Source organism: Marinomonas phaeophyticola (assembly GCF_026966905.1).
GTDB lineage: Bacteria > Pseudomonadota > Gammaproteobacteria > Pseudomonadales > Marinomonadaceae > Marinomonas > Marinomonas phaeophyticola.
The window spans coordinates 115,344-230,686 of sequence record NZ_JAPUBN010000006.1 but is presented as its reverse complement, the minus strand read 5'-3'; the positions used below and the strand labels follow the sequence as shown (position 1 = coordinate 230,686).

At 38.9% G+C, this 115,343-nt stretch carries 109 protein-coding genes, 1 other RNA gene and 1 pseudogene (2 of these 111 cut by a window edge); 49 read left to right on the top strand and 62 right to left on the bottom strand.

Annotation, left to right across the window (positions count from 1 at the left end):
• Together O1D97_RS01760 and O1D97_RS01755 are read left to right on the top strand one after the other, a co-directional pair.
• Positions 1-886: the 3' portion of a sensor histidine kinase gene (locus O1D97_RS01760; protein ID WP_269122262.1), read on the top strand. It extends 872 nt beyond the left edge of the window; only the last 886 of its 1,758 coding nucleotides appear in the window; its start codon lies beyond the left edge, outside the window; its stop codon occupies positions 884-886.
• Positions 883-2,475, top strand: a complete 1,593-nt coding sequence (locus O1D97_RS01755) for a response regulator (RefSeq protein WP_269122260.1) — start codon at positions 883-885, stop codon at positions 2,473-2,475. The genes O1D97_RS01760 and O1D97_RS01755 overlap by 4 nt, the downstream gene beginning before the upstream one ends.
• 484 nt (positions 2,476-2,959) lie before the next feature.
• Here O1D97_RS01755 and O1D97_RS01750 read toward each other — a convergent pair whose 3' ends face one another.
• The 8 genes from O1D97_RS01750 to O1D97_RS01715 all read right to left on the bottom strand — a co-directional run bounded on the left by O1D97_RS01750 (position 2,960) and on the right by O1D97_RS01715 (position 13,549).
• A complete protein-coding gene (locus O1D97_RS01750) occupies positions 2,960-3,952 on the bottom strand; it encodes an ABC transporter permease (RefSeq protein WP_269122258.1) in 993 nt (330 codons plus the stop codon).
• Positions 3,942-5,474, bottom strand: a complete 1,533-nt coding sequence (locus O1D97_RS01745; protein ID WP_269122256.1) for a sugar ABC transporter ATP-binding protein — start codon at positions 5,472-5,474, stop codon at positions 3,942-3,944. Before O1D97_RS01745 ends, O1D97_RS01750 begins: the two co-directional genes overlap by 11 nt.
• Positions 5,475-5,534: 60 nt before the next feature.
• Entirely contained in the window at positions 5,535-6,464 is a 930-nt protein-coding gene (locus O1D97_RS01740) for a sugar ABC transporter substrate-binding protein (RefSeq protein ID WP_269122255.1), read from the bottom strand.
• Positions 6,465-7,236: 772 nt separating this feature from the next.
• The gene (locus O1D97_RS01735) at positions 7,237-8,658 is read right to left on the bottom strand and encodes an aldehyde dehydrogenase family protein (protein WP_269122254.1); all 1,422 of its coding nucleotides are present in this window, start codon (positions 8,656-8,658) and stop codon (positions 7,237-7,239) included.
• Positions 8,659-9,307: 649 nt separating this feature from the next.
• Positions 9,308-10,789, bottom strand: a complete 1,482-nt coding sequence (locus tag O1D97_RS01730) for a tripartite tricarboxylate transporter permease (RefSeq protein WP_269122252.1) — start codon at positions 10,787-10,789, stop codon at positions 9,308-9,310.
• Between the two features lie 8 nt (positions 10,790-10,797).
• Positions 10,798-11,244 carry a tripartite tricarboxylate transporter TctB family protein gene (locus O1D97_RS01725; protein ID WP_269122250.1) on the bottom strand — a complete coding sequence of 149 codons (447 nt, stop codon included), beginning with the start codon at positions 11,242-11,244 and terminating at the stop codon, positions 10,798-10,800.
• A 51-nt stretch (positions 11,245-11,295) separates the two neighbouring features.
• Entirely contained in the window at positions 11,296-12,240 is a 945-nt protein-coding gene (locus O1D97_RS01720; RefSeq protein WP_269122248.1) for a tripartite tricarboxylate transporter substrate binding protein, read from the bottom strand.
• Positions 12,241-12,403: 163 nt separating this feature from the next.
• Positions 12,404-13,549: a mandelate racemase/muconate lactonizing enzyme family protein gene (locus O1D97_RS01715; RefSeq protein WP_269122246.1), complete on the bottom strand. Its 1,146-nt coding sequence runs from the start codon at positions 13,547-13,549 to the stop codon at positions 12,404-12,406.
• Positions 13,550-14,012: 463 nt separating this feature from the next.
• Between O1D97_RS01715 and O1D97_RS01710 the strand changes: the two genes are divergently transcribed.
• A complete protein-coding gene (locus O1D97_RS01710) occupies positions 14,013-14,912 on the top strand; it encodes a 2-dehydro-3-deoxygalactonokinase (protein WP_269122244.1) in 900 nt (299 codons plus the stop codon).
• 234 nt (positions 14,913-15,146) lie between these two features.
• Here O1D97_RS01710 and O1D97_RS01705 read toward each other — a convergent pair whose 3' ends face one another.
• Positions 15,147-15,878 (bottom strand): FadR/GntR family transcriptional regulator, encoded by a 732-nt coding sequence (locus O1D97_RS01705; RefSeq protein ID WP_269122242.1) that lies wholly within the window; start codon positions 15,876-15,878, stop codon positions 15,147-15,149.
• 971 nt (positions 15,879-16,849) lie between these two features.
• Between O1D97_RS01705 and O1D97_RS01700 the strand changes: the two genes are divergently transcribed.
• A complete protein-coding gene (locus O1D97_RS01700) occupies positions 16,850-17,059 on the top strand; it encodes a cold-shock protein (RefSeq protein ID WP_191603369.1) in 210 nt (69 codons plus the stop codon).
• Positions 17,060-17,286: 227 nt separating this feature from the next.
• Positions 17,287-19,524 carry a ribonuclease R gene (rnr, locus tag O1D97_RS01695; RefSeq protein WP_269122238.1) on the top strand — a complete coding sequence of 746 codons (2,238 nt, stop codon included), beginning with the start codon at positions 17,287-17,289 and terminating at the stop codon, positions 19,522-19,524.
• Between the two features lie 122 nt (positions 19,525-19,646).
• Here rnr and arsJ read toward each other — a convergent pair whose 3' ends face one another.
• The 5 genes from arsJ to O1D97_RS01670 form a co-directional block, all read right to left on the bottom strand.
• Positions 19,647-20,870, bottom strand: a complete 1,224-nt coding sequence (gene arsJ / locus O1D97_RS01690; RefSeq protein WP_269122236.1) for an organoarsenical effux MFS transporter ArsJ — start codon at positions 20,868-20,870, stop codon at positions 19,647-19,649.
• A gap of 6 nt (positions 20,871-20,876) precedes the next feature.
• Positions 20,877-21,887 (bottom strand): ArsJ-associated glyceraldehyde-3-phosphate dehydrogenase, encoded by a 1,011-nt coding sequence (locus tag O1D97_RS01685; protein ID WP_269122234.1) that lies wholly within the window; start codon positions 21,885-21,887, stop codon positions 20,877-20,879.
• A 33-nt stretch (positions 21,888-21,920) separates the two neighbouring features.
• Positions 21,921-22,937 carry an ACR3 family arsenite efflux transporter gene (gene arsB, locus O1D97_RS01680; RefSeq protein ID WP_269122232.1) on the bottom strand — a complete coding sequence of 339 codons (1,017 nt, stop codon included), beginning with the start codon at positions 22,935-22,937 and terminating at the stop codon, positions 21,921-21,923.
• Between the two features lie 11 nt (positions 22,938-22,948).
• On the bottom strand, positions 22,949-23,752 hold the full coding sequence (locus O1D97_RS01675) for a metalloregulator ArsR/SmtB family transcription factor (protein ID WP_269122230.1): 804 nt from the start codon (positions 23,750-23,752) through the stop codon (positions 22,949-22,951).
• Between the two features lie 216 nt (positions 23,753-23,968).
• Positions 23,969-25,096 carry an OmpA family protein gene (locus tag O1D97_RS01670; RefSeq protein WP_269122228.1) on the bottom strand — a complete coding sequence of 376 codons (1,128 nt, stop codon included), beginning with the start codon at positions 25,094-25,096 and terminating at the stop codon, positions 23,969-23,971.
• Positions 25,097-25,280: 184 nt separating this feature from the next.
• Between O1D97_RS01670 and O1D97_RS01665 the strand changes: the two genes are divergently transcribed.
• Positions 25,281-26,531 (top strand): tyrosine-type recombinase/integrase, encoded by a 1,251-nt coding sequence (locus O1D97_RS01665; RefSeq protein ID WP_269122227.1) that lies wholly within the window; start codon positions 25,281-25,283, stop codon positions 26,529-26,531.
• Positions 26,532-26,565: 34 nt separating this feature from the next.
• Here the strand turns inward: O1D97_RS01665 and O1D97_RS01660 are convergent, their stop codons facing one another.
• The 3 genes from O1D97_RS01660 to moaC are packed head-to-tail and all read right to left on the bottom strand — an operon-like array spanning position 26,566 to position 27,770.
• Positions 26,566-27,036, bottom strand: coding sequence for a molybdenum cofactor biosynthesis protein MoaE (locus tag O1D97_RS01660; RefSeq protein ID WP_330221423.1), 471 nt, complete (start codon positions 27,034-27,036; stop codon positions 26,566-26,568).
• A 1-nt stretch (position 27,037) separates the two neighbouring features.
• On the bottom strand, positions 27,038-27,295 hold the full coding sequence (locus tag O1D97_RS01655) for a MoaD/ThiS family protein (protein WP_269122225.1): 258 nt from the start codon (positions 27,293-27,295) through the stop codon (positions 27,038-27,040).
• Complete coding sequence (gene moaC / locus O1D97_RS01650; protein WP_269122223.1) at positions 27,282-27,770, bottom strand: cyclic pyranopterin monophosphate synthase MoaC; 489 nt, start codon at positions 27,768-27,770, stop codon at positions 27,282-27,284. Before moaC ends, O1D97_RS01655 begins: the two co-directional genes overlap by 14 nt.
• Before the next feature lie 174 nt (positions 27,771-27,944).
• Here moaC and O1D97_RS01645 point away from each other — a divergent pair, with 174 nt between their 5' ends.
• Entirely contained in the window at positions 27,945-29,282 is a 1,338-nt protein-coding gene (locus O1D97_RS01645) for a J domain-containing protein (protein ID WP_269122221.1), read from the top strand.
• A gap of 32 nt (positions 29,283-29,314) precedes the next feature.
• Positions 29,315-30,049: a tRNA (cytosine(32)/uridine(32)-2'-O)-methyltransferase TrmJ gene (trmJ, locus tag O1D97_RS01640; RefSeq protein WP_269122219.1), complete on the top strand. Its 735-nt coding sequence runs from the start codon at positions 29,315-29,317 to the stop codon at positions 30,047-30,049.
• 74 nt (positions 30,050-30,123) lie between these two features.
• Here the strand turns inward: trmJ and O1D97_RS01635 are convergent, their stop codons facing one another.
• Positions 30,124-31,269: a M14 family metallopeptidase gene (locus tag O1D97_RS01635; RefSeq protein ID WP_269122217.1), complete on the bottom strand. Its 1,146-nt coding sequence runs from the start codon at positions 31,267-31,269 to the stop codon at positions 30,124-30,126.
• A 40-nt stretch (positions 31,270-31,309) separates the two neighbouring features.
• Between O1D97_RS01635 and O1D97_RS01630 the strand changes: the two genes are divergently transcribed.
• A complete protein-coding gene (locus O1D97_RS01630; RefSeq protein WP_269122215.1) occupies positions 31,310-31,822 on the top strand; it encodes a hypothetical protein in 513 nt (170 codons plus the stop codon).
• Between the two features lie 76 nt (positions 31,823-31,898).
• On the opposite strand, the gene O1D97_RS01625 is transcribed toward O1D97_RS01630, so the two are convergent.
• The 5 genes from O1D97_RS01625 to O1D97_RS01605 are packed head-to-tail and all read right to left on the bottom strand — an operon-like array spanning position 31,899 to position 38,869.
• Positions 31,899-32,039: a hypothetical protein gene (locus O1D97_RS01625; protein WP_269122213.1), complete on the bottom strand. Its 141-nt coding sequence runs from the start codon at positions 32,037-32,039 to the stop codon at positions 31,899-31,901.
• Entirely contained in the window at positions 32,036-34,612 is a 2,577-nt protein-coding gene (locus O1D97_RS01620) for a hsp70 family protein (protein ID WP_269122211.1), read from the bottom strand. The genes O1D97_RS01625 and O1D97_RS01620 overlap by 4 nt, the downstream gene beginning before the upstream one ends.
• Positions 34,612-36,360 carry an Hsp70 family protein gene (locus tag O1D97_RS01615; protein WP_269122209.1) on the bottom strand — a complete coding sequence of 583 codons (1,749 nt, stop codon included), beginning with the start codon at positions 36,358-36,360 and terminating at the stop codon, positions 34,612-34,614. The genes O1D97_RS01620 and O1D97_RS01615 overlap by 1 nt, the downstream gene beginning before the upstream one ends.
• Before the next feature lie 3 nt (positions 36,361-36,363).
• Positions 36,364-36,957 carry a DUF2760 domain-containing protein gene (locus O1D97_RS01610; protein WP_269122207.1) on the bottom strand — a complete coding sequence of 198 codons (594 nt, stop codon included), beginning with the start codon at positions 36,955-36,957 and terminating at the stop codon, positions 36,364-36,366.
• Positions 36,958-36,961: 4 nt separating this feature from the next.
• The gene (locus tag O1D97_RS01605; protein WP_269122205.1) at positions 36,962-38,869 is read right to left on the bottom strand and encodes an ATP-binding cassette domain-containing protein; all 1,908 of its coding nucleotides are present in this window, start codon (positions 38,867-38,869) and stop codon (positions 36,962-36,964) included.
• 243 nt (positions 38,870-39,112) lie between these two features.
• On the opposite strand from O1D97_RS01605, the gene O1D97_RS01600 reads away from it, so the two are divergent.
• From O1D97_RS01600 to O1D97_RS19735, 5 genes are all read left to right on the top strand, one after another.
• Complete coding sequence (locus O1D97_RS01600; RefSeq protein ID WP_269122203.1) at positions 39,113-40,213, top strand: efflux RND transporter periplasmic adaptor subunit; 1,101 nt, start codon at positions 39,113-39,115, stop codon at positions 40,211-40,213.
• Positions 40,214-40,227: 14 nt separating this feature from the next.
• Positions 40,228-43,401 (top strand): efflux RND transporter permease subunit, encoded by a 3,174-nt coding sequence (locus O1D97_RS01595; protein ID WP_269122202.1) that lies wholly within the window; start codon positions 40,228-40,230, stop codon positions 43,399-43,401.
• 206 nt (positions 43,402-43,607) lie between these two features.
• Positions 43,608-44,222 carry a motility protein A gene (locus tag O1D97_RS01590; RefSeq protein WP_269122200.1) on the top strand — a complete coding sequence of 205 codons (615 nt, stop codon included), beginning with the start codon at positions 43,608-43,610 and terminating at the stop codon, positions 44,220-44,222.
• A 154-nt stretch (positions 44,223-44,376) separates the two neighbouring features.
• Positions 44,377-45,156 carry an OmpA/MotB family protein gene (locus O1D97_RS01585; protein WP_269122198.1) on the top strand — a complete coding sequence of 260 codons (780 nt, stop codon included), beginning with the start codon at positions 44,377-44,379 and terminating at the stop codon, positions 45,154-45,156.
• The gene (locus O1D97_RS19735) at positions 45,041-45,547 is read left to right on the top strand and encodes a PilZ domain-containing protein (protein WP_428981077.1); all 507 of its coding nucleotides are present in this window, start codon (positions 45,041-45,043) and stop codon (positions 45,545-45,547) included. Before O1D97_RS01585 ends, O1D97_RS19735 begins: the two co-directional genes overlap by 116 nt.
• Positions 45,548-45,634: 87 nt before the next feature.
• On the opposite strand, the pseudogene O1D97_RS01580 reads toward O1D97_RS19735, so the two are convergent.
• The 14 genes and pseudogenes from O1D97_RS01580 to O1D97_RS01515 all read right to left on the bottom strand — a co-directional run bounded on the left by O1D97_RS01580 (position 45,635) and on the right by O1D97_RS01515 (position 60,246).
• Positions 45,635-46,806, bottom strand: a pseudogene (locus tag O1D97_RS01580) (O-succinylhomoserine sulfhydrylase).
• Between the two features lie 79 nt (positions 46,807-46,885).
• Entirely contained in the window at positions 46,886-48,394 is a 1,509-nt protein-coding gene (gene purF / locus O1D97_RS01575; RefSeq protein WP_269122196.1) for an amidophosphoribosyltransferase, read from the bottom strand.
• Positions 48,395-48,450: 56 nt separating this feature from the next.
• Entirely contained in the window at positions 48,451-48,984 is a 534-nt protein-coding gene (locus O1D97_RS01570; protein WP_269122194.1) for a CvpA family protein, read from the bottom strand.
• Positions 48,985-49,048: 64 nt separating this feature from the next.
• The gene (locus O1D97_RS01565) at positions 49,049-49,645 is read right to left on the bottom strand and encodes an SPOR domain-containing protein (protein WP_269122192.1); all 597 of its coding nucleotides are present in this window, start codon (positions 49,643-49,645) and stop codon (positions 49,049-49,051) included.
• A gap of 10 nt (positions 49,646-49,655) precedes the next feature.
• Positions 49,656-50,879, bottom strand: coding sequence for a bifunctional tetrahydrofolate synthase/dihydrofolate synthase (gene folC, locus O1D97_RS01560; RefSeq protein ID WP_269122190.1), 1,224 nt, complete (start codon positions 50,877-50,879; stop codon positions 49,656-49,658).
• A gap of 4 nt (positions 50,880-50,883) precedes the next feature.
• A complete protein-coding gene (gene accD / locus O1D97_RS01555; protein ID WP_269122189.1) occupies positions 50,884-51,747 on the bottom strand; it encodes an acetyl-CoA carboxylase, carboxyltransferase subunit beta in 864 nt (287 codons plus the stop codon).
• A gap of 32 nt (positions 51,748-51,779) precedes the next feature.
• Positions 51,780-52,586 (bottom strand): tryptophan synthase subunit alpha, encoded by an 807-nt coding sequence (gene trpA, locus O1D97_RS01550; protein WP_269122188.1) that lies wholly within the window; start codon positions 52,584-52,586, stop codon positions 51,780-51,782.
• 2 nt (positions 52,587-52,588) lie between these two features.
• Positions 52,589-53,800 (bottom strand): tryptophan synthase subunit beta, encoded by a 1,212-nt coding sequence (trpB, locus tag O1D97_RS01545; RefSeq protein ID WP_269122186.1) that lies wholly within the window; start codon positions 53,798-53,800, stop codon positions 52,589-52,591.
• Positions 53,793-54,410, bottom strand: a complete 618-nt coding sequence (locus O1D97_RS01540) for a phosphoribosylanthranilate isomerase (protein WP_269122185.1) — start codon at positions 54,408-54,410, stop codon at positions 53,793-53,795. Before O1D97_RS01540 ends, trpB begins: the two co-directional genes overlap by 8 nt.
• A complete protein-coding gene (gene truA / locus O1D97_RS01535) occupies positions 54,394-55,218 on the bottom strand; it encodes a tRNA pseudouridine(38-40) synthase TruA (RefSeq protein WP_269122183.1) in 825 nt (274 codons plus the stop codon). Before truA ends, O1D97_RS01540 begins: the two co-directional genes overlap by 17 nt.
• Entirely contained in the window at positions 55,211-57,385 is a 2,175-nt protein-coding gene (locus tag O1D97_RS01530) for a FimV/HubP family polar landmark protein (RefSeq protein WP_269122181.1), read from the bottom strand. The genes truA and O1D97_RS01530 overlap by 8 nt, the downstream gene beginning before the upstream one ends.
• Before the next feature lie 276 nt (positions 57,386-57,661).
• Complete coding sequence (gene groL, locus O1D97_RS01525) at positions 57,662-59,308, bottom strand: chaperonin GroEL (RefSeq protein WP_269122179.1); 1,647 nt, start codon at positions 59,306-59,308, stop codon at positions 57,662-57,664.
• A gap of 53 nt (positions 59,309-59,361) precedes the next feature.
• On the bottom strand, positions 59,362-59,652 hold the full coding sequence (locus tag O1D97_RS01520; RefSeq protein ID WP_269122177.1) for a co-chaperone GroES: 291 nt from the start codon (positions 59,650-59,652) through the stop codon (positions 59,362-59,364).
• Between the two features lie 132 nt (positions 59,653-59,784).
• The gene (locus O1D97_RS01515; protein WP_269122175.1) at positions 59,785-60,246 is read right to left on the bottom strand and encodes an FxsA family protein; all 462 of its coding nucleotides are present in this window, start codon (positions 60,244-60,246) and stop codon (positions 59,785-59,787) included.
• 60 nt (positions 60,247-60,306) lie between these two features.
• Here O1D97_RS01515 and O1D97_RS01510 point away from each other — a divergent pair, with 60 nt between their 5' ends.
• Entirely contained in the window at positions 60,307-60,594 is a 288-nt protein-coding gene (locus tag O1D97_RS01510) for an MGMT family protein (protein WP_269122173.1), read from the top strand.
• Between the two features lie 54 nt (positions 60,595-60,648).
• Here the strand turns inward: O1D97_RS01510 and O1D97_RS01505 are convergent, their stop codons facing one another.
• Positions 60,649-61,134, bottom strand: coding sequence for a YajQ family cyclic di-GMP-binding protein (locus tag O1D97_RS01505; RefSeq protein WP_269122172.1), 486 nt, complete (start codon positions 61,132-61,134; stop codon positions 60,649-60,651).
• An 81-nt stretch (positions 61,135-61,215) separates the two neighbouring features.
• Between O1D97_RS01505 and O1D97_RS01500 the strand changes: the two genes are divergently transcribed.
• Positions 61,216-62,151 (top strand): ketopantoate reductase family protein, encoded by a 936-nt coding sequence (locus tag O1D97_RS01500; RefSeq protein WP_269122171.1) that lies wholly within the window; start codon positions 61,216-61,218, stop codon positions 62,149-62,151.
• A gap of 72 nt (positions 62,152-62,223) precedes the next feature.
• Here O1D97_RS01500 and O1D97_RS01495 read toward each other — a convergent pair whose 3' ends face one another.
• From O1D97_RS01495 to O1D97_RS01485, 3 genes are all read right to left on the bottom strand, one after another.
• Complete coding sequence (locus tag O1D97_RS01495; protein ID WP_269122170.1) at positions 62,224-62,514, bottom strand: S1 RNA-binding domain-containing protein; 291 nt, start codon at positions 62,512-62,514, stop codon at positions 62,224-62,226.
• A complete protein-coding gene (locus O1D97_RS01490) occupies positions 62,511-63,059 on the bottom strand; it encodes a S1-like domain-containing RNA-binding protein (protein WP_269122169.1) in 549 nt (182 codons plus the stop codon). Before O1D97_RS01490 ends, O1D97_RS01495 begins: the two co-directional genes overlap by 4 nt.
• 112 nt (positions 63,060-63,171) lie before the next feature.
• On the bottom strand, positions 63,172-63,729 hold the full coding sequence (locus tag O1D97_RS01485; protein WP_269122167.1) for a DUF1415 domain-containing protein: 558 nt from the start codon (positions 63,727-63,729) through the stop codon (positions 63,172-63,174).
• A 224-nt stretch (positions 63,730-63,953) separates the two neighbouring features.
• Between O1D97_RS01485 and O1D97_RS01480 the strand changes: the two genes are divergently transcribed.
• Complete coding sequence (locus O1D97_RS01480; protein WP_269122165.1) at positions 63,954-65,228, top strand: DEAD/DEAH box helicase; 1,275 nt, start codon at positions 63,954-63,956, stop codon at positions 65,226-65,228.
• Positions 65,229-65,290: 62 nt separating this feature from the next.
• Positions 65,291-66,118: a substrate-binding periplasmic protein gene (locus tag O1D97_RS01475; protein ID WP_269122163.1), complete on the top strand. Its 828-nt coding sequence runs from the start codon at positions 65,291-65,293 to the stop codon at positions 66,116-66,118.
• 2 nt (positions 66,119-66,120) lie between these two features.
• On the opposite strand, the gene O1D97_RS01470 is transcribed toward O1D97_RS01475, so the two are convergent.
• Positions 66,121-66,738 (bottom strand): GTP cyclohydrolase II, encoded by a 618-nt coding sequence (locus O1D97_RS01470; protein ID WP_269122161.1) that lies wholly within the window; start codon positions 66,736-66,738, stop codon positions 66,121-66,123.
• 97 nt (positions 66,739-66,835) lie between these two features.
• Positions 66,836-67,315 carry an Lrp/AsnC family transcriptional regulator gene (locus tag O1D97_RS01465; RefSeq protein ID WP_269122159.1) on the bottom strand — a complete coding sequence of 160 codons (480 nt, stop codon included), beginning with the start codon at positions 67,313-67,315 and terminating at the stop codon, positions 66,836-66,838.
• A 182-nt stretch (positions 67,316-67,497) separates the two neighbouring features.
• Here O1D97_RS01465 and leuA point away from each other — a divergent pair, with 182 nt between their 5' ends.
• Positions 67,498-69,171, top strand: a complete 1,674-nt coding sequence (gene leuA / locus O1D97_RS01460; RefSeq protein ID WP_269122157.1) for a 2-isopropylmalate synthase — start codon at positions 67,498-67,500, stop codon at positions 69,169-69,171.
• Positions 69,172-69,287: 116 nt separating this feature from the next.
• On the top strand, positions 69,288-69,647 hold the full coding sequence (locus O1D97_RS01455) for a hypothetical protein (protein WP_269122155.1): 360 nt from the start codon (positions 69,288-69,290) through the stop codon (positions 69,645-69,647).
• A gap of 641 nt (positions 69,648-70,288) precedes the next feature.
• On the opposite strand, the gene ffs is transcribed toward O1D97_RS01455, so the two are convergent.
• Positions 70,289-70,385, bottom strand: an RNA gene (gene ffs / locus O1D97_RS01450) — signal recognition particle sRNA small type.
• Between the two features lie 196 nt (positions 70,386-70,581).
• Between ffs and O1D97_RS01445 the strand changes: the two genes are divergently transcribed.
• The 4 genes from O1D97_RS01445 (at position 70,582) to O1D97_RS01430 (ending at position 74,726) form a co-directional block, all read left to right on the top strand.
• Positions 70,582-71,445, top strand: a complete 864-nt coding sequence (locus tag O1D97_RS01445) for a 6-carboxytetrahydropterin synthase (RefSeq protein ID WP_269122152.1) — start codon at positions 70,582-70,584, stop codon at positions 71,443-71,445.
• Between the two features lie 12 nt (positions 71,446-71,457).
• On the top strand, positions 71,458-71,865 hold the full coding sequence (hisI, locus tag O1D97_RS01440; protein WP_269122150.1) for a phosphoribosyl-AMP cyclohydrolase: 408 nt from the start codon (positions 71,458-71,460) through the stop codon (positions 71,863-71,865).
• A gap of 258 nt (positions 71,866-72,123) precedes the next feature.
• Positions 72,124-73,791 (top strand): methyl-accepting chemotaxis protein, encoded by a 1,668-nt coding sequence (locus O1D97_RS01435; RefSeq protein WP_269122148.1) that lies wholly within the window; start codon positions 72,124-72,126, stop codon positions 73,789-73,791.
• 407 nt (positions 73,792-74,198) lie between these two features.
• Positions 74,199-74,726: a class II glutamine amidotransferase gene (locus tag O1D97_RS01430; RefSeq protein ID WP_269122146.1), complete on the top strand. Its 528-nt coding sequence runs from the start codon at positions 74,199-74,201 to the stop codon at positions 74,724-74,726.
• 68 nt (positions 74,727-74,794) lie between these two features.
• Here O1D97_RS01430 and O1D97_RS01425 read toward each other — a convergent pair whose 3' ends face one another.
• The 4 genes from O1D97_RS01425 to O1D97_RS01410 are packed head-to-tail and all read right to left on the bottom strand — an operon-like array spanning position 74,795 to position 79,241.
• Positions 74,795-75,754, bottom strand: coding sequence for an isopenicillin N synthase family dioxygenase (locus O1D97_RS01425; RefSeq protein WP_269122144.1), 960 nt, complete (start codon positions 75,752-75,754; stop codon positions 74,795-74,797).
• A gap of 55 nt (positions 75,755-75,809) precedes the next feature.
• Positions 75,810-77,456, bottom strand: coding sequence for a 3'-5' exonuclease (locus O1D97_RS01420; protein WP_269122142.1), 1,647 nt, complete (start codon positions 77,454-77,456; stop codon positions 75,810-75,812).
• Positions 77,457-77,503: 47 nt separating this feature from the next.
• A complete protein-coding gene (locus O1D97_RS01415; protein ID WP_269122140.1) occupies positions 77,504-78,109 on the bottom strand; it encodes a UvrD-helicase domain-containing protein in 606 nt (201 codons plus the stop codon).
• Positions 78,096-79,241, bottom strand: a complete 1,146-nt coding sequence (locus O1D97_RS01410) for a succinylglutamate desuccinylase/aspartoacylase family protein (RefSeq protein ID WP_269122138.1) — start codon at positions 79,239-79,241, stop codon at positions 78,096-78,098. The genes O1D97_RS01415 and O1D97_RS01410 overlap by 14 nt, the downstream gene beginning before the upstream one ends.
• Before the next feature lie 173 nt (positions 79,242-79,414).
• On the opposite strand from O1D97_RS01410, the gene O1D97_RS01405 reads away from it, so the two are divergent.
• From O1D97_RS01405 to O1D97_RS01390, 4 genes are all read left to right on the top strand, one after another.
• On the top strand, positions 79,415-80,602 hold the full coding sequence (locus O1D97_RS01405) for an ABC transporter substrate-binding protein (protein ID WP_269122135.1): 1,188 nt from the start codon (positions 79,415-79,417) through the stop codon (positions 80,600-80,602).
• A 41-nt stretch (positions 80,603-80,643) separates the two neighbouring features.
• Complete coding sequence (locus O1D97_RS01400) at positions 80,644-82,356, top strand: ABC transporter permease (RefSeq protein ID WP_269122134.1); 1,713 nt, start codon at positions 80,644-80,646, stop codon at positions 82,354-82,356.
• Between the two features lie 10 nt (positions 82,357-82,366).
• Positions 82,367-82,996: an ATP-binding cassette domain-containing protein gene (locus O1D97_RS01395; protein ID WP_269122132.1), complete on the top strand. Its 630-nt coding sequence runs from the start codon at positions 82,367-82,369 to the stop codon at positions 82,994-82,996.
• Between the two features lie 133 nt (positions 82,997-83,129).
• A complete protein-coding gene (locus tag O1D97_RS01390; RefSeq protein WP_269122130.1) occupies positions 83,130-83,870 on the top strand; it encodes a dienelactone hydrolase family protein in 741 nt (246 codons plus the stop codon).
• A 90-nt stretch (positions 83,871-83,960) separates the two neighbouring features.
• Here the strand turns inward: O1D97_RS01390 and O1D97_RS01385 are convergent, their stop codons facing one another.
• On the bottom strand, positions 83,961-84,518 hold the full coding sequence (locus tag O1D97_RS01385; protein ID WP_269122128.1) for a YaeQ family protein: 558 nt from the start codon (positions 84,516-84,518) through the stop codon (positions 83,961-83,963).
• Positions 84,519-84,966: 448 nt separating this feature from the next.
• On the opposite strand from O1D97_RS01385, the gene O1D97_RS01380 reads away from it, so the two are divergent.
• The 6 genes from O1D97_RS01380 (at position 84,967) to O1D97_RS19530 (ending at position 90,800) form a co-directional block, all read left to right on the top strand.
• Positions 84,967-85,179, top strand: a complete 213-nt coding sequence (locus O1D97_RS01380; RefSeq protein WP_269122126.1) for a hypothetical protein — start codon at positions 84,967-84,969, stop codon at positions 85,177-85,179.
• Between the two features lie 226 nt (positions 85,180-85,405).
• Positions 85,406-85,594 (top strand): DUF6435 family protein, encoded by a 189-nt coding sequence (locus O1D97_RS01375; protein ID WP_269122125.1) that lies wholly within the window; start codon positions 85,406-85,408, stop codon positions 85,592-85,594.
• A 355-nt stretch (positions 85,595-85,949) separates the two neighbouring features.
• Entirely contained in the window at positions 85,950-87,833 is a 1,884-nt protein-coding gene (locus tag O1D97_RS01370; RefSeq protein ID WP_269122123.1) for a methyl-accepting chemotaxis protein, read from the top strand.
• Positions 87,834-88,202: 369 nt separating this feature from the next.
• The gene (gene dusA, locus O1D97_RS01365; RefSeq protein ID WP_269122121.1) at positions 88,203-89,252 is read left to right on the top strand and encodes a tRNA dihydrouridine(20/20a) synthase DusA; all 1,050 of its coding nucleotides are present in this window, start codon (positions 88,203-88,205) and stop codon (positions 89,250-89,252) included.
• A complete protein-coding gene (tal, locus tag O1D97_RS01360; RefSeq protein ID WP_269122120.1) occupies positions 89,252-90,202 on the top strand; it encodes a transaldolase in 951 nt (316 codons plus the stop codon). The genes dusA and tal overlap by 1 nt, the downstream gene beginning before the upstream one ends.
• Before the next feature lie 85 nt (positions 90,203-90,287).
• Positions 90,288-90,800: a sugar O-acetyltransferase gene (locus tag O1D97_RS19530; RefSeq protein WP_330221422.1), complete on the top strand. Its 513-nt coding sequence runs from the start codon at positions 90,288-90,290 to the stop codon at positions 90,798-90,800.
• A 34-nt stretch (positions 90,801-90,834) separates the two neighbouring features.
• Here O1D97_RS19530 and tusA read toward each other — a convergent pair whose 3' ends face one another.
• Positions 90,835-91,068, bottom strand: coding sequence for a sulfurtransferase TusA (gene tusA / locus O1D97_RS01345; RefSeq protein WP_269122118.1), 234 nt, complete (start codon positions 91,066-91,068; stop codon positions 90,835-90,837).
• A gap of 124 nt (positions 91,069-91,192) precedes the next feature.
• The gene (locus tag O1D97_RS01340) at positions 91,193-91,777 is read right to left on the bottom strand and encodes an alpha/beta family hydrolase (protein ID WP_269122116.1); all 585 of its coding nucleotides are present in this window, start codon (positions 91,775-91,777) and stop codon (positions 91,193-91,195) included.
• Between the two features lie 200 nt (positions 91,778-91,977).
• On the opposite strand from O1D97_RS01340, the gene ccoN reads away from it, so the two are divergent.
• From ccoN to O1D97_RS01280, 12 genes are all read left to right on the top strand, one after another.
• Positions 91,978-93,414 (top strand): cytochrome-c oxidase, cbb3-type subunit I, encoded by a 1,437-nt coding sequence (gene ccoN / locus O1D97_RS01335; RefSeq protein WP_269122115.1) that lies wholly within the window; start codon positions 91,978-91,980, stop codon positions 93,412-93,414.
• An 11-nt stretch (positions 93,415-93,425) separates the two neighbouring features.
• On the top strand, positions 93,426-94,028 hold the full coding sequence (gene ccoO, locus O1D97_RS01330; protein WP_269122114.1) for a cytochrome-c oxidase, cbb3-type subunit II: 603 nt from the start codon (positions 93,426-93,428) through the stop codon (positions 94,026-94,028).
• Positions 94,029-94,037: 9 nt separating this feature from the next.
• Positions 94,038-94,217, top strand: a complete 180-nt coding sequence (locus O1D97_RS01325) for a cbb3-type cytochrome oxidase subunit 3 (protein WP_269122113.1) — start codon at positions 94,038-94,040, stop codon at positions 94,215-94,217.
• Positions 94,210-95,106, top strand: coding sequence for a cytochrome-c oxidase, cbb3-type subunit III (ccoP, locus tag O1D97_RS01320; RefSeq protein WP_269122112.1), 897 nt, complete (start codon positions 94,210-94,212; stop codon positions 95,104-95,106). The genes O1D97_RS01325 and ccoP overlap by 8 nt, the downstream gene beginning before the upstream one ends.
• 105 nt (positions 95,107-95,211) lie before the next feature.
• Positions 95,212-96,621 (top strand): cytochrome c oxidase accessory protein CcoG, encoded by a 1,410-nt coding sequence (gene ccoG / locus O1D97_RS01315; protein ID WP_269122111.1) that lies wholly within the window; start codon positions 95,212-95,214, stop codon positions 96,619-96,621.
• A gap of 56 nt (positions 96,622-96,677) precedes the next feature.
• Positions 96,678-97,154: a FixH family protein gene (locus tag O1D97_RS01310; RefSeq protein ID WP_269122109.1), complete on the top strand. Its 477-nt coding sequence runs from the start codon at positions 96,678-96,680 to the stop codon at positions 97,152-97,154.
• Positions 97,151-99,529, top strand: a complete 2,379-nt coding sequence (locus O1D97_RS01305; RefSeq protein ID WP_269122108.1) for a heavy metal translocating P-type ATPase — start codon at positions 97,151-97,153, stop codon at positions 99,527-99,529. Before O1D97_RS01310 ends, O1D97_RS01305 begins: the two co-directional genes overlap by 4 nt.
• Before the next feature lie 22 nt (positions 99,530-99,551).
• Positions 99,552-99,704, top strand: a complete 153-nt coding sequence (gene ccoS, locus O1D97_RS01300; RefSeq protein WP_269122106.1) for a cbb3-type cytochrome oxidase assembly protein CcoS — start codon at positions 99,552-99,554, stop codon at positions 99,702-99,704.
• Positions 99,704-100,690, top strand: coding sequence for an urease accessory protein UreH domain-containing protein (locus O1D97_RS01295; protein WP_269122105.1), 987 nt, complete (start codon positions 99,704-99,706; stop codon positions 100,688-100,690). Before ccoS ends, O1D97_RS01295 begins: the two co-directional genes overlap by 1 nt.
• Positions 100,691-100,822: 132 nt before the next feature.
• Entirely contained in the window at positions 100,823-102,181 is a 1,359-nt protein-coding gene (gene hemN, locus O1D97_RS01290; RefSeq protein WP_269122104.1) for an oxygen-independent coproporphyrinogen III oxidase, read from the top strand.
• Positions 102,182-102,208: 27 nt separating this feature from the next.
• A complete protein-coding gene (gene fnr / locus O1D97_RS01285) occupies positions 102,209-102,967 on the top strand; it encodes a fumarate/nitrate reduction transcriptional regulator Fnr (protein ID WP_269122103.1) in 759 nt (252 codons plus the stop codon).
• Between the two features lie 23 nt (positions 102,968-102,990).
• Positions 102,991-103,533, top strand: coding sequence for an adenine phosphoribosyltransferase (locus O1D97_RS01280; RefSeq protein WP_269122101.1), 543 nt, complete (start codon positions 102,991-102,993; stop codon positions 103,531-103,533).
• A 66-nt stretch (positions 103,534-103,599) separates the two neighbouring features.
• Here O1D97_RS01280 and O1D97_RS01275 read toward each other — a convergent pair whose 3' ends face one another.
• From O1D97_RS01275 to O1D97_RS01255, 5 genes are all read right to left on the bottom strand, one after another.
• Positions 103,600-104,166 carry a YfaZ family outer membrane protein gene (locus O1D97_RS01275; RefSeq protein ID WP_269122099.1) on the bottom strand — a complete coding sequence of 189 codons (567 nt, stop codon included), beginning with the start codon at positions 104,164-104,166 and terminating at the stop codon, positions 103,600-103,602.
• Positions 104,163-105,011: a tRNA 2-thiocytidine(32) synthetase TtcA gene (gene ttcA, locus O1D97_RS01270; protein WP_269122419.1), complete on the bottom strand. Its 849-nt coding sequence runs from the start codon at positions 105,009-105,011 to the stop codon at positions 104,163-104,165. The genes O1D97_RS01275 and ttcA overlap by 4 nt, the downstream gene beginning before the upstream one ends.
• Before the next feature lie 103 nt (positions 105,012-105,114).
• Positions 105,115-105,270 (bottom strand): hypothetical protein, encoded by a 156-nt coding sequence (locus O1D97_RS01265; RefSeq protein ID WP_269122097.1) that lies wholly within the window; start codon positions 105,268-105,270, stop codon positions 105,115-105,117.
• Between the two features lie 83 nt (positions 105,271-105,353).
• Positions 105,354-105,875 carry a SprT family zinc-dependent metalloprotease gene (locus tag O1D97_RS01260; RefSeq protein ID WP_269122095.1) on the bottom strand — a complete coding sequence of 174 codons (522 nt, stop codon included), beginning with the start codon at positions 105,873-105,875 and terminating at the stop codon, positions 105,354-105,356.
• Positions 105,872-107,632, bottom strand: a complete 1,761-nt coding sequence (locus tag O1D97_RS01255; protein ID WP_269122094.1) for a RecQ family ATP-dependent DNA helicase — start codon at positions 107,630-107,632, stop codon at positions 105,872-105,874. Before O1D97_RS01255 ends, O1D97_RS01260 begins: the two co-directional genes overlap by 4 nt.
• A 93-nt stretch (positions 107,633-107,725) precedes the next feature.
• Here O1D97_RS01255 and O1D97_RS01250 point away from each other — a divergent pair, with 93 nt between their 5' ends.
• The gene (locus O1D97_RS01250) at positions 107,726-108,349 is read left to right on the top strand and encodes a UPF0149 family protein (protein WP_269122092.1); all 624 of its coding nucleotides are present in this window, start codon (positions 107,726-107,728) and stop codon (positions 108,347-108,349) included.
• Between the two features lie 78 nt (positions 108,350-108,427).
• Here O1D97_RS01250 and O1D97_RS01245 read toward each other — a convergent pair whose 3' ends face one another.
• The gene (locus tag O1D97_RS01245; protein WP_269122090.1) at positions 108,428-109,363 is read right to left on the bottom strand and encodes a chemotaxis protein CheV; all 936 of its coding nucleotides are present in this window, start codon (positions 109,361-109,363) and stop codon (positions 108,428-108,430) included.
• A 108-nt stretch (positions 109,364-109,471) separates the two neighbouring features.
• Here O1D97_RS01245 and O1D97_RS01240 point away from each other — a divergent pair, with 108 nt between their 5' ends.
• Both O1D97_RS01240 and O1D97_RS01235 read left to right on the top strand, forming a co-directional pair.
• On the top strand, positions 109,472-110,662 hold the full coding sequence (locus O1D97_RS01240; RefSeq protein ID WP_269122088.1) for an EAL and HDOD domain-containing protein: 1,191 nt from the start codon (positions 109,472-109,474) through the stop codon (positions 110,660-110,662).
• Complete coding sequence (locus tag O1D97_RS01235) at positions 110,662-111,435, top strand: TatD family hydrolase (RefSeq protein WP_269122087.1); 774 nt, start codon at positions 110,662-110,664, stop codon at positions 111,433-111,435. Before O1D97_RS01240 ends, O1D97_RS01235 begins: the two co-directional genes overlap by 1 nt.
• A gap of 16 nt (positions 111,436-111,451) precedes the next feature.
• Here the strand turns inward: O1D97_RS01235 and O1D97_RS01230 are convergent, their stop codons facing one another.
• The 5 genes from O1D97_RS01230 to O1D97_RS01210 form a co-directional block, all read right to left on the bottom strand.
• The gene (locus O1D97_RS01230) at positions 111,452-111,715 is read right to left on the bottom strand and encodes a glutaredoxin family protein (protein ID WP_269122086.1); all 264 of its coding nucleotides are present in this window, start codon (positions 111,713-111,715) and stop codon (positions 111,452-111,454) included.
• Complete coding sequence (locus O1D97_RS01225; RefSeq protein WP_269122084.1) at positions 111,708-112,346, bottom strand: TetR/AcrR family transcriptional regulator; 639 nt, start codon at positions 112,344-112,346, stop codon at positions 111,708-111,710. Before O1D97_RS01225 ends, O1D97_RS01230 begins: the two co-directional genes overlap by 8 nt.
• A 1-nt stretch (position 112,347) precedes the next feature.
• The gene (locus O1D97_RS01220; RefSeq protein WP_428981079.1) at positions 112,348-114,648 is read right to left on the bottom strand and encodes an EAL domain-containing protein; all 2,301 of its coding nucleotides are present in this window, start codon (positions 114,646-114,648) and stop codon (positions 112,348-112,350) included.
• 32 nt (positions 114,649-114,680) lie between these two features.
• The gene (locus tag O1D97_RS01215; protein ID WP_269122083.1) at positions 114,681-114,935 is read right to left on the bottom strand and encodes a hypothetical protein; all 255 of its coding nucleotides are present in this window, start codon (positions 114,933-114,935) and stop codon (positions 114,681-114,683) included.
• A gap of 116 nt (positions 114,936-115,051) precedes the next feature.
• Positions 115,052-115,343, bottom strand: partial view of a DNA polymerase II gene (locus tag O1D97_RS01210; RefSeq protein ID WP_269122081.1) — the 3' portion only. It continues 2,039 nt past the right edge of the window; the window shows 292 of its 2,331 coding nt (coding positions 2,040-2,331); its start codon lies off the right edge, out of view; its stop codon occupies positions 115,052-115,054.

Sequence of the window (115,343 nt, the reverse complement as noted above, 5' to 3'; positions counted from 1 at the left end):
AGATAAAAGCTACCAGCTTTTTGATTATTTTTCTTGGGGATTCATTATTTTTCTAGTAATGACATCTTTTATTTGGTTATCTGCCGTAACAAATCTTTTAGCTCCCATCAAGGAGTTGCAGAAGGCAACTCGAAGAATACGTAATGGAGACCTTACTGCTCAAGTATCCCATAATGGAAAAGATGAATTGGCTGAGCTGACTCAAGATTTCAACTTCATGGTCTGTAAGATAGACAATCTAGTAAAATCGCAAGTCGCCCAGAAAGAAAGAGAGAAAGATGCTGAGTATAGGGCACTGCAAGCCCAGATCAATCCACACTTTCTATACAATACACTCAACTCCATACGCTGGATGGCGATCATTCAAAAAGCAAGTAATATTAAATCTGTCATTGAAGCGCTTGCACGTTTATTGAGAAATAGTACATATAAAATGGACCCTATAATTACCGTAGCGGAGGAGTTTTCAGTTTTAAAAGACTACGTTGCCATTGAACTTGTTGCTTACAATAATAAATTCAATGTTATATATAAAATTGATGATGATGCAAAAAAGTACAAATGCTTAAAATTTATACTTCAACCATTGGTTGAAAATGCAATATTTCACGGTGTACTTCCAAAAGATCAATTTGGTGAAATAATTGTGGAAGCCAAAAAAGTCGATCAATCAATTTTGTTAAGCGTTTTTGATAATGGTATTGGTTACGATACTAGTGCCAAATCATTTAAAGAAGAAAACCATCATTTTAATAGCATAGGACTAGACACCCTCAAAGAAAGGTTAAAAGCTTATCATCCTACAGGATCAGGCATCATTATAGAAAGCATTCCAAACCAATACACCTTAGTAACAATAGAATTACCGTTAATGGAGGAAATATGAAAAAAATTCTGTTAGTCGATGACGAATTTCTTGCCCGACTAGGATTGCACTCCATAATTGATTGGAATGCCCATGGTTATGAAATCATCGGAGAAGCCGAGAATGGACGCGAAGCTCTCTCTCTAGCCTTAATTCATCAACCTGATATTATTATTAGTGACATCCAGATGCCATTGATGAATGGCATAGAGCTGATTGAATCGGCAAAGCAAGAGAACTTAAAAAGTAAGTTTGTTATGCTTAGCTCATATGATAATTTTTCACTTGTAAAAGGCGCACTCCAAGCAGGAGCAGAAGATTACCTATTAAAACTGGATATGGAGCCCGACGAATTACTTTCTATTTTAAAGAGAATATCGATAAAGATAGACAAGCAGAGGATAGACAAACAGACAGAACAAGCAAGTTCACTCTTACTTCAAAAAAAACGACTTGAGCTTGGTAAGGTGATGCTTAAGGGAGCATTAGATGGAAAAATCTACCTAAAAAAGCAGTTAACGGAGCTTTTTCATGATTTCGATCTTTGCATTCACCCTAATTGTCTTGTGGTCATTGTATTTCGCGTGCTCAACTTTTCTAAACTCTCTAATGAAGCGATTAAATTTTGGAAACAGCACCTTGAAAATGAGGCTCAATCTACTTCAGCAATAACGGTCATAGAAAACGATGAATCCGACTTTATTTGCGTCTGCTCATTCAGCGATCAATTATCAGCCGATACCATTGAATCAAAGTTATCTCATTTCTACAAATCTATCATTTTTACCGCCAAACAGTCTTTCAATATAGACGCTTCGGCCGGTATTTCAAAAAAACATGTTGGTGTTGACTCCTTGAGGAAATCCTTTTTGGAAGCATCTCAAGCAGTCTCAATGACGGAAACACGTTCGTTTCGTAAATTTGAAGAATTACAAACACTAGATTTTAATGATTGCGTATCGGATTTAGACAGCTATCTATCAAATATTGCAGACCATATAAAAGACAATGATTGTGAAAACATTCTTAGTGATTTTGACGAGCTTATTGCCTACCTCAAACAAAATAACTCTTTATCTCCTTTAGCTCTACAAGGAGGAAGCCATACCCTACATTACCTAGTTAACGATTTTGTTAAACAGTCAGGTATTGAAAATACGCCGGAATGGGAAGCAATACAATCCAACTGGTCAATAGGAGATCCCATTGAAAAAAATGATGAATATATTGACTGGATTATGCAACTGAAAGGAATTTTCAGCGATGTATTTCAAAACCATCACGAAAAAAACTATATAATTTTAAAAGCAAAACGTTATGTTACAAGCCACGTGTCTCAAGTAATTACGCTTAAGGATGTCAGCGGGCACTTAGGGCTATCTCCAAGTTATTTTAGTCGACTATTTCGTAAGAAAACACAACAATGCTTTGTAGATTACGTTCGAGAGCAAAAAGTACAGACAGCTCAGAATTTTATTAAAACAACAAATAAAAAAATGTACCAAATAGCGAATTTAGTGGGATACGAAAACGTCCAATATTTTAGTCGGGTCTTTAAGCAAACGACAGGTATGACTCCAATCGCATATAGAGATGGAGAGCATAAATAAATAGGAGTATTCTCTCAATTTTCAGTTTTGATACTGCCTCCATCTAAAATGCTATTAGAGGAAATATGGTCAAGTGCGCGCATCTAAATTGGTTTTTCATCCGAATCAAAATACGCTTTCAACTCTTAGTTAAGTAAAGTGCCAATATTTTATTGAGTTAATTCGAAGTATACGTAATATTGAATGCTAATATGATTTACTAAGTTGGTTGCTGACTTCACAGTCAGAGATGTGAAAAGAAATTTATGATTTATTGGTAATTAAGGGTTAAATTTTTTAAAAAAATGCTCATCTGAGATGAGTTGCAAATATGACTTTAAGCGTTTTCTTGTACCTTAAATAAGGGCACCTTTGATTGCTTGAAGATTAAAGGCACCCCTCCTTATCAATATAAAATTCAAGTTCAAAACAACTGAAATCCTATAGAGGTCTTTAAAGTTAAATTATTGTTTTGTAAACACCCATAAAATTTAACTCTAAGCGATTAATTTCGCTTCATTGCCACCGTCATTGCAAAAATGATGATTATCCCCTTGCTAACCAATTGATAAAAATAAGGCACTCCAAGCATATTCTGACCATTAAGAACCAGCGCCACAATCAGAGTACCTAAAAGCGTACCAGCCAGCCTTCCCTGACCTCCTTTTAAACATGTTCCACCTAAAATAACGGCCGTCAATGCATCCAATTCATACCCCATCCCTGCTGCTGGTATTCCTGCATACGTTTGCGCTGCAAGCAAAATCCCTGCAATTCCTGCTAACAATCCCATAATGCAATAAACCAGAATACGAGTTTTGACAACATTGATACCAGATAGTCTCGCTGTCTCCTGGTTATTACCAATTGCATAGACATTACGTCCAAATTGTGTGTATTTCATTACATAAGAAAGTACCACAAGAACGAGCAACAAAGCATAAATCGGAATCGGAATACCCAATAAAGAACCGGAACCAATAAATCGAATAATATCTGAATCAAAAGGTTTTGGTTGACCACCGATAATAATATACGCAATGCCTCTAACTAGACTCATGCTGCCGAGGGTAATAATAAACGGGTTAATATTGAGAACTGAGACAAAAAAACCATTGAATAGCCCAACGGTAATAGCGCCTGCGACAGTTAAAAATAATGCCACTGGCAAGCCTAAACCCGCATTGAGACTCACACAAAGAATAACACTGCTGTAGGCAACAACTGAACCCACAGACAAATCAATGCCATCACTAATCAATACCATTGTCATTCCGAATGAAATAATTCCAATGACCGCTGTCCCCAATAAAATATCCTTAAAATTCGTTAAGGTAAAAAAATAAGGACTGGCAAAAGACAGCAATGCCACAAGAACCAAGCAGGCTATCGACAATTTAACTAGGTAGCTAGATGAAATAAGCTCGAGTCCTTTTTGTGTCCAATTTTTTTGTATCTTTTCATTTCTTTGAGTTAAAGACTTCTCACTAGTGTTCATGTTTCGCTCCTATTTGTTCATTTATACCATTCATAGCAAGATAGATTTTGTTATGGTCGTATTCAGCTCTCGAGAACACTTTAATAATTCGTCCTTGATAAACTACAATAATTCGATCGGATACGTGCATCAGCTCAGTAATATAAGAAGAGGTATAAAGTATGCCTTTACCTTCCAGTGCGATTTGTTGAATGAGTTTATTTACATCACTTTTTGCAGCCACATCAATACCTGCGGTCGGTTCACACATCAATATGACCTTAGACTGCAAATGAAGCCATTTAGCAATAATAGCTTTTTGCTGATTTCCTCCACTCAAATTTTTTATTAACTGCTCTTCTGAGTCCGTTTTTATATTCAACTTCTCAATGAACCCTTTTGAAGCGAGTGTTTCTTCCTTGCGATTAATGACTGAATACAACCGTTTTTTCTGACCTTTTGGAATACAAATATTATCTTTAACACTTAGTTCTAAAAATTCACCATTGAGTTGCCTGTCTTCTGAAACAAAACCTAAGCCATAAGATATCGCGTCAATAGGAGAATGAATTTCCACGTCGACACCATCAATTTTTATATCGCCATCTACATGAGTTTTTAATCCATATAGAGCTTCAAAAATGTTTTCTACACCTGAGCCGCCTAAGCCTGCAAAGCCGAGAATTTCACCTTTATGTAATGCAAATTCAATATCTTGACAATTATCGACAGAGAGCGAGCTAGCTGAAAGCAATACTTCTTGACTTGCCTTACTAAAAGAGGAATCTGTAACATCTCGTTGATGTTCAAAATCGGTTGCTGTAATGCCACTCATTTCTTCCACGATTCTATCGGGTGAATAATCTAACTTTTCACCCTCACTCACATTCCCCCCATCTCGGATAATCGATATACGATCACAAATTTCCATAACCTCTTTCAACCGGTGAGAAATAAATACGACGCTACTGCCTTGTGATTTTAGCGTATTCATGAGCTCAAAAAGTCGCTCCACATCACCTTGTCTCAACGCGGTTGTTGGTTCATCCATTAGTAAAACTTTAGGCTGTTTAGAATAGGCTTTTACAATTTCAACTAGTTGCTTTTCTTCTGCACTTAACCGTTCTACCTTGATGTTACAGTCAATATCTAAGTTAAGTACATCTAATAACTCTTTAGCATCCGTGCGCATTTTTTTGTAATCAATCACTCCTTTCTTTTTAGGCATGTTGTCAATAAAAATATTTTCAGCCACTGTCATATAGGGCATAAGTCTTCGATGCTGGAAAATAATACTAATACCTAATTCTTGAGCTTTCGTTGGTGTTATTTTTTCGATACGCTCACCATCAATATATAACTCGCCAGAATCAGGAGCATAAGCACCCCATATAACATTTAAAAGTGTTGACTTCCCCGCTCCATTCGAGCCGACTAAGCCGATAATTTCTCCTTTATTAAAATTGAGAGTAAGCCCTTTTAACGCTTTTATGCCGTTAAAACTTTTGACAATATTGCTAATTCGCAATGCTGATTGGTTCATGATATTTCCTTCTTGGCTAAAACCAGCTGTACAGCCTAAGGCTATACAGCTGTTCAAGAGTTAGTCGAAATTTAGGTATTCTAAATTTTTATTGACATTGTCTCTTGTAACCAAGACACCTGTGGTTTTGACAATGAAGGGAACTGGACGATTATGATTTAATCTATCCAAAAGAGTGACAGCCAATGCACCATAGTTATAAGAATGCATAGCAAAAACACCGGTTAACACTTCTCCTTTCTGCAATTCTTTATAAATACTGGCGCTTTCAACGACCGTTACAGAATGGACTTTTCCATCCATCTTAGCGTTCTCAATACCTCTAACAATGCCTAAAGCACTGGTGTCTTCGATAGAAATAAAACCTTTAATATCTGGATTGGCTTGTATTGTCGCAGCAGTCCAGTTCATCGCTTTGATTGTATCGTAGCCAGGTCCAGCTTCAGCGACTACTTCAATGCCTGGGTATTCGTTAAAAGCTTTATAAAAGCCTTTAACTCGATCTTCAGAAGGTGGAATAGGATCTGGGAATTTATTTATTGCTACCTTACCTTTGCCTCCGATACTTTCAGCTAAATGTTTAGCGGCATAATAACCGGCTGCGACATCATCTCCTCCAACCTGACCTTCTGCTTTTGAATCAGCCTGAATCGAATCCATTGTAATAACTTTCATACCTAGAGAATGCGCCAATTCTACACCAGCAACACCTGCTGCCTGAGTTGTTGAGCCTAGAACCAGTAAATCAACGCCCCGTTTAGCAAAGTTACGAATAATCTCTAATTCTTTAACCGGGTCATCATTAGATGAGGCATCGATAAATTGGTAATCCAATCTATCTGCCATTTCTTCAGCCCCTTTAAGCATGGCTTGTTGAAATGAGTCACTTTGATTATGTTGCATCATTCCGATTTTATTTTCGGCCATCACTGTGGAAGAGCATAAACCAACGGCGGCAACCGTGAACATAGTTTTTATTATTTTATTCATTATTATTTTCCTTATGATATAGGATATTTCACTGTAAGTGAGCTACTAGTATTCACTAAGAAAAAACGATTCGAAATACATTATATTGTGATATTTTGCACTTTCTTTACCTTTCCAAAATGAATATACAACTAAGACAAAAAGATGAGTGTTAACTAAGTTGAATATGATTTAAATCATCAAAATATTAGTGAAAATTATTGCTTAGATTGGCTTTTAATATTATTTAATATAACTAAAAAATATTCCGATGAGTTGTAAATATCATAGAAATGAAGGTTCTAAATGATGCAGAAAAAATCTGTTATATATCGAAAGATTGTCGTCATTGCAATATTTATATGAAGGGTAACTATATAAATGCTTATATCACCTTAAATTCAAATAATAATTGAGACATCGCAAAAGAGGGTTATCAGACACGAATGTCTGACGTTAATATAATTGTTTTTATACAACACAAACAGCGCTTATATGAGGTTCCGAAAGTTGGATAAAATAAAAATGATACCTTTTTTAGAGCAGGAAATGCCCGAGCAAGTACTTAGAAGTCAATCAACCAAAAACCGTATTTACAGAAATGCGTCTTCTTGCTTGAAATAAAAAATATCAAACTCGGAACTTGAGAGTTAGAGTGGCTAAGTTAATAGCGCACTCAAAAATACACTCTCGACATCAATGGTTTTACTAATTACATAGGCTCCGAGTTGATTTCGAACCGATTCTAGCAACAGCATGATTACTATAGGATGCCATTGCCTATCGAATGTCGCTACCTAATGGATTTAGATATTCTTTTGGGAGTAAGATAATCCTCCAAAGCCAGTTCTGAACAATCACAACCAATGCCAGATTGCTTAAGTCCACCGTGCATTAAATCGATTCCATACTTAATACCGTTAACCTGCACCTCTCCAAATTGAAGCGCATTAGCAAATTTTTCTGCTTTTTTATCATCATTTGTGAAAATGAAAGAAGATAAGCCGGCTTCTGTCGCATTTGCTCTTTTGATTACATCTTCTTCTGAAGTAAAAGACAACACACTAATCACAGGGCCAAACATTTCTTCCCGCGCTATAGTCATATGATCTTCAATATGGCTAAAGACCGTTGGGGCATAAAAACTGCCTCTCTCTATACCTTTTGGATAACCTCCACCAGTAAGCAAAATCCCTCCTTCAGAAATCGCTTTTTTTACATTCGCATCGACTCGTTCCCATGCAGATTTATCAATTAAAGGACCCATATCGACCGGAGCATTTCTGTCAAAACCGACTTTAACCCGCTCTGCTCTTCCCACTAACTTCTGGCAAAACGAGTCATGAATTGATGCTTCAACAAAAACTCGGTTCGGTGTCACACAGATCTGCCCAGCATTAGCAAATTTGACGCCACATATGATATCCGCTGCTAAGTCTAGATCGGCGTCACTACACACAATCGCTGGTGCATTACCTCCTAACTCCATAGAATAACGTTTGATGGATGTGGATCCCGTTTTCATAACGTGAAGCCCTGTTTGCGTTGATCCTATGAGAGTAATCATACCTGGAATAACAGAACGTGAAAGTGTGTCACCAATTATGGCATCATCACCACATACAATATTAATCACTCCCTTTGGTAGGCCTATTTCAGCGCAGATTTCACCAAAGGCATAAGTAGACAGTGGGGCTTTAAACGAAGGTTTAATTACAATTGGACAACCAGATGCCATTGCTGGACCGATTTTATACGCTAAGTTTAGCAAAGGAAAATTCCATGCTAAGTAAGCCACTACCACACCAACTGATTCGTAGGTCATTGTATGACGGAAAGTACTGTCTTTATCGTCAAAATGCTTTGGTTGATACTGATAAATGGCTTCTGAATAAAAATTCAAACTGTCAAGTAGCATACTAAAGTCTTCTTTTGCCGAGTGCCAAGCCTTTCCCATCTCCAAGTGAATACATTCAATTAAGTATTCCTCTTTATTGATTAGAGCATCCCTAAGCTTATGCATCCAGGCCACTCTTTCTTCGACAGGCATAGATGACCAATACGGAAGCGCCTCATCTGCGGATTTCAATGCACTACATGCATCGCTTTCATCTCCCCATGCTATTTCACCGACAACTTCATCGTTTGCGGGATTAATTACTTTAAACGAATTTTTGCTTGTCCTCAGCTCACCACCAATATATAACTTTTTCATTATTCCACCCCAAAACATATAACCTATTAAACATAATATGTTTAAGCTATATGTTGAATATAAAATTGTCAAGCAAAACGAGAGGTAAGCTGCATCCATATCCGCAGCGGACTAGGTGTTAGAATGAAAGAGAATTACAATTAAGTCTTTGTTTTGAAATTAGTTATTTTACTGTCATTGCAGTTTAAGCAAATCAAACACACATCTCCAAACAAAACCGTAACGGGAAAACGTAGATTGTAAAAGGTAGTGGTGTAAGATAAAGGTCAAGTCTCTAAGCACATTCTTTTAAGAATATTGGTTTTCTCTTTCGCAGTACGAAAGTGTTTTTATGGCAAAAAAGTGGATTTACCGCGTATTTCATTTGATAACCCTGGTTCCAATGAATCTAACAGTGTAATGGACTGCTGTTCTTCAAGCGCTTTTTTGTGGTGAAACACCATTAAGACATTATTAAGCTAATGTAATTCTAAAAATAAGGCTGTACTTAGACACGCCCCTCCTACGATGTTGGTTGCCCAACGATTGAGGCTCGCGTTAAACGATTCATTTTGAAAAACCTTACAACTAGCCTGAAACGATAGATTAAGCTATACCTACACCAAAAACCGTAAAAAAAATGATGTTTAAATCGTAAATTTGTTACTACTTAATTGGCACTTTTCAGTTTACTTATTACCTTTTTAAGCAAAGGGAAAAATATGGAAATTAATATTAATATAAAGAAAAACCAGCTAATCCCAGTGGAGAAAAAAGTGTCATATTCTCCTCTGGACATAAGAAGAGCCCTTCTAAAATTACTTTCTGCCATTGGCCCAAGGATTAAGCCTAAAATTATTGGAGATGGCGACACTTCTATTTTTTTCAGGAAGTAACCAAATACACCAAAAATGAACATCACAATAACATCAAAAAAGTTATTAGCAAGTGAGTAAGAGCCAACAAAGCACAACAAAAATATAATAGGGGTTAGTACCGACTTGGGGACGATTAACACACGAGTAAATAAACGAACACTGCTTAGGCCAATACAAAGCATAAAGACATTAGCCACTAACAAGCCGATAAAAATAGCATATACCACTTCGGTATTGTTTTGAAATAGCAAAGGGCCTGGTTGCAAGCCTTGCACAGTTAGTGCACCAATCATAATCGCGGCAACGGCATCTCCTGGAACACCTAAGGTTAACATGGGGATGAGCGCGCCCCCTGTTACACCATTGTTAGCTGACTCTGGAGCCGAAATCGCATCTGTCACTCCAGTACCATATTTTTCACTCTCTTTTGAAAGACTTTTTGACTGTCCATATGCAATAAAAGAAGCGATATCCGCCCCAACACCAGGAATACTGCCTATAAACGTACCTAAAGTTCCAAAAATTGAGCTATTTTTAAAAATCATTCGCCAGTCTTCTTTAAGAGGCAACACCCGAGTCACTTTTTTCGCTTCGAGTCGGCCTTCTTTCGTCATTTCTTCAACCGCCACAAAGGCTTGGCTCATCGCAAACAAACCTATCATCACCGGAATAAAATTTACGCCACTAAATAGGTTAATATTTCCAAAAGTAAATCGCGCAACGCCAGATATATCATCGATTCCTATAGTGGCAATAAGCACACCAAAAGCACCACATAAAAAACCTATGAGAACAGATCTACCTGAAATGCTTGAAATTATGCATAAGCCAAACACCGCCAGCATGAAAAATTCTGGGGCACTAAATTGGAGAGCAAATTCAGCTAAATAAGGAGATATCAAAATTAGAAAGAAGCAACTAATAATGCCTCCTAAAAAGGAGCTTATCGTCGAAATTCCTAGCGCTCTTCCCGCTTCACCACGAGCGGCCATCGCATGTCCATCTATTGCCGTCGCAGCCGATGCTGGTGTTCCTGGCGTATTAAGGAGTATCGCTGAGATAGACCCTCCATAGACTGCACCAACATACACCCCGATTAACAAAAGTATGCTGTGCGCAGCATCCATACCAAATGTAATGGGGAGGACTAATGCAACGCCCATTGTGGTCGTAAGCCCAGGTAGGCAACCAATAAAAATCCCACCAGCAACCCCTAAGAACATATATAGTAAAACCGAAGGTTGAAGTGCTAAAAGTAATGCGTCAATAATCATTAGAACACCTAGAATAGAACGCCGAATTGGAAAGAAACCTTGAGAAGATAACTAAAAACAAAATAAGTAATGCTCGTTATCGCCAATGAAAAAACGAAATTCACATACCATTTAAACTTCCCGAAATAATATATAAATGTATAAAGCATGGCCAAACTTGATACAAAAAATCCGATAAAAACAACGCTAATGAAGTACATGATCAAAAGAAAAATTGAGATAAAGACTCGTTTTTCCTCATGGCTGAGCTGCAAGTTACTTTTGGATTCCTTTACCCGAAAAGCGTTCACAATAACAACTATAGAACCAAAAAAAATAATCGTACAGACGATTATTGGCCATTGACTTGCTCCTACACTCGACCGACCGCTCTGATATAAACCGTACCCTAGCGCTCCGAATAGCGCAGAAAAAGAGACAAAAATAATGCCCAGAAAAGCTTCACCTTTTTTCATAACTACTCCTAAATTTGCACTGATCGCTCACCACAACCAGTGCAAATTCTCTTAAAGACCGGAAATCAACTCTGCGTAGAACGTATCTTCACGCTGAACTTTTTTCTCAAATTCTTCAGGCCCAATAATGTCTATGTCGTTATTAGAAACCGCCATAAAAGTTTTAAACTCATCAGACTCTGCTGCTTCTAAAATAGCATCTGTTAAATAGTTTACAATATAATCAGGAGTCTCTAATGGCACGCTATAACCTCGCCATGTCCCAATAGCCACATCGTAACCAAGTTCTTTAGCCGTAGGAATATTAGGTGCATCTATTAGTCTATGTGGCGCTAAGACAGCTAGAGTTCTTAGCAAACCAGCATCAACTTGCGAAGCGACTTCAGCATACGACACTGATACAGCATCTAGATGCTTGCCTAATAAAGACGTAATCGCAGCTGATGAGCCTTTAAATGGAATATGAGTAAATTCTACCTCTGCGGCTTTTTCCATACCAACGCCTGCGATATGCCAAATTGATCCGGTGCCAGAGTTACCGAATAACAGGTTTTTATCTTTCGCATCGTTGAGCAAACTATCTAGTGTCTGATAAGGGGAGTCTGCTGGTACGGTAATCGCCGCATAACCAGAGTTTACAATTGCTAAATGCTTGAATTTTTTATAGTCAATATCGCCACCATTACCTGAGTGAGGCAGCATAACCAGTTCAGGTGCAACCATTGTGATAGTTTCACCATTAGGTTTAGCGTGCATGCCATAAGACATACCAACAGAACCTGCTCCGCCAGTCCTATTTTCTACAGCAATACCTTCAGGGAATTTCGGTTTTAAAGCTTCTGCTAACGCTCGGCTAACACTATCTGAGCCTCCTCCAGCAGAATATGGAACAATAATTCGAACAGCATTCTCAGGATAATTGTTTGCTGCATATGACATCGTTGCACTAGTAATAACTAATGAAGAGATCAACAGTGATTTAATTTTATTTTTCATGTTCATTACCTTTCTTTATTTTTATTAAGTTAATATTTATTAAGGATAAATTCGATATTTTATTAAGCTAGCCTCCAATTAAACCTCTAACAAACTCTGTTAAACATTCGATTTTCAAAAAATAAATTAAAATTGAATACATGATTTTTAATTTCAATAATCTCTAATTTATTTTGTATTCCATAATAATAGATCTATCAACTTCAACACCGATACCTGGTTTTGTGGGAATCTGGACCTTTCCATTATTCATAGCAATACCATCAAAAATTAAATTCTTACGAAATGGGTGCGAAGACTGATCAAATTCCAATAACGGATGCGTTGGGTTCAATGAAATGGGGGATGGAGGTATAGAGGCTATAAATTGTAATGAGGCTGCAATGCCAATTCCTGACCCCCAAACATGAGGAATCATCACTACTTGATTTGCTTGTGCAATCGCAGCAATTTTTTTACATTCAGTGATACCACCAGATGAACATAAATCAGGCTGAATAATATCTAAGGCGCGTTGCTCTAACCACGGCTGATATCCCATTTTTCCAAAAACCTGTTCACCTGCCGCTATGTAAGAACCGGAAAGATTCTTTATTTCCTGATAACCCTTAATATTTTCTGGTGCTAACAGCTCTTCATAGAAATATAAATTTAGATCTTCTGTTGCTTTGATAATACGACGAGCTTGTGCCGCGTTATATGCACCATTCGCGTCAGCCATAATTTTTATTTTATTACCTACTGCATCTCGAATAGCTTTAAGAAACACAATATCTTCTTCAACACCAAAACCAATTTTAAGTTTAAACGCTTCGAAGCCTGCATCTATATATCGATGAGCCTCTTTTATGGAGTCCTCTGGATAGATGCCATTTGCTGTCCGATAAAACCCTGTAGCGTAAGGAGTAATCTCTTTACGAAAAGCACCACCAATAAGAGAATGTATCGGTTTCTTAAGGGCCCTTCCTATTGCATCCCAAATAGCAATATCAACACCACTGATTGCATTTACTGCTGCACCGCCCTGTCCATAAGGACGAGTAGTGTTATACATTTCCTCCCATAAAACCTCGACATCAAATATACTCCGACCAACTGCAATAGGCTTAAAAACTTGTTCTATAAATGCCGCTGCAATATGAGGAGGCTGTAAACCATGACAAAGAGATTCCCCCCACCCAATCACTCCTTCATCTGTTATTAGCTCTACAATTAATGAACTACGTTGGTGTACCCAGCCCTGCGAAAAATAAAAAGGCTCATCTAAAGGAACAGATATAGCATGCGGAATAACATCAATAATTTTCATAAGATCACACCTTCGCAAAAGCAAAATAGATAGGCGACTAAATATTCAAAGTACCTACAACACTATTAATTAAGATTAATATACTATGTAGGAATGCACGTTAAGATACTATGTTTATAACATATGATGTTTGATCATGGCAATTATAACAACTAAAAATATTTAGGTTTTCCCGTTTTAGATGACTTCCATATTTTGCATTTGAACATTTAAACGTACATTGGATCTTAAAGGACGACATCAAGCCACTATAGCCATTTATGTATTACATACAGGAAGATGATTCGATCGACTCATCCAGTTTAATAGACCTTTTAGCTACGACTAATGACACTTTTTCAACTAGAAAATTGTGTTTTCAATACATATTATGTTATAAACATCATATGTTTAAGCAAAATTATCAAGCCGTTGCTGAAACAAAGCGAGTCATCCCATCATCCATAAATATGAGGCAAACCAAATGAAGAGTGTTGATTGGCTAATTATCGATTGGGGGACAACCAATTTTCGTGCATTTGCCATGAATAAAGAGGGGGTTCTTGTTAGCAAAACTGAACGCCCTCTTGGGTTACTTCAGGTTAAGAATAATCAATTTTCCTCCTCTCTAAAGGTTGTACTAGAAGGTTGGCTGGGTGAATACCAACACCTACCCATCTTGATGGCCGGAATGGTCGGTTCTGCACAAGGATGGATCGATACCTGTTATGTAGAAACCCCCACATCCATTAATAAACTAGCCAGAAAAAGTCATAGTTTTAAACTTCCATGGGGAGCGCAAGCAACGATAATTCCAGGAGTAAGATATCGGTCACCACTAGGTAACTTTGATGTAATGCGTGGAGAAGAAGTTCAATTATTCGGTTTACAAACACTGGAAAGTAAAGCCAATTTTGTGGCTTTATTTCCAGGTACTCATTGTAAACACATGCAAATCAATGCAAATAAACTATCAAGCTTTACAACATTTATGACAGGTGAGTTATTTTCCATTCTATTAAACCACTCAATTTTAGGCGCTGGGCTACCTAAACAACAAGACTCATTAAATGCTTTTAAAAAAGGCATATCAGAAAGTAACAAAAAGCCTCTAACAAACCAATTATTCTACACGCGCACCCACCGGTTATTCGCAGATATAGATGAAACAGAGGTCTCAGAATATCTATCAGGACTCTTAATAGGCGAAGAGTTAAAAACATTAACCACTAAAAATATTTACTTAGTCGGAGATAATAAGCTTTGTTCTCGATACCAAAAAGCCTGTCAGATTCTTGAAATACAAGTGAGCGTAATTGATGGCGATGATGTATTTTTGAATGGGATGCTACAGATAAAAAAGGCGTTAAATGATGAGAAATAAAGGGTGTTAACCTTAAATTCAGATAATAAGTTTTAGCACAGTACGAATTACTGTAAGCTGTCCATGATAAAAGCTTCACTCAATAGTCCTAATACACCACTGAGCATCAAATATTTATTAATATAAATATGATTAACAAAATAATGTCATTACTGAAAAAGTAGAGAAGAAAAAAGAGATAACTACCAACTATCGAAATTTGTTAGTAGTTATTTTATAGTCGCGTGAATAGCTTTACGGTAAATTATTTGATAAGCGATGTTTTGTATCACCTAACAGATTTTGGGTAAGTTTTTCAGCTAAATCGCCATCTCGAGAGGCAATAGCATCATAAACAGCACGATGAAACGGAACTGAATCAGCATTATTTCTTGGGTCTGTATTAGTAATTCGAATACTAACCAACAAAGCTGAATATATAACACCTTCCATCGCTTTCAAAAATTCGTTGTGTGCAGCAAGTAAGATGGCTCGATGAAAATGAGCATCAGCAACAATAAAGTCTTCGACAGAGCCATGCTCACCTTCCATTTGTGAACACGCTTTATCTATTTCAATCAAGTCGTCTTCACTAGCTCTCTCAGCCGCCCAACGGGCAGCTTTAGGCTCAAAAGCTAAACGAATATCCATTAACTGGCGTAGAAAATCTTTATTTGGAGGAGCGGACAAGTGCCATGCTAGGACATCATCATCCCAAATGACCCAATGATTTCGAGGGCGGACTTTAGTTCCAATACCACGACGAACATCCAATAACCCTTTACTAACCAATATTTTAACAGCATCCCTTATAACAACTTTACTAACTTGATAACGCTTGGTTAATGCAGTTTCATCATCAATCAAACTCCCCGACTCATAGGTACCCGACACTATTCGACGGCCTAGTTCACGGGCAACTTGAGTGGATAAGCTCGGAGCCATTCCTACTGTTTGTTTTAAATCATAATATAGTAATTCATTCATAGCAGACACTTAAACATATGATGTTTGATTCGTCAATCGATTCTTTCTATCAAGACAACAGATAATCCAAAAATATTATTCACGCCCCTTACGAATATCTGGTGAAACGGTTCAAAGAGCGGCCCAAACACAATTCTAACAACTGCTTAGAAGGCATTCTCGTGGAATATTAAGCTCTAATAAATAAACAAGGTGGGGTTGCCCATACTCTGACAGTTCATGTGACATAGTCAAGCTAGAAATTTTAAAATTACGTGTCTCATAATAAGAGCTTATTCGTATATTCCCAAATATGGCAAGCTTATACTCCGACTTCAGTCTTATATAGAAAACATTTAACTTAACCTTCAATTAGTCAAATCTTCATCCTGGGATGGATGTTTGAGAGTCTTTGGTCAGATCAATATCTCAAAAAGCAGACTCAATACCCTTTCTTATTAAGCCTCGACTAATATCCCACAAACTCTAGCCACATAGACAACATAAACATACATACCATCTAAGACAAAACCCAATTTGATAAAATAGATAATTTAAATATCTTTACTATCTTAATGAATCACTTACATTGACCAAGAAGAGAGAGCCAAGAAAAGAGAGAGGGTATATCAGACTCAACAGCAGCAAGCGCTCTCTTAAAGAACCCTCTTAGTCATTCAAGTATAAATACGTAAGATCCTTATATGTGGGGCATGATTTTAAAGAATATTCATATGACACACTATTGTAGACAGGCATTCCAACTCATACAGCAACCTATAGGTATATTTCCTCTTTAATGCTTTTATCGCTTGCGTAATTTATTATTCCTGTTAATATACTTGCAGGCTTGAGAGAAAGCCCTGTTTATTTGTATATTCCTCGTTGTTATTAGTAATAATTCTCCGCGTTATCCTCAGTTAAATATTAATTTTCTTCTTGCTCAATCGCCTTTATTTGGCGAATTTTTATTAATTTCTAGGATATCTATTATGTCTAATACAACTACTGGTTCTGTTAAATGGTTTAATGAAACAAAAGGCTTTGGCTTTATTGAACAAGAGTCAGGTCCTGACGTTTTTGCTCATTTCAGCGCCATTACTGGTGACGGCTTTAAAACCTTAGCTGAAGGCCAACGCGTAGAATTTACTGTTTCCCAAGGTCAAAAAGGCCTTCAAGCAGAAAACATCGTTTGCATCTAAAAGCATTTTATTAATTCGCTTTATTGCGTGTTATTTTCCCACTCATATTGATATGTGAGTGGGAGTCTTTGCACTTTATACCCCCTTTTTTATACCCGACTCCATTATTGAGTCATTCCCGCCCTACGCGTTATTTCCATTTATCTTTCCCAATATTGAGTTTATTTATATTCCTAGTTTAAGATACACAGTAAATGCGATGAGCGGCTCTAGAGAGCTTTATTAATTTGAATTCATCCGTACAATCATCGTCAATTCACCCCTATGACAACCCTATTCCAGGCCGTGAGTTCATTCTCAGCCTTTTCGGAAAAATGAAAAAACAACTGGATCGCGAGCAAATCGCTCGAGCCTTAGATCTAAAAAGCCCAGATCAAAAAGAAGCATTAAGACGACGCTTACGTGCCATGGAGAGAGATGGCCAGCTGATATTTAATCAACGCAAAAGCTATCAGCTCATTACGCAAGAACAACTTGTTAGTGGCAAAATCAGCATTCACCCTGATGGATTTGGCTTTGTCAGTCACAGCAAGACAGAAAAAGATCTATTTCTAACAAAAAACCAACTGACACATGTTTTTGATGGCGATCTTGTTCAAGTATTAATTGAGCAAGAAGGCGGTAAGCACTCTTATAACAAGCTTATCAAGGTTATAGAAAGAAACACCACTCATATAGTGGGACTATTAAAACGCCAGGGCAAAGAGTTCGTTTTGATTCCTGATAACAATCAGATCCCTCAAAAGATACTAGTCGATGATCGTACATTGCTAGCAGAGAATGTTGGTCTATATGTAAATACCCTAATAACCCACTATCCTTCCTATCAGCATGCAACCAAGGTGCGGGTAACAGAATTACTTGGCCTACCAAACTCCTCCGGCTTAGAAACCAAGCTTGCTTTACGCCGCCACGGCATCTCCGATCAATGGAGCAATACAGTAATTGAGCAAGCTCAATCGCTAGGAAATAGCGTACTTAACAAAGATAAAGCAGCGAGAGTCGACTATCGTCACTTACCTTTTGTTACTATCGATGGGGCTGACGCAAAAGATTTTGATGATGCCGTTTATTGTGAAAGGCAAGAAGATGGTAATTGGAGATTATTGGTTGCTATTGCAGATGTATCACATTATGTAAAACCAAACGACGCTTTAGATTGTGAAGCTCAAGAACGTGCGACATCGATCTACTGTCCTGGATTGGTTATTCCAATGTTACCAGAAGCCTTGTCCAATGGCCTTTGCTCTTTAAAACCGAATGAAGATAGACTGGCTCTTGTGTGCGAAATGACGATTAATACAGATGGCATTGTAACAAAGTCCGCTTTTTCTGAAGGCTTAATCCATTCTCATGCCAGACTCACCTACGATCAAGCTTATGCACTCGTGGCAAAGGCAAGATCCAAAGTCACGCAAAAACTCATCGAATCCACTCCAGAGATTATGCCGCATGTAAAAAATCTTCATACTCTTTATAAAACTTTAATGAGTGCCCGTAAATTAAGAGGTGCAATTGAGTTTGAAACACGTGAATTGAAACTCAATCTGAATAAGCACAGCAAGATTGCGAGCATACATACTGTCAAGCGTAATGATGCACATCGAATGATTGAAGAATTTATGTTGTGCGCTAACGTGGCGACAGCGCAATTTTTAGACAAACATAAAATACCAGGGCTATTTCGAATACATGCAGGACCTCAGATAAAAAAACTGACCGTACTGCGTGCGCTGTTAGCTGATAAAGGACTGCAACTCGGTGGCGGGGATAAACCAACAGCACATCACTACAATGAACTGTTAACAAAAATTGCCAATCACTCAGATGTGAGCGCTATCCGAACATTACTTCTGCGATCTCAAAGCCAGGCAGAATATTCAGCCAACAATCAAGGTCACTTTGGGTTAGCATACGAGGCTTACGCACATTTCACCTCTCCAATTCGACGCTATCCAGACCTTATTACACACAGAGCCATTAGAGCTAAAATAAACGCTAAAGGCACTAATGGACTCAGTAAAGTTCTACGTTACCTAAAGTTGGATCGTTTATCTAGCCAATCATTGCCAAAGAAAACCTACCCCTATGACGTTAATGCCATCGACAAACTCAGTGCCCATTGTTCAGTCCAATCACGTCAAGCCAATCATATCAGCCGCGAAGTTGAGCATGCTTTGAAGTGTAATTACATGAGCAAATTTGTCGGAGAATCATTTGATGCAACCGTGTCCGGTGTTACTCGTTTCGGCTTTTTTGTTGAACTAAATTCTACAGGAGCAGAAGGGTTAGTCCCCGTATCTAGCTTTAGCCAAGGAGAATTTGAATATGATGCATCTACCCAAAAATGGATTAATGGTACTCAGAAATTTTCTCTAGGAGATAAGGTTAACGTGGCCCTAAAAGCGGTGGATGCACGATTAAGAAAAATGGAATTTTCTTTAACTGCGACGACTAGCCTGTAATCAGGCAGAATTTTCATCATGGTATTACACTAAAGCCATCTGTACAGGTTAAATATTCCTCTACATCGACAGATGGCTATAATTTCTCCATAAAATAGCTAACGATAGAGTGAATCGCTTATTCACTTAGGCAACTTTAAAGAAAGTAAACCGGCTGTGGCGATAAATGCAGCCGATATCCATAAGCAAGCCTCAAGACCGTACACCTGATAAACCCATCCAGAAAGCACTGTGCCAATCAGCCTACCCATGGCATTTGCCATATAGTAAAAACCCACATCTAGGGAAACACCATCCCTGCCGGCATAACGAACAATTAGATAACTATGCAAAGAGGAGTTTACGGCAAAAACCGCACCGAATATTAATAACCCAATAACAATCGAAGCTTGAATATAAAAATCAAAGTGCAGGCAGAGTGCAATCATTGCAGGAATAATGGTTAAGTAGCCAGCCCAAAACGCAGCAGCCTTACCCGAAGGCACCTTGCCTTGTTTTTTACCGGTTAGATAAGGCGCGATAGACTGAATGATTCCATAACCAATAACCCAGCTTGCCATAAAGCCACCTACCCACCAATGATCCCAGCGAAAAGTCACTGCAAGAAAGACTGGCAGGGCAACCACAAACCAAACATCTCTGGCACCAAACAAAAACATTCTTGCGGCAGATAGAATATTAATTGACTGGCTTTTGGAGAATAGTTCTTTAAATTTAGGTTTGCTTTTGGCCTTACCCAAATCCTCTTTCAATGAAAACAAACTGAATAGCCACACTAGACTAAGCAACCCAGCCATCAACAACACAGCGCCTTTAAACTCCAGCAAGGTAAGCAACAGACCACCAAGAAAAAAGCCAATTCCTTTTAAAGCATTCTTAGAGCCTGTAAGAATGGCTATCCATTGGTAGAGTTTGCCTTCAGCACCTTCCGGCACCAATAGCTTAATAGCGCTTTTTGCACTCATTTTATTTAAATCTTTAGCAATACCGGACAGCGCTTGGGCCACCATGACATACACAACACTCAGCAGATCGGCAGGAACCGCCAACATACCCAATGCGACTATTTGCATTGCTAAGCCAATGTTCATGGTTTTATTTAAGCCAAGTCTTGCTCCCAGCCAGCCACCAACCAAGTTTGTTATTACGCCAAATATTTCATAGAACAAAAACAACATGGCGATATTAATAGGGCTGTAGCCTAGCTGGTGAAAATACAGAACCACCAGCATTCTCAGTGCACCATCGGTTAACGTAAATGCCCAGTAATTACCTGTTATGATCAAGTACTGTTTAATTGAATCAGATAATTGAGGTATTCGTTTCTTGAGCGAAAAATTGGCCATCAGCAATCAATCCTTATCTGCCAAACCAACCATGCGAGCTAATTCAGCCGTTCTATTTGCATAACCCCATTCATTGTCATACCAAACATAAAGCTTAACTTGAGTATTATTAACCACCATAGTAGATAAGGCATCAACAATACTTGATCGCGGATCCGTTCGGTAATCAATAGACACCAATGGGCGCTCTTCATAACCCATAATGCCTTGCAACTCATTTTCGGCCGCGTGTTTTAGGATTTGATTGACCTCTTCGACACTGGTTTCGCGTTTTAGCTCAAACACACAATCAGTAATAGAGGCGTTCGCTAAAGGTATCCGTATCGCGTGACCATTTAACTTTCCTTTTAATTCTGGAAAGATATGTGTAATTGCTGTCGCGGATCCGGTCGTAGTGGGAATTAAACTCATGCCACATGCCCGAGCACGGCGCAGATCCTTATGAGGAGCATCAAGGATGGTTTGAGTATTAGTGATGTCATGAATAGTGGTCATTGACCCATGCTTAATACCAATCTTTTCTTGCAGCACTTTTACAACTGGCGCTAGGCAATTAGTGGTACAGGAGGCCGCTGTTACAATAGAATGTGTCGATTTGTCATATAGAGCATCATTCACTCCCATAACAACATTTAGCACACCCTCTTCTTTTACTGGAGCGGTGACAACCACTCTCTTTACCTCTTGATCCAAGTAAGCCTGCAATAACGCCTTTGATTTCATTTTGCCCGAGGCCTCGATTACTACATCGCAATCAGACCAATCTGTGTCTTCAATAATCGTGTTTTGTGTACAAGGAATGGTTTTACCTTGAATCATCATGCGATCACCATCATGTGTTACGTCATGATGCCAACGACCATGTACGGAATCAAATGTCATTAAATGAGCCAGTGTTTCTGCATTAGCTGCTGGATCATTGATATGCACGATCTCAATGTCATCCCAATCAAACGCAGCACGCATAGATAAACGCCCCATACGGCCAAAACCATTAATACCTATTTTAATTGTCATCAGTCTGTCCTATATAAATAATGAAGTGAATTTTTACCTAAACCAATGTTGGGTACGATTAATAAACGCAACCAGCGAAAGCATAATAGGCACCTCAACAAGCACCCCAACCACAGTCGCTAGCGCCGCCCCTGAGTGCAGTCCAAATAGAGAAATGGCAACCGCCACAGCCAGTTCAAAGAAATTTGACGTCCCGATTAAACTCGCTGGGGCGGCAATGTTATGAGGTAATTTCATTCTCTTTGCTATGAAATAGGCAATGGCAAAAATACCATAAGTTTGGATAATTAAAGGAATGGCAATTAAACCTATAATGGCCGGTTCAGATACTATGGTATTTGCTTGGAAGCCAAACAATAAAATAACCGTGGCCAACAATCCAACAACCGACCAAGGCTTTAATCTTGATAGCAGATGCGTTAAAGCAAGAGTGTTTTGTTGTCTATCCAATCGCATACGCGTCACTACACCGACTATTAAAGGTAATAGCACATAAAGTAAGACAGAAATTAGCAGAGTTCCCCACGGCACTTGTATATCACTCACCCCAAGTAAAAAAGCAGTAATGGGAGCAAACGCAAAGATCATAATGACATCATTTACGGACACTTGAATTAACGTGTAGTTAGGGTCGCCTTTCGTTAACTGTGACCATACAAACACCATTGCCGTACAAGGCGCGACGCCTAGCAGAATCATACCTGCTATGTATTCTTGTGCCGATACGGGGTCAACCAAATCCACAAACAGCACGTTAAAAAATAACCAACCAAGAGCAGCCATAGTAAAAGGTTTAATAAGCCAATTAATAATCACCGTTAGCAACAAACCATTAGGGTTTTTACCCACGTCTTTTATCGCTGAGAAATCGATTTGAACCATCATAGGGTAAATCATCACCCAGATAAAAACGGCGACCACGACATTAACGTGTGCAATCTCAAGATTGGCTATCATTTGAAACAAAGTGGGCTGCCATAACCCTAGCAGTACTCCTAGCAAGATGCTTAAACCAACCCAAAGCGATAAGTAGCGCTCAAAGATACCCATTATTCACTCCCTTATTTGCAGAAACTGGATTTATCCGGTCTATTTTTCATATTCGCTAAGCGCCGAAGTTCATTTTCGATGATCGGTATATTATTTTCTGTTGTTTGAGACAGTACGGATTTGGCCCACAGAGGTAGCTCTGGGTTAATACGATAAAACACCCATTGACCGTGCTTCCTATCGGTAATTACCCCAGCTTTTTTTAATACAGCAAGATTACGTGAGACCTTTGGCTGACTAGTTTCATCCATTGATTCCATTAACTCACACACACATAACTCGCCATGATAGTGAGTTAACATGACCGTTTTTAAACGAATAGAATCCGTTAAACACTTATACAAAGTAATGGGGTCAATAGAATGACTCTGATCACTTTCCTCATCAGAGTGAGTCGCCCCTCTCCCTTCAACCAAAAGAAACATCGACAGGCGACTATTTAATTCATTTAATGTCATTGAAAAGGGTTTATTCCCAGATCGAGACTTAGGATCAGGAAAATCCCAAGCAAGTTGCTTCTTTGCATTAGGATAGCTTCGGCATTCGTCACTCGCTTTGTTACACAGCGTTATCACGTAATCAAATTCTTGATTTTCAAATACTGTTACGCTCTTCGACGTTAATCCGTTTGTATTTAGGCCGAATTCCGATATCGCTTCAATAGTACGTCGATCGATATCTTCAGGGTGCGTACCGGCACTCACTACATCAAACGCATCACCCGCCTTATGCTTAAGGAGAGCTTCAGCCATTTGGGATCTCGCTGAGTTACCAGTACAAAGAAATAAAATTGTGGATTTTTGGGTTGCTTTCACGATAAATAGCCATTAATTTACATACGAAATATTATATATATGATATTTCGTATGTAAAGTTAAATATGATTAAACCCGATTAATTTCGTGAATGCTTAGTGAATAGACTCTTCAAAACATGGGATCTTCAAAATAGTTAACAAGCGCCATAATAAAAACCCATAAAAAAAGCGCAATCTACTTCTAGACTGCGCCTCTGATATTGCTACAGGTTACTTATTTAGCAATTGTTTTTACTTGCGCTGTTACTACAGCAACCACTCTACGATTTTTAATACGGTTTTCTTCAGTAGTGTTTTCAACTAAAGGCTTGCTTTCACCGTAGCCTACAACACTAACTCGCTCTTGAGATACTGAAAATTCATTTACTAGAATTTCAGAGATAGCAAGTGCACGTTGTTCAGATAGGTTCTGATTATATTCAGCTTTACCACTATCGTCTGTATGACCTTCAATCACTACATCCGTTTTTGGGTATTCAGTTAAGAATTTAGCAATACCTTCAATTTCACCATAATATTGCTTATCAACAACAGCAGAATTTTTTGCAAAATTCACATCAAGGCGTGCTGTATGAGTTTCAATCAACTCAATATAACAACCTTTAGCATCAACTTTCGCCCCCATTTCCGTATCAAGGCATTCATCTAAACGATTAATCACACCGTCTTTATCATCATCTAAAGCACAACCTTTCAAATCTACAATATCGGCTTTATGAGAGTCTAAACACTGATCGATTTCATCATTTACGCCATCAGCATCGTTATCTACAACAACCTTTTGAACCACAGGTGCTGGCTCTATTTTTTTCTTAGTGCCACCAAAGGCATAAAATAAGCCAACAGAAGTAGCCGTATCAATACGTTCAGCATCCAAGCTATCAATTAAACGAAAATCACCACGTAATGCTAAATTTGAATTTAGTGCGTATTTAACACCAAAGCCTGCATTTATAATCGCCTCTTCATTATCAACAACAACATCAGAATATTTGTTGTAACCTGCGCCAAAAGCAAGGTAAGGCGTTAAGTCACCTTTTGTCTCTAAATGGTACAACATATCTAAACGAACTTGATCAAGATCGACTTCTGTATTAGCCGAGTTTTCAGTATCAACCGTTAACAATGTTAATTCAGTCGCCCATGGGCTGTCGAACTGGTAGCCCAAAGCAATAGACAAAAGCGCATCGTCATCGATATCTCGGCTGCCTGCAAAATTGTAATGACCTACCATTGGTGAAATAGTAATACCTTCAGCTGCGATGCTTTGCTGTGCACCAGCTGTTGCTGCGATTGCAGCCATGGTAGCAACAAACAATTTTTTAGGACGAGTGGTAAACATATAAAACTCCAGTTTCAAATCAATGTATTCATTCCAAATAACGAATACCAAATCAATATATAGTTATAATATTATAATTAAACCCCTTATACCTCATTATTATTGCAATGATTCGTATCTCATTGTACTAATTGTATCTAAAATACCGATTATTTATTAATTATTTGATTAGAAACGTAACTTTATGAAAGCCCCTCTCGCTTTAATTGATAATCTAGAAAACCTACCCAACCCGTTTACACAGTTTGAACCGTATGCACTAACCTGCTCAACCTTGACGCCTTTACTACAGCAAACGGACTTTAAGCGCGATTTTCAATTAGCTTTATGCTTTATCTACAGCTATAACGGCTCAAAAGCGACCTTTAATTCTTATAGACGTGAAGTTGAACGTCTTTTACTTTGGTCATGGAATATCAAATCCTCTCCCACCTCTCATTTAAGGCGCGATGAAATTGAGGAGTTTATTCATTTTTGTATGTCACCTCCAAGTGAGTGGATAGGTATTAAAAATGTGTCAAGATTCTCAAATAAACTTGGCTCTAGGTTACAGAACAAGGAGTGGCGCCCCTTTGTGAGCCACGTCAGTAAAATGAATTTTCGCAACGGAGACGCACCAAACACAAAAGATTACTCTTTATCACAAGCGGCAATTCGTGCAACTTTTTCAATTCTTTCATCTTATTATGGCTTTCTAATGCAGGAAGACGCGGCTCAGCACAACCCCGTTTCTTTAATCCGACAAAAGAGTAAATTTGTAAAGAAAGAAGTTACTCGCAAACAAGTTCGTCGTATTTCAAACCTTCAATGGGATTACGTTATTGAAACCGCCGAAATTTTAGCGGAAGAAGACCCACTCATGCATGAACGTAGTTTATTCATTATGAATGCCCTACTGGGAATGTATCTAAGGATTTCGGAGCTAGTGGCAGATGAGCGCTCCGCACCTGTCATGGGAGATTTTATAAAGGATGCCGATGGCAACTGGTGGCTAAAAGTGTTATCTAAAGGAAATAAAGAACGGCTCGTCGCGGTCTCAGACGACATGTTACAAGCACTTGCTCGTTATCGTCGATTTCGAGACCTACCCGATTTACCTACGGTGGCAGAACAAACTCCAATCATCCCAAAAAATCGTGGTAAAGGTGCAATGACCAGCACCCGGCAAATTCGGAATGTCGTTCAGTTTTGTTTCGATTCAGCCTACGCCAGAATGTGCGAGGATGGAATGAAATCGGATGCTGAAGACCTCAAAGTCGCAACCGTTCATTGGTTGCGACATACAGGTATTTCTGAGGATGTGAAAATACGCCCTAAAGAACATGTTCGAGAAGATGCCGGCCATGCAAGCATGGCAACGACCGATAAGTATATTGATACTGAGTACAGAGAAAGACACGCAAGCAGTAAGAAGAAAAAAATACGGCCAGATTAACCAGGCCGCCGTTACAACTAAGCCTAAAGCGCTGTCATGATTCTCGCCAGCGCTTTAAACTGAAACTGTCTGATTCTTTAGCTTCTACCCAATGACTTCCTGTTGATGTGGTTTCTTTTTTCCAAAATGCTGCACGGCTTTTAAGGTAATCCATTATAAAGTCGCACGCTAAAAATGCTTCTGCTCTATGTGCCGCGCTCACACCCACAAATACAATTTGATCATTTAATGCAAGCTTACCAAACCGATGAACGACACAAACCTCCAGTAAAGGCCAACGAGAGTTTGCATCATCAATAATTTCTTTTAGATTATGTTCCGTCATACCAGGATAATGCTCGAGTTGAAAACAATGGTCATCGTCAATTGAATCGCTTGAATTTTGGCCTTGAAATTCCCTTACCAAACCCACAAATATTGCGATCGCTCCTGACCTATTTTTTACTTTCAATTTCTCATATAAAGATTGAACACAAAAATCCGCTTCTTGCACTTGAATAATCATTTCAGCCACCGGTCACTGGCGGGAAAAATGCAATTTCTTTTACCGTATCTGGATCAACCTTACTGCTATCTCTTGCAAACACATAATCTATTGAGCATTGAATACCTTCTTCGAACAGAGGGTCTGGATTTACTAAAGACGCGTTCAGTTTTTGCTTAATTTCTTCGATACTGGTTAAACCGTCAAGTTCGATAAATGCTTCACTAACTCCTAAAGACTCTTTTAATGAGGCAAAAAATACTACTTTAACTTGAGACATTTTCTTTACTCCAATCTCCGCTTTTACCACCCGCTTTACTCACTAAGCCTAACTCTTTTATCAAAATACCCTTATCAATTGCTTTACACATATCGTATAACGTTAATGCAGCAACTGAAGCACCAGTTAAGGCTTCCATTTCCACTCCTGTTTTCCCGGATAATGAGCACATACAGCTAACCTTAAGCTGAGTAGTAGAAATAACATCAATTTCTACTTTAACCTTAGTCAACATTAAGGGATGACACAATGGAATTAAATCAGCGGTCTTCTTACTAGCTTGTATTCCAGCAATTCTTGCTGTGGCGAGTACATCTCCCTTTGGTAATCCACCCTCAATGACTTTAGTCAGGGTTCCCGCATTCATTTCAACAATCGCCGAAGCGGTAGCCGTCCGTTTTGTAATTTCTTTATCAGAAACATCAACCATATGAGCATGGCCTTTGCCATCCAAATGAGTAAGATGGTTATTCATTAAGCTATCCTTTGTTCATTAAGGTAAATCAGGCATAATGCTCGTATTTCTTGGTAAGCCTATCATTTATAAAACAGTTGTAAGTTAATGCATTGCATTTTAATTGGCTTAGCGAATAATTACCATCAAAGGCTATCTTTTGATTGAATACACTTCTTATGTTGAATGAATTTTATGAGCTTAAATGATGATTATCAGCTGCTAGAGTTGGACCATAATGCCAATGAAGCTCAAGCAAAAGCCGCTTATAGACGTCTTGCAAAACGGTATCACCCTGACAAGAATCCTCATAGGGACACGACAGAGAGGTTTCAACGGCTACAAGTAGCCTATCAAAATGTGCTTAACGCAATACGCCAAGGTATTATAACAAAAGAGTGGAAAAGCTTTGATTTCGATACGCACCGATACGATAAAACTCGCTTCAATACCGTGAATGATGAATTACAATATGCCTATATAAAAGAAAGGCAAAAAGCTTATGATGAACTAAAAAGAAACTCTGCGAAACATGAAAAGGCACGTCAAAATGCCATCAGAGAAGCACGAAATACGGCAAATGAAAAGCGCGTTAAAAAAATGTATGAAGAAGCATTTAAGGCGTCTCAAGCCAGTGAAAGCTTTAAGCAATACTCAAACCAAAGCAATGCAACGGCCGACCAACAGGTAGATGACTTTATTCAACAGTACCAATCTGCCGCCATGAATGAAACTGACCAAGATAAAGAGCATAACAATAATACAACCTCTTATGGCTTTGCTACACAAGAACGGCCAGGGCCAAAACAACAATTTAGCTTCAGTAAAATTACACCTCTAAACACACTTTTCTTGGCCCTTTCCTATTTATCATTTTTCGCTTTAGGCGTATTTACAACATTCTATTGGCAATCCATCAATACCAATGGAATGGCCCCCACAGAAAAAGCAATCGCCTATTTACCCGGACAGTATCCACAACTAAGACACGGGATTAATTATACATTAATCCCAACCGCGCTTTTCCCTTCACCTGATTTATCCGCGAACAGTACCCTTACTGTACCAGCAGGGGTAGACGTTATAGCATCGCAACTTACTGCATCCGATTGGGTGGCAATTCGATATCAAGAAACAGCGGGATGGGTACAAGCTAAAAATCTTGGCTTTGGTAGTATTGAGCACGCTCAAAATACAGGATGCTACGGCTACCCTGGCATCCCCCCCATGCATGGAGAAGTCTTTGGAGAACATAAAGGAAGCAGTCGATTACGCATCCTTAACACTTTACCAATTCAGAGTTTACTAACATTTGAATCTTATGATGGCTATCCAAGTTTTTCAGTCTTTCTACACTCCAGCCAACCTTACGCCGCTAACTTTATTCCCCAAGGTCAATATCGCTTGGTATTACAAAGTGGTTCCTTGTATCATCGCGGCTGCAATCAATTTTTATTTAATCAAACAAGCAAAGTTGTTATGGAAGATGTTCAGTTTACAAGTGCTGAGCGGTCTCTAACGCTTGCTCAATAATTAACCCTATTTTAAAGAATTCTTTCAAGCCTATGTTAAGTAATATTCGAGTTGTACTGATTAATACATTTCACCCAGGTAATGTTGGAGCAATTGCTCGAGCCATGAAGAACATGGGACTCAGTAGCCTTTATCTAGTTGACCCAAATGATTATCCTTCAAATGAAGCCACCAGCCGAGCCGCGGGTGCAGTAGATCTTTTAGAAAATGCTGTTATTGTGAATAGCCTCGAAGAAGCCATTGGAGATTGCAGCCTTGTGATCGGAACCAGTGCACGCCACAGAACATTTCAGCTTCCTATTATGAATGCCAGGCAATGTGGTGAAAGCGCAATTCAAGAAGCTAAAAACCATGATGTGGCTATTGTTTTCGGGCGTGAAAAAACAGGTTTATTAAATGATGAAATTGCGCAATGCCACCGACAAGTGTATATCGATGCTAACGATGAATACCCAGTATTGAATATTTCACAAGCCGTTCAGATAGTAGCCTATGAAATATGGATGGCACATGCTCAAGAAGTAAATAAAGTACACGGAGAAACTGAGCTACCAGAATACCCATTAAAAAATGAAATGGATCTGTTCCATCATCATTTAGAGGAAACGCTGTATGATATTAATTTCATCATTAAAAATCATCCAGGAAAAGTATTGGATAAACTACAACGCTTTTTTCATCGATCTCGACCTGAAAAAGGAGAGCTAGGTATTTTAAGAGGTATTTTAGCGGCAGTTCAAAGAGAGATTGGAAAAACAGATAAATAGGATATTACAAAAATAAGAGGTGCCACGCGTCCTTTCACTGACATCAGTCGCACCTCTTAAGGTTGGTTATACTTCTATTTTAGTAGGTCACTGGTGACAACATGATAAAGCGGGTAAAGCACATCGGCTCCTAGAATTTTAGAGCGTTCTGGTGACCATCCCATCTCTTCATCTGGTAACAACTCATTGTCTTTAAATGGCATTTCAAGTGTAAGAGATAAGCAGTTAAATTTTTCAGCTACCCAATTACTTGCAATTGACATGCTTTCATCACCAAATTGATCTGGCGCGTACCCTTTTTCCACTTGAAAGTCAGGGCTAACAGCAAGAAATATCCCTTTAAATATATTTTCAAGCTTTTGCATGCGATCATCAAAAAATGGCGCACCAGAGCACCCCGCAACAAAATTAACAGGAAGCTCTTCATCTCCATGTATGTCTAAAAATAAATCAACACCAACCTCTTCCATTTTTTTCTGTACACAAAGCACTTCAGGACTCAATTCTTGAGTTGCCTTATCCCACTCTCGGTTTAAATTAATCCCTTTAGAGTTGACCCTAAGATTGCCATGCACCGCTCCATCAGGATTCATATTAGGAACGATGTAAAAACGACATTGATTTAATAATGATTTAGATAGTGGATGGGATTCATCTAACAGACGCTCCAATAGGCCCTCTATAAACCATTCGGCCATGGTTTCACCTGGATGCTGACGTGCTGTAATCCAAATGTTTTTTGCTAATCCTTGAGTCTTACTCACCTCTAAAAGCGTAATATCACGCCCTTCCGCCGTTTCTCCTAAATGATCTGAAATACAATCTTCATTAGAAACCGCCCAAGCAATCATATCTTGATGTCTTTCATAACTGTACGGAGCAAAGTAAGCGTAGAAAATACTGTCCTGCTCAGGTTCATGCGAAATAATCAATTGTCCGTCAACATACTCAGTCGGCACTCTGAACCAATGCTCTCGATCGTAAGAAGCAACAGCTTGATAACCATCCCATGCATCTGGGTAAGCGGCTTGATCAGCGTTGACAATCATTATCTTACATTGATTCTCCATTCCGCCCTGTAAACGGAAGTAAAACCATTGAAGAAAATCAGAATTTGTATCATTAGGAATTTTAACTTTAATATTATCAGGCTCATTGGCTTCAATTACGGTAATATTACCACCATCGAATGCACTACTGATTCTAATACGGCTAGTCATTCTTTCTTCCTTTACTTTAATGCAGAATGTGACTTAATTTATGTCAAGTTTACCTATATTTATTACTACTGTCGCTAATTCATCTGACGAACCGGTATTTCCTGTTCTATTCACATGGTCTACTCATGATGCTCAGATCAAAGAAGTACTAGTAATCCCTGATGACAATTGGCTTGCTGAGGCCAATATTGAAAGTAACCTACTCAATATTGATGAGGGGCAATTATACGATTTTGGTTACGAGGCTAGCGATATTTTAACAGAATGGACAAAAGAGCTGGATACTGATGAAGTAATTGCTCTAGATCCAGAATTAACCTCACAAATGATTGAAGCCACCTATGATTGCAAAGGCCTTGATCCGGCATTTGAAATTATTGGCGCAGTAGATTGGTTTTCACAAAGAGACGTAAACCTTGATGACGAGCTTCAAGAATTTGATTTGAATACCCCAATACATTTACTGCCACCAGATGAGTTAATTGCAATATTGCTTCAAGTAGCCTATAAAAATGGCTTAATTGAATTAGAACAGGATCAATCAGCCGAATAATTACACCCGTCGATGCAGTGTGATTATGAACCACAGAAATCTGCATCGACGGTTATAAAAGGTTCTAGAAAATCGTTCAGCGAGGCGATTTTAAATTAATACCAATAGGTAACGCCTCACCAACAAAGTCATTTATATCAGCTTCGGTTTCATTTAAGGTGGATTGCAAACGTTCTGCCCAATGAGATGGACACTTATCTTTAAGTAACTTTTTCAAGACAAGTGCTTTTTTTCTATAAGGGCCTTTGAGCTTTCATCTGTAGATTGAGCCATTAACACGGCCGCTAATCCCGCTTGCTTTCTTTTCTTCCAATCTTCTTTCAAACAAGCACTTAGATAAGTTAACACTATATCTTCAGACAAACAGAAGGTTTCACCTGCATATAACATGTTTCTATTTGCAAGACGACCAATTACCCACCACGCGGTATCTGGCTCAGAAGATTTACTCAGACGCTTTAACAACAAATCTGCTAGCGATTTTTTTTCTGTAACAGGTAAATACTCAAGCCCTCCAACCAAACGCACTAAGTCATCACCTGCGCGAGTTAATAACTGCTTTTGTTTCTCTCGTGAGCGCTGAGCCGTGGGGGAAAAATACATTGTAAAGCAATCTAATAAGTTTTTTTGCTTTTCAACTGTCAAGCCACCCGCAATCCGCCTCCAAGCCGTCCAATATTGACTCCAAACAGAATTCTCATCGTGGTGAGGTTGACTTGCCAAAATATTAGACAGTTTATTCACTCTGGATTCATCGCCTTCAAACCCATAACCAGGTCGTAAACAAAACCCGGTTAACATAAGCCACTGACGCTCATGGGAAGCACTTTTATTTCTACCTGATTTTAAGGCAAGTAGTTTATCTGATAGTGCTCTAGCTGTGGCTAAATTCCAACTGTCTCTCGGCCCTAAAATACTTTCTAATGTATTTCTTAACTTTTTAATTTCATCTTGCTTCTGTTTTGTTGCTTTTGAAAAACACCCCACCAACGCCTCTTCTGCTTCCCCTAAAGACGCATGAACTTGGCTAGTATTTACCTCTGTCTCTTTATCCTCTTGAAAATGATTAAACTTCAAAGTCCATTGCTGTGATTGGTCGAGTGTTTCCAAAATGATACTTAGTGTTCCAACCTCGGTAAGTTGCGAGCTCAATCTAACATCAATTTGAGCAAGCTCAGTCAATTCATTTTCCAAGGTAACGCTGAGATTTGAAATAAAATACAGCGAGAGAGTCGAATCTAGCTGATGATTTTTTTCAACTACAAGGCGGTCATCGGCTCGGTATAAAGAAAACTGTACTGCAGACCCAAGAGTGACAGAAAAAACATCTTTTAAAACAACATTTTCACCGCGAGGGCTCCCTTTTGGTAAGATACAAACCGATGAACCATCCGCCATCTCTAAAAATAAAGAATGAGGCGAACCACTCTCAATTTTCACCGCCTCATTCACCAATCCATAAGCATAATAAGCAGCGCCTTCAGCAACAGAGGTATCCGGTTGATTACCATCACAGACATAAAGGTCATGACCACACCAGTCATACAACTGCTCAATAATACGTTCTTTAATTTTAGAACTATTAAATAACCCACCATTAAATAAAACGGCATCAGGTAAAGTTTGACCACTATGAGTTGTTATTTCTTCAACATGTTTAGTTAAAAAATCAGCCAAATGAGCATGTATCGAAGGATCTTGCTCATAAGGTAGGTTTAATGACTGCACGCCATATTGCTTTTGTTTCAATGGGGCCTTTAAATCAATAATAGGAAAAAAGCCATTCTCAATTTGTTCAATTAAGGGATTTTTTTCTACTAGGAACTTTTGAGCACCACCGATTAAGCGGCTACCAGAGCCCAAAACGGTAATGTTCATTGAGTCTGCTGCCTGCTCACTAAGCAAGGTTTCTTTCGCCAAACGAGTCTGCTGCACTAGGGCGGCTAATCGTGTACTAGAAAGACTGGCGATTTGTTTGGTATCAAGCTGAAAGGCTAAGGCCTGATCAATATTATCACCACCTAATAATAAATGTTCACCCACTGCAATTCGCTTTAAATGCAGCTTACTCTCCGTATCCTTCTTGTTATCTATCTTACTGATTGCAACCAAACTAAAATCAGTTGTACCGCCACCAATATCTACCACCAGTAGCATTTTTCGATCGGCTAGCGCGGCGGTATTACTTTCATTGGCAATCCAGTTATAACAGGCCGCCTGAGGCTCTTCTAATAAATATAAATTTGTTAGCGCGTTTTTCTCAGCTGCCTCAAGGGTTAATGACCTCGCCTCTTCATCAAATGACGCAGGTAACGTAAGTGCGACTTTTTGTTCTGATAGAGGATAGTTTGGAAATGCATAATCCCAGGCCCCTTTTATATGATTAAGAATGATAACAGTCGCATTAAAAGGCGATAATTTACGTTCGAAATCACTTCCCCAGGGAAGAATGTTTGCTTTACGATCAACTCGATTAAAGCTCAGCCAGCTTTTTGCACTTTGTACCAATTGTCCGGAACGTTTCTGGCCAAGCTGTAACGCGCCATGACCCACTAAATTTGTTGGGAACAATGTCTTCCAAGGTAGTGTGACATTTATCTTGCTCACCTCATCCTTGGCAAGCGTATAAATTGAACTCGGTAATTGTTTAAACGTCTGCACTGACCCGTCTTGCATACATTGAGGAATATCCAAAATATACGTTTGATCCGATTGAGCTTCATTATCTATATAAGAAACAACACAATTGGTTGTTCCTAAATCAATTCCAACAAAATACCGAGCACTCATTAAGACTCCCTAACTTGATATTCTAATGTCCAGGTTAGATCTGATTGCGTGTCACAGGCTTCAATTACTAAAATACCCAATTCTGTTACCTTCGCAGTTAATACAACGCGTACTAATTCACCCAGTTTATAATGTCCCTCAAAGAGTCGAACACTGATTGGGGACAATTCTAGAAGGCTGCTAATTGAAAATGAACTCACCATTGAACCTACTGCTTGAGGTTCAGATTGATTGGATTGAAAGAATCGGAATTGTACGTCTTCTCCAACAACAAGTGAGAATTCATTAGGTAACACAACCTCAGAGGCACCTTCTTCTAAACCAAATGGGGCTATACAAATGCCATCAATAGGTACAGACATACCAGGAATGGCAGGCATAGGACTTTCAACACCTATATAATAGTTTGCTGATAAACCACTTTTTACTTTGATGCCACCTTGCGCATTAATCTGTGCATAGTAACTAGCCCCTTTCGCGACGGCAAAGTCAAGATGCGACGGTGTCAACATGCTAACTTCTTGATGGTTAAGCAAGACGCTCAATTGAGCACACAATGTATTAACAATAATTTCAGAGTTAAAAACACCACCATTCAATAGAACTTTATTAGGAGCAGAATGATTTGTTGTTAAAAACTCACTAATATGTCGAGTAATCGCTGGATCAGCTTCATATTCCAAATTCAAGGCTCGAATACCGCTTCTAGCTAATTTTTGAGCGCGCTCACCAATTCCTACTTGAGGGAAAAAACCATTTAGTATTACTTGATTCACTTCATCTCTCGAAAGACTGCTCTTAATTGTATTTGCTAATAAGCTTCGACCTCGACTCGGCACAACAATTGAAGTCTCATGAATTTCACCATCTTTGAGAAGCGTTTCTTTCGCGGCACGACATGCCTGAGTTAATGCTGAAATTTGCCATGCCTCAAGTTGTACACCATCCTGGGCCAGTTTCCCTGCAACATGGTAAGTAAGCGACATATCCATATTGTCGCCCCCTAATAAAATATGACGGCCGACAGCAATACGTTCAAGTTGCAAATGGCCGTCCGCATCCGTTACTTGAATAAGAGAAAGGTCTGTGGTCCCACCCCCTACATCAATCACTAATACTTGATCGTTTACTTCTAAAGTACTCGTCCATTTTTCTTGTTCCGACAACCATGCATAAAATGCCGCTAAAGGCTCTTCTATTAGACGAGCATTAAGGCCAATTTTTTGAGAGGCTTGTTCGGTCATCGATCGAGCAGCTGGATCGAATGAGGCAGGTACGGTAATAACAACATTTTGCTGTTGAATGGGATGATTTGGAAAAGAGTTATTCCAAGCGTCAGCCAAATAGCGTAATAGCATTTCTGTTACTTGAGCAGGAGAAAGCTTTGGAACTTCATCTAAAGCATCAATAGGCAATACTTTCTCTTCAGCATTGACAGTTGTGTGGCACAACCAACTTTTCGCACTTTGAACCAAACGCCCTGAAGATTTAGAGCCCAGTTCTCTTGCTAATTGCCCTACTATCAAAGGACTGTTTCCCCATGGTAACAGTAAGTCACTTTGTAAAAATTCACTTTCATGAGGTGTATAGACAAACGAAGGCAAAAGAGTTTGCTCTGATACTTGCCCGGGGGCAATCAATTGTGGAATTGAGAAAGATTCAATTTTACCCTGAGTTAGCTCATCTGAAGCATAAAAAATTGCAGAATGAGTTGTTCCTAAATCAATACCTATGAAAATCGGTTCCATTAATTATACCTCGACTTCTGCAGGGGCTAATATCGACAAAGACTCAGTATTGGTAACTTGAGGCAATCTTGCACTACTGACTTTCCAACCTGCGTGTATCAAGGTGCCTCTAAATGGGCCTTGCCCTTCTACACGTCCTTCTAGTTTATACTCCTTAGGGTTATACCCACTATCGATTGTCAATGACTCACCTTCAGGAACATGACTAATAGTCGTTATCTCAAAAAACTGCTTCAACGTTTTTGAACAACCTAAATGTATTTGCCTAGACGCCGCGCCTACTTCCTCATCAGTATAAGAGTCAATGGGTTCTTGCAAAAAATCAATCAGGCGTGCCTCTTGTTGGAACAGTTGGAGTAATTGCATCGCGCCATCAGAATTAACACTGGCTAACACTGGGGAGGGAACTTCGATCTCACGAATTATGTCTACTTCTTCATATACAACAGTAGGCTCTACTTCTGTCGAAAAAAGCTGACCTTCTCCAACCAGTTTGCAACGAGCCGCATAATCGCCATCACCTAGGTACTTAAAGAATTGTAAAAAAGCACCAAAAAAGCGAGAGAAAAACCCCATTGGTGTAATTGTATTTTTCATATTGTTATCCATTCTGCATCTCTTCTAATTCTAACCACCGATCCATTGAAACTTCTAGCGCGGTTTCTAGATCAGACATTTCAGTCAGTGTTTTTTGTACTAATGCTTGCTCTTGAGTATAAAAATCGCCGTCAGAAATTATTTCTTGAACACGCTCAATTTCAGATTCTATCTTAGCAATAGTATCTGGCATGGAGTCAAACTCTCGCTGCATTTTATAGCTTAGTTTATTCTTAACTACGGCCTTAGCTGGTGGCGTAGTTTCTTTTGGTACTTCTTTTTTCGTGACTTGCTTCTCAGACTTTGGGGTCATCCTTTCAACAGCAAAACGACCGCCCTGCCGTAACCAATCATTATACCCGCCCACATATTCTCGAACCGCGCCAGCACCTTCAAAGGCAATAACGCTGGTAACAACATTATCAAGAAAAGCACGATCATGACTTACTAGTAATAAAGTGCCATCGTAATTCATGAGTAACTCTTCTAATAACTCTAATGTTTCAACATCGAGATCATTTGTAGGTTCATCCATCACCAATAAGTTGGCTGGTTTCGTAAATAATTTAGCCAGTAAGACTCGATTACGTTCACCTCCTGATAACGCTTTAATGGGAGTTCTTGCTCTCTCAGGTGGGAATAAAAACTCACCTAAATAACCAATAATATGTTTATTTTGGCCATTAATTTCAATAACATCTTTCCCTTCACCCACATTTTCTGCAACTGTTTTTTCAGGGTCTAGTTGCTCTCTCAATTGGTCAAAATAGGCAATATTCAGTTTCGTACCTTGCTTCACTGTACCTGAATCAGGGGTTAGTTGGCCGAGTAAAATCTTCAAAAAAGTACTTTTACCACATCCATTCGGACCGACTAAACCAATACGATCACCTCGTGACACAACTAAATCCATTGGCTGTAGAATGACTTTGTCTTCAAATCGATGAGCGACTTGATTAAATTCTGCAACCAACTTGCCAGATTTGTCTTTAGTTTCGATGGACATTTTCGCCTTCCCTTGAACGGAAATACGCTCAGAACGTTCAACACGTAAAGCTTTAAGCGCTCTTACACGCCCTTCATTACGAGTTCGGCGGGCTTTGATTCCTTGACGAATCCATACTTCTTCTTCCGCAAGACGCTTGTCAAATAAAGCATTCGCTTTCTCTTCTTCTTCTAATAGCTTTTCTTTAAACTCAAGAAAAGCATGGATATTACCTGTAAAAGAAATCAAATTGCCGCGATCTAATTCAATGATACGATTCGCAAGTTGTTCTAGAAAACGCCTATCATGGGTAATGAAAAGAATTAGCCCTCGATATTGCTGTAATTGTTTTTCCATCCACTCGATAGTGGGTACATCGAGGTGGTTAGTGGGCTCATCAAGTAGCAGCACATCAGGTTCTGAAAGTAATGCTTGAGCAAGAATCACTCGACGACGCCAACCACCGGACAATTCAGACATTTTTTTATCTGCCGGCAAGTCTAGTCTTTGCATCATTTTTAAAACACGTTGTTCTAAATCCCAACCTTGAATTTGATCAAGTGTATGTTGTATATCACTCAATTCATTACTATGGTCATTCTCAAAATCTTCCAATAGTGCATAATATCGAGTAAGCAACTCATGAGCTTCTGGTGAACCTTCGCTTACAACTTCCTTTACCAATTTATCATTCGCATTTGGTAACTCTTGTGGAAGTTGTGCGACTTTCATCCCACCTTCTATTCGAATCACACCCTCATCGGGAATGACTTCGCCTGAAATGGTTTTTAATAACGTAGATTTGCCGGCGCCATTACGACCGATAATAGCAATTCGTTCCCCCGCCTCAGCCGAAAAACTAATTTTTGAAAGTAATGGATTGTGACCAAATGCCACAGAGACTTGTTCAAGTGATAGCAAGCTCATAATTGACCTAAGTAAATGGATAATATTAAAGGCGCATAATATATCATCTATAAGTAAGAAGGTTTAGCCAATAACTCTACTGTATAAATAAAAATGCCGACTAAATGCCGACTTTTAAGCCCCGCTTTCACTTTTTATCCCTCATAACGACCTTTCATCGATTCTCTATACCGTTTTTAATTCTAAAACAGTAAACTGATGTGCATAGTTTTTACATACTTTGGTATTCAATGAGGAAAAGTAATGGAATTGAAAAGTAAAATCGGTCCAATAACAGCGATAGTCATAACGGGCTCCATTGTTTTTTGGATGGTTTCTGGAGGTAATGGCATTACTGTTGCTAACGCTGGCACCCCAGAAACCAATTCGACCGAAAAGGAAGTAAGTACTTTAGCGAGCGAATCTAAGCTAATCAAGAAAGTACAAGCGAAAACGATTATTGCTAAAAGCATTGCAACCACCCTAAGTTTAAGTGGTACAACACACGTGAGTGATTCTTTAACGTTATTATCAGGAAACGCAGGACGCATTGATAAAATCTTTTTCGAAAAAGGCGACTTTGTTACAAAAGGAAGCGTTATTCTACAAACTGATACTCGTTCTCTACAATCCGATATTGAGCAAGCGAAAGCGTTATTAGCACAAAAAACACTTGAACTAGAAGGAACTCAACGCCTTATCAAGCAAAAACTCACATCAGCCGTTGCCTTAGCATCAATAAAAACGGAAGTTGCACAAGCAAGGGCCACCTTAAAGCGACTACAAATCGATCTTGAAAATGCCAGTCTCATAGCCCCTTTTTCAGGTATTCTCAATACCTTAGTGGTTACAGAGACGCAGCTATTACAAGCTGGGGCCTTAGTTGGTGAGCTTGTTGCTGTAGATCCACTTGTTATAAGCACGAATATTCCTCAAAAAGAAGCACACAAGATAACTCTTGGTGGGAGCGCCAATATCATTATAAATGGTGACGCAGTAACAGGAAGTATTAATTATATAAACTCAGTCGCAGACTCAGGAACTCGCTCTATCAATGTAGAAATAGAAATTCCTAACGAAAACAATGAACTGCCCGCAGGAATAACGACAGAAGTTAATTTATCACTTCCTGAAACAATGGCTCATGGTTTTTCTCCAGCTTTATTGACTTTGGATGAAAATGGACATACAGCAATAAAGATATTGGATATTGATAATAGAGTTGTGGTTACACCGGTTACCATTATCAAATCTACACGTGAAAAAGTGTGGGTAACAGGTTTATCAAAAAACATAAACATTATTACTGTTGGACAAGGTTTTACCGAAGCGGGTGATACCGTTGAAGCAACCTTCACTAATTAAAGAGGTTTAATTCTGTGCAAAGTTTAATTGAAGCGGCTTTATCCCGCTCACGGACTGTCTTGATGTTTTTTGCATTAATATTAGTTGCCGGTGTTGTCTCTTACATAGAAATAGCAAAAGAAAACAATCCAGATATTTCCATCCCTGTGGCTTATGTCTCCGTTACACTTGAAGGCATATCTCCTGAAGATGCAGACAGCTTATTAGTACACCCCTTAGAGAAAGAACTTAAAGGGCTGGAAGGCTTAAAACAAATCAGCTCTACTGCTTCAGAAGGTCATGCTTCTGTTGTATTGGAGTTTGAATCGGGTACAGACATAGATCAAGCCATCATTGATGCTCAAGATAAAGTCGATAGAGCGAAAAGCGACCTACCTGATGATGCAGATGAGCCGACAGTAACTGAAGTTAACTTATCCACCTTCCCTGTTTTACGTGTCAATTTATCTGGTAATGTTGATTTTGCTGTATTAAGTGATATCGCAGAACGATTACAAGATTCTATTGAAGCCGTTACCGGTGTACTAGAAGCCTCCATAAACGGAGACAGAGAGCAGCAGGCAGAAATTATCATCAGCCCTGCTCAATTAGAAACTTATAACTTATCACTCCCAGAAGTGATAAGTCTTGTCTCGCAAAATAACAGACTCGTTGCTGCCGGAACCATGGATACGGGCTCTGGACGATTTCCATTAAAAGTTCCCGGACTGCTAAAAACAGAAGAGGATATTTTAAATCTGCCCATTAAAGTAGTTGGTAATGAAGTCGTATTAATGAAAGACATCGCTACTGGACAACTGACATTCAAAGAGCCAACAAGCTATGCTCGTGTAGCCGGTGTAAATAGCATCACTATGGGGGTTTCTAAACGTGTTGGGGCGAACATTATTGAAACCATTTCAGCGGTTAAAGAAGTCATTAAAAAAGAAAGTGCATCCTGGCCTGATGGCATTCAATATAGTTTATCTCAAGATGAATCAATTCAAATCGAAACATCACTAAATGATCTATTTAACAATGTTGTCACCTCAACATTGTTAGTAATGATTGTTATTGTTGCCACTTTAGGGATTCGCAGTGCATTTCTAGTTGGTTTGGCTATACCAGGGGCCTTTCTCGCCGGAATTCTAATTCTTGATGCACAAGGCTTTACCATTAACATGGTCGTACTCTTTTCGCTTATATTAAGCGTTGGCATGTTAGTTGATGGTGCCATTGTTGTAACTGAATACGCGGATAGGAAGTTAGCTGAAGGTGCATCTAGAAGGCAAGCTTATGGAGAAGCCGCTAAGAGAATGGCTTGGCCTATTACGGCATCTACTGCAACAACATTAGCCGTGTTTATGCCTCTCCTTTTCTGGCCTGATATTGTTGGGGAGTTTATGCGATATATGCCAATTACTATCATTGCGACACTCGCTTCCTCCCTTGTAATGGCTTTAATTGTGCTACCTACTATCGGTTCAATAATTGGTAAAAAAGGCGCTTATACACCTGCAAAAATGAAAACCCTTCAGTTAACTGAAACAGGTGATTTAAAAAAACTGAAAGGCTTCACTGGACTCTATGCAAGAGTATTAACCGCTTTGGTTGAATACCCATGGTTTGTTCTTGCTTTTGCCATTGCATTGCTTTTAAGTACTTTCGCTATATACGGCTCCTTTGGCAAAGGAGTTGAGTTCTTTCCTGATATAGAGCCTGAAGTGGCCATGTTAGATGTTCGAGCCCGTGGAGATTTATCTCTTGATGAGAAAGATGCATTAGTTAGGCGTGTTGAAGCGCTCGTTTTAACTAAAAGCGAACTCAAAGCCGTCATTACCACAACCTACAGTACGCCTGGAAATAATGGGACTCCTGATAGTATTGGCAATATCACTATGGAGTTTACTGATTGGTTTCTTCGCCGTACCGCAAAAGAAATTTTGGCAGAAATTCGCGAACAATCTCAATCCATCCCTGGCATTATTGTTGAAGCAGAAGTGCAACAAGGCGGCCCTCAATCGGGTGCAGACATACAGTTAGAATTAAGCTCTGATTACAGTGAAGTCTTGAATGCCACAGCGGACATTATCAATAAACAACTTCTCGAGCATGATGAAATCGTTTCTGTAAATGATGACAGATCCCTTCCAGGGATAGAGTGGCAAATTAATATTGATCGGATTCAAGCAAGTCGCTACGACGTAGACGTTGCAACACTTGGTAATATTATTAAGTTAGTAACGAATGGAATAGTGTTAAGTGATTTTCTTCCGGAAGGAGCTGACGATCAAATTGATATTGTTCTTAGGTACCCTATTAACAACCGCTCAATGGATCAACTTGATACATTGACCATTCCAACAAAACATGGTGCCGTTCCGATAAGTAATTTTATTACTCGTATTGCCGCACCTAAACAGGGTGTGGTAAATCGAGTCGACGGCAAAAAAACCATCAGCATAAATGCTGATGTAAAAGATGGTCTGGTGATTGATGAAGTTATTAAAGTCATTACGCAAGAAATTGAAGAGCAAGGCTTACCGAACGAAGTGAGTTATCAATTTAGAGGAAATACCGAAGACCAGCAAAATTCAATGATCTTTCTAATGAAGGCCTTTGGTGTTGCTTTCTTTATTATGGCCATCATTTTGGTTACGCAATTCAATAACTTCTTCCAATGTTTATTAATACTCAGTGCCGTAATTTTCTCTACTATGGGGGTTTTTATGGGACTTTTAATAAAGGGAGAGCCCTTTGGTATCGTTATGAGCGGCGTTGGTGTAATTGCTCTTGCGGGTGTCGTTGTGAACAATAATATCGTATTAATTGACACTTTTAATACATTAAGAAAAATGGGAATGTCTGTTCGAGAGTCTGCTATACGTACTGGTGCTCAACGCTTACGCCCTGTCATCTTAACTACGGTCACCACCATTTTAGGTCTTGTGCCTATGGTATTCCAATTAAACATTGATTTAGTTAATCAAGCTATTAGTGTTGGCGCGCCATCAGCTCAGTGGTGGACCCAACTATCAACAGCAATTGCCGGCGGATTAGCCTTTGCCACTCCTCTTACCCTGATATTAACGCCGTGTCTTCTAGTTTTAGGATACAGACGAGCAGAAAGGAAGATGGAACTAGCAAATGCTACCATTAAAGCAAATGATTCAAGTGACTCTTTCCAAGAAAAAGAAATTAAAATTTAACTCAAATTACTATTCAGTAAATTAGACAATGCATAATAGGCCTTAGAATCGCTACTTTAATGTAGGTTTTCTAAGGCCCTTAACCGTAAAACACCTTTCAACTTATATTTTTCACATTAAATTATCAAAAAAACTATTTAAGATGTTATATTTGTTAGTATTAATCTGATTACATTAAGTTCGTATTTATTTAAGTGAGTTAACTAATGGATTTTGCATCATTTGTTGGGATCATTACTGGCCTTTTTCTAATTGTCTCTGCTATTTTCCTTGGCAGCAGCGACATGTCTATTTTTGTTAATATTCCTGGAATGATGATTGTAATAGGTGGAACGATTGCAGCAACACTAGTCACCTTTCAATTTAAAGATACGGTTTCAGCTCTAAGAGCCTCAGTCATTATTTTTACACAAGACAAGCAAAACCCTCAAGCTATGATCGCCACTATGCTTCAGTTAACGAAGGTGGCACGTCGTGAAGGACTTATTGCATTAAGCCGGGTAGAAGCGGACTCACCATTTTTAAAGAGGGCCTTAGCAATGGCATCGGACGCTTCTGACGAAACCTATATTAGGAACACCCTCCAAGCCGATATAGATTCTTTAAAAATGCGACATTATGTTGTTCAGGATGTATTTAAAAAAATGGGGACCTATGCACCTGCTTTTGGCATGTTAGGCACCTTAATTGGATTAATACAAATGCTCTCTCAATTAGATGACCCCGAAACAATTGGACCTTCCATGGCGGTAGCACTTCTTACTACCTTTTATGGATCATTACTGGCGACTGTTTTTTTCAGCCGATTGCAGGTAAGTTAAAGGCAAGGACCATCCTTGAAATTCAAACTTTAGAAATAATAAGAGATGGCACCGTCAGTTTACTAGGTAGTAATAACTATCTCGCCGTTTATGAAAGACTATCTTCTTATGTACCTGCACACCAACGTAAACCGGCTGGTATTGGAGAATAACGATGAGTGATCCATTATTTGAGGAAGACGAAGTCCCCACCTGGATATTCACTTTCGCCGATCTAATGTCACTTTTATTAGTATTTTTCATTTTGATGTACAGCCTTTCTAAAATGACGGAAACCACTTTAGAATCGGCACTATCTTCTATTCAAATTGCGCTCTCTAGTAATGGCGCCAATATCAATCAATCACCACGCTTTTATTCAGGAGGCGGTAGTAAACTCATTGCACCTGAAACACCGCAATTAGCCGACACTCAAGATCTTACTTTTTCAGAAGAACCCATCGATACGGAAGAGCGAGAACAAGTTAATGAAATTGCCAATGACATTGCTAATAAAATGGTGTCATCCAATCTATCAAACGCCGTATCCGTTTTTGAAGATGGCGAAAAAATCACGATTCGTGTGGATGGTCAAACACTTTTTGAATCGGGTGAAGCCCAGCTTTCCTATGAAGCCGAGTTTATTTTTAACAAACTCATTGATATCTTTAATCGATATCCCGAGTATTCAATCAGCATTCAAGGCCATACAGACAACATACCGATTAATACAGTCAGATACCCAAGTAATTGGGAGCTTTCAGCAATTAGAGCAACGACAGCTCTACGTTATTTTTTGGAAGCGGGGTTTCGTCCAGAGCGAATGACAGCAACAGGATATGCTGACAGCATCCCTCTTGTACGTAATGACAGTCCAGAAAATAGAGCAATTAATAGACGAGCGGAGTTTGTGCTTCAAAAAGACCCTGATCTACAAAAACTGTATGGTAAATAAAAATAGCCCTCCCTACTATGCTATTCAAAATAGAAGAATGGCCTTTAGAATAGCCTTAGAACACAATGAATTTTCATTAGCGATCGAAAACAACACTTTTCTCTGCTTGAATATCAGTATTCAAGGCTGCCTTATTACTTCGAACGCGAATCTTTCCACTGATATATTGGCCGGTAAGCTACTTTATAACAATGAAGACGTAGGCGTAATTAGATGCAAAATCATTTGGTCAGATAATAAACATATCGCCTTACATTTCCTTAACATCAAAAGAAGAACACAAGAAATAATCGAAGACTATATTATAGACACTCAGAAAAGATCTCTTAGAAAAAGTAGTGAGTTAAAAATTATAGAGGATGAAAAAAGATTGCTTGGAATTTGCCGTTAGCTAAATCCATTCAAAGCCAGTACCAATTAATTAGAATGACTCTTTGATCAGCACGTAAATCCTTTTACATGCCTGCACACACTCTAATCAAATATTATTTAGTGCTTGTTCAAGATCTTCAATAATGTCATGCACATCCTCTAAACCTACCGATATCCGGATTAACCCTTCCGTGATACCCGCTGCTTGTTTTTGCTCATCGGACAATCTACCGTGAGTTGTGCTAGCAGGATGAGTCACAAGTGTTTTTGTATCTCCTAAATTACCTGTAATTGACAATAAACGAGTTCCATTGATTACAGACCATGCTGCAGAACGCCCTCCTAAAACCTCAAAAGATAATAGGCCACCAAAGCCTCTTTGTTGACGTTTAGCAAGCTCATGATATTTATGACTAGGTAAACCTCCATAGTTTACCTTCAATACTTTAGGGTGTTTTTCTAGCCACTCAGCTAAGGCTTGAGCGTTTTCTGAATGAGATCTCATTCTTAATGGTAGAGTTTCTAAAGCATTTAAAAGTACCCAGGCATTAAATGGGCTCATGCAAGGCCCTGCACTTCTCATGAAACCAGTAAACTCATTAACAAGCTCTTGACTTGCAATAAGAGCACCACCTAAACAGCGCCCTTGCCCATCAATAAACTTTGTGGCCGACTGCATAACAATATCAGCACCTTGAGTGATAGGATTCTGTAAAACAGGGGTTGCTAGTACAGTATCCACGCATAACAATGCGTTTTTCTTATGGGCAATCTTAGCAACTCGCTCCACATCGACTACTTCATATAGTGGGTTAGATGGCGTTTCAAAATAACATAATCGAGTATTGTCAGTTATTTCTCTTTCCCATGCCGTGTAATCAGTCGCATCCACATACACCACATCCACACCAAACTTTTTTGTATAAGCGTCAAAAAACTTAATGGTTGATCCAAATATATTGCGAGAGCACACTACACGATCGCCACTGCTTAACAAGCTATAAGCCATTGTCATGAGTGCTGACATTCCAGAGCTTGTTGCAATGGCCGCTTCAGCTTTTTCTAACATCGCCAATTTTTTTCAAAAAGTTCAACTGTAGGATTAGTGAAACGAGAATAGACATTTCCATCCAGATCTCCGCCAAATTTGCCAGCCGCTTCCTCTGCACTTGCATAAGCAAAGCTCGAGGTCATAAAAACAGCCTCACTATTTTCTTGTTCCGCTGTTTGACGAACACCAGTATGAATTATGTTTGTTAACTCTCTATAGTCTGACATTAATACCTTCCTAAACCGAACAAAAATAAAAACGCCCAATTAAATTGGGCGCTCTCGTCATACAACCCTATGGACAAAATTAGAATGGTTGCATCATATCACTTGATTGCTGAGGCTCAGAGCCTGATTTTTGAACATCATTACGAGCTTTTTCTAAGTTTTCTAAATATTCGGCATCAATATTGCCTGTTATGTATTTGCCATCAAACACAGACGTATCAAACTCTCTTACATTCGAATGTTTTTCATCAATACAAGCATTAATTAAATCGTCAAGATTTTGAAAAATTAGTTTATCCGCACCTATCAAGCGACATATCTCTTCCGCTGTTCTTCCATGAGCTATTAACTCCGCTGCCGCAGGCATATCAATACCATATACGTTTGGATAACGAACTTCAGGGGCAGCAGAAGCTATATAGACTTTCTTGGCTCCAGCCTCTCGAGCCATTTCAATAATTTCTTTACTTGTAGTTCCACGAACGATGGAGTCATCGACCAACAACACAACCTTATCTTTAAACTCAAACGGTACTGGATTTAACTTTTGGCGAACAGATTTTCTGCGGACAGTTTGTCCTGGCATAATAAAAGTTCTTCCTATATAACGGTTTTTAACCAAACCTTCTCTAAAAGGAATATTCAAACGTTGTGCAATTTGAAGTGCCGCAGTACGACTTGTATCAGGAATAGGAATAACCACATCAATATCATGATTCAGCCATTCTTCTTCTATTTTTTCAGCTAATTTTTCGCCCATATTAATACGGGCTTTATAAACTGAAATATTATCGATGACGGTATCTGGACGAGCGAAGTACACATATTCAAATAAACAAGGACGAGCCACTTTTGCCGGAGTACATTGTTTAAAATGAATATTCCTATTCACATCAACAAAAATTGCTTCACCTGGGTTAATGTCTCTTTCCACCTTAAAGCCGGCCGCATCCAAAGCCACACTTTCAGATGCAACCATGTATTCAGTGCCATCAGCCGTTTCTCTTGACCCATAAATCAAAGGTCGTATACCGTCCGGATCACGAAAAGCTAAAATGCCGTAACCAGTAATCAAAGAAACCACAGCATAACCACCTTGAATACGAGCATACACACGTTCAAGGGAATTAAAAATATCACTTGGTTTAGGAACAAGCTTACCTTCGGCATGCAATTCATGCGCCAACACATTCAACAACACTTCCGAATCTGAAGTGGTATTGATATGCCTAAGATCAGCTTCAAAAACCTCTTGGGCAAGCTTTTTGGTATTCGTCAAATTCCCATTATGGGCTAATGATATTCCGTATGGAGAGTTAACATAGAAAGGTTGAGCTTCCGCCGAACTCGATGTTCCAGCCGTTGGGTAGCGAGCATGACCTATACCGATTGTTCCACATAATTTTTTCATGTGTCGAGTACGAAAGACTTCACTTACTGCGCCATTGTCTTTACGTAAAAATAGCTTTCCATTATGACTCGTAACCATACCTGCTGCATCTTGGCCACGGTGTTGAAGTAAGGTAAGTGCATCAAAGATGACTTGATTGACCATTGTAGTGCCAACTACGCCGACGATACCACACATTCTGTTATTCCTCGTGTTTTAGGGGAAAGACGATTTTAAAATCGATATTCATTGTTTTAACTTTCTAAAGCGCGATCGATGAGAGTCGGATCAATTAGACCCTCACTCTTGCCTAACATCTCACGCGCCCAGTCTTTTAATAAAACCAATCTAGGCGTTAGCTTAGACTCTTGCCAGAATTCATTTTCAGTAAAAGAAGTACTTAAACTAAGCAATGAGATTACAGCGACAACAATAAGAGACCCTCTGGCGAAACCAAAAATCATGCCCAATATTCGATCTGTACTAGAAAGCCCTGTTACCTGCACTAGCGAACCTAATAAATAACTAATTAGCGCGCCGACACATAAACTAGAGATAAATAAAATAAGAAAAGAAGCAATATATCTAACTTGATCATTCTGTAACTGATCAACCATTAAAGATTGAAGCTGCGAGGAAAACTTTACCGCAATGGCAAACGCCATAGCCCAAGTGATTAATGAAAATACTTCTTTGATAAACCCTCTTTTTAAACTAATTAAAGAGGACAGTAAAATCACAATAAAAATCACCCAGTCGAGTGTCGCTATTGAGCCTAATTGTTCCATGGAAACCCCATTCTAATTGGCGTGGAAGTTTATCAGATGCACTATAAATCCCAAATACATCATTCTAGTTTTCTGAATACTTCACAATTAAACCATTTAAGCGAAATTCTTTTTTAATTTGATCTCGAAATAACTCAGCCTTCTCTCTTTTGATTTCAGGGCCAACATACACCTTATAAAGAGAATTCGTAGTTATGCTATAAGCCGAGTAGTTTGCTTTAATCAGTTTTTTTACCAAATTATCGGCATTGGTTTTACTTTTAAAAGTAGCGATTTGCACAGACCATCTGGATTCTTTCTGTAAAGCAGGCTTTGCAACAGAAGCAATTGATTTAGCAGGCGAAATAGTGACAGGCGCTTTTACAACATCTACTTTTTCTACAGTCATATGCTTAGATACACGATCTTGATCAGCGTCTTTTTTAATTGACTCCACCTTGATTTCAGGCTGAGAATCTAAGTCTCCATTCGCACCAAGACTGGTGATGGGTTGTAAAGGAGAAATTTTAACATTGGCTATCGTTGGCGCGGGCTCTATCTGAATATTAACATCTAATTCTGGCGGCCTTTCGCCATCTAGGATAATAGGTAAAACAGCAGCAGATATAACCACTAAAATAACCACACCGATTAATCTAAAACGAATCGTTTTATCAAGCATTTCAACGCCTCTAAGAATTTTTTTCTAAATAATCAGCAACAGTATGGAAAGACCCAAAAACAACGATAGGCAAGTTACATTCTATTGCTCTTACCTCAGCAGCAGAAAACGCGTCACTGACGGAAGTAAAACATAAAGAGGGTGAAACATGTTTCGCGAGAGTAGATGCTTTTGCTCCTCTAAGAACATTAAGATCAGCAAAGTACCAAGCAGAAAATGAGTCAGATAATATATCAATAACACTTGAGAAATCTTTATCTTCTAGCATACCGCACACAGCAATAGGACGAACACCCAGTTTTGCGACCTGCTTCGCAAGTTCCGTAGCCGCTTCTGGGTTATGGGCTACATCAATAATAACATTAGGATTTGATTTAATCGTTTGGAAGCGCCCTAATAAAGAAACTTTCTCAAACATAGCGTTAAGTTTATCCTCAGTTGGCGCAACATCAGAAAAAACCAATGCGGCAACGACTGTGGCCGCATTTTCAATCGGGAGTTTTGGAAAACTAAGCCGCCTAAACTCAACACTGCCTCCCTTCCAAGACCAGTGATCAGCCTCTACTGAGAAAGAAAAATGAACGTTTTTTTGCTTTAAAATCGCACCTATCTGCAAAGCATTTGACTCGATAGTGGCAGGAGGATTAACAACACCACTTATAAGAAGACAGTCTTTACGGGCGATTCCGGATTTTTCTATAGCGATTTGATCAAGTGAATTCCCTAGCCAGTCAGTATGATCGAGAGAAATAGAGGTTACAATCGCAATATCGGCATCCAACATATTGACTGAATCAAGGCGCCCTCCTAAGCCAATTTCCAATACCCAATAATCTAATTCTTGCAGGCTAAATATATAGAAAGCGGCAAGAGTATTAAATTCAAAATAAGTCAGCTCAATACTACCACGTAGTTTTTCTATAACAGAAAAGGCCTCACAGATGATTTCATCTAATACAGGAATGCCATTGATAGCGATTCTTTCATTGAATTTCAAAAAATGAGGAGAAGTAAAAGTACCGACATTAAGACCATCATTTATGAAGTATTCGGTTAACATAGCGCAGGTAGACCCTTTACCATTTGTCCCGGCAACAGTGATGACTTTATTCGCTGGTCGCTTTATTTGCAGTTTTTGTAAAACCAAAGAACAACGATCTAGCCCAAGTTCAATATTGTTAGGGTGTTGGCCTTCAATATATGAAAGCCATTCCTCAAGAGATCTACCCGACATTTTGTTATGCGGCCTTATTAGTTAACATAGATAAAATATTATAAAGCCTTTCACGCATTTCATGTCGTGAAATGATCATATCAAGCGCGCCTTTATCTAACAAAAACTCACTACGCTGAAACCCTTCAGGCAATTTTTCACGTACAGTTTGCTCAATGACACGAGGACCTGCAAAACCGATCAACGCATTTGGTTCAGCGACATTAAGGTCTCCTAACATTGCCAGAGATGCCGATACACCACCAAAGACAGGGTCTGTCATCGCAGATATATATGGAATACCCTGCTGTTTCATTTTTTCTAAGCCTGCACTGGTTTTTGCCATTTGCATCAAAGAAATCAATGCTTCTTGCATTCTGGCGCCACCACTTGCAGCAAAGCATACAAGCGGAATATTTTTCTCAAGACAAACATTAACAGCTTGAATAAAACGTTCACCAACAATGGAACCCATTGAACCACCCATGAAATTAAATTCAAAGGAAACAACAACTACTGGCATTCCCATCAAAGTTCCTTCCATAGCGACTAAAGCATCTTTCTCTCCGGTTGCTTTTTGAGCACTTACTAAACGGTCTTTGTAGCGTTTTGAGTCTTTAAATTTTAACTTATCCTCTGGCTCTAATTCAGATGCAATTTCAACACGTCCTTCTTTATCAAGAAATATATCCAATCTCTTGCGGGCATTGATACGCATATGATGCTCACATTTAGGACAGACATCTAAGTTTTTATCTAACTCAGGGCGATATAGAACAGATTCACATTTAGGGCATTTTTTCCATAAACCTTCCGGAACAGACCCTCCAACCCGCTTTGACTCACTCTTCATGATTGAAGGGACAAACTTATCTAACCAACTACTCATTCTTTACTCCAGAACTTTATTATTCGTGCTACCTATGCGTCCATTGCTTGACGCATAGGTAATAAAATCTTACCTAATTCTTCACCTATTTTAAGGCTTGAAGATTGCTGATTTTCGGCGATACAGTTAACTAATACACTACCCACAATGACTCCATCAGAGCATTGACTGACTTTTTGCGCTGTTTCAGAATCTCTTATTCCAAAACCAACCCCTATAGGTAGATCAGTAATTTCTTTTAAACTATCAACATGCCTTTTAACGCTTGCAACATCTAGTGATGCCGTCCCCGTAACCCCCTTAATAGAAACGTAATACACATAACCTGAAGCCAATTTGCATATTTTCTTCGCACGCTCGGGGGTGGTCGTAGGCGACAATAGATAAATTAAATCAAGACCATTAGCTTTAAACAATTGTACTACATCTGTGGCTTCTTCAGGTGTCAAATCGACAAGTAAAACACCATCAACTCCAGCGTTTTTTGCTGCAATTGTAAATTCTTCATACCCAAAAAATTCAATTGGATTCAAATAGCCCATTAACACAACAGGGGTATCGTTATTTGTTTGGCGAAATTCGCTAACAATATCGAGCACTTTTTTAATGCTAGTGCCTGCCGCTAAACTTCTTTCACAAGCCAGTTGAATGACAGGGCCGTCCGCCATAGGATCAGAAAAAGGCATTCCTAGTTCAATAACATCTGAACCATTAGCAACCAAAGAGTGCATAATGTCTACGGTATGATTTGGAGTTGGATCACCAGCCGTAATAAAAGGAATTAGCGCTTTCTTTTTTTGTTCTTTTAAATTAGTAAAGCATTGATTAATTCGACTCATCATTACACCTCAATACCATCTAATTCTGCTACAGTAAGGATATCTTTATCCCCACGACCAGATAAATTAATAACTACAATTTTGTCTTTATCCATTGTCGCCGCTAGCTTCATGCCATAAGCAATAGCATGACTCGATTCTAAAGCAGGCATGATTCCTTCTAAACGAGTTAAATCTCTAAACCCAGTCATTGCTTCATCATCATTTATTGCTACATATGTCGCTCTACCTACATCCTTAAGCCAGGAATGCTCTGGACCAACTCCAGGATAATCAAGACCAGCCGAGATAGAATGCGTACCTATAATCTGACCATCATCATCAGCCATCACATAGGTTCTATTTCCATGAAGAACTCCTGGTCGACCAGCCGACAAAGGGGCGGCATGACGGCCGGTTTCAAGACCATCTCCTCCAGCCTCAACCCCATACATAGCCACATCAGTATCACTAATAAAAGGATGGAACATGCCGATTGCATTAGAACCACCACCAACGCATGCTACAAGCGCATCAGGAAGTCGTCCTTCTTGTGCTAAACATTGATCCTTTATTTCTCGACCGATAACCGATTGAAAATCTCTAACCAGTTTCGGATACGGGTGTGGGCCAGCGGCGGTGCCAATTATATAAAAAGTATCATCAACATTACTCACCCAATAACGCATAGCCTCATTAAGTGCATCTTTTAGCGTTTTTGTACCCGATTCAACAGGGATAACTTCAGCACCAAGTAATTTCATACGATACACATTTAGAGACTGTCGTTTTACATCTTCAGCCCCCATAAATACCTTACACTTTAACCCAAGTCTTGCCGCAACCGTTGCCGAGGCCACTCCATGCTGACCAGCACCTGTTTCTGCTATTATATTTGGTTTACCCATATGTTTTGCTAACAGAGCTTGACCAATTGTGTTATTGATTTTATGAGCACCAGTATGATTCAAATCCTCTCTTTTGAGATAAATTTTTGCGCCACCTGCTTGTTCAGTTAATCGTTCTGCAAAATACAATGGAGAAGGACGACCAACGTAATGAGCAAGATCTTTATCAAACTCAGACTGAAAGCTTTCTTCTTTTGAAAGCTGTTCATATACTTTTGTTAAGTCATCTAATGCAGACATCAATGTTTCTGATACAAATACGCCGCCAAATTGACCAAAACGGCCATGCTCATCCGGTAAGTCTGTAGAAAATTCTACCTTATCCACGCTTTACTCCTAAAATAAATTCTTTTAATTTTGTTTTATCTTTTATGCCTTTTGACAATTCAACCCCACCACTAACATCAACAGCATAGATATTAGGGATTTTTATAGCTTCAATAACATTCACTGGTGTTAAACCACCCGCAAGAATAATTGGTATGGTCATATCTTTAGGGACAATATTCCAATCGAAGGTTTCGCCTGTACCACCAGGAACCCCCTCTTTATAAGCATCTAGCAATAAAGCAGAAGCAGATGGGTAGCTCACTAGTTGATTAGAAAGACTCTTCGGATCTCTCACCCTAAGCGCCTTTATATAAGGTCGATTAAATTTCAGGCATTCTTGTTCAGACTCATTGCCATGAAATTGTATTGTCCACCTGGAACTCCCTGCAATAACCGCGTCTATCTCTTCAGCAGAAGCATCAACAAAAAGTGCCACCGGCGTAATAAAAGGTGGAATGTGCTTTAAAATCTCATTAGCTACAGAAGGGTCCACATAGCGGGGACTTTTTTTATAAAACACAAAACCTAATGCATCAGCACCAAATGACGCCGCGGAAAGAGCATCATCCAAATTTGTTATTCCACAGATTTTAATTCGTTGTAGCATAATTATTTTCTTTATGTGTTGGCAAAAAATGAGGCCCTAACGGTAAAGAGGGTAAACCGTATTTTTCTGGATACTCAGCATCGACAAAATACAACCCATATGGTGGTGCCGTTACACCAGCAACCGTTCGATCTCTTGCTTGTAATACTTCTTCAGCCCACTTTACAGGCTTGTCTCCGGCACCAATTGCCATCAATACACCAGCAAAGTTTCGAATCATATGATGTAAAAAAGCATTTGCCCTTACATCTAGAACAATGTATGAATTGGCTTCATATACATCAAAATTCATTATTGTTCGTATCGGGCTATGTGCCTGACAACCAACAGCTCGATAAGACGTAAAGTCATGCGTCCCTAAAAAACACTTTGCAGCTTGACTCATGAGAGATGAATCAAGCTCTCTATAGGTCCACGTTACTTCTTTTGCCATGACTGCAGAACGAAATTGATTACTGTAAATAATGTAACGATATCGTCGACTCAACGCACCAAACCTAGCATGAAAATCTTCATCTACCTCGACAGCACTAGCCACACTAATGTCTTCAGGCAAATTAGAATTAACACCATGAATCCAAGCTTTATTTTCTCGGATAGATTTTGTCTCGAAGTGTACTACTTGATAGCAGGCATGAACACCCGAATCTGTTCTACCAGCACATATTACAGATACGGGGTGGTTTGCAATTTTACTTAGCGCTTTTTCTAAACAATCTTGAACCGTTATCACTCTACCTTTTTGTGATTGCCAACCTTTGTAATTTGTACCTTTGTATTCAACAACTAATGCAATTTTTCTATTCACTTGGCGACATCCGCTCCAACATATTCTGGGCTTCGGCTATTTGAGTTTCATTACCTGCCTCAGCCACTTCATCCAAAATCACTCGAGCACCCTCTTCATCACCCATATCCATATAAGCACGCGCCAAGTCTAATTTCGTTGCCACTTCGTCGCCACTTGCGTCAAAAAAGTCAAACTCTTCTTCTTCGTCTGATTCTTCAGCACCTTCTAAGGCTTCATTTTCACCAAACTCAGGAACCTCAAGGTCCTCTTCATCATCGAACTCGCTTGAAATATCCGTTAATGCTTCCTCAAATGCACTTTCGATCGGTGACGCTTCTAATTCATTTTCGACTTCATTTTCGACGTCCGTACTGACACCTTCAAAATCTTCATCCAATCCTGAATCGTCAAGCAAATTAGAAACAAAAGACTCTTCTTCTGAATTATCAACCTCATCGATGCTCTCTTGACTGTCCTCAATAGTAGGAATATCTGATTCAGCCATCATATCTAGCTCACTAAAATCATCCTCTAAATCATCCATTGCTTCATCCAGCAAAGTAGAGTTTTCAACTTCAATCTCATCATCTAGTAAGTCTGAATTATTGTCATCAAAGTCAAACTCATCAACAACCTCTTCAGCATCGGCTAGCTCTAAATCAAGATCATCAAGTTCATCAGGCGTATCAAAGTCAAATGCAAATGGATCTTCCTCTTCTATTTCCTCTTCTACAGGAAGGAATGATTCACTAACAGGAGCAACCTCTTCTTCAATATCATCCGCCAACGCCGTTGTTGAAACAGCTACCGAGCCAGCTACTGCGGCCGTAGTTAATCCAGACGACGATAAATCAAACTCTTTATCTAAAGATTCTAGAGGTTCATGCTTCTCACTGCCTCGTCGTCGCAATAAGAAACCGATTAACACCCCCAGCAACATCATTACTGCGGCTACCGCTGACATAATAATTGGATTTTTAAATATCTGATTTACAATAGAATTTTCTTCAATCATCTCCGCTTCTCTACGAAGTTGATCCGCTTCAAGCAATTGATCTACTGTATTTTTCTGCTCTTGCATAATTTGCTGAGCGCTAATCATTTGTTGTTGTAACTCTGCAAGCTGAGCGTCTTTTAGGTTGATCAGTTCTTCTAATGTAGCCTGCTGATCACTTAACTCTTTTAGCTTTCCTTCTAGCTCACCTTTTTCCCTTTTTTCTTTATCTAATAGTTCTTTACTTTCAGATAGCTTCCCTTCTAAGTTTTTCACAGCCTCTGATACATTTTCATTTGAATTGGAGGAATCTTCAGGCAATAAGCTAGAAGCTGATGCAAGGGAAAGTTTATCTCCACTATTGGCGTTGGCTTTAGTTTGAGAATTAGAATTGGCTTGAGTATTTAATTGTGCTTTATCCAGGTTTTTAGGGACCTTACCTGCACGCTTTAATGCCTCCCATGCAGAGTGCTGCCTTTCAAACTCGGCTTTTGATGCTAATTTATTAAAAACAGCTATTTGTTCTTGAGTGGGTAATCTTAAAATAGCACCTTCTTTCAGCAAATTAATGTTATTCGCATAAAAAGCATCCTCATTAAGTGCTTGTATAGCCATCATTGTCTGATAAATTGTTAAATCATTTGAAGTCTTATTCTTGTCCGCAATCCCCCACAAGGTATTCCCTTTTTGAACTTTTAGATTACCTTGAGTTGGTAAGTTCAGTTGTTCTAGGCTAGAAGGAGTAGCTGAGGGAGAGATATTTGTAGATTGAACAACGCCCTCACCGGATTTTTCAATCAAGGCACTACTATCTAACGGAGTTTGATACTCTCTTACCACTTGCCCGCTAGGCCAACGAGCCGCTAAAACAAAGTGTAATTCATCTGCATTTACAGGCGATGTACTGCGTATATCCACAACTAATTTGCTATCACGATTAATCACTTGAAACTGAAGCTGAGATAAAGCTCGAACAGGGGTAATTCCAGCTAACTGGAATTCACTTTCACTGCCCAGTCTGATCGATACATCTTTAGCGGTTAAATTTGCCGTATCCGTTAAAATCACTTCAGCACGAAATGGCTCGCTACGAGAAGACTTGAGAGATAACTCACCTAATTCAAGCGCAAAAGCAGAAGATCCGAATAGATACCCGGACACAGCTAAACTAATGAGCGTTTTCTTTAGCATAAGTTTCCCTTTCTTTTTATTTACTGAATTAATTTGGCATTAAGTATCTTACACAGCTTCAATTTTATCAATAGCTTTAGAATCAACGGTTTGGCTTTCTTAATGTTAGTACGTATCATTTCAGTAAAAAAAATAAATCCTGAATATTCAACTTTCTTTTTGCTTGTTATTTGTACAAAGAAAAATAACACTAACACCAAACAAAATTAAGGGCACCGAAGTGCCCTTAATTAAGGTAGTTTAGATTACGCTAAACAACAATGACGTGGTTAATTATCACATCATGCCGCCCATACCACCCATTCCGCCCATTCCGCCCATATCAGGCATTGCTGGAGCGTCATCTTTCGGCAAATCGGCAATCATACATTCCGTTGTGATCATAAGACCCGCAACAGATGCCGCCGCTTGAAGTGCTGAACGAGTCACTTTAGCTGGATCAAGAATACCCATTTCAATCATGTCGCCATATTCACCAGTAGCCGCATTGTAACCGAAGTTACCTTCACCCTGCTTAACCTTATCAACCACTACTGAGGCTTCATCACCAGCGTTAGTTACGATTTGGCGCATTGGGGATTCCATTGCACGCAGTGCCAATGTGATACCAACATTTTGGTCTTCATTATCACCAAGAAGTTCTGACAAGCAAGAAAGTGCACGTACAAGGGCAACACCACCACCTGCAACAACACCTTCCTCAACAGCAGCACGAGTAGCATGTAAAGCATCATCAACACGTGCTTTCTTCTCTTTCATTGCTACTTCACTAGCGGCACCAATCTTAATAACGGCAACACCACCAGCTAATTTAGCAACTCGCTCTTGAAGCTTCTCTTTATCATAGTCAGAAGTAGAGTTCGCCATTTCTGCACGAATTTGATCAACACGACTAGAGATATCGCTAGCTTGACCAGCACCATCAACAATCGTTGTATTTTCTTTCGTTAGAGTAACGCGTTTTGCTGTACCAAGATGATCAAGCGTTGCTGTATCTAAAGCAAGACCCACTTCCTCAGAAATAACAGTAGCACCAGTAAGAATAGCAATATCTTGAAGCATTGCTTTACGACGATCACCAAAACCAGGCGCTTTTGTTGCAGCAACTTTCACAATACCACGCATGCTATTTACAACTAGAGTGGCAAGTGCTTCACCTTCAACGTCTTCTGCAATAATAAGTAATGGACGCGAAGCTTTAGCAACACCTTCCAATACTGGTAGAAGATCACGAATACTAGAAATTTTCTTATCAACTAGCAGAATAAATGGGCTTTCAAGTTCCGCACTCATGTTCTCTTGATTATTAATGAAGTAAGGAGAAAGGTAGCCACGATCAAACTGCATACCCTCAACAACATCTAGCTCATCATCAAAGCCAGAACCTTCTTCAACAGTAATGACACCCTCTTTACCAACACGCTCCATTGCTTCAGCAATGATCTTACCAACTGATGAGTCAGAGTTAGCGGAAATGGTACCAACTTGCTCAACCGCTTTAGAATCTTTGCATGGAGTAGAAAGTTTAGCAATTTCAGCAACAACAGCCTGAGTCGCTTTATCAATACCGCGTTTTAGATCCATTGGGTTACGACCCGCTGCAACTGCTTTCAAGCCTTCAGTAATGATAGACTGAGCCAATACCGTTGCCGTAGTTGTACCATCACCAGCAACATCATTTGCTTGAGATGCTACTTCTTTAACCATTTGTGCGCCCATGTTTTCGAATTTATTCTCTAATTCGATTTCTTTAGCAACGGTCACACCATCTTTAGTTACAATAGGAGCGCCGAATGATTTTTCGATAACAACATTGCGACCTTTTGGACCTAATGTCACTTTAACTGCATCAGCTAATACATTTACACCACGTAACATTTGTTGGCGAGCGCCATCACCGAATTTTACTTCTTTAGCAGACATATTTTATATTCCTAACTGTATGTTTGATTCTAAAAATGATTATTTGAAAAAAATTACGCTTCTAAAATTCCGTAAATTTCATCTTCTTTCATCATTAAAAATTCTTCACCATTTAACTTAACTGTTTGACCTGCATACTGACCAAACAAAACAGTGTCACCAACCTTTACAGCTAATGGAGCGACATCCCCATTAGATTGAATACGGCCAGTGCCTACAGCCAAAACTTCACCCTGATTAGGTTTTTCAGTAGCGGAGCCAGGCAAAACGATACCAGAAGCTGTTGTAGTTTCTTCTTCTTTACGTCGAACAACGACGCGATCGTGCAAAGGACGAATATTCATTGATCTATATCTCCAAAAATAAATTAATCAATACCAGGAACCCCCTGGCTGGATTATGCCTACTTTCTAAGTAGGATACGTTACTGGTTTTGAATATGAGGCTGTAAAAATCCTTTTCAACCCCTTATCTAATTAATTTTTATCAATTTGGTCTTTATTTTCCTTAATATATTCACCTTCTATAATCTCACCCGTATTCTCATAAAATCGAGAAGCCCCATGAGGGGTTTTTTTCATCTTACTGACGATGAGTTTCATAAATACCCCAAAGAACAAACCTTTTCGTATTGGTGGAATTAACAACAAAATACCAATAGCGTCCGTAACAAAGCCTGGAATCAACAGAAATACACCCGCAATGGCTAAAAGCAAGCCATCAACCATTTCTTGAGCAGGCAATATGTTCGCCCTTAATTTCTCTTGCGCTTTTAACAAGGTTTTTCCACCTTGCTTCTTAATGATGAGTAAACCAAAAATAGCTGTGGAAAAAATCAATAGAATAGATGCTAAACCACCAATTTGTCCTCCAACCTCAATCAGTACTAAAATTTCAATAACCGGAATCAACAATACAAACAGGAGAGCTTTACGCATATAATTGCCATACCTTATAAATATTTAACAAACCACACCACCGACATGACAACATCGATAATGGAAGAATTTCAATTAAGAATATACAGCATTCTCGGGATGCTACCCACAGGAGAAACGATTTCTTACGGGGAACTTGCACAACAGGCAGGATATAAAGGCTACGCTAGACAGGTTGGTCAACTATTAAAACACCTTCCCAAAGACTCATCATTGCCATGGTTTCGGGTCATTAATAGCAAACAAGAAATCAGTTTTCCAATTGATTCTGATGCTTATTTGAGGCAAAAAAACCACCTCGAAAACGAAGGCTGGCGAGTCATTGGCAAAAAAGTAAAACCATCATAACTCAAACCAGCACAAACAAACTTACATTCTAACCAAGTAACTAAAACTAAATAACTAATCGCGAAAATTCGTAAATTGCACTGGAATATCGAGATCTGCAGCCCGCAATATAGCCATCACTTCTTGCAAATCATCACGTTTTTTGCCGGTAATACGTAATTGATCCCCTTGAACTTGAGCCTGTACCTTTGCTTTACTGTCTTTAATTATTTTTACGATTTTTTTTGCCTCAGCCTGCTCAATTCCTTCTTTGACTGTGATAGCTTGAGTAGACCTTAGGTTGGCCGCAACGACTTTTCCACGCTCTAAAGACTTTAGATCAATCCCTCGCTTTACCATTTTTTGAAACAAAATATCAATCATTTGCTTCAAATGTTGCTCAGCTTGAGCTTCCATCATAATACTTTCTTTTTCTTTAATTTCGTAACTCGCATTAACCCCTTTAAAGTCATAACGTGTAACAATCTCACGACTTGCTTGATCAACCGCATTTGTTACTTCGTGCCAATCTAATTCAGACACAACGTCAAATGAAGGCATACTTATCTCCTAATTCGCTTTTCAAAAAAATTTTGGTAATAATACCAGCAATTCTACTCAATCAACATTATTTAGTAAAAAATGACATTCCAGACAGACTCTACAACTTGGCTTATTATTGGCGCTGGCGCTATCGGACTACTGTGGGCTTGTAAACTGCAGCTAGCTGGTCACAAGGTGATCTTAATAAATAGACATAAAGTAGGTAAACACACAATCGATCTAATTGATGGAACGAAGATCACCACACTGGAAATACAACATTCAACCCCATACGAGCTTGCTAGCAATCCAGGAAATAGACAATTCAACCAAGTCCTAATATGTACCAAAGCATTCGATCAACTTGCCGCATACGATCAAATAAAGCAACAACTGTCGAACGATGCATTTGTCATTTCATTATGCAATGGCATAGGCGTACAGGCCACAATTCAAACATCCCTAATCAAAAAACATGTACTCGTAGTAGGAACAACCTCCGAGGGCGCGTTAAAGCACAGCCACTCGAAAGTTGAAAAAACCGGAGAAGGCACCAGTGCCTTTGGCTTTTTTGAAGAAAAATACAATCAAAGCCACACCCTCCCACTTGCACTCCAATCATTTTTAGAAAAAAACATCATGGCGAAGGTGCTCATCAAAGCCATCATCAATGCCGTTATCAACCCCTTAACCGCTATAAATCAAGTAACAAACGGCACACTTCTTATGAAACCCCTTAACGAACAAGCATTATTAGCTATTGAAGAGTTGTTCAATCTGCTAAAGCGCCCAGGTTTCATACAAAACAACCCATCGATTAAGTATTTAACAATAACCCAAGAGTCGCTCACTGAGATCGTATTTGATGTAGCGAAGAAAACAGCTAAAAACAAATCGTCCATGCTTGAGGATGTACGCCATCAAAGACAAACCGAAATTGACTTTATATCGGGGTTCTTTATCAATGAAGCAAAAAAAATCAATGTTGAGCTACCTATTCAAAACACTTTTTTTGAACAAGTAACTCACATATAACGAATCCTTCCGCATACTATTATTTAATATTAAGTTCGGCTCAATGCTTCCTTACAAAATACACAGCCAATACTATTTTGTACGAGTCACTTTCCCTGGAGATAAAGAAATTTTCTTTTCTTTATACAAGGCGCCAATGGCTTTTTTAAAGGTCGCTTTACTTACTTTAAAAACCGCATAAATGGTTTCTGGACTACTTTTATCCGTAATCGACATTTCTCCACCTTGAGCGTCAAGGTAGTCTAAAATATCATCCAGAATACCCTTTACTTTTTTATAGCCAACTTCTTGTAAACTAATGTCGATTTTACCATCATCTCGGACACGCTTAATAAAGGCTGAAACTTCTTCACCCTTCTTCAACTGCCTGAAAGCGTCTTGGAAAAATAGCACCCCCAAAAACAATCATCAATTATACACTTAAAACCAATATCCGTTTTATCGCCAATAATGGCTTTCACTTTATCACCCGTTCGATAAGGTATTTCTTCGCGATTAAGCAAAGCATCTACTTTTGTCGTGGCAACAATTCGATTGGTATCATGATCTAAATACACAAACAATAGGTGGGTTTCACCTTCTTCTACACGTATTTTTTGTTGACTAAAGGGGACCAACAAATCTTTTGGCAACCCCCAATCAAAAAATGCACCAACATGATTTACCGCAACGGCGGTTAAACCCGCAAACTCCCCTACTTTTACTTTAGGCGTTTCCGTTGTTGCAATTAATTGATCACTTGAATCAAGATAAATAAACACCTCAATATCATCACCAACGCGCTTACCTTTAGGTATGTAACGCTTAGGAAGCAGGATTTCACCCAACTGCTCCCCATCCAAATAAAATCCAAAATCTTTTTCTTTAACGACAACAAGCGTGTTTAGCTGTCCAATACTTACGGCCATGAAATCTCCGGCTAAGGTAATTAATCTTTACTGCGTTATAAGCATATAGAATGCTTAATTTACAAGGCACTCACTATACGTCACTTGGTAAGAAAATGAAGCGTATAAATCATTAAGTTTCTACCTTCATGCATTTGCTGATAATTTTGTCTATAGAATCCGCTCCGGTCTCAATCATTTTCTCAATATTTGCATCAGGAATAGTGCTTGTATCACCGTAAAACTCGATGGCTTTTTCAACACTCTCTTCTCTTAATATATGCAGCATTGGGTAAGGGGAGCGGTTGGTATAATTAGATACATCATCCGGTTCGGCACCTGAAAAACAATAATCGGGATGAAACGTTGCCAGTTGATAAATTCCTTCGCATTCTTGCTCAAACATCAAATCCTCTGCCAAGCTAACAAAATCAAGATATTGAAAGAACCCTTTAAACAAGGTAGGGAAGACCAATAAGGTTGTTTCAGTTTCAACATTGTTATCTAGAAACCCAATTTCAGCCGCCAACTCTTCTAAAGCCACCTCTACTTTTTTTGAGCGAATAACACATACCCTAATGGAGTCTCGCTCAACCTCTCGCCTTGCAAATGGACAAACATTTAAACCAACAATAAACTCTCTAACCCAGCTCATGGTTTGCTGCGTGACTAACTCATCTGATAATGGCATAAATATGCTCTCTTAATAGTTACGCCTATTCTAAAAAACTCAACAAATAAGCTCAAGCTTAACCACGCAAACCATGAAGATATTACTTTAACGGGCTACAAACCCACTCTATAGCATGCTTTTAATGTAAAGCATTTGAAAAAACGTTATTATTCACTAAATTTCATTTTCAATAGAGTCAAAGAGATCTCTATTGAAACGCTTAACTATCATAGAGACCATACATGTCATTTGACGTTTTAGACTTAGACAATAATATTGAACTGGCCATCCAACAGCTTGGCTTCACATCACCTACACCGGTTCAAGAAGAAGCCATCCCTGCTGCACTTAATGGTGATGACATTCTAGCAACCGCACCGACTGGCACGGGAAAAACGTTAGCCTTTATCGCCCCTGCTATTCAACACTTGCTTGACAGAGATGAGCCAGCCACTTATGCCCCTAAGATTTTAGTGTTAGCTCCAAGCAGAGAACTTGCGAGACAAATTTATAACTTCACAGAATCGTTAATAAAAAATACCAACTTCACCTCGCAACTCATCATTGGTGGCACACCCTATGGCATGCAACAACAGCAACTCAGCGAAGATTGCGATATTTTAATTGCAACGCCAGGAAGGCTACTTGAGCTTGATGAAAAGAAGTGGCTAGATTTATCTGATGTCTCGTATTTTGTGATCGATGAAGCTGACAGAATGTTGGATATGGGATTTTCTGACTCAATCCTGAAATTATCAAAACTACTGCCCAAAGAACATCAAACACTGATGTTTTCAGCCACGCTTGAAGGTGAAAAAATTGGCCACCTATCATCTCAATTACTAAAAGCCGATGCGCAACATATTCGCCTAGGGGACTCATCCAGAACCGTTCCAAAACAAATAAAACAAGTTGCCTATCGTGTTGATGATGACGCACACAAGTTACGCTTCCTTGAGCACATACTAGGTGACGAAAATGTCAAACAAGCGGTTTTGTTTGTTTCAAATCGAGATCATGTGGATGTATGGGTTCAAAAAATCCGCAACCTTAATATTATGTGTGATGGGCTCCATGGCGACATGAAACAAAGTGACCGCAGTGAACACCTAAAACAAATGAAACGTGGACGACTAAAAGTATTGGTTGCCACAGACGTTGCTTCTCGAGGAATCGATCTTCCAGAGATAAATACCGTTATCAACCTACGATTACCTCCAAAGGCCGACTCTTATATCCATAGGGCAGGTAGAGCGTCACGGGAAGGCGAGCCAGGAACGTGTATTTCTTTAATTGACATCAACGACCTACCGGTTATTGAAAAAATTCAAAGATACATGCTCGCGCCAATTAAATTCTCTAGAATCACCGGATTGGAAGCAAAACAAAAAGTACGAATTGCCTCTCTCACTAAAGGTAAGAAAAAAGCGAAAGCGGTGCCAAAATCTGTTATAAAAGCAGAACTGAAGCGCAAAGAGAAAGCTAGGAAGAGAGCAAAAGCAAAATCTCGTTCATAACACCATGAATCAAAGCCAAATGGTGGCAATCCATTTTTGCCACCATTCCAAAGGAGAGGTACATGTTAAAGCAGCAATACATCTCAAAATTATTTCTATATGCCAGCCTCATACTTTTCAGTCAAGCTAGCCTTTCTAGAACAGAAATAAACTTTGTTGCCTCACCATTCCCTCCAGTGCAATACGAAGAAAACGCCATAGCAAAAGGTTACGTCTCTCAATTACTAAGAGAAATACATCGAAATCACCCTGAACTTGGTCCTCTACACATCAACTTCATGCCTTGGAAGCGAGCAATGCATGAGGCACTCACACACAAAAACACCCTCTTTTTTTCCATATCAAGAACACCCGATAGAGAAGAAAAATTCCAGTGGATTGCTGAAGTTTCTCCATACGCGCAATTTTTCTACAGTTTAAAAGAAACCAAGACCCCCCCTATAAACAACTTCCAAGATATTGCCGATAATAAGTATTTAATAGGCATCCAAAGCGGATCAAACCTTGAGGCCCTCCTTAAGTACAACCGCACCCCACCTGAGTTGATCACACACACCACAAACTATCAGACATCCATTAAAATGCTTTATGCTGAAAGAATTGACCTAGTCCCATTAACTTATTTTTTAGCGAAAGGCGCTGCCTGCTCTTTAGGCTATGACCACACTTTGCTTAAGAAGAATTTCGAGATCACAGAACTGGCTAGACCACTATGGTTGGTTGCTAACAAAGACACCTCCATCAAATTAGTTAACATTTATAAAAACGAAATCTCACGACTCAAAATAAGCGGCTGGCTTCAGGAGGAGACAAACAATGAAATTACACTTTGGGAGGAAGATATGTGTTCAAAACAAGCTACTGGCAAAACCAGCAGCTCTCACAACTAACACTACTTATTCATAGTGTCAAAAATAATAGTATGGTGCTTGCGCTTCGCTTTAGTCTCTAAATACTGACGATTATGCTTATTAACATGAACAGAAGTAGGGACCAACTCCTTCACCAATATGCCATTGTTAATTAACTGACTGGCCTTATCTGGATTATTCGTAAGCAATCGAATTTCAGTCAAATCAAGCGCTTTAAGCATTTCAGCCGCCACAGAGAAGTCTCGACCATCATCAGGCAGCATAAGCATTTCATTTGCCTGATAGGTATCATAACCTTGATCCTGCAAAGCATAGGCTTCTAATTTAGCATAAAGCCCTATACCTCGCCCTTCCTGCCTTAAATACAATATATAGCCGCCCTGCTCATTAATTAAATCAATGGCCTCATCCAGCTGCTCTCCACAGTCACAACGACCTGAACCAAACACATCACCGGTCAAACATTCTGAGTGAAGCCTTACTAAAGGCACAGGCGCTTTTTCAGGTGATTTACCTTCGCAATATATTGCTATGTGCTCTTTTCCTGAATCATCACCATCAAATGACACAAACTCGGCCATCACTTTACCCGCTCTCATCGGGATAACTACTCGACGCTTAATGGTCAATGCATTCATAAACGAACTATTCTCATAATAAATAAACGATCCCCTAATAATTGAGGCACAACAGGCAAAACTCAAGTGACTCAGGTTTAAATCATTAATATTTGCTTTATTTTTGCTTCAGATGCCCTAAAGGAAGCGATGTTCTATCCATCACCTTTCTTAATAAAAAGCTCGAATGAACTCCAGTAACCCCTTCAATTCGAGTTAATCGACCTAGTAAAAATTCCTGATACTTATCCATGTCTTCCACCACAACTTCAACAAGGTAGTCGGCAGTCTGCCCAGTTACCAGATTTATGGATTTAACTTCTGGATAAGAGGCCATAAGTGACTCAAACACTTCAAACCGATCTGGAGTATGCCTGTCCATGCTAATCTGAATAAACACGGTGAGGGTTAATCCAAGCTTTCTTTGGTTCAGTAAAGTCACACTTCGATCTATTATCCCTGACTCTTCTAATGCCTTCATTCGCCTTAAACAAGGAGAAGGAGATAAGCCGACACGATCCGCTAACTCTTGGTTAGTTAAATTAGAATCTTGCTGTATTTCTGTCAAAATCCGAATATCAATTCTATCTAAATTCATATGAACACCTAAAAATTTCAACAAAAATAGATTGTCAGCCATATAATTGCGCAAATAAAGTGTTTTAACCATAAAAACGCAATTTATTACTCCCTAAAATTATGTATCATTTGTTTATCGAATCATACAACCAATGATACAACATAATAAGTAAGCGCATACCGCACTTTTGAGGACGAGACATGACAGTATTTACCCATACTAAGTACACCCCTTTTCAACCAGTACAGATTACCAACCGTACTTGGCCTGATAAAGAAATTACCCAAGCACCAACTTGGGCGAGCGTTGACCTAAGAGACGGCAACCAAGCACTTGTTGAACCAATGACGGTTGAGCAGAAAAAAGTCATGTTCAAAATGCTACTTGACGTTGGCTTTAAAGAAATTGAAGTCGGCTTTCCAGCGGCATCGCAACTGGATTTTGATTTTGTACGCTGGATCATAGAAGAAACTGAAGTGCCTGACGATGTGTATATTCAAGTATTAACACAGGCCAGACCGGAACTTATTGCACGTACATACGAGTCCTTGAAAGGCGCAAAAAAAGCCATTGTTCACGTTTATAACTCAACATCTAAAACACAACGAGAACAAGTTTTTCGTTTAGACAAGCAAGGCATAATTGATATCGCCGTTAATGGCGCTAAATGCGTTCAAGAACATGCCTTAAAGCATCCGGAAACAGAATGGGTCTTCCAATACTCACCAGAAAGCTTCACAGGCACAGAAACAGATTACGCCGTTGAAGTAGTGAATGCTGTCGCTGATGTATGGAAACCAACTCCTGAGAAAAAGATAATAATCAACTTGCCCGCAACCGTTGAAGTAACAACACCAAATCGCTTTGCAGATCAAATCGAATGGTTCTGTCGCGAAGTAAACAATCGCGAATCCTTGATTATTAGCTTACACACGCACAACGATCGTGGCTGTGGCGTAGCAGCCGCTGAACTTGGTTTAATGGCTGGTGCGGACCGCATTGAAGGCACCATGCTAGGTAACGGTGAGCGCACAGGCAATATGTGTATCGTTACAATGGCAATGAACATGTATAGCCAAGGGGTTGACCCACAACTGCAATTAGGCAATATGGATCGTATCGTCAGCGTTGTTCAATCTTGCACCCAACTTCCTGTTCATCCACGTCATCCTTATGCTGGCGAATTAGTGTTTACAGCATTTTCTGGCTCACACCAAGACGCTATTAAAAAATGCTTGGATAACCAAACTGATGACAAACCTTGGGATGTGGCTTACTTGCCTATTGATCCAAGAGATGTTGGCCGAAGCTATCAAGAAGTTATCCGAGTTAACAGCCAATCAGGTAAAGGTGGCATTGCCTACAGTCTTGAGCAAGAATACGGTTTGTCATTGCCTCGCTGGTTACAAGTGGAATTTAGCCCTATCATCCAAAAATTTGCAGAAGAAGATGGTGGAGTAATAACCACCGAGTCAATGAAGTCCTTATTTGAAAGCACTTACATTACTGGCTCAGCGCCTTATGCCCTAGGCCGTTATGAATTGCAAAAAGATGGTGGCGACAGCATCCGAGCCGACATTACTTCAGTCGATACAACAATCAGTATTTCAGGTGAAGGCAACGGCACGATCTCGGCATTTGCAAACGCCCTCGCCAAGCAATTTGATATCCGCATGGATGTGACTCAATACTCTGAACACGCACTTACTATAGGCAGCGATTCAAACGCCATTGCATACATTCAAATGAACATCAATGGCGACCGTTATAATGGGGTAGCAATTGACGCTGATATCGTTTCCGCTTCAATCCAAGCCATATTGGCAACGGTAAACCAGTTTGTAACTCATAAGAATGAAAGCAACGCCGCTTAACCTCAATACATTCTAGGCACAACGACTCAAAAGCCGCTTCAAAAAAGCGGCTTTTTTTATGAACCACTTACTGAATTTACTGTCTTATCATACAACATCTAAAGGGAATCAGAAAAATGGGCATTGTGACAGACATAGTTATGATTTTAACCCTTCTATTAAGCGTTAAAAATCGCGCACCAATTAAACTCAGTACCTATAGCAAGATCGAAACCCTTCTATTGTATCTAGTACTCGCCATTGCATTTTGGAATATTACTTGGTATGCAAGCCAAAACTTACATCACTTCTGGGGGAAAATGTCACTAGCCTCTGGACTATCAACTATCATAGTAGCACTCTCATTAACCCAGTATTACCAACAGAAGATTAGCAACAATAAGCATGTAAAAGCACTCACACTGATCGCTTTAGCGACTCTGATTGCCTGCATTCTTCAATACAGCATCACCTTAATTCAACTTAATCTAGAATAGTAGCAATAATCCATCAATCCAACTATTCATCACCACAGTGATAATGAATTACTATTGATACAATAAGGTCCGCATTAGCATTTTTAGGTGTAAAGCAATTAATTTAAGCTATTAATCAACAGGGTCGCCACCAAAACCTGCAAAAAGCGAATAAAACAATCTGCAATAGACAGCTCAGAAACACATTGATATCGGCATATTAGTGATTGCGGCAGTTGATCCAATCGAGCACACATATTCAAAACAAATAAGATAAAAACAATAAATAATTTACCATTTTATTTTTTAAAAAGTTATCTATGGATAATATCGAAAATAGATCTACACAAAAGCTCACTCAAAGACCTCCTGACAACCTAGCACCTAAAAAAGCACACTACGATTGATGAAGAATGTTCTAGGTGATAACAGTCATCAAATTTTAGAGCGCTTTCGCACATGACTGTGCCAGCATTCTTTTGGATGGAGAATTTAAAGATAGTTTTGCTAGGGCTGGGCTTACGAAGGTTGCGAAGGTTGCGAAGGTTGCGAAGGTTGCGATTGTACATACCACTATCCTGTAAGTTGTAACTAAATAACAACCTAAAAATAGTCTATGTCAGCTTATGCTTGAATTTACAAAGTAAAAATTAGAGAGGCATCCCCACCAGCCGCACTTCGGCACACAAATCGTCCGCTGTGGCTGCTTCCTTCCGGACCTGACCAGATTAACGAATTATTGTTGCGAAGGGACCAGCAGAGACACCATAAAGGAGATCGCTTGATCTTGGGGCGTATTATACGTAGCTTTTTAATAATTACAACCCACAAAGCTAAGCTTGTTCAATTACTTACATCACTTTCATAAATCATGTTTTTTCACTTTCTGGTTAGATACTGTCTTTGGGCTTTACGGTAAGATACAAATAATGATTTTATTTGGAGCTATTTACTCGTGAAACTATTTGTTAAAAATCTCACGCATGTTGATTTTTCATATTATGACGCGCATCGAGGTTTAATAGGAGAAAGTTGGCATACGGATGTTATTTTAGAAGAAAAATTAAATAACGAAGGCATGGCCTGTGATTTTAGTATAATTAAAAAAATAATTCAGGAATGGCTAGATGCTCATCTTGATCACACCCTCGCCATTCCAACTAACCACCCTCTTGTTTCTCTGACTAAATACGATGAGCGCACACACATAAAATTTAATGGTTTAAATGGCCACAAATTTGATTGCGTAGCACCCCATGAAGCATTTGCATTACTCCCGCTAGATGCTATAACACCCACCACAGTATCTCGTTGGGTGGAGTCTCAAATAGCGGAGCTACTTCCGGCCGAATTCTCCAGCGTGTCTATTCATTTTTATCCTGAAAAAGCGGATGGTGTTCAGTATCATTACACTCATGGTTTAAAAATGCACGATGGTAACTGCCAACGCATCGCCCATGGCCACCGCTCTACAATTGAAATTTATAAAAACGGCATTCGTTCAAGTGAACGAGAAGTTGATTGGGCTTCGCGCTGGAAAGACATTTATTTAGGGACAAAAGAAGATGTGATCGATGTTGAAGAAATGGATGGCCACCGTTTCACCCAATTTTCTTACGTCAGCAACCAGGGTCAATTTGACCTTAGTATTAATGAAAAATTCGTTTACCTAATAGACAGTGACACAACTGTTGAACGAATAGCAGACCATATCGCCAGCGTTCTCGCCGAAGAAAATCCTGGCTGTGAGATAGAAGTTCATGCATTCGAAGGCATAGGTAAAGGCGCTATCGCAAACAAAAAAATGACTGAAAAATAAGGCACACTTAACATGAGCTTAAAGCAATTCGAAAAAATGGAAAAAGGCAGCAAAATTTCTTTAGAAGACATCTTTGCTAACTTAAAAGTAGATGACAACGGCCTGATTGGCGCTATAGCCCAACAACACGATACTGGCGAAGTATTGATGTATGCCTACATGAATGAAAAATCCATTAAGGAAACCTTAGAAACAGGACAAGTTTGTTACTGGTCACGCTCAAGACAAACCTATTGGAGAAAAGGAGAAAGCTCTGGTCATCGCCAGAAATTGGTTTCCATCTCTTTTGATTGCGATGGTGATTGCATCTTATTGAAAGTAGATCAGCATGGGGCTGCTTGCCATACAAACAGAAGAAATTGTTTCTTTTTTGAAATCGAAGCCAACCATGTTGTGATCAATAGCAACCCTCAAAAATAGAACTTATTTCCAATAAATACCTCCTGAATCATAAAAAATAACGTTTAAAGTTAGCAGGTTAAGCGTTATTTTTTACAGCATACTTTTCTGTACAGAAAACAAATGTTAATTCTATTTTCTCTATAGACGTTTGTTTTTACTCAGCTTACACTAATTAACTAACAACATAACCTTGAGGGGTTGACTTAGTAGTCAGTTTATATCTGGCCTATTTATTGCTAGATGATTTTGTCCATCCATAATAATTAGAGAGCAAATATGTCCTATTTATCCGTTCGCTTTAAAATTTTATCGCTCGTTGTGATGTTCTCTATAGCCATAGCGGTATTGAGTATCACATCATCCATCTCCAGTCGTACAATTACCAACGAATTAAATCAAGCTGCGTCCAATAGTTTAGAGTTGGTCAAAAACATTGAACATAGCCGCCAATTGCTATTGAGCCAGTCAGTTGAGTTTGAAAGAGGCTTCTTCCAAGTAAGTTTAGCTAAGAGCATTGAGGGTGCGGGAACCGCTTTGGTCTCTGAATCCCATGAAAAATTCACAACCTATACAGAAGAATTGAAACTAAGCTTTGAGAATATTCGTCAAATTCTTTCCATCATGCCAAAAAACAATGAATTAACCTCGTTACTAGAACACATTGATACTTTTAACCAGCAACAAGACACCTTCTTAACCGCAACAAACGCAACTTATGAGTTATGGGTGAAATTAAATACTTTCAAAGGAGCAAAAAGTCGTCGTACGGCTCAAGCGGTATTAGTAGAAATTTCAGAACAAATGGAACTTATCAATGAAGCCTTGAATGACTATGATAAAAGTATTCTTGCAGGACAAAAATCGAAACAAGATCAAATAGCCATTACCAGTGTAATCATTTCCGCCGCACTCATCATTGCAGGGCTTATTTTCAGCTTAATTACAGTAAACGGAATTTGTGGCCCTTTAAAAAGAGCCGTTGCCCGTGCAGAGAGTATCGCCTCTGGAGAGTTGAGTGAAGGCATTATTGAAACCAACCGTAGAGACGAAATTGGTGCACTAGAAACATCAATGAATAAGCTAGTGATTCAGCTCAGTGAAATTTTATCGGATGTCGTTCAATCCAGTAACCAACTTACGCAAGCAGCACACAGCCTAAATGAAATCACTGCCGACGCTTCTGACATGGTGGATCAGCAACAATCAGAAACGCAGCAGATTAATCGTGCTATTGAGGAGATTCAAGCAACAGCTATGCATGTTTCTTCTTCGACGGCGGATGCAAGTAATGCCGCTCAGGAAGCCGAATTGGCGGCAACTGAAGGTCGTGAGATTGTTATAGGTACAATTAAATCCATTAACAACCTTGCTAAAGGACTATCGGATTCAGCTAACACTATGAATGAGTTGCAAACCAACACCAATCAAATCAGTGAAATTTTAAATGTGATTTTAGGTGTCGCTGAACAAACCAACTTATTAGCACTTAACGCGGCTATAGAAGCCGCTCGTGCTGGCGAGCAAGGTAGAGGCTTTGCGGTTGTTGCAGATGAAGTGCGCCAACTTGCCCAAAACACACAAAATGCAACGCAACAAATAGAAAAAATGATCGTTCAATTACAAACAGGAACGTCATTGGCCGTACAAGCAATGGATTCCAGTCATCAGAAATCCATTGATGTGGTTGAACAAGTACAACACGAAGAGCAATCTTTAGACAATATCAATGTATCTGTTTCAAAAATACGCAGCATGAATGATCAAATTTCAGCTACGGCAGAAGAGCAAGCCTGCGTCACCGCTGAAGTAAGCAATAACATTGCGAATATTAGCAAAATTGCGGATAAAACAACGAAGTCCATCCACTCCATCAGTGACTCATCTGCCGAGCTGGATAAGTTAGCCGAACAATTATCCGTTAAAATAAGTTACTTCAAAATTTAACGGTCACCAGTCCAATTGCATCAAGTTGGTGCAATTGGACACCTAATAAATAGTTAATGCACTGTTACTCTTAGGTTGCTAAGCCCATTCTTTTATTGGTAATAAATGAATGCCTTACCTAATGCAGTCATTCATTTTTAAAGGAACACCTTAATGTGTCGTTGGATGGCCTATCAGGGCAAACCCGTTTACATAGAAACACTTTTGTTTGAACCTGAACACTCTCTGGTTCATCAAAGTTTGAGCGCAAGAAAATCTGAAGTAACGGTAAACGCGGATGGTTTTGGCATCGGCTGGTATGATGAAAGAGAAGAGCCAGGCTTATATCATGAAGTAATGCCTGCATGGAGCGATTGCAACTTAAAAAGCCTCGCTGGGCATATTCGTAGTAACCTTTTTTTGCGCATGTGCGCGCATCAACAGGTACAGCAACCAATCGCTCTAATTGCCACCCGTTTGGTTATAAGAACTGGTTATTTATGCATAATGGTCAAATCGGTGGTTATGAAAAACTTCGCTGGCACCTAGATAGACTGATACCCGAACACCTATACTCCTATCGCCGCGGTGCAACCGACTCAGAAGTTATTTTTTTGCTTATGATCGCTAACGGTTTAGAAGAAGACATAAACAAAGCGCTGACAATGACGATCAAGCAGATCGAAAAAATCATGCAAGATAAAAATATAGACGAACCACTGAGATTTGCTTCAGCCCTTTCAAACGGAGAGAGTGTAACGGTAATACGATACGCCAGTGATGAGCATGCTCCTACCGTATATTGTAAACAGTTTGAAGATTATCTTGTTGTGGGGTCAGAACCGTTAGAGCTGTCGGGAGATGGCTGGAACCTTATTCCTCAAGGTCATATTGCAACCTTGAATTCCAGCACGCCATTTGAAAGCCAAGCTTTATTTGAAAACACGCCTATTTAATGTCATTCGGTTGCATTCTAAGTCATAAAAAACGTAGAGAATAGAATGCAACGCTTAATAAATAAAACTTAAAGAGACTCTTTTTCCCGATAAGCATAAGTCGCATCAAAACGGGATTGAATCCAATCACCACTTAAGATTGGCGCATATTTAGCAGGCTTCTCTTTTGACTGACATGACTCAACACACTTCACATTGGTCTCGTAATCTGGCTCCACAAAAAATGGAAAAGAATACCGATGAACCTCTTTTAAAGGAGCAATTACCCTATGCGCAGTAGAAACATATTCATCGTTTGTCCAGCGCTGCATCAAATCACCTATATTCACAACTAAAGAGCCCTTAATTGGAATTGCATCAGTCCACTCTCCTTGACGGTTTTTAACCTGTAAACCACCAACATCATCTTGTAGTAACAAAGTAATACAGCCGTAATCTGTATGGGCGCCAGCCCCATTAGTGTGACTCTCTTCTGGCCTAGGAGGATAATGAATCATGCGTAAGACAGTTACGTGATTTTTAAAACACTGTGTGAAAAAGTTGGATTCTAACGCTAAAGCTTCGGCCATCGCTTTTAGAACGACCTGTGACACATCAAAAGCCGCCACATAATATTCCTGTAACGCTTCAACGATGCTGGCTTTAGATGGATATTGATTCGGACCATACATAGTTGGATACTTTTGAGCTAATGCATGATCCAAAGGGAAGTCTAATGCCATATCAAAGGTTTCTTTCCAATCCGCTTGGCTTATTTCATCCAACTGTTCTTCTCCAATTTGACCATAGCCTCGATGATTCAAGCTGTGCTTAATATCAATAGACTCTTTTTCCTCCTGAGGCAGAGTAAAAAAGCGCTCGGCTGCTCTTTGTAGAAGTGACATAACTGAGGTATCAATTGAAGTGTTTGTTAAATAGAAAAAGCCAACCTCACGACAAGCTTGATCCAGTTTCTTAATCTCTGCTGCTCGCAAGTTGGCATCGCTATGTTTTAAGCAGGCAAAATCGATCAGAGGAATGGAATTCATTATTTGTACCTTATTAAAAATTCTGGACTGTGTTACAGACAAATATCATACCGAATTAACTTGTTGCTTCTTTTAACAAGCGTGTATGTTTTGGATTAAATGTTTTAACACCTTCTTGGTCAAAATCAATAATAATCATTTTGCTACCTTGATTATCTTGATTCAATACAACGCCACTACCGAACTTCTCATGTCTAACACGATCTCCAACTTGAAGCTTACGCACCTCTTTAACATTGACTTTCAGTTTTGAGCGGGTTTTAAAAGCCACACTTTCAAGGTAACGCAACGTTTTTTGAGGGTGTTCCATCAATATTTCTTGCTCCTCTCCTAATGCACCCTCACCTTCATTCTTAATGATTCGCTGCGCTACAAAAGGGAACGACTCAAAGACAAAGCGAGATAACTCTGCAGAGGGCGCCCTTTTACTCGACAATTTACCCTCTAATAAGAGTTTGTTTTCTGCTTTTGTTGGCTGATGTAAAAATGTTAAGCACTTTTTAGCTCGAGTAATTCCCACATAAAAGAGCCGTCTTTCCGCTTCAATTTGAGCTTTATCCGCTTCTTTTTCATAATAAGGAAACCGCCCTTCTTGCAGTCCTGTCATAATGACTTTGCCAAACTCAAGCCCTTTTGACTTATGAATCGTCATAAGATGAACTCCATACTTATGATCGTTTTCTGAAGACGGTTTTGCTAAAGACAACAATTGATCAAGAATGTCATCCGCCGTTCCACCAACGCCACGAACATAAGCTATAAAAGCTTCGCAAGTAGCAATTTTCTCTTTTGCTTGAATGTCCTTACTGCTTGTACTTTCAAAATAGCGATAAACACCCAACTTTTCAATGGTATGCTTTAACCCTGCCGCAGGGTCATTGCGATACAAGACCAGACTTCGTAACCAATCAGAACGTTGCAGTAACTTCTTACCTTTCCACCCCTCTTGATGGTCACTTAGCTCTTCAATCAGCTGCGGGATTAAATGGGGTGACATTTGACATTGCTGAAAAAATCGACGCTTATCTTCAGGCGCCAGAGTGAGGCTTGGAACCGTCAATAAATAATCTATATCTTGTTTATTATGAAATCGGTCTGAATGGTTAAAACCATCCGCCATAACCGCTAAATAGGCCAGTAGCATTTTTATCTGACGGTTTTCTAATAAAGGAGAATCACCATGTAAATGATAAGGAACATTTTTATGCATTAATGCTAATTGAATCGGCACCATATCACTGTATAAACGCACCAAAACGGCGACATCATCCAATTGCTCTCCTCGCCCAAGCCAACGCTTTAATTCCATTAAGAGTGCATGACCGGTTTTTTCACTTTGGGAGAAGGAAAATTCTGTTTCTCTATCTGTACCAATCACCAAATTGTCCGCACTATTACGGTCAATTACATTCGACGCCATTAACCCAACTTGATGTCCAAAGCGAAAACTCTGACTTAGAGAATAATTAGACACAGACCCGCCGCTGATACCGTCCTGCTGAAAGTCCTGATCAAACTCTGTTGACATAATATTCGGATTGGCACCACGCCATTCATATATACATTGCTGCACATCGCCCACAATCATCCATTTACTGTTTGCATATAACGCTTTAAGTAAACGATACTGACAAGGATTGATGTCCTGAAACTCATCAATTAACAAGTAATCATAATCAGGTACTAAGCCCTGAACTAACATATTTTGGGCTAATTGATCTTGCTCAATTTTAATTAATGGGTCTAGGGTTAAATCAGAAAAAATCTCTGATTTCGACGCATTCGAATGGATTCAAGCACCTTGTATAAATCAGGAAAAAATTTTCTATCCGCATTAAAACTCGAATGTTCATACACAAGCTGTGTATCTTCGGCAGCCGCCTTAACATGATCAATAAAAAGAAGAGCATCTTCCAACCATTCTTTTTCATCCATTGCTGATACTTTTTTGCCTTTTTTTACCAGCTGCTGCATACCTTCACGAATCAACCTCACCAAAGAAAAGTCATCGGTAATCAGCTCTGCACTTGTTAGTAAATTGGCCTGTTCCATACGACGGCATAATTTCAGACCAAAACTATGAAATGTCATCACTTGCGGAATTTGAAAAACATCACGATTATTTAAATAGTCCGTTAATCTTTGTAAAAACTCTTCTTGAGCGCTTTTATTAAACATAAAAACACCAATTTTTTGAACTGGCACTCCTTGTTGCAACAAAAACTCGATACGAGCAATTAATGTCGTGGTTTTGCCAGCACCAGCAACAGCAACCACTTTCGCATGGGATGCTAGATCATGTTGGATAACGTGTTGCTGTTCATCCGTAAATGCTGGAGAATTATTTGTCTTCAAAAAGCTTTCCTATTTCTCTAAACGGCAAATGCTCTTTACCTGCTATTTTTGCAATGGATTCACCACAAATAACCAAGCGTCTTTGCAATCTAGCAAACAAGACTCCATTGGTTCTTGCAATCAATAGTTGAGCACTTTGCTCAACATCGTCGTTCATTAAATCAACAACCTCACCAATTACCTCACCTTCTTCTACTGGATCACCTATATTTTTGTGATAACAAACGATACCAGCGCAAGGGGTTTTTACCAGATCCATCGCATCCAAAGGATAATAGGTGAGATCAGATGCCGGTGGTTCAACAGGAGGAGCATCTATGACTTTTCGATCAATTAAGTAGGCAAATAATGCGTTGGCATCTTCTAGCGCCATTTCTTTTGTTATGTCATTTTCACCCCTTAACTCCAGAGTCAAAGAGCGACATCCCCATGGAATCAAATGCGCAAAATCTTTTTTAAGGTGACGCCATACCGACACATTGGTCTCATCAAACGATGCGGCACCTGTTTCCAATTCAGATAACCCCACTTTAGCTTTTAGATGCACCAGTAGAGGTTTAAAGTAGTCTTCGAACTCTTGAGGTAAATAAGCATGCATACACGCTTCGCCAGAGCAATGTAAGTCCAGCACTTCATCGGCATCCATAGACATCAGCATCAAGGTTTTACGTAAGCCTTGCAGTTCTGTTGTTTCCGGAAGAGACATCACCTCATCCATGATCACTTCACGAATCAATTTAATATTATTTTCCGGCGATCCATCTATATCGTGACGTATTCTTTGCTCTACTTTCTCGGCTATTTGTGGCCAATTACGATTAAAGTTACCGCCACCATCACTAAAAGCAAAACGTCCTGGAATATAACCATGGAAGTTTTGCGCTAAGCCAATGGGATTAGCAACAGGGACAATAATAATTTCACCGATAATAGCGCCATCGTCGTCGGCTTTTCTTAATCGTTTAATTAATTCATTTAGAACTAAAAACCCCGGCCACTCATCTGCGTGCAAGCCAGCTTGTAAATACACTTTCGGACGCGCACCCACGGTACCAAAATGATGGGCTTTGATCAGCCTACTTGTACCTAGAGTGGCCGTCGGCAAATTGTGTGTCATGATTTGATAAGGCATACTGGTCTCTTGAAATATTGATACTTTCCATTGATGCCGTTGGTTTAATAAAGTCAGGGAACTTTTTCAACAGCTTAAAGTCATATACAGTACTATCGTGTAAATAATACTTGAAATAACATTGAGTTACTTTATTTGAATTCAAATTTTAACGCAAAATGGTCACCTATATCATGAAGAAACTATTTGCTCTTTCTATGCTTGCCATAAGTGTAAACTCTGTCTATGCCAGTGATTGGCAATCGATATTAGATGAAGCTAAGGGACAAACCGTCCATTTTAACGCCTGGGGTGGCGCTGAAAACATCAATGATTATATTGAATGGGCCGGTAACAACATCCAGGAAAAATATGGAGTCACACTAAAACAAATTAAATTAGTGGATACCGCTGATGCTATTGGTCGAGTACTAGCTGAAAAAGCCGCCGGTAATGAAAATGATGGCTCAATTGACTTAATTTGGTTGAATGGAGAAAATTTTCGTTCTCTGAAAGACAATAACTTTTTATATGGCCCTTTTAGCACCACTTTACCAAACTATCGCTATATTGATGAAGCTTCCAATAAGAGCCTAACACTGGACTTTGGAACGCCTGTTGACGGCATGGAAGCACCATGGGGTAAAGCTCAAGTTATTTTCATCCATGATACTGAGATACTTCCCAACCCACCAAGGTCTATGCCCGAATTATTAGCCTATGCCAAAGCGAACCCAGGAAGAATAACCTACCCTGAACCGCCGCAATTTTTAGGAACCACATTTTTAAAACAAGCACTTTATGAGTTAATTGAAGATAAAGAACTACTCTCCCAGCCTGTTGAAAATGTAGATTTTAAAACTGTCACCAAACCGTTATGGACTTATTTAAACGAATTACACCCAGTGACATGGCGCAGTGGTACCACTTATCCAGCCAGTTCGGAAGAAATGATACGTTTATTAGATGACCAAGAAATTGATCTCGCTTTTAGTTTTGATACCTCAGCAGCATCAGTTCAAATAAGCAAAGGCAATTTATCTGATACTGTCCGTTCATACATATTCGATGAGGGCACTATTAGCAATACTCATTTCCTAGCCATTCCCTATAACTCAACCGCTACCGCTGGTGCTCAAGTGGTGGCAAATTACTTCTTATCACCAGAAGCTCAGTTAAAAAAACAGGATAGCGAGGTATGGGGAGATTTAACGGTCCTGAGTTATGAAAAATTAGAGAAAGAGCAACAGGCATTATTTGATGCTCAAGAACGAGGTATGGCCACTTTAACACTTGATAATTTAAGCAATAGTATTCCCGAACCACATTCCTCATGGGTAAAAGCATTGGAAAATGAGTGGCGCTTACGTTACGCAAACTGATTTTCTGAGTGCATTTTGTTCAAATCTAAGAAGGCAATGTAATGTCATTGAAGCTGGTCAATTTTATTATCGTGTTAAGCATCAGTGTTTTTATGCTAATCGGTATTTTGGGGATTATTGCTCCAGCTTTTCATTACTTGCCCGCCATTGGTGCGAACGAAATTTCGTTGGACCCTTGGAAAGAGCTGTTTCTAGCACCCGAGTTTATAAGCAGTATCATACTCACCCTCATAAGCGGTGTAACGGCCACATTCCTATCCTTAATGATTGCCTTTTCTGTAGTTGCCGCTTTTTATGATAGTAAAATACTTTCCATTTTCCGAAAAAGCTTAGCGCCTATACTGGCGATTCCTCATGCAGCCATTGCAATTGGACTTCTGTTCCTACTTAGTCCTAGCGGCTGGCTAATACGACTATTCACTACCTTTGAACGTCCACCAAATTGGATAACCATTCAAGACCCCTATACCCTATCGCTTATCTTTGCACTTGTTGTGAAAGAAACGCCTTATTTAATTTTCGTTATCTTAGCCTGTTTACCTCAATTAAAAACAGATGAGACTCTAAAGGTCGGACGTAGCATGGGATATAATGTCGCCACTATTTGGCAAAAAATTCTATTGCCAATGATTTACCCATTAATACGTTTACCGGTATTTATTGTCTTAGCCTTCAGTCTTACTGTCGTTGATTTAGCTTTGATTATTGGTCCCAATACACCATCAACATTTGCGGTGACTATTTTTCGATGGTTTAAGGATGCAGACTTAAATGAACGCTTTTCAGCCTCCGCTGGCGCTGTCTTTTTAATGCTATTCATTTTTGTGATCTTTATTATTTGGGAATTGGCTTATCGCTTACTTTACTTTTGTTCAAAGAAAAAGCTCACCACAGGTAATCGAAGTAATCTCTCTCAGTCTTTCTTTCAGCTACTTGGATCTTTATATTTTTTCATACTGATTAGTGTCATCTTAAGCAGTATTATCTTATTGCTGTGGTCCTTTGCAAAACGCTGGAGGTTCCCAGACATACTTCCAAGCACTTGGTCTTTTCGTAATATAGAGCGCAATATTACATTACTCAATGATCTGAGTTTTAATACCTTAACGATCGCCATTAGCAGCAACATTATCGCTCTTATCATTAGCCTTGCCTTATTAGAAGCTAAAAGACAACAGTCTTGTAAAAAGACGCTATTTGATCGACTAATTTATTTACCCATTTTACTACCTCAAGTAGGTTTCCTATTTGGCATCCAAATATTGTTCATTAAGAGCGGGATCAGTGGCCATTTTCTATCCGTCATTATATTACATGTTTTTTATACCCTGCCTTATGTGTATCTGACTTTACACAGCCCGTATTTAGCTTTCAATCAAAACTATCTGGTTCAAGCTTGCGCCTTAACTCATAAACCCTACAAGTCCTTTTTGCAAATTAAATTAGCCATGTTAAAAGCACCCATATTTAGTGCCTTCGCCATTGGTTTCTCCGTGAGTATTGCCCAATATCTCCCCACACTAATTGCAGGTAATGGCCTCATCAATACATTAACAACAGAAGCCGTGACTCTCGCTTCATCAGGAGAAAGAAAACTGGTTAGCCTATTAGCACTCATACAGGCATTTTTCCCTTTAATTGTCTTTATGTTAGCAATTTGGCTCCCTAAGGTTTGGACACCGGCTCGATTAGCGTTAAAACACTATCTCTACATGAGATTTTCCGATTCCCACTCTTACACAATCAAAAATTAATAACACCATTATGTTGAAACTTACGGATATCACCATTCAATTGCACGAGACCTGTTTATTCAAGAACTTTAATGCGTCAATCCCGACGGGCGAAGTTCTCAGCATCATGGGTCCAAGTGGTTGTGGAAAGTCGACTTTATTGGACTTTTTATCAGGTTCAATAGCTGACACTTTCAAAACATCTGGCCAGATAAACCTTAACAATAAAGAATTAAGCCACTTACCGATTGAAAAACGACACGTCGGAATTTTATATCAAGAATCACTTCTCTTTCCGCATCTAAGTAACCTCGAAAATCTCATGTTTGCCATTCCAGAAACCATAAAAGGCAAACAAAGAGCTGAGTTAGCATTAGAAAAACTCTCTGAATTTAATCTTGCCGATAAAGCCCACACCTTACCCGCCTATCTTTCCGGTGGACAAAAAGCCCGTATTTCTCTGTTAAGAACACTTTTATCTGAACCGAAATACCTTTTACTTGATGAGCCATTTGGCAAATTGGATAAAGCGCTACGACAAGAAGTAAGGGAGTTTGTAATAGCACAAATCGAAACCATAAAGTTGCCCACTATTTTGGTTACTCATGATCAAGACGATGCTGATGCTATGGGAGGCACTTTAGTCCAACTGACACGTTAATACCTCAAAATCATTCTATAAAAACAGTAGCATGGACATAAACTCACCCTTTAATGTTTAAATAGTATTAGACCTATTGAGCAATCTAACGTTTAATTGTAATTTTATTACAACTATTTTAAATAAGAGTTTTATGATAATTCAAAGACATGACATTGATTTAGAAACGCCGACGGGATTAATGCGCTGTAGCGTTTATCGACCTCAAGCGGACGGTAAATTCCCTTGTGTTATTTTTTATTCAGAAATATTTCAACAAACCGCTCCTATTAGTCGTTCTGCAGCAATAATGGCTGGGCATGGTTTTGTTGTCCTTGTACCTGAAGTGTTCCACGAGCTCAACCCTATAGGAACTGTGCTGGGCTATGATGATGAAGGGAAAGACAAAGGCAATGCAGATAAGTTTACTAAAAATCTAGAGGCTCATGACTCGGATACTCAGGCCATGATCGATTACTTTGTTCAACAGCCATACTGTAATGGTAACTTCGGTAGCATGGGTGTTTGCCTTGGTGGGCATTTAGCTTATCGAGCCGCATTAAACCCAGTCATTAAGGCCGCTTTTTGTCTATACGCGACCGACATTCATTCTAATACGCTTCCTTGTAAAGAAGGCAATGACTCTTTTAGTCGCACGAAAGACATTCAAGGGGAATTGGTTTGCATCTGGGGTAAGCAAGACCCTCATGTACCGACAACAGGTCGACAAAAGGTTTATCAACAATTGATTGATACCGAAAGAAACTTTACATGGCTGGAATTCAATGCTCAACACGCCTTTATGAGAGATGAAGGTGATCGTTACGATCCAGCCCTTGCTTTAGAATGCTATAAATTAGCGGTTAATTTATTTCTAAGAACATTGTCACTTTAAAAATATGGCCCTATAAAGCAAAGCGAGCCAACGTATTATAGAAAATTCAAAGATAGACAAGAGATACAGGCCTATCTTTGAATTCTATTATCAGTTACTTTTTAAACGATAATTAGGCGTAATAGAAACTTCACCTAATTCACCAGACACCCATACCTCCCCGTCTTGAATCGTCATATTCAACTGCATTGAACGCTGACTTAGTTTTGCTAAAGCAATAACTTGATTCTCAGGAAACTGCAATATGGATAAATTTGAAAAGCGTGTAACCTTACTTTTATTTTGTTCCCACCATATGTCACTTTTATCATTGTAGTTAACTATTGTTACCTGCTTAGCCCTACCACATGCTTTACGTAAACGCTTTTCATCTGGTTGACCTAAATCCACCCATAGCAGTATTTCGTCAGCTAAACTTTTCTGCCAGAGATCCGGTTCATCGTCAGTGCTTAGTCCTTTTGTAAAACCTAGCTGCTCATGCCCTTCTTTTTGATCTACTAATAGAGCAAAAGCTAACAAACGCACCATTAGACGCTCTTCTGTCTCAGATGGATGCAATGCTACTGTTAAATCATAGCCTGCATAATGGTTTCTATCCATATCAGTTACTTGAACATTCGCCTTGTATACCGTCGCTTTAATTGCCATGCAACTCTTTTCCTCGTAACTCAAAAACCCACAAAAAGACCCGATCAATCATCAAATCAAAAATTCCTTTATATAGAAAATATATTAAGGTGATAAATTCAATTCGTTAAAATACTAAATGAACATGCAGAAAAACACTTTTATTTGTTTTTTCATTCAAGCTTATTGACTTAATGATTAAAATACGGCCAAATACTCACCGCTATAAGTTTATAGTATTCAACTATCACTCAATTTTAGTACGTCTGGAGGTAAGTCATGAACAAATATTATTTGAATCAAGTCACACTTGCTTCTACCAATTCATTCACTGTGAATCGCTGTGCTACACAAGCGACAACTTTGTCTGCGTACTAGATTATTTCTTGGCCGCGGATCAACGCGGCATCTGTATATTATACCTATTCCCTTTTGATCCCGTCCTTTTATTATTAAATGGAGAGATCTTATGATCATTATTGCCACAATTAACGCCATCAAAGAGTTTTTCGTAAAAAAACATGCTGAGCAATCTTTAAAAAGCTTAGATGCCCATAGTTTAAGAGATATTGGTTTTTATCATGACAATGGCCGAATTCGTCCATTGGCAGGCACCACTCATGAAAATAAAAACCTTACTATTCATAAAATGAAGCCTCACAAGCAACCCAGTGATGGATAACTCAAGCCGATTGAGTACTGCTCAGTCGGCTGACACAACTTGCCACTAACACTGGCACCCAGACTGGACTAAAGAGTGATTCAATCAAGGTTAGTCCAGTCGATTTCCTCGACAATACAACTTCTATTATCTCAATCAAACTTATTGCTTTTAATAACCAAAAAAAGTAATCCAATCTTATATTTCTTCCGTATAAAAGCAAACAACGACAACGATGAGATACCTTATGTTTTCTATATTTAAAACGGACCCTATAAAAAAATTAAATAAGATGCGTGACATTAAGCTAGAGCAAGGAATGCAAGCTCAAAGAAATGGAGACATCAGAAAATATTCCCAATTAACTTTTGAAGCGGAAGAATTATACGAAGAAATTTTATTGCTGGAGGAGAAAAAAAGTACGATCTCTTTTTGATGCTTATTTTCTAATTTGGCTGTCAACTAGTAAACAATCATATTTTTACAAAAAAAAACACAAAAAAAACAACTCACATCAAACGGATTATCAACAGTTGAATTCTATTTTTTACTCGAAGAATAGAAATTAGAACCAATTATTTCATATAAATATCAATAACTTAAGATGATATATTCATATCAAAAAACCTCTTACATCTTACATGCAAGTAATTTCCTTATAAGTTATTTTAATAATCAAATTATATTTTGGTTTTTCCACTATCCACATCCATCCAACACGAATGGAATATACATTAAAAAGTATGGTATACCTTTCCTCACACTTTTATTTTTATCATTAAGGCAGGTCAATGAGCGCAAAAGTAAAAATCATATCCTCTATTGGGGCAATGCTTTCTGTTATTATCTTAATAATATCGCTAACTAGCTTCTTCAACTTCAAATCATCTTCTACATCAAATTATGAACATTCCCTTGACCTAAAATCTTTTTTAATCAGCAACGCTCTTGAACAGAGAATGCTCCGCTACTTTGACTCTCTAAATATCAGTTCAGCCAAAATCTCTATCAATGCGGATGGTACTGTTGATTTAGATAACCTTAAGAAAGAATTAAATAATCTACAGCAAGAATTAGGTGTACTTGAGGCATATGCGGCAGTCAAGAGCGGCACAACCTATTTACCAGGAGGTGAAATACAAAACTTTAATGCAAAATCATTAGAAAGAGAGTGGTTTGTTCGTACTTTCGCGGGTGAAAAAAACATTGTAACGAAGCCCTATACAAGCAGTCAGAATCATTTGGTTATGGCCTTGGCCGTTCCAATAATCAGAAATAGCCAAGTTATTGGTGTGCTCTCCGTGAATCTAGCAATTGATCAATTAACCAAATTTATCTCCTCTCTTTCTGATAATAATCAGATATGGGTGTTAAGAGAAGACGGCTTTATTATGGCCGCTAAAGCGCCTGAGTTCATAGGTAAGAACCTTTTTGAACTAAGGCCAACGTATGCACAGCACAAAGATAAAGCATCATCTCATCATACCTATGAACTAGATGGCGTTGAATATGTCGTAGGGAATACTAAAATCCAATCCAATAACTGGTCTGTATGGGCCTGGGACTCTGTCGATAATATAAACAAGGATTCAGATGAAAACCTTATAGAGAGTTTAGTCATTGCAATTATATTGATACTGATTTCATTGTTAATAACTTATACCTTGGTTGTGAAACTTATTTATGTCCCTATTGGTGGTGAACCAACCGAAATTGAAGACTTAGTAAAACGAGTTTCTCATGGCGATTTGTCTTTTAAACGTTCTACAACTGACAGTGACGCAACAGGTATTTATGCTTCTGTACTGACAATGATTGAAAATTTAAAAAGTAGTATGCATAGTATCAATGAAGCCGCTGATCAGCTCCACCTGTCCTCCTCACAAGTAAATAAAACCGCTGAATCTATTAGTACAAGCTCCAGTGAGCAAATGAATCACCTTGAGCACTCCAGCTCTAGTATGGAAGAAATGACGGCTACGGTAGAAGAAGTCGCTCGTAATGCCTTGGATGCTTCTATCTCAGCAAAAGAAGCTACCGACACTTCTAATATCGGTTTAACACTAGTCAATGAAATGAATAACAATATCCAAACTCTAGTTGGAGGCATTGAAGATGTTGTTATTGTCACAAATCGGCTTGAGCTAGAAACTCAAAGTATAGGAAGTATTTTAGAAGTAATTAATGGTATTTCTGAGCAAACAAACTTACTTGCTTTGAATGCAGCAATTGAGGCTGCAAGGGCCGGTGAGCATGGTCGTGGATTTGCTGTAGTGGCGGATGAAGTTCGAGGTTTAGCAAATCGAACTAAAGAAAGTACAAATGAAATACAAGATATGATTAATCGCCTACAAAGCGAAGCTAAAACCTCCGTGTCTATGATGGAAGAAAATGTCACAAACGCTAAGAGCACATCTGATAAGTCGTCTAATACGGCTAAAGCGATTGACTCAATTAGAGAATCTATTTTATCGATTCAAGATAAAAATAATCAAATTGCTACCGCTGCAGAACAGCAAACACAAGTATCTTCTGAGATAAGCAAAAGCGTGTATGACATTTTTAACAAAGCTAAAGAAAACTTTAGTTTATCTACCGCAAATACTGAAAGATCGCAAAAATTGACTGAAATAGCATCAAACTTAAAAAAGACAGTCGATTTCTTTAAGTTTTAAGTTTTATTGAATAATGCCTGCCCTTCTCTCCAAATAAAAGAAGGGCAGGTATTTTTCAGTTCAACCTTCTCTATTGATTATCCAGTGCTCTGCACGTTTTCTTGCACCTCATCCGGTAAATAACTCAGTATCTTCAAATACTATCTTCCCTTTTTTCTTCAATCGAATTCTCGACTGAATAGTTGTTGTACCATCCTTATTTTCACGCTCTTGAAAACTAGCCATATACCAACCTTGTAATTTTATGACATAATAAAAAAATAATCATTCAACGCGCCTTACAGTTAAAAGTGCCACATGAATAAATGCGGCACTTGTGGGGCACTTAGGCACCTAAAAACCCCTTAAATAACCGAAAATAACACATAAATGACACACGACACAACAGAGAAAAAAGACCTTAAGCCTTATATATCAAGGGATACAGTGGATAGACGCTTCAGTATTGCGCCCATGATGGATTGGACGACTACAGACTACCGTGTATTTGCTAGAACACTCAGTACCAATACCTTGCTATACACTGAAATGGTTACGACTGGTGCGTTATTACGAGGGGATTCTCCTGCTCGCTTTTTAGAATATGATGAGTGTGAGCACCCCATCGCGTTACAACTTGGCGGGGCTGATCCTGTTGCTTTAAGCAAATGCGCAAAACTGGCAGAAAAATACGGCTACGATGAAGTCAACTTAAATGTCGGTTGCCCAAGTGATCGAGTTCAAAATAGTTTAATCGGTGCCTGCCTAATGGCTCATCCAGATAAAGTAAAGGACGCCATATCAGCGATGCTAGACGCCACCCATATCCCGGTTACGATAAAACACCGTATCGGCTTAGATGATCAAGAAGATTATTCTGTTGTTCGTGATTTTGTTGGTGATATCGCCACTACTGGAATTCGTACTTTCATCGTACATGCCCGTAATGCCATCTTGGCAGGGTTGAGCCCAAAACAAAACCGTGAAATTCCGCCACTGAAATACGATTACGTATACAAACTGAAGCAGGATTTTCCGGATTTAGAAATCATCCTTAATGGTGGAATCAAAACACTGGCAGAGAGTCAAGAGCACCTCACCAAAATTGATGGCGTCATGCTTGGGCGAGAAGCTTACCACAACCCATGGATTTTAAGTAATGTCGATCAGGTGCTATTTGGAGAGCCGGCTAAAGTGATGTCACGTTTCGATGCCTTAGATAACTTTATGCCGTATGTCGAAAGACGGTTAGCAAATGGAGAACGATTAATGCACATTACTCGTCACATTTTGGGATTATTCCTTGGTCAGCCCGGCGGCAAAGCATTTCGACGTTACCTTTCAGAAAATGGTCATAAAGCTGATGCTAAAATAGATGTATTAATAGACGCCATAAACATGGTAAATCAACAAATAAACAAAACAAAGGAAACGCACTAATGAGCAATAAACTGACTCAATTAAAAGCTTTTACAACCATTGTTGCGGACACTGGTGATATCGCAGCAATTAAAGAGTATTTACCGCAAGATGCGACAACCAACCCATCATTAATGCTAAAAGCGGCTCAAATCCCTGAATACGCGCCTTTCATTGACCAAGCCATTACCTATGCAAAAACACAAAGCGATGATAAAGCACAACAAATCATAGATGCGGGTGACATGTTAGCCGTTATTGTTGGTGCAGAAATACTCAAAACAGTTCCTGGTCGCATCTCAACGGAAGTAGACGCCCGCCTTTCTTTTGACAAAGAGGCTACATTAAAAAAAGCCCGTAAGTTAATTGCACTTTATGAATCGGTTGGCGTAACTCGTGATCGCGTTCTTATTAAAGCGGCTTCTACCTGGGAAGGTATTAAAGCGGCAGAAGAACTTGAGAAAGAAGGCATCAATTGCAACTTAACGCTTCTATTCTCTTTTGCTCAAGCGAAAGCCTGTGCTGAAGCTGGTGTGTATTTAATCTCTCCTTTTGTTGGTCGTATTCTTGACTGGTACAAAAAATCAACCGGTGAAAATTACACGGCTGAAACAGATCCTGGTGTTGTTTCCGTGACTGAGATTTACAATTACTACAAACAACATGGTTACAAGACAGTCGTCATGGGCGCAAGTTTCCGTAATCTTGGTGAAATCGAACAACTAGCCGGTTGTGATCGCTTGACGATTGCACCATCGCTACTAGGGGAGCTAGAAAAAGATACGGGCACCTTAGAACGTAAACTTATCCCTACAGATACTATCGTTCCTGCGCCTGAAGCCATCACGGAAACTCAATTCCGTTGGGAAATGAATCAAGATGCAATGGCAACTGAGAAACTGTCAGAAGGCATTCGTAACTTTGCAATTGATCAAAACAAATTGGAAGAAAAATTAGCCTCTATGCTATAAACCAATAGAAAATAAAAAAACGCCTTAATTGGCGTTTTTTTTGATAATTAAGTTTTTAACAACTATAAAAAAGTCGGGCTTGGTCATGACAGAATACGAAAAAATGCTTTCCGGCGTACCCTACTCGTCTCTTGATATCACACTTAGATTGATGCGAGAAAAAGCCCGTCTAGCTTGCGCCAAATACAACGCACACCCAAGCAAAGGAAATTTAAAGCACATTACTCGTCTCTTTTCAGAGCATGGTCAATTAATGCTTGAACCTGGATTCCAATGTGATTATGGCACTCATATTTCTGTTGGAGAGAACTTTTATGCGAACTTTAACTGTGTGCTATTAGATAGCAACTTTATCAAAATTGGCCATAATGTACTACTTGGTCCAGCGGTCCATATTTATACCGTCGATCATCCAAGAGACCCTATTGATAGAGCCTCAGGCCATTGCTGTACTAAAACAGTCACTATTGAAGATAACGTATGGATTGGTGGCGGCGCAAAAATTTTACCTGGTGTCACGATTGGAGAAGGCGCAATTATTGGCGCAAATACAGTAGTCCGTAAAAACATCCCGCAAAATAGTAGATTCTATGGGTAAGCGACTTAACTATAAATCGCTTTATTTTTAGGGGCTATTTCTGCTTCTTAACAATCCAATAAGTATACACGCTTTCATCTTGCTCAGTTTTCTCAAGAGTATGCCCCAAAAACTGACAGAACTTTGGAATGTCTCGAGTAGTTGACGGATCAGTCGCTAACACTTTAAGCACTTCACCGCCTTTTAATTTTCTCATCTCTACATGTAACATCATAACCGGCTCCGGGCAGAGCAATCCTTGAGCATCTAAAACAGCATCAAATAACATTGGTATCCTTAAATATCATTATCAAAAATAAAACCGTCTATAACGCAAACAGACTTCATTGGTCGCTTACCTGACTACGTCAAAACGGCTTATTGGTCACAGAACAAACTCACTGTTGATCATTTTAATCAATTGTCCGTAACCAATCACTCATTCTTTTTTCTAATTCATCTATCACTTGCTCTTGATTTAAGCGGGTTGATTTGAGCACTTTAAAATCATGATCTGCCCCCTCAAACCAACTCATAGTAACCAGATCCGGTAATTGCTGTTGACTAACCCAATCATAATTTCCAAGAGGATCTCGGGTTCCTTGAATGATTAGGCAAGGAACCTTTAGATTCTCCAAAAATTTGAGTCTGTGCTTTTCTTTTTTCCCTTGTGGGTAGAAAGGAAAACCAAAACATACCACAGCTTTAACATTATTTAGATGAGTGCATTGTGTCGCAACACGAGCACCTAATGATTTACCACATAATATAGAAGGCTTATCAAGGTTTACTTTCTCAGTATACTCCGCTACTAGTCCCGCAAACCGAGAAGGAGGCCGACGACGACCACTGCGCTCAATTTCTTTCATGTACTCAAAGGTAACAGGTATATAGTTAAACAAATCGTTGCGACAAATTGTCGCAGACAAAGCAAGCAAAAATGAAGAGTTATGCCCTAAAGATGAGCCATGGGCCATATAAATAGAAAATTTTTGCATATAAACATTGCCCTATGACAAAGAAAACCCATTAAAAACAACTTGCTTCAATAGAAAAAAAAGATAAAAAGACTTAGAATACGGGTGCTAGTTTGAACGTGCCCTTATTAATTGGCTTTTTCATTAGGTATAAGCTAAATAATTAGGGCAGAAAATTTAATAACAAGGTCAATCACTCAACGTGGATTGTGGAAGAAACTATGAGCACAGCTTTTGATCACCCAACTTACAACTACAAAGTGGTGCGTGCATTCACCATCATGACGGTCGTTTGGGGTGTGGTTGGTATGGGGTTAGGCGTATTGATTGCGTCACAACTTGTATGGCCAAGCATATTCGCAGACATTCAATACTTTCATTTTGGTCGTTTACGCCCATTACACACAAATGCCGTAATCTTCGGATTCGGTGGTAGCGCGCTATTTGCAACGTCTTATTATGTTGTTCAGCGTACAACTCAAGCCAGGTTATTTTCCGACACTTTGGCCAGCTTTACCTTTTGGGGTTGGCAGGCGGTCATTGTCGCTGCAGCTATTTCTCTCCCATTGGGCTTTACCCAAGTAAAAGAGTATGCTGAACTTGAATGGCCAATTGACTTGTTAATCACAGTAGTTTGGGTTGCCTACGCTGTTGTGTTCTTCGGAACAATCACCAACCGTAAGATGAAACATATTTATGTTGCGAACTGGTTCTATGGCGCCTTCATTATTACCATTGCTGTTCTACATATTTTTAATAGTTTAGCCATTCCCGTTACCGCGATGAAATCCTATTCTGTGTATGCAGGTGCCGTAGATGCCATGGTTCAATGGTGGTATGGGCACAATGCTGTAGGCTTCTTCTTAACAGCCGGCTTCCTTGGGATGATGTACTACTTTGTACCAAAACAAACTGGACGCCCTGTATTCTCATACAGGTTATCTATCGTTCACTTTTGGGCATTGATTTCTATCTATATTTGGGCTGGTCCTCATCACCTTCATTACACAGCACTTCCTGATTGGACTCAAAGTGTTGGTATGGCGATGTCTTTGATTCTTCTTGCTCCATCATGGGGTGGTATGATCAATGGTGTGATGACACTTTCTGGTGCTTGGCATAAGCTTCGTACAGATCCTATTTTACGCTTCCTTGTTGTTTCCTTGTCTTTCTATGGTATGTCTACCTTTGAAGGCCCAATGATGGCAATTAAGACAGTTAACGCTTTATCTCATTACACTGACTGGACTATTGGCCATGTACATGCGGGTGCGTTAGGTTGGGTTGCTATGGTTAGTATCGGTGCTGTTTACCATATGCTACCAGCCGTCCTTGGTCGTAAACCAGGTGAAATGCATTCGATTACGTTAATCAATGTTCACTTCTGGTTAGCAACACTTGGAACGGTATTATACATTTCATCTATGTGGGTAAACGGCATCATGCAGGGTCTTATGTGGCGCGCATTCAATGATGACGGTTCTTTAACTTACAGTTTCGTTGAAGCCGTAGATGCAAGTAAACCTGGCTGGGCAGTTCGTGCGTTAGGTGGTGCTTTGTTCTTATCTGGCATGTTAATTATGTCTTATAATACTTACCGTACCGTTCGCGCTAGTGATAGAGAATATGCACTACAAGCGAATACTCAAGCAGCTTAAGGGGCCATTAAATGCGTCATGAAATAATTGAAAAAAACATAGGCCTAATGATTACATTAATCTTAGTAGCCATTAGTTTTGGAGCCATGGTGGAAATCATTCCATTGTTTTTCCAACAAAAAACCACTACTCCAGTTGCTAACTTGAAACCTTTAGCCGCTCTTGAGCTTGAAGGACGAGATATTTATATTCGTGAAGGCTGTGTTGGCTGTCACTCTCAAATGATACGCCCTTTCCGCTCTGAAACGGAACGTTATGGCCCATATAGTGTTGCAGGTGAAAGTGTTTATGAACATCCATTTCTTTGGGGATCAAAACGTACAGGGCCTGATCTGGCTCGTGTAGGTCAACGTTATAGTGATGAATGGCATCGAGCTCATTTGTATAACCCTCGTGATGTTGTTCCTGAATCTAACATGCCTGCGTTCTCTTGGTTATTTGAAGCCAAGCTAGATGGTAATGACACAGCAAACAAGATGATTGCTTTACGTAAAGTCGGTGTACCTTACACTGATGAAGCAATTACAACGGCTAAAGATGACGTTCGTGGCAAGCGTGAAATTGACGCTTTGGTTGCGTACCTTCAACAACTTGGTACTGTTATTAAGCGATAAGGGTAAAGCATGGATATTACAACACTTCGCAGCATTGCAACTGTCCTAGCTTTGTTTGCAATTATTGCAATCATTGTTTGGACACTGGGTAAGAGTAAAAAAGGCCTCGAAGAAGCGGCAAACTTACCTTTTGCTGACGACGATGATATACCAAGCAAGAAACCTGTGGAGAAGAACACTCATGAATGAACTTAGTAGTTTTTGGAGCGCGTGGGTAACTATTCTCACTCTGGGCTCAATATTTGGTAGCTATTGGCTACTTGCTAGCGTTAGAAAAGGTCAAAAGAATACAACTGACACTAACGTAACAACAGGTCACTCGTATGATGGCATTGAAGAATATGACAACCCTCTACCGAAGTGGTGGTACTGGAAATATGTCCTTTTAGTCCTTTTTGCATTAGGCTACTTAGCACTTTATCCAGGTCTAGGTAACTTCAAAGGTTTATTAGGTTGGACTCAAATTAATGAGTACGAACGAGATGTAGCAAAAGCTGAAGCTAAATTTGGACCTATGTTTGCTCAATTTGCTAACACACCGATTGAAGAATTGGCTCAAGACGATCAAGCGATGCGTATTGGTCAACGTCTTTTCTCCAACAATTGTGCTTTATGTCACGGTTCAGCGGCGACTGGTGGTTACGGTTTCCCAAACTTGACAGACAACGATTGGCTATATGGTGGCGAAGCTGAAAACATCAAAACTACTATAATGCACGGCCGAGTGGCAGCAATGCCTGCATGGGGTGTTACTTTAGGTGAAAAAGGTGTTTACCAAGTTTCTCAATATGTACTTAGCTTGAGTGATCGCTCGAAAGATGCTACTGCTGTTACCTCTGGTAAAGCGATATTCGATACGAACTGCGCCGTATGTCATGGCCAAGAAGCAAAAGGCAACCCTTTATTTGGAGCACCTAATCTAACTGATAATATTTGGTTATACGGTGGCTCTGAAGATCGCATCATGCAAACGGTTCGTAATGGCCGTAATGGTAAAATGCCTGCATGGAACGAAATTCTTGGCGAAGATAAGGTCCACATTGTTTCATCTTATGTTTATAGTCTATCTAATCAATAAGCAATAAACCTCAAGGGTGTGGCATCATGTCACACCCTTTTTTCTCTTCTTTCTTGTATTATTCCCCATATTGTTTCTCTTAAGTTTCCATCTAAGGATATTATGATGAGTAATCAAATCCCTCTTAAAAATATTGAACCAGAGACTGTTGAATACGATCTCTATCAAAAACGCAAGAAAATATATACACGTCGGATTAGTGGCTTTTTTCAAAGCATTCGAACAAAAATGTTGTGGGTATTAATGCTTGGGTACTTTCTAACACCTTGGATTAATTTCCATGATAGACAGGGTGTATTTTTTGATTTACCAAGTCGTCAGTTTCACATCTTTGGCGTAACCTTCTGGCCACAAGATTTTGTATTACTCGCTGGCCTTTTAATCATTTCTGCTTTTGCTCTGTTCCTACTAACCACCTTATTTGGCCGTGTCTGGTGTGGTTACACTTGTCCACAAACCGTCTGGACAATGATTTTCATGTGGATTGAGGAGAAAACCGAAGGTTCTCGTAATCAGCGCATCAAGCTTGATAAAGAACCTATGAGCAAATCCAAGTTCTATAAAAAATTCTCCAAGCACTCGCTTTGGATACTGTTTTCTTGGCTCACCGGACTGACCTTTGTTGGCTACTTCACCCCCGTACGAGAATTAGCCATCGAATTCTTCACTTTTGATGCCAACCTATGGGCTTATTTCTGGATTGCTTTTTTCACCGGAGCAACCTATTTATTTGCTGGTTGGATGAGAGAGCAAGTATGTACCTTTATGTGCCCCTACTCACGCTTTCAATCTGTTATGTTTGACAACAACACGCTTGTTATCTCATATGATGCAGCCCGCGGGGAAGGCCGTGGAGCACGTAAGAAAGGTGTCAATCCAAAAGACGTCGGTCTTGGAGATTGTATCGATTGCAACCAGTGCGTACACGTATGCCCCGCAGGAATCGATATACGAGATGGATTACAATATGAATGTATTGGTTGCGCTTTATGCGTCGATGCTTGTGATGATGTCATGGACAAAATGGGCTACGCTCGTGGATTGGTTAGCTATACAACAGAAAATCGTTTAGAAGGCAAAAAAACCACAATAATGCGACCAAAAGCAATTGGTTATGGGATTGCTGTTCTCGTTATGATTATTGCCTTTAGTTTTTTTGTTGGTGATAGGGAACCTCTAGGACTAGATGTTTTAAAAGATAGAAACCGTCTATATAATCAAACCCCTAGTGGCATGATAGAGAACATATATACGGTCAAAATTATTAATATGGACCAAAGCAAGCACACTTTTATATTAAGTGTAGAAGGCTTAGATCAGCTTAATATGATTGGCCGTAAGAAGTTTGTGGTGAATTCAGGTGAAGTACGCGCCATCCCTTTATCTATTCAAGTTCCACCACATGTAATACAAGAGCAAAAAAATACGATTTCATTTACGGTGAAATCCATTGACCCAAGCTACGAGGCCAGCAAAACGACCGAAAGTCGATTTATTGGCCCTGTAACAAAATAATGTGTATATGGCTATTCAAATACTCCTTGAATAGCCATTCTTTATAGGAGATTAGAGTGAAAATCACCCCTTGGTATAAGCAGTTTTGGCCTTGGTTTGTTATCAGCATCCCTCTCAGTTCCATGATTGTTGCTGTCTTCCAGATTTATTTTGCTCTAAATTCCCCACGAGACCTAGTAAAGGACAACTATTACAAAGAAGGACTTGGCATAAACCAAGAACTTGGTCGCAAACAACTTGCCGCAGATCTTGATATTAAAGCAAAGCTTAGAATCGACAATCTCACTGGTGAAATTTTACTGATTACTGAAAACACCAAAGAAGAACAGCTTTACCTTCAGTTCTTCCATGTTGCAACGGCGTCAAAAGACTTCCGAGTCACGCTACAAAAAATCTCCGAAAACGAATACCGAGGCACTCTCGATAAAACCCTATCTGGCAACTGGAATATGTCCGTCGAATCTGACTCTGGCTGGCAAATTACGGGGCGACTAGATTTAACCATATCGGATAGCCTTGACTTTAACTTATGAACTCAAAAGATTGCTTTCATTGTGGCGACCCTGTCCCAAGAAATCTATGCATCACCTCTACAGTTGATAACGAAGAAGTTTCCTTCTGCTGCTATGGTTGCCAAGCCATAGCAGACTTCATAAGAGGAGAAGATTTATCTCAATACTATCGACACCGATCACGTAGTGCCGATAACCCGAGCAATGCCAACACAGAAGAATACGCCAATGCATTTACATTATTAAAAGATGAGGATGTTTACCCTCTCTATGTACACATAGACAATCAAGAACATCATATACAGCTATCCGTTGATGGCATGACATGCTCTGCTTGCGCTTGGCTAATAGAAAAACACATTTCCTCCCTAGATGGCGTTGTGTCAATGCACATTAACTTGAGCAATTCACTTGCCACACTCATCTGGGACCCATCTAAAATTGATATTAATGACATTAATCACTCAGCTAACAGCATAGGTTATTATCTTAAGCCGTACCGCTCCGATGGCGAAGATACGAACAGAATAGAAAAAAGAAAATCCTCCATCATTAAACTGGGCATTGCAGGCGTCGGCATGATGCAAGTAATGATGAGTGCTATTGCGCTTTATGCGGGTGACATTCAAGGCATGGAAGACAGCTACAAACAACTACTCAGGTGGGCCAGTTTTTGTTTCTCAACCCCCGTCGTTTTATTCTCCGCCTCTCCATTCTTTAACGCCGCCTTAAGAGATCTTAAAACCCGCCATTTCACCATGGACTTGCCCGTTTCTATCGGTATTGGTTTAGCTTACATTAGTAGTGTGTATGCGCTATTTATCGATCATGGTCATGTGTATTTTGATTCGGTTACCATGTTTACTTTTTTCCTCTTATTAGGCCGCTTCTTAGAAGAAGGAGCACGCCATAAGTCGCTAAAAAATAATACCAAGAATGATGAGTTAAGTTCGGTAATTTTATGCAAAAACGACCAACCTTTACTTTACCCAAAATCCAAACTAACTCTTAATGATATTATTCAAGTTGCACCAGGAGAAAGCTTACCAACTGATGGCGTGATTGTTGATGGCCATACTAATATTGATGAATCTAGCTTAACTGGCGAATACTTACCGGTTGCAAAATCTATAGGGGATGTTGTCACGGCATCTACCACTAATATCGATCAGACAATTAAAATTAAAGTAACAGCAATCGGCACTCAAACAAGAGCAGCGGCCATTGAACGTCTAACTCAAAGAGCACTATCCGAGAAACCTAAAATAGCGGTAATAGCCGATAAAATAGCCCACTACTTTGTTATTTGCGTGCTATTAGTTGCCGTTCTAGCCTATGGAACTTGGTACTTTATTGATCAAGAACAAGCTTATTGGATTATGGTCAGTGTGCTCGTTGTTACTTGTCCATGTGCTCTCTCACTTGCAACCCCTGTCGCCTTAACTACAGCAACTAATAAACTTAAGGAATACGGCCTAGTCATTACGCGCGGCCATGTTATTGAGTCCTTAGCCAAATGCCAGCATATTGCGTTTGATAAAACAGGTACACTCACTTATGGGAAGTTTGATATTGTTTCCATTTCGAATATAGATAGCGAACGCATTGTTGATATTTGTTCAGCATTGGAGCAAGGCTCCATACACCCTATCGCAAAAGCATTTCAATCAACTAATCACATTAAGGCCAATAAGCTTGTTAATCATACAGGCCTTGGCGTTGAAGGAGAGATCGATGGTGCCCAATATCGTCTTGGCAACCAGAAATTCATCCAGCATTGGTGTCAAGATTGGCATGACCAATCGATTGAGCCCAATGCCTTAACATTATTTCTCGCTACTGAATCAGCCATTATAAGCCGTATTGTCCTACAGGACAGACTACGTAGCGAAACGCAATCGACTGTCCAAAACTTACGTAATGCAGGCTTTACTGTAAGTCTACTGACAGGCGATACAAAAGCGTCCGCCCTATCTGTTCTTTGCGAGGAAGACTTCGATGCTTTCATTACTGACCAGACCCCGGAAGATAAGTGGCAATGGTTATCTAAAAAAGCAGATTTAAAACGCACGATTATGGTGGGAGATGGTTTAAATGACGTACCAAGTTTAGCTGGTGCAAGCACTTCTATCGCAATGGGGCAAAGCTCAGATCTCGCAAAAACTCATGCCGATGCACTATTACTATCAAATGATATATCAACAATTTATCAGGCTATCTTACTGGCAAAAAAATGTCAGCGAATTATTAAACAAAATCTATTCTGGGCTGCCAGTTACAACGGGATCATGTTACCAGCCGCATTACTCGGTTTAATTCCGCCTTGGAGTGCCGCCATTGGAATGGCCGCAAGCTCTCTATTAGTTGTATTAAACGCAACTAGATTATCAAAATAATTATATTTAACTAGGACTTAAAATGGAAAGTTTGTATTTATTAGTTCCCATTGCTGGCTTATTTGTTGCCATAGGTTTAGGTATTTTTGTCTGGGCAGTAAAAAAAGACCAATTTGACGACCTTGATAGGGAAGGAGAACGTATTTTATTTGATGATGAAGAGGACGAAAAATAATGCAACAGGTGGACTTTAGTTTTTTAGCTGCATTCCTTATTGGACTTGCTGGTGCAGGGCACTGCTTTGGTATGTGTGGAGGTATCGCGGGCACCCTATCTATGGGGACTCAATCAAAATCTTTTTTTGCAAAACTCAATATTCAATTCTTGTATAATGTTGGCCGTATCGCTTCCTATGCTTTTTTTGCCTTCATACTGACTTATTTTTTCTCTCTTTCTTTTGAACTCTACTCAGCACTTAGCGGCCCAATACGTACTTTCGCAGGCATCATTTTAATACTGACAGGCCTCTACCTAATTGGCTTGAATAAGTGGATTTTACGAATAGAAGCTATTGGTAAATTTATTTGGAAATTTGTCAGCCCTGCCGCCAAATCAATTCTGCCGGTCAATACTCCTGCTAAAGCACTGGCTGCTGGCTTCCTGTGGGGCTGGTTACCTTGCGGTTTAGCCTACTCAAGTTTACTTTGGGTATCGTCAACAGGCGAACCGATGAAAGCGCTGTGGTTAATGGTTGGATTTGGTTTAGGTACTATGCCAGCCATGCTATTAACAGGAATTTTCGCCCTACAATTTAAATCTATCTGGGTTAAATTTAAATTAGATATTCTTTCTGGTATTTTCTTAGTAATTTTCGGTATTTGGACCATCCCAGCAGGCCATCATGCGGGCATGAATCACGGACAAATGAACCATTCAACCATGGATCATGCAGAAATGGATCACTCAACCATGAATCATGCCGAAATGGATCACTCAACCATGGATCATGCCGAAATGGATCACTCAACCATGGATCATGCCGAAATGGATCACTCAATCATGAATCATACAGAAATGGGTCACTCAACCATGGATCATGCAGAAATGGATAACTCAACCATGAATCATGCCGAAATGGATCACTCAACCATGAATCATGCAGAAATGGGTCACTCAACCATGGATCATGCAGAAATCGATCATTCAACGAAGAGTAATTAATCATCAAATAGGCTTCCAATCATGGATGATTAGATACCTAACATTGCCTTGTCTATTATCCTTGATATAGGTCAGGTAAAACTTACCTCTCAACCGTTAAACTACTATTAAAATTTTTAATAGGAAAACGACATGCTTTGGAACACAGAGTTAATTGAAAAATATAACTTATCTGGGCCTCGATATACGTCTTACCCTACTGCACCACAATTTAGTACTGAAATCAGTAAAATAGCGTTAATTGAAAAAATGCTTACTCCTTCGTCAAAGCCGCTAAGCCTATATTTTCACATTCCTTTTTGTGCCCACCTTTGTTACTACTGCGCCTGCAATAAAATTGTCACTAAACAATATGACAAAGGCCGTGAATACATTGAATTATTAGAAGAAGAACTTAGGCTCAGGTCATTAATGATTCAAAACGATAGACCCGTCACACAATTACATTTTGGCGGCGGCACACCTACCTTCCTATCCTGCGAATCGATTAAAACGCTATTTAACACTATTCATCAATATTTCAATTTATTAGACGACGACTCTGGCGATTACAGTATAGAGGTAGATCCAAGAGAAATTAATTTAGAGAAGTTAACTTGCTTACGAAAGCTAGGCTTTAACCGATTGAGTTTAGGGATTCAAGACTTTGATGAAAGAGTACAAAAAGCAATCCATAGATCGCAATCCGTTAATCTTGTATCAGAACTTTTAGAACAAGCTAGAGATTTGGGTTTTCGCTCTATCAATTTCGATCTCATATATGGATTACCATTTCAGTCAGTTGAATCATTTGAAAGGACATTAGATATCGTCATTGAGATGAGCCCCGATCGCTTATCTATTTTTAACTATGCGCATTTACCAGAAAGGTTCCCATCTCAAAAACGTATCTTAGACACCTCTTTACCCAATGCATCTACAAAGCTTGCCATGCTAAAAAGAATTTCTGAAAGATTATCAGAAGCAGGCTATATTCACATCGGTATGGATCATTTTGCCAAGAAAAGCGACTCACTCACTATTGCTCAAAAAAACAAGGAATTGAAGCGCAATTTTCAAGGGTATACAACCCATGATGAAACAGATCTGATTGCTTTTGGCACTTCCGCTATTAGTAATTTCAATAATACCTATACTCAGAATCATGTAAATTTAGAAATGTATCAAAAAGCCATTGAGAATGGCCAACTACCGATAGTTAAAGGATACATTTCAACAGAAGAGGATCTCGTCAGACAGTTCGTAATCATGTCATTGATTTGTCATTTTGAGCTAAACCTAGAAGAACTAAAACTCAAATTTAACGTCTCTTTTGATAGTTACTTTGCTAAAGAAATAGTAGAGTTACATAAATTAGAGAAAGATAATATTGTTAAATTGGACCACAATAAACTTCAAGTCACAGATACAGGAAGGTTACTAATTCGCTGTGTTTGCATGATTTTCGATCAATACTTGAATAATGGTATTCGTTATTCAAAAGTAATTTAATAGAACAACTCGTTCAGGGAGTTTTTTATGTCATCGTTACAATCCACTCGCTTTAATAGCAAGCTGACCTCTCAATGTCAAAGCTGTAGCCTTAGCGCTTTATGCTTACCTATTTCATTAGCAGATGAAGACGTTAATCGCCTTGATCAAATAATAGAAAGGAAAAAGCCGCTTAAAAAAGGCGAAGTTCTATTCCATCAAGGAGAAGAGTTTAGTTCAGTCTATGCCGTAAGAACAGGGACCCTCAAAACCTTTAACATTACGAATAGTGGAGAAGAGCAAATTACAGGCTTTTACTGCCCTAGCGAGCTCGTGGGCTTGAGTGGTATTGACAGCAACACTTACCCTGTATCCGCAAAAGCACTGGAAACCACCAGCGTCTGCGAAATACCCTTCTCACACCTTGAATCGCTTTCTAGTCAAATACCTTCTCTAAAACATCAAATTTTTAAAGTAATGAGCCGTAAGATCTGTGACGATCAACAAATGATGGTATTACTAGGCAAAAAGAATGCCGATGAAAAGGTTGCCTCTTTACTTATGAATCTAAGCAGCCGCTTCAAACGCAGAGGCTATTCTGCCACTTCATTTAGATTGGCTATGTCTCGCGGAGAAATCGGAAATTATTTGGGCTTGGCCGTGGAGACCGTTAGCCGAGTGATGACTCGCTTCCAAAAAAGCGGTTTGATTCATGTAGATGGCAAAGAGATTGCAATTGTCAACTTGCCTGAGATGCAAAAATTGGTCGGGATTACAGAAGAGTGTGCTAAAATTGAGGTTGTTTAACACAACCTAAGGCGATAAATTGTATGCTTTATGATGATTTTTATATTAAATCACTAATTACCACCATTGAAGATTGGCCTAAAGAAGGCATTAGTTTTAGAGATATTACACCTATTTTTAGTGACCCTAAGGGTATGAGAATGGTAGTCGATGCGTATGTGCATAGATACATTGCCTCTGACATCACTCACATTGCTTGTATTGATGCCCGTGGCTTCTTGATTGCCGCCGTTCTTGCTTACGAATTACAAAAACCACTTATTTTAATTCGTAAGAAAGGCAAGTTACCAGGAAAAACTATTTCTCAACGCTATGCACTTGAATATGGAGAGGCAGAACTAGAGATTCAAGAGGGAGCAGTAGCCGAAGGTGATAACATACTATTGTTTGATGATTTAATTGCTACAGGTGGCACCTTGTTTGCAGCTATATCCTTACTCACATCTCAAGGCGCAAGCATCAAAGAAGTGGCCGCTATTATCGACTTACCAGATTTACAAGGCAGTCAAAAGATTCGTGATGCCGAGATTCCTGTTTTCAGTTTATGCGCTTTTGATGGCGAATAAATAAAAATCGAGAGCAATAAAAAGGTGCCTCTATTGGGCACCTTTTTTATTTTTCACTGGTCTACATTAAAAATCTAGTGAGACTCCTAATCCAAAACTATCATTCATTTTATGGCTAGAGCTAAACTTACTGTAGTCAACACTAGTGAGTCCATAACGAAGAAACACTTTTGCATTTTTCAATGTGCGGTATTCACCACGAACCTCTGCTTGATACAACTTATCTATATTATCAAAAGACAGAATTTGAGGCGCATAATAAAAGGAGGCGTATAAACTAAAGCGATTGGCTTTTGGTAAGGTATAACGATAAAAACCACCAAGACCAATCGCAATACCTGAATCGTTACCGCTTAAATCCGCGTCAACGGCTAATAATCTAGCGCCTAAACCTATTTGAACTGGATAGTCTTTGCTATTGTCCTTGTCTTCAATGTGAGCACCGATATAACCATAGCTCCCGTCTTTGGTATCATGCATGCCACCTATATCAAGGAAATAGCTATCTTTACTCACACTAATGTCTGCTTTAATAGATTGATCAGACAGGCTGCCTTCAAATGTTGCTGCCGATGCACTCATAGACAAAAAGAATCCGGTAGCAATTGATAATGACCATTTTTTAAATATCATAAATAAGTCCTATAGAGAAATAATGTTAAGACGATCAAATTCGTCTTCTTTTTTTCTAATTCCGTAAAGCTAAACAAAGAAGTATCAGCTAAATGAGATGGCACAACGTTTTGAATACTAGTGAATAATGTATCTGTTCTACCAGGGTACTCAAGATCCCATTTTTGCAACATATCTTTGATAACCTGTCTCTGTAGGTTTTCTTGAGATCCACACAAATTACAAGGAATAATTGGGTATTCCTTCATTTTAGAGAATTTTTCAATATCTTTTTCTTTGCAGTATGCAAGAGGACGAATAACCATATGCTTACCGTCATCACTTAATAGCTTAGGCGGCATTGCCTTGAGCTTCCCTCCAAAGAACATATTCAGAAATAATGTCTCTAAAATGTCATCTCTATGGTGCCCCAAAGCAATTTTGGTTGCACCTATTTGATCAGCAAATCCGTAGAGCGATCCACGTCTTAATCTAGAACATAAACCACATGTCGTCTTACCTTCAGGGACTAATTCCTTGACGATGCTATAAGTGTCGCGCTCCAAAATATGAAAATCAACACCTTCGGCTTCTAAATAGTTTGGCAAAATATGCTCAGGAAAACCTGGCTGTTTTTGATCTAGATTGACAGCAACAAGACTAAAATTGATTGGTGCACTTGCTTGAAGATTACGAAGAATTTCAAGCATAGTGTAAGAATCTTTACCACCAGATAAACACACCATTATTTTATCGCCCTCTTCAATCATATTGAAGTCAGCAATCGCTTGACCAGTTAACCTTCTGAGTTTCTTCTGAAGCTTATTAAATTCGATCTTTTCTTTAGGTTTCGTTGAAAGTTCCATCACAAACACGCAATAATTTAGACGATAGGCATTCTACAGCATGCCCCATTTACTCGCATTAAAAAATACGGCCTGCTGTGAAAAAGAAATGTAAATAGATTGATTAAGCTGATGCTTTGGTGTCAGAAATAGAATCTAAGACTACAATAGCCGCCATTACGCCTAACAGAGCAGGAACCATCATCGGAGCAACATCAATAACAACGGCCGTTACTGCACCAAGACCGAATCCCATAAATAATTTAAGTAAGTTCTTCATCCCAGATCTCCTCAGGAAAGATTAAAAAAGCGGACGAATAATATCCTCAAACTTGATCCAGATCAAAAGATTAAAGAAAATGATTAGTGATATTCAATATTTTTAAGGGGTTCACGACACTTTTTGCAAAGGTAGACAGTACCTTTCAAAATTTTATTGTGCCTTCTAATAGTCAATTGATGTTCTTGACAAGCACAACGATAATCAAACAATTGATCAGGCTTGGGTGTGGCAAAATTATGCGTTCTAGATGGAATTCGAGAAAGCGCTCTTATCATGACAAGCTTCCACTCTATTCCATGAGGTCTTATTCTTGGTCCATATAAGGTAAATGCAATCAAATGCGCCAACTCATGGGGCACAACTTCTTCAAGAAAGGCATCAGGATTTTGTTGGAACATAAAATAGTTAAGTCTAATTTCATTTTTACTGAGATGAGCCGTCCCAGCGGCTCGCCCTTTTTGTTTAAAGTTGATTATCGGAAGCTCAAATTCCCGACCAAAATAATTTTCAGCTAACGTATGATAGGTTTTCAGTACCGCTCTTGCCCTTAGCAAGTCCATATCATTACTCAAGCCAATAGCCTGCCTATTTGCTCTTGTCATGAGATTGACACCGTTTTCCCATTCAAGATATCAAACAAACCTTGCGCATCATTCTCATTAAGGTGACTAATAGGTATACCTGTTAAGCGACTCATTGACGCTAACGTTTTTGGGGCATCTTCAGAAATCGTCCTAAGCTGCTTCAGACTAAAAATAGAAGTATGACTATTGGCATAATACCATTTCATAATTTCAATCCAATACGCCGCTTCAGGCTCAATGGTTGCATCTTTCATGGAGGGTAAATGAAAGTCCTTACTGATGATAATCTGTATTTCACCTCTTAAGACGGGCTTAGCCTTTTGAGTTAATACAAATTCAGTCCCAAACTCCCCCGACACTTTTAGACAGTCTTCGGCAAACAGCTTTCTAATAAGTGACTTCCAACCAATATCAGATAATTCTTTTCCTTTGCCGAATAAACTTAATTCCATACCTTGAATGTCTTTAACTTTGCGCGTTATTTTTCCATGAAGAATATGAATAAGCGTAGAAACCGCTACTCGTCCCTTTGTGTGGTAAATTAGTGAAAGTATTTTTTGCGCAGCAACCGTTGCATTTTGCTCTGAAGAAACATGTTTACAACGATCACAATTTCCACAATTTTCTATAGACTCATTGAATTTTAGTAATAATGCCTTACGCCGACACCCTCTGCTCTCCAAAAAATTAAAAAGCTGTGTTGATTTAACATTATCGACGGGGTTTCTCTGAAATGCAGCATCTTTTTCAAACTGAGCCAGCTTGATAAAATCCTGTAGACCGTAAAAGAGAACCGCCTTCGCGGGTAAACCATCACGACCAGCACGGCCAATTTCCTGATAGTAAGATTCGATACTGGTCGGCAAATCCATATGCACGACGAAACGTATATTGGTCTTATCAATCCCCATACCAAACGCCGTTGTGGCCACCATAATCGCGCTTTGATCAGCAAAAAAAGAATTCGCACTGTTCTCCTTCTCACGAGCCGATAACGCAGAATGATAAAAGTAGCTAGTTAACCCTAAGTCCTTAAGATTTCTAGACAAGACTTCAACATTTTTTCTTGAACGACAATAAATAATACCTGATTCGCCCGCAACCTCATGCACCAAGAAATACAAAAGCTGCTTAAAAGATTGCTTTTTCTGGGAAATCATCATTTCAATGTTTTTTCGATTAAAACTCTCCGCTAAAACTTCAGGAGAGTGCAAAGACAAGGATTTAATGATTTCAGTCTGTGTTTCAATATCCGCCGTTCCGGTCATCGCAATAACAGGAACATTAGGAAAGTGCTCTTTTATGATATTGAGTTGACTGTATTCTGGGCGAAAGCCGTCCCCCCATTGTGTAATACAGTGCGCCTCATCAATAGCACATACCGACACTTCCAGGTAAGACAAAAACCCAATTACGGACGGTTGAATGAGCTTTTCAGGAGATAAATACAGCAAATCGACTTGATTATTTCGTAGCGCCCAGATTAAGTCATCCTGTTCTCCAGGGTTTAGCGAAGAGTTTAAAAATTCGGCTTTGACGCCAATCGACTTTAAGTACTCTACCTGCTGATTCATGAGCGCAAGTAAAGGGCTGACAACTATACCAACACCGTTCTTCAATAAAGCAGACATTTGATAAACTAATGATTTACCACCACCTGTTGGAGAGATCAGTAATACATCCTTATCGGCAAGAATGAAATCTATCGCTTCTTTTTGTAAAGGCTTAAAGTTTTTAAAGCCAAATTTTAATAACAATGCTTGAGTATTATCCATAGATTGAATTATCCATAATTCAGACTAAAACGACATCGATTTTCACTGTGTAATTAGATAAACTGCAAGTTCATTTATTGAGGAAGACAAATAATGATACATCAAACACTTGATGATTTAGAATTGGAGACATTAGAGCTGTTTTTAGACTCAGATGCTGTCCACGAAGAATGCCATAATTTCATAACTGCACATGGTTTTCTGACTGCATTAGCTATTTGCCCATCTATTACACCTGACAGCACATGGATTCCGATTGTGTTTGAAGAAAAACCCTCTTTTTCTTCAGAGAAAGAAGAGGAAACAATCACAAGTTATTTAACTCGTCTTAAAAAAGACATTGCAAAAGAGTTAGAGTCTGAAGATGATTTCTTAGTGCCATGTGAACTTTCCATGTCAGAATCCGAAGATGAACTAAGTGAACTACAGGAATGGGCCAGTGGTTTTATGGAAGGCGTCTTCTTAACTGAAAGCAATTGGTTTGCATCCGACAAAGAAGAACAAATTGCTGAATTGTTATTACCTATGATGGTTGCATCAGATTTATTTGATGATGAAGAAATTATTGAAATTCGAAAATCTGACAAACTAACCCAATCTTGTATTAATCAGATTCCAGAAGTCGTTACCGATTTGTTCTTACTTCTTAGGACAGAGCCAGAAAAGAAAACGCATTCAAGAAAGCCAAATAGATCAAAACACAGCAAGAAAAAATAGCAAAAAAGAAAAGCCCGGTACCAAGTTAATATCGGGCTTTTACCTTTATAGATAAAGCGCTGTCATTTATTATATGCCTTAGTCACTACACACTACCGTTCTCATGCGATCCTGAATGACGGTCGCTAATTTGTCAGGTTGAAACTTAGAAAGGAAGTCATCACAACCCACTTTCTGCACCATGGCTTTATTGAAACTGCCACTCAATGATGTATGCAAAACAATATGTAAGCCTTTGAGGCGCGAATCCTCTCGAATTTCTTTCGTTAACCGGTAACCGTCCATTTCAGGCATTTCCGCATCCGTGATCAACATAAGTAATTTATCTGGAACATTCTCCCCTTGATCTGCCCATTTCTTTAGTAGCTCAAGTCCTTTCTTACCATCAGTCGCGGTGTGCACCTTAATACCTAAAAAGTCTAATGTTGCTTGGCATTGAGCGAGGGCAACAGAAGAATCATCAACCACTAAAACCTCTAGACCTGTCGCCATAGACAATAGATCTTTATCAACAATATGATCGCTAATTGCCGTATTGTAAGGTGAAATTTCAGCTAAGACTTTTTCTACATCTATAATTTCAACAATTCTCTCATTTATCTTAGTAATCGCTGTTAAATAATTTTGTCTTCCAACGCCATCGGGGGGTGGCAAAATTTCGTTCCAATTCATATTTATAATACGATCAACTTCACCAACCATGAAGCCTTGAACAGAATTATTGTACTCCGTCACAATCAGATTACAGGACTGGTCTTTCGATAAAGGTCTCATACCAATAGATTGAGATAAATCTATGACAGGTATAGTTTTACCCCTAAAATGCGTAACACCACCCACTGAGTCATGTCTATGGGGCATTAAATTCAGTTTTGGTAACTGGACAACTTCTTGAACTTTAAAAACGTTAATTGCGAACATTTGCAGACCATTAAGTCTAAACATAAGCAATTCGAGCCTGTTTTCGCCCACCAACTGCGTTCTTTGGTCCACGGCATCTAACATACCAGCCATAATTTACTCCAAACTAAATTTCCCAGCGTTATAGATGTATTATAAACTGGATATTGTAATTGGTAACGATTAACTGTCATTTATTTCAATTTTTTACTAGAGACTCTAATGAAACAAGAAACGGTTCTATTCGCTAGACAAGCCATACTAGACTCTCAATATAAAATATACGCATTTCAATTACTACTTGCGCATAAGTCTTTACATCAAAAAAGCGAAGTTAGTGCAATTTTAACATCACTATTTCTTGACCTTCCAATTGACAGTGTCACCGAACATAAACCTATATTTATTGATATCGACATCCAAAACATTCAGTCTGTACCTGCGTTACCTATCAATAATATTATTATTTGCTTTCATGCTACACGATATGAAATTCAAGAAGCGGCCCCTTTTTTACAAAACTTACTTTTAGGGGGGTATCAATTTGGTTTAATCAATCCTGATGTAGAAGCACTAACAGAAGAAGAGCTCGCCTTCTTTCGTTATATAAAGCTGAGTGCTGAATCTTATGGGATGACTAATTTAGTCGAATACGCGAATTCACAAAAGCTGAATAAGCTGCACTTTATTATTACTGATTTATGCATTAAGCAACAATTAGACAAAATAACCAAACTAACCAAAATCAATTTATTCTCAGGGGACTTACTTAATATACGAGAAGATGTCAAAGGAAACAAAGTCCCGGTTTATAAAACACTGGTCTCCAAAGTTCTGATGTTAATTGACTCACCTTTAGTAAATTTGGGCGACATTGCGGCTACAATAGAAACAGACAGCACTGTTTCTTATAAAATAATTAAGTTAACCAAATCCGCGATGTACTATCGAAATTTTAACATCACCAATGTGCAAAGAGCATTAGAGGTAATTGGTTTAAGAGACCTTGCTAAATGGTTTGGCATGGCCCTTCTTACCTCTGTTGATGGCAAGCCAGATTGTTTGTATAGAATGGCTATTTCTCGTGCATTCTTCACCCAATCCTTGGCAACATTACTTTGCCCAAAGACAGAAGGCGCTTTTATTACGGGGTTATTTTCTTACCTCCCTGTGTTTTTTAATGAAAATATGGAAAACTTATTAAAAGACTTGCCCTTAACCGCTGAAATGAATGAAGCATTAATGCATCATAATGGGCTATTAGGAAAGATTTTAAATGTGGTCTGTTTATATGAATCAGGACAATGGCATAACATTTCATTCTCAGGCTTTGATAATAAAAAACTAAACAAAGAAAAATTAAAAGACATGTATATTGATAGCCTTAACAAAACACGAGAGCTAAAATTTTAATGATTGATATCGGCGTGAATTTAAACAGCATAATCAAGTTAGAAAATATTAATGACTTTTCATTAGAGTTACAAACCGCAAATATCTCTAGTGTTGTCGCCATCAGCTCCAATCTGACAGAAGCAAATGAATTAGTGTCAATATCAAAACAATACCCACACTCTCCTATCCATTACACTATCGGCTGTCACCCACACCATGCCAGTGAATGGGATCGAGACTCAAAACAAGCCACACTTAACCTCATTAATAATTCATCTCCTATTGCAATAGGAGAAACCGGTTTAGATTTTAATAGAAATTACTCAACAATCGAAGAGCAAATTTTTGCTTTCAACGAGCAAATTCTGATCGCTCAAGAAAAAGACTTGCCTCTCTATTTACATGAAAGAGAAGCGGAAGATGTATTAATCAATACCCTCTCAAACCATATCCCTACAAAGGGAGTCATTCACTGTTTTACTGGCAACACGAGAACGCTAACACGCTATTTAGATTTAAACCTCTACATTGGAGTAACAGGTTGGTTATGCGATGAACGCCGAGGACAAGATTTACAAGAAGCCGTCAAGTACATCCCTAATGACAGGCTATTAATTGAAACCGACTCACCCTACTTAATTCCAAGAACAATTCGGCCTCGTCCCAAGAAAAACCATCCAAAATATCTGCCCTATATCATCGCTGCACTTGCATCAATTAGAGGTCAGTCTGAAGAAGAAATAAAGGCGATAACAACAGCAAACGCACAAAAATTATTCACTATTAAATAATCGAAATCGATTAAAATTAACGTAAATATCGACGGCGTTTATTTAAAGTTACACCCACTACAGCATCAACATCTTTAGAGGTAAAAGGCCAATACAATTGAGTACCAGCCATTTCTAGCACTGGAATCTTAGTTCCATACAACTCAAAAAGAGAAGTATCATTAGCAATATCAACATAATCGATGTCTACCTCTTTAGCCATCGATTTTAAAATTTCTTGCTTTGCTTCATCACACAAATGACATCCTAGCGTGCCGTACAACGTTAACCGGTTATTCATATATTGCCTCTGGTCGACTTGAAGTTAGGATTGACATTGGAAGTTGAGATAATGGCGTAATTGGGCAGACAATACTGAAAACCTGTTGTCGCTCCTCAGTCGATACCCCTAACATAATCAAAACCAAATCAATCAAAGAATCGATTTGATTTACTCCTCTTTTAGCATGCGAAAATAAACCAGCCTCAATAAAATGTACCGCCTGGTCCACATCAGATACATCCATTCTCTTCTGTTTAATACCTTCTAAAATCAAGCACGTAAGAATGTCTTTAATACCATTATCTAACCGATCAGAATAAGCACTACCACTGTAAAGATAGTAAGACCAAGTCGATTCGCTATTCGATAGTAATGTAAAGTACTTAATTAAGATGGTCAGTTTTTCAGAAGAATAAGCATATGTTTTTAATAAAAAAATCAGGTCTCCCTTTAACACATTGGTAAGTTCAGCTTTCAAGTCCATTAAAGCTTCATGTCGACAATCAAAATAGTTATAGAAGGTGCCCACGCTTACCTCCCCCGCTTCTGCAATCATTTGTACGCTAACGTCATCCCACGGATGTGTTAATAGTAATTTTTGAAGTGCTGTTCTGAGTGTGTCTAAGGTATGTAAACGCTTGTTTCCCACTTTATCCCTCTAATACATTCTTACTTGCATCATAAGTACGATACCATTCAATGAAGTCACTTTCACGCATCGGCTTAGCAAAATAGTACCCTTGACACAAAGTGCATCCATATAATTTCAGCTGCTTCGCCAACGCCAAACTTTCAACACCTTCAGCAACCACCAACATATCCAAACTGTTACCCAAATCAATGGCGGCTCTGACTAGACCAGCGCCTTGCTTGGTATGAAAATCTTTTACTAAAAAGCCTTTATCAATTTTCAATTCAGCAAATGGCAGCTCTCTTAAATACACTAAAGATGAATATCCAGTACCAAAATCATCTAGCGCAATATTAACGCCTAAATCTAGCAACTTATTAAATATTTTTTTGCTTGTTTCCAAATCTCCTAAAAAAACCGTTTCCGTGAGTTCAAATGTTATATTTTTAGGCTCAACATCGTATTCGATTAAATAGTGTGAAACGTATTTCATCAAGTTTCTATCCAGAAAGTTTCTAGCGGATAAATTAATGGATAACTGTATTTCTTCTTTGAATAGCTCAACGTGATTTTTGTAAAATTGAAAAGCATTTTTAATGACAAATTTTGTTAGGTCATTGATTAACGAACTTTGTTCAATAATTGGAATAAAGATATCAGGCGACATTATGCCCTCTTCATCATCAGACCACCTCAATAAAGCCTCAACACCATAAAGGACACCATTAGTCGTGTTGATTTGAGGCTGATATGCCAAATTCAAACCATCATTTTCTAAAGCTTTTTTAAATTTTGAAAGTAAAATATTTGTATATTCGGGATCATGACCTAAAGTATGTTGGTATTCTAATAATGCAATTTTTCGGTGGCACGATTCTTTTGATGCTACTTGCGCTTTTCTAACAGCGGATGATATATGCTCAGAACCGGCTAATTCACTGACACCCAAAGTAATTTCTACATCTAAATGGACATCCTGATAGCTAAACGGCTTACTCACTTTTTTGTGTAAATGTAAAAGGTTTTCAGCGACCTCTTCACCTTCTTGTGCGACATAAACTAAGCAAACATCTAATGAGTCTAAAACAACCACCTTATCATTATTCCAGTCGTAATCTACGATGGAAAATTGCTTGTTATGCATGACTTCTTTTTTTATACGTTCATGTAAGTTTGATACTAAAATATCAGCAACTTCTTGCCCATAAGCTAGGACGACAGAATAATATCCCTCAAAATGAACAATCACTACATTAACACTTCTATTGGTTGGTATATATTCTTTAATCACAGTCCAGTTTTGCAACAAAACCTGTTTCTTAGGCAACAATGAAATGCTATCATGCGTCGCTTTGAATAGCATATGCCGCTCAATAATCTGTCTTTGCTCAAGCTCTCGAACACTGTTTCTAGCTTCTTTAATTCCATTTTTTCTTGATTTTTCATAGTTATCTACAATGGTGGCAACCAGAAAAACAACCTGCATAGAATAAGCTAACACCACATACATAGCCGTATTATTTAATATTGGAAGGATTCCAGTTGAATCCAATATTACTGACGCTAAGCCAACACCATAAGACAACCAAGCAAGCACAAAATACAACTCTTTTTGACGATCCCCTGTTTTCTTCAAATAATAATAAACAGATAAAAACCAGCATAAAAAAGTCACAAGTACAATAAAGAAAATACCAAACACACTAACTAATGAATATAGTCCTGGCGCGAAAGAGAAACACAGTGCCGATAGCGAAATGAGTTTTAAATAGTATAAAAAATTACTTTGCCAGACGTTTACTATACGTAAATACTTTTCAACAAATAGCAATTGGCTATAGGCCAAAACAAAACAGATTATATTAGTAGTATATTTATTAAACTCTGGATGAGACGGCCATACCCATTGAAAAAGCATACCTTTAAAATTCAGCCCATTAATTAATAATATGAAAAAATAGAGGGAAAAATAGATAAAGTTATCATTTTTTGTTATACCCAAGACAATCAAACAACCTATGATTGCAAAGATCATAAATCCAACATAGGTTCCAATTAGAATAGAATCTTTTTTAATTTTTTCAGAAACTTGATTCAATGTGTATAAATTAAACGGAAGCTTAAGTATTCCTTCTGAATAAACTTTTACATACAATTCAGAATCAGTATTTTTATTCGACAATGGGAAAGTAAAGGTATTGTTTTTTATAAAGCGTGTTGAAAACGGTAACGTATCACCGGTAATAACTTGGTTAACCAACATATTATTACTAACTTCATAGAATTCAACAACATCTATAAGAGAGTATTCTAAATTTATAAACTCTATATTCTTCGGGAAATTTTTTATTTTTATCCAATAAAAAAATTAGAATACCCAAAATTCAAATTAGAAATATCAGAACCAAGTGTTTCCCACTCTAAAGAGCGACTTTTTGGTAATAGGGTCTCAATAGTCTCTTTGTTTGCTTTATCCACATATAGAAAAGCATCAATACTATTGATAGTCGTTGAGGTAGGGGTTGCTAAAGAAGGCATCTCTAACAAAAAAATAGAGACAACAAGGGCAAATATAAAAGAAATAATTTTAAAGTCTGTTACTTTCACGCGACAATGTCCTTACTAAAGGCAAGTGTACTTATAACGAAGAACCAGTCTTAGCGCAACGTTTGTTTTAAAAACAACTCCCTATCTAGCCTTTTAAAACAAAGCTATAATCAATATTATATTAATCCCAGCTGCTTAGATAATAAGTTATCTACACTTGTATGAAAGTGAGTTAAAATGCTGTCTGCAATCGGGGTAATTTGTTTTTCAATATAATGGTCATAATCAATATCTACTAGGTCCTGACCCGCCTGATAAGGTACGACTCCCGAACGTCGATAAAAATATTCTATCCGTTTTTTTGCCTCATGAAATTCACGCCCTAAGCCTTGCTCAATATTATATTGTTCTTTCATTTTAGCCGCTCTCACATGCGGAGGAATGACTTTTTGATAAGAATCGATAGGA

Bases quoted from the DNA above. Each gene is read 5' to 3' on its own strand.
- O1D97_RS01755 (WP_269122260.1), top strand. From the start codon at position 883: ATGAAAAAAATTCTGTTAGTCGATGACGAATTTCTTGCCCGACTAGGA.
- O1D97_RS01750 (WP_269122258.1), bottom strand. From the start codon at position 3,952: ATGAACACTAGTGAGAAGTCTTTAACTCAAAGAAATGAAAAGATACAA.
- O1D97_RS01745 (WP_269122256.1), bottom strand. From the start codon at position 5,474: ATGAACCAATCAGCATTGCGAATTAGCAATATTGTCAAAAGTTTTAAC.
- O1D97_RS01740 (WP_269122255.1), bottom strand. From the start codon at position 6,464: ATGAATAAAATAATAAAAACTATGTTCACGGTTGCCGCCGTTGGTTTA.
- O1D97_RS01735 (WP_269122254.1), bottom strand. From the start codon at position 8,658: ATGAAAAAGTTATATATTGGTGGTGAGCTGAGGACAAGCAAAAATTCG.
- O1D97_RS01730 (WP_269122252.1), bottom strand. From the start codon at position 10,789: ATGATTATTGACGCATTACTTTTAGCACTTCAACCTTCGGTTTTACTA.
- O1D97_RS01725 (WP_269122250.1), bottom strand. From the start codon at position 11,244: ATGAAAAAAGGTGAAGCTTTTCTGGGCATTATTTTTGTCTCTTTTTCT.
- O1D97_RS01720 (WP_269122248.1), bottom strand. From the start codon at position 12,240: ATGAAAAATAAAATTAAATCACTGTTGATCTCTTCATTAGTTATTACT.
- O1D97_RS01715 (WP_269122246.1), bottom strand. From the start codon at position 13,549: ATGAAAATTATTGATGTTATTCCGCATGCTATATCTGTTCCTTTAGAT.
- O1D97_RS01710 (WP_269122244.1), top strand. From the start codon at position 14,013: ATGAAGAGTGTTGATTGGCTAATTATCGATTGGGGGACAACCAATTTT.
- O1D97_RS01705 (WP_269122242.1), bottom strand. From the start codon at position 15,878: ATGAATGAATTACTATATTATGATTTAAAACAAACAGTAGGAATGGCT.
- O1D97_RS01700 (WP_191603369.1), top strand. From the start codon at position 16,850: ATGTCTAATACAACTACTGGTTCTGTTAAATGGTTTAATGAAACAAAA.
- arsJ (WP_269122236.1), bottom strand. From the start codon at position 20,870: ATGGCCAATTTTTCGCTCAAGAAACGAATACCTCAATTATCTGATTCA.
- O1D97_RS01685 (WP_269122234.1), bottom strand. From the start codon at position 21,887: ATGACAATTAAAATAGGTATTAATGGTTTTGGCCGTATGGGGCGTTTA.
- arsB (WP_269122232.1), bottom strand. From the start codon at position 22,937: ATGGGTATCTTTGAGCGCTACTTATCGCTTTGGGTTGGTTTAAGCATC.
- O1D97_RS01670 (WP_269122228.1), bottom strand. From the start codon at position 25,096: ATGTTTACCACTCGTCCTAAAAAATTGTTTGTTGCTACCATGGCTGCA.
- O1D97_RS01665 (WP_269122227.1), top strand. From the start codon at position 25,281: ATGAAAGCCCCTCTCGCTTTAATTGATAATCTAGAAAACCTACCCAAC.
- O1D97_RS01660 (WP_330221423.1), bottom strand. From the start codon at position 27,036: ATGATTATTCAAGTGCAAGAAGCGGATTTTTGTGTTCAATCTTTATAT.
- O1D97_RS01655 (WP_269122225.1), bottom strand. From the start codon at position 27,295: ATGTCTCAAGTTAAAGTAGTATTTTTTGCCTCATTAAAAGAGTCTTTA.
- moaC (WP_269122223.1), bottom strand. From the start codon at position 27,770: ATGAATAACCATCTTACTCATTTGGATGGCAAAGGCCATGCTCATATG.
- O1D97_RS01645 (WP_269122221.1), top strand. From the start codon at position 27,945: ATGAGCTTAAATGATGATTATCAGCTGCTAGAGTTGGACCATAATGCC.
- trmJ (WP_269122219.1), top strand. From the start codon at position 29,315: ATGTTAAGTAATATTCGAGTTGTACTGATTAATACATTTCACCCAGGT.
- O1D97_RS01635 (WP_269122217.1), bottom strand. From the start codon at position 31,269: ATGACTAGCCGTATTAGAATCAGTAGTGCATTCGATGGTGGTAATATT.
- O1D97_RS01630 (WP_269122215.1), top strand. From the start codon at position 31,310: ATGTCAAGTTTACCTATATTTATTACTACTGTCGCTAATTCATCTGAC.
- O1D97_RS01620 (WP_269122211.1), bottom strand. From the start codon at position 34,612: ATGAGTGCTCGGTATTTTGTTGGAATTGATTTAGGAACAACCAATTGT.
- O1D97_RS01615 (WP_269122209.1), bottom strand. From the start codon at position 36,360: ATGGAACCGATTTTCATAGGTATTGATTTAGGAACAACTCATTCTGCA.
- O1D97_RS01610 (WP_269122207.1), bottom strand. From the start codon at position 36,957: ATGAAAAATACAATTACACCAATGGGGTTTTTCTCTCGCTTTTTTGGT.
- O1D97_RS01605 (WP_269122205.1), bottom strand. From the start codon at position 38,869: ATGAGCTTGCTATCACTTGAACAAGTCTCTGTGGCATTTGGTCACAAT.
- O1D97_RS01600 (WP_269122203.1), top strand. From the start codon at position 39,113: ATGGAATTGAAAAGTAAAATCGGTCCAATAACAGCGATAGTCATAACG.
- O1D97_RS01590 (WP_269122200.1), top strand. From the start codon at position 43,608: ATGGATTTTGCATCATTTGTTGGGATCATTACTGGCCTTTTTCTAATT.
- O1D97_RS01585 (WP_269122198.1), top strand. From the start codon at position 44,377: ATGAGTGATCCATTATTTGAGGAAGACGAAGTCCCCACCTGGATATTC.
- O1D97_RS19735 (WP_428981077.1), top strand. From the start codon at position 45,041: ATGCTGACAGCATCCCTCTTGTACGTAATGACAGTCCAGAAAATAGAG.
- purF (WP_269122196.1), bottom strand. From the start codon at position 48,394: ATGTGTGGTATCGTCGGCGTAGTTGGCACTACAATGGTCAATCAAGTC.
- O1D97_RS01570 (WP_269122194.1), bottom strand. From the start codon at position 48,984: ATGGAACAATTAGGCTCAATAGCGACACTCGACTGGGTGATTTTTATT.
- O1D97_RS01565 (WP_269122192.1), bottom strand. From the start codon at position 49,645: ATGCTTGATAAAACGATTCGTTTTAGATTAATCGGTGTGGTTATTTTA.
- folC (WP_269122190.1), bottom strand. From the start codon at position 50,879: ATGTCGGGTAGATCTCTTGAGGAATGGCTTTCATATATTGAAGGCCAA.
- accD (WP_269122189.1), bottom strand. From the start codon at position 51,747: ATGAGTAGTTGGTTAGATAAGTTTGTCCCTTCAATCATGAAGAGTGAG.
- trpA (WP_269122188.1), bottom strand. From the start codon at position 52,586: ATGAGTCGAATTAATCAATGCTTTACTAATTTAAAAGAACAAAAAAAG.
- O1D97_RS01540 (WP_269122185.1), bottom strand. From the start codon at position 54,410: ATGCTACAACGAATTAAAATCTGTGGAATAACAAATTTGGATGATGCT.
- O1D97_RS01530 (WP_269122181.1), bottom strand. From the start codon at position 57,385: ATGCTAAAGAAAACGCTCATTAGTTTAGCTGTGTCCGGGTATCTATTC.
- groL (WP_269122179.1), bottom strand. From the start codon at position 59,308: ATGTCTGCTAAAGAAGTAAAATTCGGTGATGGCGCTCGCCAACAAATG.
- O1D97_RS01520 (WP_269122177.1), bottom strand. From the start codon at position 59,652: ATGAATATTCGTCCTTTGCACGATCGCGTCGTTGTTCGACGTAAAGAA.
- O1D97_RS01515 (WP_269122175.1), bottom strand. From the start codon at position 60,246: ATGCGTAAAGCTCTCCTGTTTGTATTGTTGATTCCGGTTATTGAAATT.
- O1D97_RS01510 (WP_269122173.1), top strand. From the start codon at position 60,307: ATGGAAGAATTTCAATTAAGAATATACAGCATTCTCGGGATGCTACCC.
- O1D97_RS01505 (WP_269122172.1), bottom strand. From the start codon at position 61,134: ATGCCTTCATTTGACGTTGTGTCTGAATTAGATTGGCACGAAGTAACA.
- O1D97_RS01500 (WP_269122171.1), top strand. From the start codon at position 61,216: ATGACATTCCAGACAGACTCTACAACTTGGCTTATTATTGGCGCTGGC.
- O1D97_RS01490 (WP_269122169.1), bottom strand. From the start codon at position 63,059: ATGGCCGTAAGTATTGGACAGCTAAACACGCTTGTTGTCGTTAAAGAA.
- O1D97_RS01485 (WP_269122167.1), bottom strand. From the start codon at position 63,729: ATGCCATTATCAGATGAGTTAGTCACGCAGCAAACCATGAGCTGGGTT.
- O1D97_RS01480 (WP_269122165.1), top strand. From the start codon at position 63,954: ATGTCATTTGACGTTTTAGACTTAGACAATAATATTGAACTGGCCATC.
- O1D97_RS01475 (WP_269122163.1), top strand. From the start codon at position 65,291: ATGTTAAAGCAGCAATACATCTCAAAATTATTTCTATATGCCAGCCTC.
- O1D97_RS01470 (WP_269122161.1), bottom strand. From the start codon at position 66,738: ATGAATGCATTGACCATTAAGCGTCGAGTAGTTATCCCGATGAGAGCG.
- O1D97_RS01465 (WP_269122159.1), bottom strand. From the start codon at position 67,315: ATGAATTTAGATAGAATTGATATTCGGATTTTGACAGAAATACAGCAA.
- leuA (WP_269122157.1), top strand. From the start codon at position 67,498: ATGACAGTATTTACCCATACTAAGTACACCCCTTTTCAACCAGTACAG.
- O1D97_RS01455 (WP_269122155.1), top strand. From the start codon at position 69,288: ATGGGCATTGTGACAGACATAGTTATGATTTTAACCCTTCTATTAAGC.
- hisI (WP_269122150.1), top strand. From the start codon at position 71,458: ATGAGCTTAAAGCAATTCGAAAAAATGGAAAAAGGCAGCAAAATTTCT.
- O1D97_RS01435 (WP_269122148.1), top strand. From the start codon at position 72,124: ATGTCCTATTTATCCGTTCGCTTTAAAATTTTATCGCTCGTTGTGATG.
- O1D97_RS01425 (WP_269122144.1), bottom strand. From the start codon at position 75,754: ATGAATTCCATTCCTCTGATCGATTTTGCCTGCTTAAAACATAGCGAT.
- O1D97_RS01420 (WP_269122142.1), bottom strand. From the start codon at position 77,456: ATGTTAGTTCAGGGCTTAGTACCTGATTATGATTACTTGTTAATTGAT.
- O1D97_RS01410 (WP_269122138.1), bottom strand. From the start codon at position 79,241: ATGCCTTATCAAATCATGACACACAATTTGCCGACGGCCACTCTAGGT.
- O1D97_RS01405 (WP_269122135.1), top strand. From the start codon at position 79,415: ATGAAGAAACTATTTGCTCTTTCTATGCTTGCCATAAGTGTAAACTCT.
- O1D97_RS01400 (WP_269122134.1), top strand. From the start codon at position 80,644: ATGTCATTGAAGCTGGTCAATTTTATTATCGTGTTAAGCATCAGTGTT.
- O1D97_RS01395 (WP_269122132.1), top strand. From the start codon at position 82,367: ATGTTGAAACTTACGGATATCACCATTCAATTGCACGAGACCTGTTTA.
- O1D97_RS01390 (WP_269122130.1), top strand. From the start codon at position 83,130: ATGATAATTCAAAGACATGACATTGATTTAGAAACGCCGACGGGATTA.
- O1D97_RS01385 (WP_269122128.1), bottom strand. From the start codon at position 84,518: ATGGCAATTAAAGCGACGGTATACAAGGCGAATGTTCAAGTAACTGAT.
- O1D97_RS01380 (WP_269122126.1), top strand. From the start codon at position 84,967: ATGATCATTATTGCCACAATTAACGCCATCAAAGAGTTTTTCGTAAAA.
- O1D97_RS01375 (WP_269122125.1), top strand. From the start codon at position 85,406: ATGTTTTCTATATTTAAAACGGACCCTATAAAAAAATTAAATAAGATG.
- O1D97_RS01370 (WP_269122123.1), top strand. From the start codon at position 85,950: ATGAGCGCAAAAGTAAAAATCATATCCTCTATTGGGGCAATGCTTTCT.
- dusA (WP_269122121.1), top strand. From the start codon at position 88,203: ATGACACACGACACAACAGAGAAAAAAGACCTTAAGCCTTATATATCA.
- tal (WP_269122120.1), top strand. From the start codon at position 89,252: ATGAGCAATAAACTGACTCAATTAAAAGCTTTTACAACCATTGTTGCG.
- O1D97_RS19530 (WP_330221422.1), top strand. From the start codon at position 90,288: ATGACAGAATACGAAAAAATGCTTTCCGGCGTACCCTACTCGTCTCTT.
- tusA (WP_269122118.1), bottom strand. From the start codon at position 91,068: ATGTTATTTGATGCTGTTTTAGATGCTCAAGGATTGCTCTGCCCGGAG.
- O1D97_RS01340 (WP_269122116.1), bottom strand. From the start codon at position 91,777: ATGCAAAAATTTTCTATTTATATGGCCCATGGCTCATCTTTAGGGCAT.
- ccoN (WP_269122115.1), top strand. From the start codon at position 91,978: ATGAGCACAGCTTTTGATCACCCAACTTACAACTACAAAGTGGTGCGT.
- ccoO (WP_269122114.1), top strand. From the start codon at position 93,426: ATGCGTCATGAAATAATTGAAAAAAACATAGGCCTAATGATTACATTA.
- O1D97_RS01325 (WP_269122113.1), top strand. From the start codon at position 94,038: ATGGATATTACAACACTTCGCAGCATTGCAACTGTCCTAGCTTTGTTT.
- ccoP (WP_269122112.1), top strand. From the start codon at position 94,210: ATGAATGAACTTAGTAGTTTTTGGAGCGCGTGGGTAACTATTCTCACT.
- ccoG (WP_269122111.1), top strand. From the start codon at position 95,212: ATGAGTAATCAAATCCCTCTTAAAAATATTGAACCAGAGACTGTTGAA.
- O1D97_RS01305 (WP_269122108.1), top strand. From the start codon at position 97,151: ATGAACTCAAAAGATTGCTTTCATTGTGGCGACCCTGTCCCAAGAAAT.
- ccoS (WP_269122106.1), top strand. From the start codon at position 99,552: ATGGAAAGTTTGTATTTATTAGTTCCCATTGCTGGCTTATTTGTTGCC.
- O1D97_RS01295 (WP_269122105.1), top strand. From the start codon at position 99,704: ATGCAACAGGTGGACTTTAGTTTTTTAGCTGCATTCCTTATTGGACTT.
- hemN (WP_269122104.1), top strand. From the start codon at position 100,823: ATGCTTTGGAACACAGAGTTAATTGAAAAATATAACTTATCTGGGCCT.
- fnr (WP_269122103.1), top strand. From the start codon at position 102,209: ATGTCATCGTTACAATCCACTCGCTTTAATAGCAAGCTGACCTCTCAA.
- O1D97_RS01280 (WP_269122101.1), top strand. From the start codon at position 102,991: ATGCTTTATGATGATTTTTATATTAAATCACTAATTACCACCATTGAA.
- O1D97_RS01275 (WP_269122099.1), bottom strand. From the start codon at position 104,166: ATGATATTTAAAAAATGGTCATTATCAATTGCTACCGGATTCTTTTTG.
- ttcA (WP_269122419.1), bottom strand. From the start codon at position 105,011: ATGGAACTTTCAACGAAACCTAAAGAAAAGATCGAATTTAATAAGCTT.
- O1D97_RS01265 (WP_269122097.1), bottom strand. From the start codon at position 105,270: ATGAAGAACTTACTTAAATTATTTATGGGATTCGGTCTTGGTGCAGTA.
- O1D97_RS01260 (WP_269122095.1), bottom strand. From the start codon at position 105,875: ATGACAAGAGCAAATAGGCAGGCTATTGGCTTGAGTAATGATATGGAC.
- O1D97_RS01255 (WP_269122094.1), bottom strand. From the start codon at position 107,632: ATGGATAATACTCAAGCATTGTTATTAAAATTTGGCTTTAAAAACTTT.
- O1D97_RS01250 (WP_269122092.1), top strand. From the start codon at position 107,726: ATGATACATCAAACACTTGATGATTTAGAATTGGAGACATTAGAGCTG.
- O1D97_RS01245 (WP_269122090.1), bottom strand. From the start codon at position 109,363: ATGGCTGGTATGTTAGATGCCGTGGACCAAAGAACGCAGTTGGTGGGC.
- O1D97_RS01240 (WP_269122088.1), top strand. From the start codon at position 109,472: ATGAAACAAGAAACGGTTCTATTCGCTAGACAAGCCATACTAGACTCT.
- O1D97_RS01235 (WP_269122087.1), top strand. From the start codon at position 110,662: ATGATTGATATCGGCGTGAATTTAAACAGCATAATCAAGTTAGAAAAT.
- O1D97_RS01230 (WP_269122086.1), bottom strand. From the start codon at position 111,715: ATGAATAACCGGTTAACGTTGTACGGCACGCTAGGATGTCATTTGTGT.